General features: G+C 45.6%; 117 protein-coding genes and 2 pseudogenes (1 of these 119 running past the window's edge). 97 read left to right on the plus strand and 22 right to left on the minus strand.

Features of this window, described 5'->3' with window-relative positions:
* From ABLT31_RS11995 to ABLT31_RS12015, 5 genes are all read left to right on the plus strand, one after another.
* A partial coding sequence (locus ABLT31_RS11995; protein ID WP_367751763.1) for an aldehyde dehydrogenase family protein occupies window positions 1-1193 on the plus strand: 1193 nt, incomplete at its 5' end.
* 173 nt (window positions 1194-1366) lie between these two features.
* On the plus strand, window positions 1367-2398 hold the full coding sequence (locus tag ABLT31_RS12000; RefSeq protein WP_367751764.1) for a DctP family TRAP transporter solute-binding subunit: 1032 nt from the start codon (window positions 1367-1369) through the stop codon (window positions 2396-2398).
* Between the two features lie 94 nt (window positions 2399-2492).
* The gene (locus ABLT31_RS12005) at window positions 2493-3038 is read left to right on the plus strand and encodes a TRAP transporter small permease (RefSeq protein WP_367751765.1); all 546 of its coding nucleotides are present in this window, start codon (window positions 2493-2495) and stop codon (window positions 3036-3038) included.
* Entirely contained in the window at window positions 3038-4315 is a 1278-nt protein-coding gene (locus ABLT31_RS12010; RefSeq protein WP_367751766.1) for a TRAP transporter large permease, read from the plus strand. The genes ABLT31_RS12005 and ABLT31_RS12010 overlap by 1 nt, the downstream gene beginning before the upstream one ends.
* A gap of 177 nt (window positions 4316-4492) precedes the next feature.
* Entirely contained in the window at window positions 4493-5503 is a 1011-nt protein-coding gene (locus tag ABLT31_RS12015) for a LacI family DNA-binding transcriptional regulator (protein WP_367751767.1), read from the plus strand.
* A gap of 390 nt (window positions 5504-5893) precedes the next feature.
* Here the strand turns inward: ABLT31_RS12015 and ABLT31_RS12020 are convergent, their stop codons facing one another.
* Window positions 5894-6496: a DedA family protein gene (locus ABLT31_RS12020; protein WP_367752356.1), complete on the minus strand. Its 603-nt coding sequence runs from the start codon at window positions 6494-6496 to the stop codon at window positions 5894-5896.
* Window positions 6497-6736: 240 nt separating this feature from the next.
* Here ABLT31_RS12020 and aroD point away from each other — a divergent pair, with 240 nt between their 5' ends.
* Together aroD and ABLT31_RS12030 are read left to right on the plus strand one after the other, a co-directional pair.
* On the plus strand, window positions 6737-7510 hold the full coding sequence (aroD, locus tag ABLT31_RS12025; protein WP_367751768.1) for a type I 3-dehydroquinate dehydratase: 774 nt from the start codon (window positions 6737-6739) through the stop codon (window positions 7508-7510).
* Window positions 7511-7531: 21 nt separating this feature from the next.
* Window positions 7532-8332, plus strand: coding sequence for an IclR family transcriptional regulator (locus tag ABLT31_RS12030; RefSeq protein ID WP_367751769.1), 801 nt, complete (start codon window positions 7532-7534; stop codon window positions 8330-8332).
* 48 nt (window positions 8333-8380) lie between these two features.
* Here ABLT31_RS12030 and ABLT31_RS12035 read toward each other — a convergent pair whose 3' ends face one another.
* Window positions 8381-9604, minus strand: coding sequence for an NAD(P)-dependent malic enzyme (locus ABLT31_RS12035; RefSeq protein ID WP_367751770.1), 1224 nt, complete (start codon window positions 9602-9604; stop codon window positions 8381-8383).
* A gap of 242 nt (window positions 9605-9846) precedes the next feature.
* Between ABLT31_RS12035 and ABLT31_RS12040 the strand changes: the two genes are divergently transcribed.
* The 7 genes from ABLT31_RS12040 (at window position 9847) to larC (ending at window position 18326) form a co-directional block, all read left to right on the plus strand.
* On the plus strand, window positions 9847-11154 hold the full coding sequence (locus ABLT31_RS12040; protein WP_367751771.1) for an ATP-binding protein: 1308 nt from the start codon (window positions 9847-9849) through the stop codon (window positions 11152-11154).
* A gap of 30 nt (window positions 11155-11184) precedes the next feature.
* Window positions 11185-11442 carry an HPr family phosphocarrier protein gene (locus ABLT31_RS12045; protein WP_367751772.1) on the plus strand — a complete coding sequence of 86 codons (258 nt, stop codon included), beginning with the start codon at window positions 11185-11187 and terminating at the stop codon, window positions 11440-11442.
* Window positions 11443-11670: 228 nt separating this feature from the next.
* Window positions 11671-12114, plus strand: a complete 444-nt coding sequence (locus ABLT31_RS12050; RefSeq protein WP_367752359.1) for a MarR family winged helix-turn-helix transcriptional regulator — start codon at window positions 11671-11673, stop codon at window positions 12112-12114.
* Window positions 12111-15245, plus strand: coding sequence for an efflux RND transporter permease subunit (locus tag ABLT31_RS12055; protein WP_367751773.1), 3135 nt, complete (start codon window positions 12111-12113; stop codon window positions 15243-15245). The genes ABLT31_RS12050 and ABLT31_RS12055 overlap by 4 nt, the downstream gene beginning before the upstream one ends.
* A gap of 24 nt (window positions 15246-15269) precedes the next feature.
* Complete coding sequence (locus tag ABLT31_RS12060; protein ID WP_367751774.1) at window positions 15270-16589, plus strand: efflux RND transporter periplasmic adaptor subunit; 1320 nt, start codon at window positions 15270-15272, stop codon at window positions 16587-16589.
* Between the two features lie 234 nt (window positions 16590-16823).
* Entirely contained in the window at window positions 16824-17573 is a 750-nt protein-coding gene (gene larB, locus ABLT31_RS12065) for a nickel pincer cofactor biosynthesis protein LarB (RefSeq protein ID WP_367751775.1), read from the plus strand.
* Window positions 17574-17576: 3 nt separating this feature from the next.
* The gene (larC, locus tag ABLT31_RS12070) at window positions 17577-18326 is read left to right on the plus strand and encodes a nickel pincer cofactor biosynthesis protein LarC (RefSeq protein ID WP_367751776.1); all 750 of its coding nucleotides are present in this window, start codon (window positions 17577-17579) and stop codon (window positions 18324-18326) included.
* 51 nt (window positions 18327-18377) lie between these two features.
* On the opposite strand, the gene ABLT31_RS12075 is transcribed toward larC, so the two are convergent.
* Window positions 18378-20288 (minus strand): sigma 54-interacting transcriptional regulator, encoded by a 1911-nt coding sequence (locus tag ABLT31_RS12075; protein WP_367751777.1) that lies wholly within the window; start codon window positions 20286-20288, stop codon window positions 18378-18380.
* A gap of 208 nt (window positions 20289-20496) precedes the next feature.
* On the opposite strand from ABLT31_RS12075, the gene garD reads away from it, so the two are divergent.
* Together garD and ABLT31_RS12085 are read left to right on the plus strand one after the other, a co-directional pair.
* Window positions 20497-22035: a galactarate dehydratase gene (gene garD, locus ABLT31_RS12080; RefSeq protein ID WP_367751778.1), complete on the plus strand. Its 1539-nt coding sequence runs from the start codon at window positions 20497-20499 to the stop codon at window positions 22033-22035.
* A 40-nt stretch (window positions 22036-22075) separates the two neighbouring features.
* Window positions 22076-23338, plus strand: a complete 1263-nt coding sequence (locus tag ABLT31_RS12085; protein ID WP_367751779.1) for a nickel pincer cofactor-dependent isomerase, group 22 — start codon at window positions 22076-22078, stop codon at window positions 23336-23338.
* Between the two features lie 409 nt (window positions 23339-23747).
* On the opposite strand, the gene map is transcribed toward ABLT31_RS12085, so the two are convergent.
* The 3 genes from map to ABLT31_RS12100 form a co-directional block, all read right to left on the minus strand.
* Entirely contained in the window at window positions 23748-24500 is a 753-nt protein-coding gene (gene map / locus ABLT31_RS12090) for a type I methionyl aminopeptidase (RefSeq protein WP_367751780.1), read from the minus strand.
* A 20-nt stretch (window positions 24501-24520) separates the two neighbouring features.
* A complete protein-coding gene (locus ABLT31_RS12095; RefSeq protein WP_462976488.1) occupies window positions 24521-25168 on the minus strand; it encodes a TetR/AcrR family transcriptional regulator in 648 nt (215 codons plus the stop codon).
* A 213-nt stretch (window positions 25169-25381) separates the two neighbouring features.
* Window positions 25382-26401 (minus strand): mannonate dehydratase, encoded by a 1020-nt coding sequence (locus tag ABLT31_RS12100; RefSeq protein ID WP_367751781.1) that lies wholly within the window; start codon window positions 26399-26401, stop codon window positions 25382-25384.
* 240 nt (window positions 26402-26641) lie between these two features.
* Here ABLT31_RS12100 and ABLT31_RS12105 point away from each other — a divergent pair, with 240 nt between their 5' ends.
* The 16 genes from ABLT31_RS12105 to ABLT31_RS12180 all read left to right on the plus strand — a co-directional run bounded on the left by ABLT31_RS12105 (window position 26642) and on the right by ABLT31_RS12180 (window position 44842).
* Window positions 26642-27973: a TRAP transporter large permease subunit gene (locus tag ABLT31_RS12105; protein WP_367751783.1), complete on the plus strand. Its 1332-nt coding sequence runs from the start codon at window positions 26642-26644 to the stop codon at window positions 27971-27973.
* A gap of 166 nt (window positions 27974-28139) precedes the next feature.
* Window positions 28140-28847: a FadR/GntR family transcriptional regulator gene (locus ABLT31_RS12110; RefSeq protein ID WP_367751785.1), complete on the plus strand. Its 708-nt coding sequence runs from the start codon at window positions 28140-28142 to the stop codon at window positions 28845-28847.
* A gap of 87 nt (window positions 28848-28934) precedes the next feature.
* Entirely contained in the window at window positions 28935-29429 is a 495-nt protein-coding gene (locus ABLT31_RS12115; RefSeq protein WP_367751787.1) for a tripartite tricarboxylate transporter TctB family protein, read from the plus strand.
* 17 nt (window positions 29430-29446) lie between these two features.
* A complete protein-coding gene (locus ABLT31_RS12120; protein WP_367751789.1) occupies window positions 29447-30946 on the plus strand; it encodes a tripartite tricarboxylate transporter permease in 1500 nt (499 codons plus the stop codon).
* Window positions 30947-31017: 71 nt separating this feature from the next.
* Window positions 31018-32034 carry a tripartite tricarboxylate transporter substrate binding protein gene (locus ABLT31_RS12125; protein WP_367751791.1) on the plus strand — a complete coding sequence of 339 codons (1017 nt, stop codon included), beginning with the start codon at window positions 31018-31020 and terminating at the stop codon, window positions 32032-32034.
* A gap of 171 nt (window positions 32035-32205) precedes the next feature.
* Window positions 32206-33141, plus strand: a complete 936-nt coding sequence (gene kdgD, locus ABLT31_RS12130; protein WP_367751793.1) for a 5-dehydro-4-deoxyglucarate dehydratase — start codon at window positions 32206-32208, stop codon at window positions 33139-33141.
* Window positions 33142-33162: 21 nt separating this feature from the next.
* Entirely contained in the window at window positions 33163-34626 is a 1464-nt protein-coding gene (gene gucD, locus ABLT31_RS12135) for an alpha-ketoglutaric semialdehyde dehydrogenase GucD (protein WP_367751795.1), read from the plus strand.
* A gap of 43 nt (window positions 34627-34669) precedes the next feature.
* Entirely contained in the window at window positions 34670-36040 is a 1371-nt protein-coding gene (gene gudD / locus ABLT31_RS12140) for a glucarate dehydratase (protein WP_367751797.1), read from the plus strand.
* A gap of 165 nt (window positions 36041-36205) precedes the next feature.
* The gene (locus ABLT31_RS12145; RefSeq protein ID WP_367751799.1) at window positions 36206-36904 is read left to right on the plus strand and encodes a FadR/GntR family transcriptional regulator; all 699 of its coding nucleotides are present in this window, start codon (window positions 36206-36208) and stop codon (window positions 36902-36904) included.
* Between the two features lie 175 nt (window positions 36905-37079).
* Window positions 37080-37520, plus strand: coding sequence for a MarR family winged helix-turn-helix transcriptional regulator (locus ABLT31_RS12150; protein WP_367751801.1), 441 nt, complete (start codon window positions 37080-37082; stop codon window positions 37518-37520).
* A gap of 27 nt (window positions 37521-37547) precedes the next feature.
* Complete coding sequence (locus ABLT31_RS12155) at window positions 37548-39134, plus strand: MDR family MFS transporter (RefSeq protein WP_367751803.1); 1587 nt, start codon at window positions 37548-37550, stop codon at window positions 39132-39134.
* 133 nt (window positions 39135-39267) lie between these two features.
* On the plus strand, window positions 39268-40878 hold the full coding sequence (locus tag ABLT31_RS12160) for an ATP-binding protein (protein WP_367751805.1): 1611 nt from the start codon (window positions 39268-39270) through the stop codon (window positions 40876-40878).
* Window positions 40871-41578, plus strand: coding sequence for a response regulator (locus ABLT31_RS12165; RefSeq protein WP_367751807.1), 708 nt, complete (start codon window positions 40871-40873; stop codon window positions 41576-41578). Before ABLT31_RS12160 ends, ABLT31_RS12165 begins: the two co-directional genes overlap by 8 nt.
* Window positions 41579-41728: 150 nt before the next feature.
* Complete coding sequence (locus ABLT31_RS12170; RefSeq protein WP_367751809.1) at window positions 41729-42781, plus strand: tripartite tricarboxylate transporter substrate binding protein; 1053 nt, start codon at window positions 41729-41731, stop codon at window positions 42779-42781.
* A gap of 66 nt (window positions 42782-42847) precedes the next feature.
* Window positions 42848-43303, plus strand: a complete 456-nt coding sequence (locus ABLT31_RS12175; RefSeq protein ID WP_367751811.1) for a tripartite tricarboxylate transporter TctB family protein — start codon at window positions 42848-42850, stop codon at window positions 43301-43303.
* A 12-nt stretch (window positions 43304-43315) separates the two neighbouring features.
* Window positions 43316-44842: a tripartite tricarboxylate transporter permease gene (locus tag ABLT31_RS12180; protein WP_367751813.1), complete on the plus strand. Its 1527-nt coding sequence runs from the start codon at window positions 43316-43318 to the stop codon at window positions 44840-44842.
* A gap of 250 nt (window positions 44843-45092) precedes the next feature.
* Here the strand turns inward: ABLT31_RS12180 and ABLT31_RS12185 are convergent, their stop codons facing one another.
* On the minus strand, window positions 45093-45644 hold the full coding sequence (locus tag ABLT31_RS12185; RefSeq protein ID WP_367751815.1) for a threonine ammonia-lyase: 552 nt from the start codon (window positions 45642-45644) through the stop codon (window positions 45093-45095).
* An 86-nt stretch (window positions 45645-45730) separates the two neighbouring features.
* Between ABLT31_RS12185 and ABLT31_RS12190 the strand changes: the two genes are divergently transcribed.
* Both ABLT31_RS12190 and ABLT31_RS12195 read left to right on the plus strand, forming a co-directional pair.
* On the plus strand, window positions 45731-46192 hold the full coding sequence (locus tag ABLT31_RS12190; RefSeq protein WP_367751817.1) for a RidA family protein: 462 nt from the start codon (window positions 45731-45733) through the stop codon (window positions 46190-46192).
* A 387-nt stretch (window positions 46193-46579) separates the two neighbouring features.
* Window positions 46580-48910 (plus strand): S-layer homology domain-containing protein, encoded by a 2331-nt coding sequence (locus ABLT31_RS12195; RefSeq protein ID WP_367751819.1) that lies wholly within the window; start codon window positions 46580-46582, stop codon window positions 48908-48910.
* Window positions 48911-48926: 16 nt separating this feature from the next.
* Here ABLT31_RS12195 and ABLT31_RS12200 read toward each other — a convergent pair whose 3' ends face one another.
* Window positions 48927-50537 carry a peptide ABC transporter substrate-binding protein gene (locus ABLT31_RS12200; protein WP_367751821.1) on the minus strand — a complete coding sequence of 537 codons (1611 nt, stop codon included), beginning with the start codon at window positions 50535-50537 and terminating at the stop codon, window positions 48927-48929.
* Between the two features lie 114 nt (window positions 50538-50651).
* On the opposite strand from ABLT31_RS12200, the gene ABLT31_RS12205 reads away from it, so the two are divergent.
* The 3 genes from ABLT31_RS12205 to ABLT31_RS12215 all read left to right on the plus strand — a co-directional run bounded on the left by ABLT31_RS12205 (window position 50652) and on the right by ABLT31_RS12215 (window position 52067).
* Window positions 50652-50828: a hypothetical protein gene (locus tag ABLT31_RS12205; protein WP_367751823.1), complete on the plus strand. Its 177-nt coding sequence runs from the start codon at window positions 50652-50654 to the stop codon at window positions 50826-50828.
* Window positions 50829-50894: 66 nt separating this feature from the next.
* Window positions 50895-51122, plus strand: a complete 228-nt coding sequence (locus ABLT31_RS12210) for a YetF domain-containing protein (protein ID WP_367751825.1) — start codon at window positions 50895-50897, stop codon at window positions 51120-51122.
* 165 nt (window positions 51123-51287) lie between these two features.
* Window positions 51288-52067 carry a stalk domain-containing protein gene (locus tag ABLT31_RS12215; protein WP_367751827.1) on the plus strand — a complete coding sequence of 260 codons (780 nt, stop codon included), beginning with the start codon at window positions 51288-51290 and terminating at the stop codon, window positions 52065-52067.
* A gap of 42 nt (window positions 52068-52109) precedes the next feature.
* Here the strand turns inward: ABLT31_RS12215 and ABLT31_RS12220 are convergent, their stop codons facing one another.
* The gene (locus ABLT31_RS12220) at window positions 52110-52397 is read right to left on the minus strand and encodes a hypothetical protein (protein WP_367751829.1); all 288 of its coding nucleotides are present in this window, start codon (window positions 52395-52397) and stop codon (window positions 52110-52112) included.
* A gap of 147 nt (window positions 52398-52544) precedes the next feature.
* On the opposite strand from ABLT31_RS12220, the gene ABLT31_RS12225 reads away from it, so the two are divergent.
* A complete protein-coding gene (locus ABLT31_RS12225; protein ID WP_367751831.1) occupies window positions 52545-53615 on the plus strand; it encodes an NAD(P)H-dependent flavin oxidoreductase in 1071 nt (356 codons plus the stop codon).
* A 256-nt stretch (window positions 53616-53871) separates the two neighbouring features.
* Here the strand turns inward: ABLT31_RS12225 and ABLT31_RS12230 are convergent, their stop codons facing one another.
* Window positions 53872-54024 carry a BH0509 family protein gene (locus tag ABLT31_RS12230; RefSeq protein ID WP_367751833.1) on the minus strand — a complete coding sequence of 51 codons (153 nt, stop codon included), beginning with the start codon at window positions 54022-54024 and terminating at the stop codon, window positions 53872-53874.
* A gap of 342 nt (window positions 54025-54366) precedes the next feature.
* Between ABLT31_RS12230 and ABLT31_RS12235 the strand changes: the two genes are divergently transcribed.
* The 7 genes from ABLT31_RS12235 to ABLT31_RS12265 all read left to right on the plus strand — a co-directional run bounded on the left by ABLT31_RS12235 (window position 54367) and on the right by ABLT31_RS12265 (window position 62753).
* Window positions 54367-55401: a metal ABC transporter substrate-binding protein gene (locus ABLT31_RS12235; RefSeq protein ID WP_367751835.1), complete on the plus strand. Its 1035-nt coding sequence runs from the start codon at window positions 54367-54369 to the stop codon at window positions 55399-55401.
* A gap of 114 nt (window positions 55402-55515) precedes the next feature.
* Window positions 55516-56469: a CobW family GTP-binding protein gene (locus tag ABLT31_RS12240; RefSeq protein WP_367751837.1), complete on the plus strand. Its 954-nt coding sequence runs from the start codon at window positions 55516-55518 to the stop codon at window positions 56467-56469.
* A gap of 116 nt (window positions 56470-56585) precedes the next feature.
* On the plus strand, window positions 56586-57383 hold the full coding sequence (locus tag ABLT31_RS12245; protein WP_462976490.1) for a sensor histidine kinase: 798 nt from the start codon (window positions 56586-56588) through the stop codon (window positions 57381-57383).
* 1 nt (window position 57384) lies between these two features.
* The gene (locus tag ABLT31_RS12250) at window positions 57385-58065 is read left to right on the plus strand and encodes a response regulator (RefSeq protein WP_367751841.1); all 681 of its coding nucleotides are present in this window, start codon (window positions 57385-57387) and stop codon (window positions 58063-58065) included.
* Window positions 58062-58385 (plus strand): hypothetical protein, encoded by a 324-nt coding sequence (locus ABLT31_RS12255; protein ID WP_367751843.1) that lies wholly within the window; start codon window positions 58062-58064, stop codon window positions 58383-58385. The genes ABLT31_RS12250 and ABLT31_RS12255 overlap by 4 nt, the downstream gene beginning before the upstream one ends.
* Window positions 58386-58420: 35 nt before the next feature.
* On the plus strand, window positions 58421-58861 hold the full coding sequence (locus ABLT31_RS12260) for a BrxA/BrxB family bacilliredoxin (RefSeq protein WP_367752363.1): 441 nt from the start codon (window positions 58421-58423) through the stop codon (window positions 58859-58861).
* 148 nt (window positions 58862-59009) lie between these two features.
* On the plus strand, window positions 59010-62753 hold the full coding sequence (locus tag ABLT31_RS12265; RefSeq protein WP_367751845.1) for a dynamin family protein: 3744 nt from the start codon (window positions 59010-59012) through the stop codon (window positions 62751-62753).
* A gap of 290 nt (window positions 62754-63043) precedes the next feature.
* On the opposite strand, the gene splB is transcribed toward ABLT31_RS12265, so the two are convergent.
* Entirely contained in the window at window positions 63044-64117 is a 1074-nt protein-coding gene (gene splB / locus ABLT31_RS12270; RefSeq protein ID WP_367751847.1) for a spore photoproduct lyase, read from the minus strand.
* A gap of 127 nt (window positions 64118-64244) precedes the next feature.
* Between splB and mntR the strand changes: the two genes are divergently transcribed.
* Window positions 64245-64691: a transcriptional regulator MntR gene (gene mntR / locus ABLT31_RS12275; protein WP_367751849.1), complete on the plus strand. Its 447-nt coding sequence runs from the start codon at window positions 64245-64247 to the stop codon at window positions 64689-64691.
* Between the two features lie 39 nt (window positions 64692-64730).
* On the opposite strand, the gene ABLT31_RS12280 is transcribed toward mntR, so the two are convergent.
* The gene (locus tag ABLT31_RS12280; protein WP_367751852.1) at window positions 64731-65057 is read right to left on the minus strand and encodes an SA1362 family protein; all 327 of its coding nucleotides are present in this window, start codon (window positions 65055-65057) and stop codon (window positions 64731-64733) included.
* Window positions 65058-65127: 70 nt separating this feature from the next.
* A complete protein-coding gene (locus tag ABLT31_RS12285) occupies window positions 65128-66078 on the minus strand; it encodes a DUF1385 domain-containing protein (protein WP_367751854.1) in 951 nt (316 codons plus the stop codon).
* Window positions 66079-66312: 234 nt separating this feature from the next.
* On the opposite strand from ABLT31_RS12285, the gene ABLT31_RS12290 reads away from it, so the two are divergent.
* The 4 genes from ABLT31_RS12290 to efp all read left to right on the plus strand — a co-directional run bounded on the left by ABLT31_RS12290 (window position 66313) and on the right by efp (window position 69062).
* Complete coding sequence (locus ABLT31_RS12290; protein ID WP_367751856.1) at window positions 66313-66717, plus strand: c-type cytochrome; 405 nt, start codon at window positions 66313-66315, stop codon at window positions 66715-66717.
* A 103-nt stretch (window positions 66718-66820) separates the two neighbouring features.
* Window positions 66821-67309, plus strand: a complete 489-nt coding sequence (locus tag ABLT31_RS12295) for a YqhR family membrane protein (RefSeq protein ID WP_367751858.1) — start codon at window positions 66821-66823, stop codon at window positions 67307-67309.
* A 104-nt stretch (window positions 67310-67413) separates the two neighbouring features.
* Window positions 67414-68481 carry a M24 family metallopeptidase gene (locus ABLT31_RS12300; protein WP_367751860.1) on the plus strand — a complete coding sequence of 356 codons (1068 nt, stop codon included), beginning with the start codon at window positions 67414-67416 and terminating at the stop codon, window positions 68479-68481.
* Between the two features lie 23 nt (window positions 68482-68504).
* Window positions 68505-69062, plus strand: a complete 558-nt coding sequence (gene efp, locus ABLT31_RS12305; protein WP_367751862.1) for an elongation factor P — start codon at window positions 68505-68507, stop codon at window positions 69060-69062.
* Window positions 69063-69095: 33 nt separating this feature from the next.
* Here the strand turns inward: efp and ABLT31_RS12310 are convergent, their stop codons facing one another.
* The 3 genes from ABLT31_RS12310 to comA are packed head-to-tail and all read right to left on the minus strand — an operon-like array spanning window position 69096 to window position 71153.
* Entirely contained in the window at window positions 69096-69551 is a 456-nt protein-coding gene (locus ABLT31_RS12310; RefSeq protein ID WP_367751864.1) for a DUF441 domain-containing protein, read from the minus strand.
* 55 nt (window positions 69552-69606) lie between these two features.
* A complete protein-coding gene (locus tag ABLT31_RS12315) occupies window positions 69607-70344 on the minus strand; it encodes a 2-phosphosulfolactate phosphatase (protein WP_367751866.1) in 738 nt (245 codons plus the stop codon).
* A complete protein-coding gene (gene comA / locus ABLT31_RS12320) occupies window positions 70341-71153 on the minus strand; it encodes a phosphosulfolactate synthase (protein ID WP_367751868.1) in 813 nt (270 codons plus the stop codon). Before comA ends, ABLT31_RS12315 begins: the two co-directional genes overlap by 4 nt.
* Window positions 71154-71311: 158 nt before the next feature.
* Between comA and ABLT31_RS12325 the strand changes: the two genes are divergently transcribed.
* Entirely contained in the window at window positions 71312-71578 is a 267-nt protein-coding gene (locus tag ABLT31_RS12325) for a YqhV family protein (protein ID WP_367752365.1), read from the plus strand.
* 129 nt (window positions 71579-71707) lie between these two features.
* Here the strand turns inward: ABLT31_RS12325 and ABLT31_RS12330 are convergent.
* Window positions 71708-72376: pseudogene (locus ABLT31_RS12330) on the minus strand (alpha/beta fold hydrolase); the annotation flags it as partial.
* 163 nt (window positions 72377-72539) lie between these two features.
* Between ABLT31_RS12330 and ABLT31_RS12335 the strand changes: the two are divergent.
* From ABLT31_RS12335 to ABLT31_RS12505, 35 genes are all read left to right on the plus strand, one after another.
* Complete coding sequence (locus tag ABLT31_RS12335; protein WP_367751870.1) at window positions 72540-73178, plus strand: CD1247 N-terminal domain-containing protein; 639 nt, start codon at window positions 72540-72542, stop codon at window positions 73176-73178.
* A 144-nt stretch (window positions 73179-73322) separates the two neighbouring features.
* A complete protein-coding gene (gene spoIIIAA, locus ABLT31_RS12340) occupies window positions 73323-74273 on the plus strand; it encodes a stage III sporulation protein AA (RefSeq protein ID WP_367751872.1) in 951 nt (316 codons plus the stop codon).
* 3 nt (window positions 74274-74276) lie between these two features.
* Window positions 74277-74795 carry a stage III sporulation protein SpoIIIAB gene (gene spoIIIAB / locus ABLT31_RS12345; protein WP_367751874.1) on the plus strand — a complete coding sequence of 173 codons (519 nt, stop codon included), beginning with the start codon at window positions 74277-74279 and terminating at the stop codon, window positions 74793-74795.
* A gap of 12 nt (window positions 74796-74807) precedes the next feature.
* A complete protein-coding gene (spoIIIAC, locus tag ABLT31_RS12350; RefSeq protein WP_367751877.1) occupies window positions 74808-75011 on the plus strand; it encodes a stage III sporulation protein AC in 204 nt (67 codons plus the stop codon).
* Between the two features lie 15 nt (window positions 75012-75026).
* Window positions 75027-75416 carry a stage III sporulation protein AD gene (gene spoIIIAD, locus ABLT31_RS12355; RefSeq protein ID WP_367751879.1) on the plus strand — a complete coding sequence of 130 codons (390 nt, stop codon included), beginning with the start codon at window positions 75027-75029 and terminating at the stop codon, window positions 75414-75416.
* A 42-nt stretch (window positions 75417-75458) separates the two neighbouring features.
* A complete protein-coding gene (gene spoIIIAE, locus ABLT31_RS12360; RefSeq protein ID WP_367751881.1) occupies window positions 75459-76601 on the plus strand; it encodes a stage III sporulation protein AE in 1143 nt (380 codons plus the stop codon).
* A gap of 9 nt (window positions 76602-76610) precedes the next feature.
* Window positions 76611-77303: a stage III sporulation protein AF gene (gene spoIIIAF, locus ABLT31_RS12365; protein ID WP_367752367.1), complete on the plus strand. Its 693-nt coding sequence runs from the start codon at window positions 76611-76613 to the stop codon at window positions 77301-77303.
* Between the two features lies 1 nt (window position 77304).
* Complete coding sequence (gene spoIIIAG, locus ABLT31_RS12370; protein WP_367751883.1) at window positions 77305-77943, plus strand: stage III sporulation protein AG; 639 nt, start codon at window positions 77305-77307, stop codon at window positions 77941-77943.
* 12 nt (window positions 77944-77955) lie between these two features.
* Window positions 77956-78534 carry a SpoIIIAH-like family protein gene (locus tag ABLT31_RS12375; RefSeq protein ID WP_367751884.1) on the plus strand — a complete coding sequence of 193 codons (579 nt, stop codon included), beginning with the start codon at window positions 77956-77958 and terminating at the stop codon, window positions 78532-78534.
* 222 nt (window positions 78535-78756) lie between these two features.
* Window positions 78757-79278, plus strand: a complete 522-nt coding sequence (gene accB / locus ABLT31_RS12380; protein ID WP_367751885.1) for an acetyl-CoA carboxylase biotin carboxyl carrier protein — start codon at window positions 78757-78759, stop codon at window positions 79276-79278.
* A 78-nt stretch (window positions 79279-79356) separates the two neighbouring features.
* The gene (locus ABLT31_RS12385) at window positions 79357-79761 is read left to right on the plus strand and encodes an Asp23/Gls24 family envelope stress response protein (protein ID WP_367752369.1); all 405 of its coding nucleotides are present in this window, start codon (window positions 79357-79359) and stop codon (window positions 79759-79761) included.
* Between the two features lie 70 nt (window positions 79762-79831).
* Complete coding sequence (gene amaP / locus ABLT31_RS12390) at window positions 79832-80395, plus strand: alkaline shock response membrane anchor protein AmaP (RefSeq protein WP_367751886.1); 564 nt, start codon at window positions 79832-79834, stop codon at window positions 80393-80395.
* 14 nt (window positions 80396-80409) lie between these two features.
* Window positions 80410-80628 (plus strand): DUF2273 domain-containing protein, encoded by a 219-nt coding sequence (locus ABLT31_RS12395; protein ID WP_367751887.1) that lies wholly within the window; start codon window positions 80410-80412, stop codon window positions 80626-80628.
* An 81-nt stretch (window positions 80629-80709) separates the two neighbouring features.
* On the plus strand, window positions 80710-81138 hold the full coding sequence (nusB, locus tag ABLT31_RS12400) for a transcription antitermination factor NusB (protein WP_367751888.1): 429 nt from the start codon (window positions 80710-80712) through the stop codon (window positions 81136-81138).
* On the plus strand, window positions 81131-82099 hold the full coding sequence (locus tag ABLT31_RS12405; protein WP_367751890.1) for a tRNA (adenosine(37)-N6)-threonylcarbamoyltransferase complex transferase subunit TsaD: 969 nt from the start codon (window positions 81131-81133) through the stop codon (window positions 82097-82099). Before nusB ends, ABLT31_RS12405 begins: the two co-directional genes overlap by 8 nt.
* Before the next feature lie 95 nt (window positions 82100-82194).
* A complete protein-coding gene (folD, locus tag ABLT31_RS12410; RefSeq protein WP_367751892.1) occupies window positions 82195-83064 on the plus strand; it encodes a bifunctional methylenetetrahydrofolate dehydrogenase/methenyltetrahydrofolate cyclohydrolase FolD in 870 nt (289 codons plus the stop codon).
* A 3-nt stretch (window positions 83065-83067) separates the two neighbouring features.
* The gene (xseA, locus tag ABLT31_RS12415) at window positions 83068-84426 is read left to right on the plus strand and encodes an exodeoxyribonuclease VII large subunit (protein WP_367751894.1); all 1359 of its coding nucleotides are present in this window, start codon (window positions 83068-83070) and stop codon (window positions 84424-84426) included.
* A complete protein-coding gene (gene xseB, locus ABLT31_RS12420; RefSeq protein ID WP_367751896.1) occupies window positions 84413-84661 on the plus strand; it encodes an exodeoxyribonuclease VII small subunit in 249 nt (82 codons plus the stop codon). The genes xseA and xseB overlap by 14 nt, the downstream gene beginning before the upstream one ends.
* Window positions 84658-85554 (plus strand): polyprenyl synthetase family protein, encoded by an 897-nt coding sequence (locus ABLT31_RS12425; RefSeq protein ID WP_367751898.1) that lies wholly within the window; start codon window positions 84658-84660, stop codon window positions 85552-85554. The genes xseB and ABLT31_RS12425 overlap by 4 nt, the downstream gene beginning before the upstream one ends.
* 437 nt (window positions 85555-85991) lie before the next feature.
* On the plus strand, window positions 85992-87878 hold the full coding sequence (dxs, locus tag ABLT31_RS12430; RefSeq protein ID WP_367751900.1) for a 1-deoxy-D-xylulose-5-phosphate synthase: 1887 nt from the start codon (window positions 85992-85994) through the stop codon (window positions 87876-87878).
* Window positions 87879-88697 carry a TlyA family RNA methyltransferase gene (locus ABLT31_RS12435; protein WP_367751902.1) on the plus strand — a complete coding sequence of 273 codons (819 nt, stop codon included), beginning with the start codon at window positions 87879-87881 and terminating at the stop codon, window positions 88695-88697.
* Between the two features lie 170 nt (window positions 88698-88867).
* Window positions 88868-89725: an NAD(+)/NADH kinase gene (locus ABLT31_RS12440; RefSeq protein ID WP_367751904.1), complete on the plus strand. Its 858-nt coding sequence runs from the start codon at window positions 88868-88870 to the stop codon at window positions 89723-89725.
* Entirely contained in the window at window positions 89722-90171 is a 450-nt protein-coding gene (gene ahrC / locus ABLT31_RS12445) for a transcriptional regulator AhrC/ArgR (protein ID WP_367751907.1), read from the plus strand. Before ABLT31_RS12440 ends, ahrC begins: the two co-directional genes overlap by 4 nt.
* 14 nt (window positions 90172-90185) lie before the next feature.
* The gene (gene recN, locus ABLT31_RS12450) at window positions 90186-91925 is read left to right on the plus strand and encodes a DNA repair protein RecN (RefSeq protein ID WP_367751909.1); all 1740 of its coding nucleotides are present in this window, start codon (window positions 90186-90188) and stop codon (window positions 91923-91925) included.
* Window positions 91926-92062: 137 nt separating this feature from the next.
* A complete protein-coding gene (spoIVB, locus tag ABLT31_RS12455; RefSeq protein ID WP_367751911.1) occupies window positions 92063-93382 on the plus strand; it encodes a SpoIVB peptidase in 1320 nt (439 codons plus the stop codon).
* Window positions 93383-93591: 209 nt separating this feature from the next.
* The gene (gene spo0A / locus ABLT31_RS12460) at window positions 93592-94383 is read left to right on the plus strand and encodes a sporulation transcription factor Spo0A (protein ID WP_367751913.1); all 792 of its coding nucleotides are present in this window, start codon (window positions 93592-93594) and stop codon (window positions 94381-94383) included.
* A gap of 345 nt (window positions 94384-94728) precedes the next feature.
* Window positions 94729-94923, plus strand: a complete 195-nt coding sequence (locus ABLT31_RS12465; protein WP_367751915.1) for a hypothetical protein — start codon at window positions 94729-94731, stop codon at window positions 94921-94923.
* Window positions 94924-95042: 119 nt separating this feature from the next.
* The gene (locus tag ABLT31_RS12470; RefSeq protein WP_367751917.1) at window positions 95043-96074 is read left to right on the plus strand and encodes a CAP domain-containing protein; all 1032 of its coding nucleotides are present in this window, start codon (window positions 95043-95045) and stop codon (window positions 96072-96074) included.
* Window positions 96075-96120: 46 nt separating this feature from the next.
* On the plus strand, window positions 96121-96414 hold the full coding sequence (locus tag ABLT31_RS12475) for a YxcD family protein (protein ID WP_367751919.1): 294 nt from the start codon (window positions 96121-96123) through the stop codon (window positions 96412-96414).
* Window positions 96415-96553: 139 nt separating this feature from the next.
* Complete coding sequence (locus ABLT31_RS12480; RefSeq protein WP_367751920.1) at window positions 96554-97111, plus strand: YkoP family protein; 558 nt, start codon at window positions 96554-96556, stop codon at window positions 97109-97111.
* A gap of 74 nt (window positions 97112-97185) precedes the next feature.
* Window positions 97186-97368 carry a hypothetical protein gene (locus tag ABLT31_RS12485; protein WP_367751922.1) on the plus strand — a complete coding sequence of 61 codons (183 nt, stop codon included), beginning with the start codon at window positions 97186-97188 and terminating at the stop codon, window positions 97366-97368.
* 11 nt (window positions 97369-97379) lie between these two features.
* Window positions 97380-98510, plus strand: a complete 1131-nt coding sequence (gene steA / locus ABLT31_RS12490; protein WP_367751924.1) for a putative cytokinetic ring protein SteA — start codon at window positions 97380-97382, stop codon at window positions 98508-98510.
* A 9-nt stretch (window positions 98511-98519) separates the two neighbouring features.
* Complete coding sequence (locus ABLT31_RS12495) at window positions 98520-99065, plus strand: copper transporter (RefSeq protein ID WP_367751926.1); 546 nt, start codon at window positions 98520-98522, stop codon at window positions 99063-99065.
* Window positions 99055-99723, plus strand: a complete 669-nt coding sequence (locus tag ABLT31_RS12500; protein WP_367751929.1) for a glycosyltransferase family 2 protein — start codon at window positions 99055-99057, stop codon at window positions 99721-99723. The genes ABLT31_RS12495 and ABLT31_RS12500 overlap by 11 nt, the downstream gene beginning before the upstream one ends.
* Window positions 99708-100553, plus strand: a complete 846-nt coding sequence (locus ABLT31_RS12505) for a hypothetical protein (protein ID WP_367751931.1) — start codon at window positions 99708-99710, stop codon at window positions 100551-100553. Before ABLT31_RS12500 ends, ABLT31_RS12505 begins: the two co-directional genes overlap by 16 nt.
* A gap of 111 nt (window positions 100554-100664) precedes the next feature.
* On the opposite strand, the gene ABLT31_RS12510 is transcribed toward ABLT31_RS12505, so the two are convergent.
* Window positions 100665-100895 (minus strand): DUF2627 family protein, encoded by a 231-nt coding sequence (locus ABLT31_RS12510; RefSeq protein WP_367751933.1) that lies wholly within the window; start codon window positions 100893-100895, stop codon window positions 100665-100667.
* Between the two features lie 160 nt (window positions 100896-101055).
* Between ABLT31_RS12510 and ABLT31_RS12515 the strand changes: the two genes are divergently transcribed.
* From ABLT31_RS12515 to ABLT31_RS12540, 6 genes are all read left to right on the plus strand, one after another.
* Window positions 101056-103134, plus strand: a complete 2079-nt coding sequence (locus tag ABLT31_RS12515) for a sigma 54-interacting transcriptional regulator (RefSeq protein WP_367751936.1) — start codon at window positions 101056-101058, stop codon at window positions 103132-103134.
* Between the two features lie 207 nt (window positions 103135-103341).
* Window positions 103342-104439, plus strand: a complete 1098-nt coding sequence (locus tag ABLT31_RS12520; protein ID WP_367751938.1) for a Leu/Phe/Val dehydrogenase — start codon at window positions 103342-103344, stop codon at window positions 104437-104439.
* A 47-nt stretch (window positions 104440-104486) separates the two neighbouring features.
* The gene (lpdA, locus tag ABLT31_RS12525) at window positions 104487-105911 is read left to right on the plus strand and encodes a dihydrolipoyl dehydrogenase (protein ID WP_367751940.1); all 1425 of its coding nucleotides are present in this window, start codon (window positions 104487-104489) and stop codon (window positions 105909-105911) included.
* 35 nt (window positions 105912-105946) lie between these two features.
* On the plus strand, window positions 105947-106951 hold the full coding sequence (locus tag ABLT31_RS12530; protein WP_367751942.1) for a thiamine pyrophosphate-dependent dehydrogenase E1 component subunit alpha: 1005 nt from the start codon (window positions 105947-105949) through the stop codon (window positions 106949-106951).
* Window positions 106952-106987: 36 nt separating this feature from the next.
* On the plus strand, window positions 106988-107971 hold the full coding sequence (locus tag ABLT31_RS12535) for an alpha-ketoacid dehydrogenase subunit beta (RefSeq protein ID WP_367751944.1): 984 nt from the start codon (window positions 106988-106990) through the stop codon (window positions 107969-107971).
* An 18-nt stretch (window positions 107972-107989) separates the two neighbouring features.
* Window positions 107990-109240 carry a dihydrolipoamide acetyltransferase family protein gene (locus tag ABLT31_RS12540; RefSeq protein ID WP_367751946.1) on the plus strand — a complete coding sequence of 417 codons (1251 nt, stop codon included), beginning with the start codon at window positions 107990-107992 and terminating at the stop codon, window positions 109238-109240.
* Between the two features lie 164 nt (window positions 109241-109404).
* Here ABLT31_RS12540 and prli42 read toward each other — a convergent pair whose 3' ends face one another.
* Together prli42 and ftsW are read right to left on the minus strand one after the other, a co-directional pair.
* Window positions 109405-109500: a stressosome-associated protein Prli42 gene (prli42, locus tag ABLT31_RS12545; protein ID WP_367751948.1), complete on the minus strand. Its 96-nt coding sequence runs from the start codon at window positions 109498-109500 to the stop codon at window positions 109405-109407.
* A 5-nt stretch (window positions 109501-109505) separates the two neighbouring features.
* Complete coding sequence (gene ftsW / locus ABLT31_RS12550) at window positions 109506-110663, minus strand: putative lipid II flippase FtsW (RefSeq protein WP_367751951.1); 1158 nt, start codon at window positions 110661-110663, stop codon at window positions 109506-109508.
* A 179-nt stretch (window positions 110664-110842) separates the two neighbouring features.
* On the opposite strand from ftsW, the gene mce reads away from it, so the two are divergent.
* Together mce and ABLT31_RS12560 are read left to right on the plus strand one after the other, a co-directional pair.
* Entirely contained in the window at window positions 110843-111277 is a 435-nt protein-coding gene (gene mce, locus ABLT31_RS12555) for a methylmalonyl-CoA epimerase (RefSeq protein WP_367751953.1), read from the plus strand.
* Window positions 111278-111347: 70 nt separating this feature from the next.
* Window positions 111348-112466 carry a M20/M25/M40 family metallo-hydrolase gene (locus ABLT31_RS12560; RefSeq protein ID WP_367751955.1) on the plus strand — a complete coding sequence of 373 codons (1119 nt, stop codon included), beginning with the start codon at window positions 111348-111350 and terminating at the stop codon, window positions 112464-112466.
* Window positions 112467-112480: 14 nt separating this feature from the next.
* Here ABLT31_RS12560 and ABLT31_RS12565 read toward each other — a convergent pair whose 3' ends face one another.
* The gene (locus tag ABLT31_RS12565; protein ID WP_367751957.1) at window positions 112481-112858 is read right to left on the minus strand and encodes a hypothetical protein; all 378 of its coding nucleotides are present in this window, start codon (window positions 112856-112858) and stop codon (window positions 112481-112483) included.
* A gap of 76 nt (window positions 112859-112934) precedes the next feature.
* Between ABLT31_RS12565 and ABLT31_RS12570 the strand changes: the two genes are divergently transcribed.
* Window positions 112935-114056 (plus strand): DUF3866 family protein, encoded by a 1122-nt coding sequence (locus ABLT31_RS12570; protein WP_367751959.1) that lies wholly within the window; start codon window positions 112935-112937, stop codon window positions 114054-114056.
* Between the two features lie 22 nt (window positions 114057-114078).
* Here the strand turns inward: ABLT31_RS12570 and ABLT31_RS12575 are convergent.
* Window positions 114079-114123: pseudogene (locus ABLT31_RS12575) on the minus strand (hypothetical protein); the annotation flags it as partial.
* A gap of 75 nt (window positions 114124-114198) precedes the next feature.
* On the opposite strand from ABLT31_RS12575, the gene ABLT31_RS12580 reads away from it, so the two are divergent.
* Both ABLT31_RS12580 and ABLT31_RS12585 read left to right on the plus strand, forming a co-directional pair.
* Window positions 114199-114750 (plus strand): NUDIX domain-containing protein, encoded by a 552-nt coding sequence (locus ABLT31_RS12580; protein WP_367751961.1) that lies wholly within the window; start codon window positions 114199-114201, stop codon window positions 114748-114750.
* Window positions 114747-115343 carry the 5' portion of an endonuclease Q family protein gene (locus ABLT31_RS12585; RefSeq protein ID WP_367751964.1) on the plus strand. It continues 576 nt past the right edge of the window, so the window shows 597 of its 1173 coding nt (coding positions 1-597); its start codon is at window positions 114747-114749; its stop codon lies beyond the right edge, outside the window. The genes ABLT31_RS12580 and ABLT31_RS12585 overlap by 4 nt, the downstream gene beginning before the upstream one ends.

Raw genomic sequence — 115343 nt, forward strand, 5'->3', positions numbered from 1 at the left:
AGCGCTTCAAAATCCGTGGGGTTCTTCGCGATGCCTTGCGTCAAAAGAGCGTAGGAATCATTGAAGAAATTCCGGAAAAGGGGATTGTGAAGTACGCGAAACCGGCTGGGATTATTGGATCGATCGTTCCAACGACTAACCCTGATTTGACTCCTGCTGGAACAGCGATCTATGCGATTAAAGCTCGCGATGTGGTGATCTTTTCTCCACACCCTCGTTCCAAGAAGACGACCTTTGAAACGGTTCGCTTAATGAGAGAAGCGTTGGAAAGAGAAGGAGCGCCAGCGGATATCCTGCAATGTATTACGAATGTCAGCATTCCGATGACCAAAGAATTGATGGCGAGAGCCGACCTTGCCTTGGCAACCGGCGGTAAGGATATGGTGAAGAGTGCCTATAGCTCCGGAACGCCAGCGTATGGCGTTGGTGCGGGAAATGCGACCATGATTTTCGATGAAACCACCGATGTAGCGGAAGCCGCACGCAACACGATGTTGAGTAAGACTTCTGACTTCGGTTCCGGTTGTTCCGCCGACGGGAACCTGATCATTCACGAGAGCGTGTTTGAGCCGATGCTCGAGCAATTAGTAAAAGAAGGCGGCTATCTCGCGAACGAAGAAGAAAAAGCGAAACTCCGTGCCGTGATGTGGGATGCGGAAGGACATCGTCTTCCTACAACCGTCGCGATTGCTCCGCAAAAATTGGCAGAAGCAGCTGGCTTTACGATTCCTGGGGATCGCAAGTTCATCATCGTTCGCGGGGACCAAATCGGAAAGCAGCATCCATTCTCTGGTGAGAAGTTAACTACGTTGTTAGCTGTTTATAAATATGAAGGTGAATTCGAAAACGCCCTGGACATGATGCGTGCGATTTATGAAGTGGGCGGTAAGGGGCACTCCGTAGGGATCTATTCCTTCAACGACGAGCACATTCACCGTTTAGGACTGGCTGCCCCAGTGAGCCGCATTATGGTGCGTCAGCCTCAGTCCAAGGCTAACGCAGGTGCGTTCAACAATGGGATGCCGATGACCTCCAGCATGGGTTGCGGAACGTGGGGTGGTAATATTACGTCCGAAAACGTACACCTGAAGCATTATATGAATACAACTTGGGTATCTCGTCCGATTCCAGAAGACAGACCTTCTGATGCCGAGTTGTTCGGAGAGTTTTTCCAACCTGAATTGGAACAATAAATCGTAGAAAATAGTTCATGGCGGGGGGGCTTTCCCCCCTATGAATTATCTAGATAGAGGTTCCATAAATTGGTGTGCCGAATGAAAATGTTCTCCATGGTATATTAGGATTACCGTCATCTAAACCTTTGGAGTGAATGACTTACTATAAATAAAAATGATGGGGTGTATATATGAAAAAATTTATTTTAGCTTCTATTATTACTAGTATGGTTGCGTTGGTTGGATGCTCCTCCCAAACGACAGAACCACAAGCGGGAGAAGCGAATCAAGCCGCTCCAAAGGGCGAAGAAAAAGTGATGAAGCTAGCTGTTGTAACGAGCAAAGATCGTTCTCTGACTCAGGGACTTTACAAATTTGGTGAAATCGTAGAGAAAGAATCCGGCGGATTGATTAAAGTTCAGGTCTTCCCAGATGGGCAGTTGGGCGGCGATGTTGCTGTATATGAAGCCATGAAAATGGGCTCGATCCAAGGAAGTACCATGTCATCCGGCCCGATCTCGTCCTTTGCCCCAAGTTTCAGTGTATTAGATTTACCGTTTTTATTTAAGGACGAGGCAACCGCTTACAATGTTTTGGACGGAGAAATCGGTCAGGAACTGCTTAATGATCTCCCTGCAACTGGTGTTGTCGGTTTGAATTACTGGGAGAACGGATTTAGACACCTTACGAACAATGTAAGAGAAGTAAAGACGGTGGAAGATATCAAAGGGTTGAAGATCCGTACGCTGGAAAATCCGCTCCATATCGATATGTGGAAAGAATTAGGCGCTACTCCGACTCCAATGGCTTTCACTGAATTGTTTACGGCTCTTGAGCAAAAGGTAGTGGATGGACAGGAGAATCCTGCAGGTAACGTGACTACTTCCAAATTTTATGAAGTTCAGGATTACTTAACAAAAACCGGACATATCTACAATGCTAGCGTTTTCTTACTTAGCAAATCTTTTTGGGATTCGCTGACTGAAGAAGAAAAAGCAATCGTAACGAAGGCGGCAAAAGAAGCGCAAGCGTTCCAGCGTGAGCTTAATCAAAAAGAAAGCACAGAAGCCATTGACTTCTTGAAGAAAGAAGGCATGACGGTTACGGAACTATCTGATGAGGAAAAGAAAAAGCTGGTAGAAGCGGTACAGCCAGTATATAAGAAATACTCTGCTGAGCTTGGTGAAGATTTGGTAAATAAATTAATTGATGCCAATAAATAGAGTTAAGCTAGGATCTTAAGGAGGACCAGTCCTCCTTAAGTTTTTTCAGATATAAAGATACCAGTTTTGATCAGATGAAGGGAGGCGTTTGAAGGTGGAAAAAGGGAAGAAATGGTTCTCCAGTCTTAACAATATACTGATGGCCTCCTGTTTAGCGGTTATGGCTATTCTTGTTTTCGGGAATGTAATTTTGCGTTATGCTTTTAGTTCAGGGATTACCTGGTCGGAAGAGGTTTCGCGTTTTCTTTTTGTATGGATGACGTTTCTTGGTGCTATAGCTGCCCTGAAAGAGAATAAGCACTTAAATGTAGATATGTTTGTCAACAAACTTCCTAAAAATATAAAAGTAGTTGTCCTCATTCTAGGGCAATTAATCATGTTAGTCGTACTATGGCTGCTTCTTGAGGGAACTTGGAAAATGACCTTGATGAGCGTCAGCAGTGTAGCTCCTGCTACCGGTTTGCCGCTATCTTACGTATACGGTGTCGGTATTGTCGCAAGTATTGGAATGGGAGCTCTTGTATTGATTAATATTTTTCGGATTCTTTTTCCAAAAAAGAGCTTGAATGAAAAAACAGCTGAAAAAAGAGACCCAGAGGATATGTCGTACCATGTGAACGCGGCGGGAGGTGAAAAGTAATGGCATTAACGATTTTTCTCGTTTCTTTGTTTGGGATCATGGCGCTTGGTGTACCGATCGCTTTTGCCTTATTGGTAAGCGGGATTGGGATCATGGCCTATTTGGATATGTTCGACATGCAAATCATTGCCCAGAATTTGATTAAAGGGGCAGACAGCTTTGCGATGCTGGCCGTGCCGTTCTTCATTCTTGCAGGAGAATTGATGAATGCCGGAGGGATTTCCAAGCGCATTGTGAGCTTTGCGATGTCCATCTTTGGGCATATTCGCGGAGGCCTTGGTTACGTAGCCATTTTTGCCAGTATACTTTTTGCCGGTCTTTCGGGGTCTGCTGTTGCCGATACGGCTGCGCTGGGTGCCATTCTCATCCCTATGATGGTCAAAGCGGGATATGACCGGAACCGTTCTACCGGTTTAATCGCTGCTGGGGGGATTATTGCTCCTATTATTCCTCCAAGTATCCCGTTGATCCTGTTTGGAGTTACCAGTGGTGTATCGATTACCAAGCTGTTTATGGCTGGAATTATTCCAGGGATATTAATTGGTGTGGGATTGGTTGTGACATGGTGGCTAGTGGTTCGCAAAGGGAATTTTGAAACCCAGCCTCGAAAGTCTGTGAAAGAAATGTTCCAAGCCACTCGTGATGCATTCTGGGCGCTTATGCTGCCTGTAATTATCGTCGGAGGACTTCGCGGAGGGATTTTTACCCCTACAGAGGCTGGCGTGGTTGCTGCTTTCTATGCCTTGTTTGTTGGTCTAGTCATATATCGCGAGCTCAAATTGGAAGAGTTGTACAAGGTGCTTGTTGAATCGGCGAAGACGACCAGTGTCGTGATGTTCCTGGTGGCCGCTGCGATGGTATCCGCGTGGATGATTACCATTGCAAATATTCCTATGATTTTAACAGAAACACTCGAACCGCTTGTCGCCAATCCATTGATTCTTTTAATTGCGATTGTTGGCTTAGTGTTATTGATCGGGACTTCCATGGACTTGACGCCAGTCGTACTAATTTTGACACCCATTCTCATGCCGCTGGTTAAGGCTGCCGGAATTGACCCTGTACATTTTGGGATTGTGTTCATTTTCGCTTGTTGTATAGGCTTGTTAACCCCTCCTGTCGGGACAGTGTTGAATGTGGCTAGTGGGGTAGGAGGCATCAGTTTAGAAAATATTTTAAGAGGGATATGGCCTTTCTTATTAGTTGAAGTGATCGTGCTGATCTTGCTTGTATTTTTCCCGGGATTGGTTCTAATTCCTCTAGAATGGTTTACGTAATTAAACTAATGAAGTTAGACCGGTTATTTTATCGCAAGATAAGAAATCGGTCTTTTTCTCACATAATTAATTTTCCTCATAGTCGTTGACAACGTTTTCGAAACAGGCATATAATTTGGTGGATTAAATCGCTTACAGATGATCAAAGAAGGAAATATATAGATATAGGTGATTTTAATGATAAAAAAACGATCGCGTGTGACCTTACAGCAGGTTGCCGAACATGCTGGTGTATCGCGGGCGACTGCCTCACTCATTGTTCGCGGAAGTGAGAGCATATCAAAAGAGACAAGGGAAAAAGTGCTGAAGTCTATGAAAGAGCTGGGGTATGTTTATGATCGCATAGCGGCCAATCTACGCTCCCAGAACTCTTCAACCGTTGGCTTAATCATATCCGAGATTGGAAACCCCTTTTTCTCCGAAATGCTGGTGGGAGTCCATCAGGCTCTAGATAAAGAGGGATATACCGTCATTCTCGGGACATCGTTCGATTCCTTAGATAAACAGCATGACTTGCTTTCTACGATGCTAGAATACCGCGCAGGGGGAGTCATTATCAGCCCGGCGCCGGGGACTTCCCATGAAGCGATAGAGCGGCTGGAACAATGGGGGATCTCTGTAGTCATCGTTACGAGAGAAACCTCCTTACCTGAAAAATTTGATTATGTCGGTATCGATAATGTGCTCGGTGGCCATCTTGCCGTGGAGCACTTACTTCAGAGGGGTCATCAAAGAATTGCTTTTGTTGGAGGTTTTCCGGATTCCTCCGTTCGCAGGGACAGACAGCAGGGCTATGAGGAGGCGCTGCAAAAGGCAGACATTAAAGCAGAGGAGTCACTTCTACTGGACACGCCAGTGTCCAGACGAGGAGGCATGGAAGCGATCAAGAAATTATTGGCCTTGCCGAATCCGCCGACCGCTGCCCTATGCTATAACGATGTGGTGGCATTGGGCGTCATGTCCGGTTTGAAGGAAATGGGTCTCAATCCAGGCGAAGACTTTGCTTTAGTCGGTTTCGATAATATCCAAGAGGCCTCCATGGTTACGCCTGGTTTGACGACGATCGAAGCCTTCCCTAAGTCCATTGGCACCTATGCTGCGGAACTTCTGCATCAGCGAATCGGCGGCTTGGAGGATGATCCGAAGCATATCATACTTACCCCTGAATTGGTGGTAAGGGAGTCCTGAGGGTGACTCATAGGTGCCTAGGCACTTTTGAGTCACCCCTTTTTGTACACTCAGAGTGAAACGACCATTTTTCCATTCCCCTGGTTGAATAAGTGGAGAAGTGTCAATTAAAATTAATATCAAACAATAAATAGTCAAAATAGTGGGTAAAGCTCCATCTAATTCAATTCAATCCCATTATTTTGGTTGTTCCACTGACATTAGTGGGCGTTATTCCAACTAATTGCCAGAAAAAGTAACGAAAAGGAGGTTTAATTGGCGAATCTCCACTTACTTCAAACCTACCTTTCCTCTTATCTGGATCGAACACTACCGAGGCCTAAGTACATTAAGAAAGGCTGTCGCCAAAGTCGGTTTTTACCGACCTTTTGGGACAGCTTCATTTCGGACTTATAACTCTGGATCAGGGCTTTTCTTTAATTTATTCAGTAACATATATAGAAAAATTGCACTTACAACAATTATACCAAGCGGAACAAGATATTGTTTGAGCAAGGGTTCTACAGATTTCCAATTCGGGCCTAATTGATAACCTAAAAAGATATAAAGTGAGGAAATGGGAAGCATTGCCAAAAATGTATACCAGCAAAAAATCACGGGACTCATATTTGCTATACCGCAAGGTATAGAAATGGCCGTTCTTACACCCGGTATAAACCTGCCAAAGAAAGCAACCCCCGCCCCATATTTTTCGAAGAAGCGTTCAGACATAATAATCTCTTTTTCTCGAATGAAGAAGTACTTGCCGTATTTTTGGATGATGGGCCGCCCGCCATATTTTCCTAGCGAATATAAAGTGAGGGGGCCTGTCACACCACCGATGCTTCCAGCTAATATAGCCAACCATAAATTCATTTCACCTTGGTATACCCAATATCCCACAAGCGGAAGAACCAGTTCCCCAGGAATGAACTCGAAAGTCAAGGCAAGGATCACACCAAAATAAGATAGCTCTTTTAGGACATATACTAATTCCATCAAAAAATGTTCCACATCTACACCTCTTACACGCATATTCACTCCTCAATAATTATAGTACAATCTTGATCCCGGTAAAAGAACAGCGACATGAGGTTAAAGGACACCAATTGGTTATTTTTAGGAAGGAGCAAAAACCGACATGTGACGATGGGGCCAAGGTTGTAATAGGCCCTGTTTTTTTTAGATCCATTGTTTTATGGGATAATTAAGATTATACTTTATAATAAAAGTAGTGGAGGAAGGGTAGAAAAGATGGCTCAATTAAAAAATACAATAAACATTAGAGGAAAAGAGATCGGAAATAAGCAGCCGCTGATCTGTACGCCATTAATTGGAGGAAACATGGATGCGATTGCGGAAGAGCTAAAGAAAATCGTGTCCAAGAAGCCGGATCTGATTGAATGGCGCGCTGATTTTTTTGAATCCTTAAATAATATAGATAAAGTTCTAGAAACAGCAGCCAAAATCAGAGAACAAATAGGGGAAACGCCCCTGCTCTTTACGATACGATCCCATAAGGAAGGCGGGCAGCCGATTCCCTTATCAGAACAAGAAAAACTCAATCTGCTTTCTGAACTTTGCCGAAATAAAGCGATCGACTTAGTAGATTATGAGCTGGTGAATGATCATCAAGACATTCAGCTTGTTCGCGAGGTGTCAAGGGAGCATGGGATTGCCTTGGTATTATCCTACCATAACTTTGATTGTACGCCACCGTCTCCATCAATAGTCGATAAAATACTAGAAGCAGAAAAAATGCAAGCAGATATCGCCAAGGTTGCGGTGATGCCGAAATCGAAGATGGATGCGCTTTTATTGCTGGCCGCGAGCGAAGAAGCGCAAAAAGAGCTGAAAATTCCTTTGATTTCGATCTCCATGGGAGAGTATGGAGCGATATCACGTTTGCTGGGGTATTATTTTGGTTCAGATATCACCTTTGCTATCGGCGAAGCTAGCTCTGCACCAGGGCAAATTCCAATAGAAGACTTAAGAGCGGCATTATCTATGATAAAGAAATATGTATAGATAAATAGGGGGTAACTTTCAATGGCTTTACATGAAACGGAGGGCAAAAAAAATAAAAATGCCAAGGAATCAGAATCGTTGCGAACCGTGCAACGTGCCTTGGACATTTTAGGATGCTTTTCCGTCGAACAAGCTGAATTATCACTTACAGAAATTGCAAATATGATATCATTGGCGAAATCTACTACGACCCGCTTGCTGCTCACCCTCGAGCAGAATGGGTATGTAGTGAAAAACAGCGAGACCTTAAGATATAGACTTGGTTCAAAGCTGTTCTATCTCGGACATGTTGTGGGACAATCTATGCAATTCCGGGAGATTGCCAGACCCTTCATGAAAAGGGTGAGGGATGAGGCAAAGGAAACGGTCAATCTCTATGTATTAGAGGATATGAACCGTGTATGCGTGGAGCAAGTGGAAGGACCTCTGGCCATCCGGCATATGGTTCAAATCGGCCAGAAGCTTCCTCTAGCGGTTGGAGCAGGCGGTAAAGTGCTGTTAGCGTTTCAGGACAAGTCCTTCCAAACCCAAGTCCTCAATGATTTGGACTCAGAGGAAAGACGGAATAAGCTAGCCAATGAATTAGAGCTGATTCGAAAAGTAGGGTATGCAATCAGCCGTGATGAAAGAGAACTGGGATCGTCAGCCGTGGCGGCTCCCATCTTTGACATGAAGGGCAAGGTACATTCGTGTATATCGATTTCTGGACCAAGCCTGAGGTTTACTGACGAGAAAGTGGATAGGATAAAGCAGATCACCAAAATGGAAGCCCTTCAAATTTCGCGTTCGATCGGTTTTATCGAAGAAAAAGCAAATATCTAGATAAAAAGCAGAGGATCCCACCATGTCTAGTGGAATCCTCTGCTTTTTTTATAATACTTCTACAAGTTCTTTGTTGGACTCTGAGGGTCTTGCATTCAGTTGAGCAACACCGCTGTCGATCGCGGCTTGGGCCACATAGGCTGCCACTCTTGGGGCAACGCGTTGATCCAGCGCGTGTGGAATCACGTAGTCAGCGGTCAATTCATGGCTTTCTACTAATTCAGCGATAGCCCGAATAGCAGCGAGTTTCATCTCCATGTTAATTTCGGTGGCTCGAACATCCAAGGCTCCACGGAAAATTCCTGGGAATGCTAACACGTTATTCACCTGGTTAGGGAAGTCAGAACGTCCGGTTCCTACGACGGCAGCTCCAGCAGCCTTCGCTTCTTCTGGCATAATTTCCGGTACCGGATTGGCCATAGCAAATAAAATGGAACGAGGATTCATCGATCTAACCATGTCAGCTGTGACGGCTCCGGCAACGGATACCCCGATAAACACGTCCGCTCCGACAAGAGCATCTGCTAGGGTGCCGCTCTGTGCAGAATGGTTGGTGATGTTGGCAATTTCGCTCTTGATAGCGTTCATGCCATCAGGACGTCCCTTATAGATAATTCCTTTTGTGTCGCAAAGAAGGATATCTTTTACGCCAATGGTGTGGAGAAGCTTGGTGATGGCAACCCCGGCAGCTCCAGCTCCATTGATGACAATCTTCAAATCAGCCATATTTTTTTCTACAAGCTTGACGGCATTGAATAATCCGGCCAAGGTTACAATCGCGGTTCCATGCTGATCATCATGGAAAACAGGGATTTTGCATTCTTTTTGCAATCTTTCCTCAATTTCGAAGCAACGGGGAGCAGCGATATCCTCTAAGTTGATTCCTCCAAAGGTCGGCTCGAGCGCCTTAATGGTATTGACTAATTGATCCGTATCCGTCAGGTTCAAACAAATCGGAAAAGCATCCACTCCAGCAAAGGTCTTAAATAAAGCGGCCTTTCCTTCCATGACAGGCATAGCGGCTTGAGGGCCTATATCTCCTAAACCCAGTACAGCTGTACCATCGGTAACGACTGCCACTAAGTTTCCTTTAATCGTATATTCGTAAGCAAGCGTTTCATCTTTATGTATTTCTTTGCACGGCTCGGCAACTCCAGGTGAATAGATAAGACTGAGATCTGCAGCACTTTCCACTGGAATCTTTGAATCTACCGTTAATTTTCCTTTGTACTCTCGATGAAGATTTAATGCTTTGGTGTAAAGATCTGCCATGGTTAGTATTCACTCCTAAGTTTTAAAAAGTGGAATCAAATTACATATACCGGAACTATATGCTGAATATTATCAAATTTTCCATAAAAAGTCTATGATTTTAAAAAAATTGCCATAAAAAGTCTATTAAATTAAAAAAAGTTTCATAGACCTCTTGTCAAATTAACTTGGATGTATAATAATTATTTATTATTAGATCGATCTAACAAAAAGAACTAACATACTCAAAGGACTCAATCCTCATGTACTATTTTAAAGACTTGTTTCTACAGATCCTGATCATCTTATTGCCGGTGTTTTTTTATCACATGTTTCTCGCTCGCAGATACAATGGGCAGAAGACAACAGAAAAGTCCATTGTCATTTTCTTTATGATAGCGGTAACGATGCTGCTATGTATGTACTTCCCGATATTTTCAGAAGAAGGCCTGCGCTACGACTTAAGATATGTGGTCTTGATGTTCGGAGTATTTTATGGAGGCGGCTATGCTGCCGGAATCATGTTGTTTATTGTCCTCCTACTATATCGCTATTATCTGGGAGGCTTCGGACTATATTATACTTTTTTTGAAGGCTTGATCATATTGCCATTTATCTGCTTTTTCTACAACCGATTTTTGCGCAGTAATCGAAGAGAACGCACCCAAATCGTCATAGGAAATGCTTTGTTTACCTCGCTCATATTTATGGCTGATCATCTTTATTTTATAAACAATCATGTCAGCTTTGCCCATCTGCTTATTTCTTTTGTTATTGTACTAACCTCTTGGATTGCCATCTTTATGATTGAAAACATCAAGGAAAATCATAGGTTGCATGTTGAGGTTCAAAACATGGAGAAATTAAGGGTTTTAGGAGAACTCACCAGTTCTTTTGCTCATGAAATCAGAAATCCCATGCAGGTTAATCGGGGATATCTTCAGCTATTGAATGAGTCGTCGATTCCAGACAAATATAAAAGCTATATCGAGATATGCATGGATGAGATAGACCGGGCCAACGACATCATTACGGATTATCTTACCTTTGCCAAACCGCAAGCAGATGATATGAGGCCTATAGAAATTAACGATGAAATCAGCAAGATCACAGCCCTTTTACATTCCTATGCCTTAATGCAAAATGTCGAAATTCAAGTTGTTTCCAATAGAAAACCATTATGGATTTTAGGAAATGCACAGAAATTGAAGCAGTGCCTCATTAATATTATCAAAAACGGCATAGAAGCCATGCCTGATGGGGGAAGGCTTGAAATCAGCTGTTTTTCAAATGAAAGCGAAGTGCATATCCATATAAAGGACCAGGGTGTCGGCATGTCGGATCAGGAAATGAAACGCCTGGGAACCCCTTTCTATACTTTAAAGGACAAGGGAACAGGACTGGGCTTAATGGTCAGTTATCGGATCGTTGAATCCTTTCATGGGAAAATAGGCGTCACAAGTGAAGAAGGACGAGGGACTACGTTCTCGATTTCACTTCCTGAGCATTTATATCATCGCTCCAAAAAAGTATTTCAAATGGGAGAGCGTCCAGTCATCGTTAGAGATTAAAATAAAATATTTTTGAGGAGGATTCGCATCATGATTCAAAAGGAGATCGAAGTTAAATTAAGACAAGGGCTGAATGCAAGACCGGCCACGCTATTTGTGAGAACGGCGGGTTCGTTTGCTAGCCAGATCCAAATCATGCATAAAGATCAAAAAGCGGATGCAAAAAGTATCTTGGGGATTATGTCCATGGCCGTTTTCAGAGGCGAAAAAATAACCTTAGCGGCAGATGGGGCTGATGAGCGAGAGGCCATTAAGGCGCTGGAAGATATTTTGGTAGGGGCGGAATAAACCGGCCTTTGCGATATTGAAAAAAAGAAAAGAACGTTTATAAATAACCAGATTCCCTTCGAAAGGGATCTGGTTTCTTCTATTTATATATAGAAGAGTATATCTCAAGCCTTTTTATTTCTTGACGCAAAATACATTCCTCGTTATGATATATTTCGGGATAAGAAACTTTCGGCTAATGAAACTTTTGTGAAGCGAAATAACGAGGAGGTGAAAGTATTGGATAAAATGGCGCATTTGCTTATGGAGCATAACCAAGCGTTTATGGCCATTGTCACGCATGAACTAAGGAAGCGCAATATTACGATTCCTCAAGCCATCTTAATCGACACAATCAAGAATGATGCGAAAACTATAGGGGAGATCAGTAAAGCGATGGAGCTTTCTTATAGTACGGTTTCAGGGATCATTGATCGGTTGGAGCGTGATGGTTTGGTTGAACGATATCGCGATGAAGAGGATCGTCGGGTCGTATGGGTCAGATTAACGCAAAGCTGCAAAGAACTGCAACAGACCGATCCCTTTATGAACGCTGATTATTTTAAGGAAATGTTTAAGGGGATGACCCCAGAGGAAGAGGAAATGATTGAAAAATCCCTGTCAATCTTGCAGGTATTTTTTGAACGACATATGAAGTCCCTGGTGGAAGGGAAAGGAAGTGAATCGGAATGAATTTGTCTGAATTATCGATCAGGCGTCCAGTCACAGTATGGATGATTATTGTGGCTATGCTTATTTTTGGTTTTGTTTCTTTTCCAAAGATGGCTGTTGACCTTTATCCGGAATTAAATCTGCCTGTTGCCGTCGTAGTGACAAGTGTCGATGGCGGAACTCCGGCTGAAGTGGAAAACCTGGTAACCAAGCCGATTGAAGAAGCCCTGGCTTCAGTGTCCAATGTGGATAAGATTTCTTCCAATTCCGTTGGGGGAGCGTCCCAAGTTATCGTTCAGTTTAACTGGGGAACAGACCTGGATCAAGCCACACTGGATATGCGGGATAAGGTGGATTTAATTGAAGGAATGTTACCGGATTCCGCGAATTCGCCGCGAATTCTTCGTTTTGATCCGAATGCCCAGCCTGTAATTACCTTGGCTTTGACAGGGGATCAAGACACAGCCAAATTAAAATCGGTTGCCGATAATGTGGTGAAACCGAGATTGGAACGGATTGACGGAGTAGCCTCCGTTGGAGTAATGGGCGGACAAGACCGATATATTGAAGTGATGCTGGACCCTTTGAAGCTTGAAACTTATGGGATTACGCTTGACCAGATTCGCCAGTCGCTTTCTGCTTCCAATCTCTCGGGTTCAGCCGGATCCGTAAAACAGGGGGATGAAGAGCTTAGCATCCGAGTTCAAGGTGAATTTGAAGATGTGCAGAGCATCGGAGAAACGCCGATTTCAGTAGCGGGGGGCAGCATTCGCTTAAAAGATGTGGCTACAGTAAAGGACACGCTGGCGGAAGTCTCCCAACTGAGCTTTTTGAATGGAGAACCGAGCTTAGGTTTAACGATTACGAAAGCTTCCGGAGGGAATACGGTACAAGTGGCGGATACCGTACACCAGGAGCTTGAGAGGCTCAAGGCGGAATTGCCGGACAATCTGAAGCTGACCGTGATTGTAGACACCTCTACATATATCAAAGACTCTATCAATACGGTCGCTGAGCATGCTTTGCTGGGCGGACTTTTTGCGATCCTAGTGCTCTATCTATTTTTGAATAGTGCACGATCTACCTTAGTCGTTTCCATTGTCATTCCGATTTCTGTTGTCGCTACCTTCTCGATGATGTACTTTACGGGACAAACGATCAACTTGATTTCCTTGAGCGGTCTTTTGCTCGGCTTGGGTTCGTTGGTTGACTTTGCCGTTGTTATTCTGGAGAATATCTTCCGCCTTCGCCAACAAGGGAAGGGGATGCTGGAGGCGGCAAGGGAAGGTTCCAAACAAGTGGGAAATGCGGTTATGGCTTCAGCTCTGGCGCAAATCGTGGTGTTTATGCCGATTGTTTTTGTTGAGGGGATTGCCGCAGAATTGTTTGGACCGCTTGCTTTAACGGTGATTTTCTCCCATATTGCCGCTTTAGTGGTGTCCATCATGCTGGTTCCGATGCTCAGCTCGCACTGGATCAACAAGGTACCAGATGAATCGATTTATCATAGTGGCAATTATAAAGGTAAGAATCCCGTCGTTTGGTTTAATATCGGATTCGAAAAGCTGTCCCACGCCTATGGCCGTTTGCTAAAATGGGCCCTTCAGAAAAGAAAAACCGTATTTGCCTTGACCATTGCTTTGTTTGTCGGGGCTGTCGGGATGATGCCGATGGTGGGGATGGAATTCATTCCAAAAATGGATCAGGGTCAATTAAGTGTTAGCGTGAAAATGCCAACAGGCACGGTCCTGGAGGAGACGGCCAAAGTTGTTTCCCAACTCGAATCCGTGATAAAGGAAACTCCGGAATTAGACAAATTATATACGTCGATCGGTTCGTCAGGAGGCCCAGCGGCGCTTTCCACAGGAGCAACCAACCGCGCTCAGCTGGACGTGATGCTTGTTTCCTTAGAGGAGAGGGAGCGTTCAACGGAGCAAGTGATGCTTGACCTGCGAGAGAAGCTGAATTTTATACCCGATGCGGAAATCAATGTAACCGAAGCGCAGTCCGGCGGAGGCATGACCGGGTCGGCGCTGCAAATGAATTTGCGTGGGGATAATCTGGAGACGCTGAAGGATGTTGCCGACATTATTGCCGGAGAGGTCCAGCAGGTTGAGGGGACGTTGAATGTGAAAACTTCACTGGATGCGACTCAGCAGGAATTCCAGGTGATCATCGATACGAAAAGACTGAGCCAGTATGGATTGACTACTAGTCAAGTACTGAACGCTGTGCGAACCGCTTTTGATGGTCAAAATGTGACCCACTATCGCACCGGAGACGATGAAATCGACGTAAAGATCAAAATGCCAGAGGATTTTAAACAGGATGTCACGTTCCTGGATCGTTTGCGAATCACGACGCCTCAAGGGGCAACGGTCGCTTTATCCTCTGTTGCCAATATTGTAAAAGAGGACGTGCCGCAAACCATTACCAGATCCAATCAAACGCGTGAAGTTCAAATTACAGGGGATGTGGCGGGCCGTGACTTAGGTTCGGTGTCCCGAGACATTCAGCAGAGATTAGACCGTCTCCAATTGCCGGAAGGCTATCAGCTGGAGGTGGGGGGACAAAACGAACAGATGGCCGAGTCCTTTATGCAGCTTGGATTAGCCATGCTATTGTCGATTGTCTTTGTCTACATGGTCATGGCAGCGCAGTTTGAATCCTTATTTAGTCCGTTTATTATTATGTTCTCTATTCCTCCTACCTTTATCGGTGTTGTGGTAGGGCTGGCAGTAACGGGAAATGCCCTCAGTGTTATGGCAATTATTGGGTACATCCTCTTGATCGGGATCGTCGTAAATAATGCTATCGTGCTGATGGACTATATTAATCAGCTTAGAGCAGAAGGGATGGAAAGAAACCAAGCTGTTCTGCAGGCTGGTCCGATCCGTTTGCGCCCGATCCTGATGACGACCTTATCGACCATTTTGGCGATCTTGCCGCTGGCTTTTGGAGGCGGGTCCGGGAATGAAGGCCAGGCGCCTATGGCCATCGTTGTTGCTTTTGGTCTAAGTTTTTCCACGTTGATTACGCTCATCCTGATTCCTGTAGTTTATACCTGGTTCGATGATCTGGGGATCAAATGGCGAAATCGCAGGAACAGGAAGAAAAAAATAAAGCCAACAGAAACGAACGTACCATTGTAATTCGTGATTGAGGGAGGGAAGAAAATGGTGAATCGGAAAATGAAATCCCTAGTTTTAATGCTTGTATTATCGATCAGTGTTCTAGGATGCTCGAAAAATGAGGAAGTGTCACAAGCTGATGAAGAGGCGGTTGTACCTGTCCAGGTAGAAACGGTAACCCAAGGGAATGTAGAGGAAAAGGCAGGAATCAGCGGAAAATTATCACCTAACGAAAGCGTCCAAGTGGCTCCGAAAGTAAGTGGGAAAATTGCTAAAATCCACGTTTCCTTAGGGCAGCAGGTGAAGCAGGGAGATATCCTGTTTACTCTGGACCAGGCAGACTTAGCGAACGCCGTCAAGCAATCCCAAGCGGCTTATGAGCTGGCTGTAGCCAATTTGAAGCAAAGCGAAAACAGCTCCAATCAAGGCATTGCCCAAGCGGAAGGCAGTGTGGATCAGCTGCGCAATTCCATTGCGCAATCGGAAAACGGGCTGATTCAAGCCCAGCAAGCTTACCAAGATGCCCAATTGAGCGAACAGAGGACTAGGCAGCTTTTTGAAGCGGGTGCGGTCCCGATCGTAGAGATGGAAAAAGCCGAGACGGCTTTGAAAAATGCGGAAATTGCGGTAAAAAATGCGGAGACTTCTCTAACGAATGCCAAATCATCCTTTGAGAACGCCCAAAAATCTTTGCAAAGCGCACAGAGCAAAACGGCCGTTGAGGTTGCCAAAGCGTCCGTTAATCAAGCTCGCGTGAATCTGCAAAATGCAAAGGATCAGCTTGCGAATGCGAACGTACATGCTCCCATATCCGGGGTAGTCTCTTTAGTTCAAGGGGCTACAGGCCAGATGGCCTCTCCCCAATCGGCAGTCGTTCATATCGCCAGCATGAATCCGATGATTGTGAAGGCGAACCTGTCCGAGTATGAAATCACATCGATGGGGCTTGGCAACAAAGTGGTACTTGAAATCCCAGCCTTACAGAAAAAGCTAGAGGCTACTGTCTCCGCGATCAGTCCGGTGATGGATTCCCAATTGAAAGCCTACCCGATTGAGATTGCCATTCCGAACCCATCAGGAGTGTTAAAAGCCGACATGGTGGTGGACGTTAAGATTTCCACAGCGAAGGACGCAGCCAAATCTCTAGTTATCCCGCGAAAAGCGATCATCGAAGAACAAGGAAAACGCTTTGTCTATAAGCTGGAGGGAAACGTAGCGAAGAAAGTGGAAGTGGAAACAGGAAAAGAAACAAGTGAAGCCGTAGAGGTGAAAACGGGTTTAGCTGTAAACGAGAAAGTCGTTGTGAAAGGACAAACGCTGCTTAAAGATGGAAGTAAAGTAGAGATCCAAGAAGTGAAGCAGTAGGAGATTGCTCCGGTTAATTCTTGTGGAACATGAGTTTCTTATGTTTCACGGAAATAACCGGAGTTTTTCCTGTTATACAAAATGATCCTCATGATCAACGGCACTTTTCCTCTTAGTTGCAAAAGGCTGGATCCGTCCGAATCATGTGTTTGGACAAATAGCGATGGAATTCGATTCCATTGTTGTTTATACTCTATCATATAAGGATACCAACGTTGAAAAGGCAGGAGAGTAATGAAAAACATAGAGGAAATTTTAGGGCTCGTCAAAGATGGGAAGATGAGTATTGAAAAGGCAATGGAAAATTTAAAGGGCTATGAAGACTTGGGCTTCGCCAAGGTGGATCATCATCGATCAAAAAGAAAGGGTTTTCCCGAAGTCATTTATGCCGAAGGAAAAACGGCGCAGCAGGTTCATGACATTTTCCTCAGTCTGCGGGAAAAGGGGGGCAGGGTGCTGGCTACACGGGTTCAAGCCGAGGTGGCTAAGAAGGTTGAGGAATCCGTCCCGGACGTGATTTATAACGAGAGGGCAAGGACCCTGTACTGGACCAATGAGCCGGAAACCTATTATCCCGGCTATGTAGCGGTGGTTTGCGCGGGAACTTCGGATATGCCCGTTGGTGAGGAAGCAGTGGTTACCCTAGAAGCGCTGGGCTGTAGAGTGGAGCGAATCTATGATGTCGGTGTAGCAGGGATTCATCGCTTGTTTGATCGACTGGATCAAATTCAACAGGCGGATGTGGTCGTGGTCGTGGCCGGGATGGAAGGCGCTTTGGCCAGTGTCGTTGGGGGACTGGTTTCCAAGCCGATCATTGCTGTTCCCACCAGCGTGGGCTATGGGGCAAACTTTGGCGGGCTATCGGCTTTGCTAACCATGCTCAACTCCTGTGCAACAGGGGTCAGTGTAGTGAATATTGATAACGGCTTCGGTGCGGGATATAGCGCAGGGGTAATCGTTAAGAACAAGTACGAAAGGAAATAGAAGATGGGTAGATCTCTTTATCTAGATTGCATATCCGGGATTTCCGGAGACATGACACTGGCGGCTTTAATGGATCTCGGGGCGGATCTTTCCTATATTGTGGACCATTTAAAGCAACTGCCGGTAGATGTTTTTGAGATAGAAGTTCATTCCGTAGTGAAGAAAGGAATAGCCGCAAAAAAATTGAAAATCGATTTTCAGCCTAACTCCCCTAGACCCGTTCTTTTCCGGATGCAGGATCATGATCACGTCCACCGCCGGGCTGCAGATATTCTGCTGATGATTGAGGAAAGTGAGCTGCCGCCTCGAGTCAAGCAGCGGAGTTCGGCTATTTTTCAAGCGATAGCGGCTGCGGAAGGAAAAATTCATGGAATGGATCCACAGGAAGTTCATTTCCATGAAGTGGGTGCGATGGATTCCATCATTGACACGATTGGGGTATGTTTAGCTTTAGAGGATTTAGGAATTGATCAGCTATATGCCTCTCCGGTTCCTACCGGCAGCGGAAAAATGCGTATGGCCCATGGGCTTTATCCGATTCCCGCTCCGGCCACGGCAGAGCTTCTTCGCGGTATACCTCTGGCTGTTCTGGAGGTGAAGGGGGAATTGACCACACCTACTGGAGCCGGCATATTGAAAGCCCTAGTCACGGAATTCAAACCCATTGGCGGCTTTACCATTCAACAGATCGGTTATGGGGCAGGGGAAAAGGATTTTGACCATCCTAATGTATTAAGAGCTTTATTATTGTGATACATAACAAAGAGAGCCTGTTTCATCGGACAGGCTCTCTTTTATGATGGCTTAGTATGATTTCTTAACTTCAATCTTATAGGCTCTCAGTTTCCGATATAAGGTACTTCGATCGATCTCCAGCAGCTTAGCGGCCTTCGATATATTCGAGTTACATTGTGTTAAAGCGGATATAATTCTTTCTTCTTCTGACTTAATGGCAGTTGAATCGATCATAGGATGGGTTTCAAGCTCAAATTCGTTTTCACCTAAGAATTTGCTGATTTCATATTCGGTCATAGATTTTTCTTTAGCTATTACCGTCAGTCTTTCAATAAAATGAACTAATTCTCTTACATTCCCTGGCCAATGATATTCCGTTAGCTTTTCCAATCCCTTTTGGGCAATATCGATTTGTTTTTTATAAAGAGATGTATAAACCCTCAAGAAATGCTGCGCAAGATATGGGATGTCACCCTTCCTTTTGCGTAAAGGAGGCAAATTTATGGTCAACACTTTTAATCTATATAATAAATCCTGCCTAAAGCTACCCTCTTTCGTTAGCTCTAGCAAATTTTTATTGGTGGCGGCAATAATTCGCACGTCAACGGGAATATACTTGTCATCCCCCAAACGCATCACTTGTTTCTCTTGCAGCACCCGCAGCAAGCGGCTTTGCCCGTATTTATCCATTTCCGAGATTTCATCGAGAAAAATCGTTCCCCGATGGGCCATTTCAAATAAACCCGGCTTTCCTTTCTTTGTAGCTCCAGTAAAAGCTCCTTCCACATATCCGAATAACTCGCTTTCCAGTAAATTGGGCGGCAACGCGGCGCAATTAATGGCGACAAACGGACCGTTTTTTCTAGGGCTTTCATTATGGATGCTCTGGGCGAATAACTCTTTTCCCGTTCCGGTTTCACCAGAAATGAGGACGGTGGTATCCACTACTGCTATTTCTTGAGCAATTCTTTTCGTTTCCATCATTTCATTAGAAGTTCCTATGATGTCTTCGAAATGATATCTAGCTACTAATTTTTTGGTCATGACCTGATTGCGGATTTTTGCTTCCATTTCCTGAATCTGAGTGATATCTTGGAACGTTATCATGGCACCGATAATTTCTTTATCCACGACGATAGGCGCAATATTGGAAGAAATCCAGATATCTTTAAAAAGGGTGATTTGACCAATGGATTCTTGTCCTTTAGACAAACAGGCCTCAATATCAAGGGAATCTAGTGATGGAGGCAATTTTTCCCCAATCAGTTCTTTTGCGGAGAGATTTAACAGCCGTTCTGCTGTTGGGTTAAATACTTTGATGATTTTCTCGCGATCAATGCTAATGATGCCTTGGATGGAGTAGTTGATCAATGCTCTAAATTCCTGAGATCGTTCTTTTTCTAAATTGCGGGCTGATGAAATTTTTTGTGCTTCTAGTAACGCTGTACGAATGGAAAAATCTCCAGAAGTAATGAGAAGTGTTTTGAATCCATGTTTTTCGGCCAAAATGACGGATTTGATTCCGCCCACTACGATATCGATTTCAGATGTTATTTGCTGTATCTTTTCAGGGATATCCTCTGAAGTTTCGAGTGGATGGATATAGAGTTTAATACCTAATATATGAGAGAGCACTTCAATATCGTAGACCATATTTTGAAAGGCCAGAACGGCAACCTTAGGCGTAGTTAATCCCGTTAATAACTTGGCTTCATGGAATACTTGAGCTAGGTCTTGTCCGGTAATAGGGATTTCCACAATCGGTATTTTAATCCCCGATTCCTTGATTAAACTCGCGGTGCCGCCTCTGCAGACAATCGCATCTACATCCTCGTTTTGCAGTCTTTTAGAAAGTCTAACCGCCCTTTTCAATCGGGCTAAATACATATCAACTGTATCGGTTAAGCCAAGCTCTCGGATAATTTTTTTCCCTTGAATAAATAGTTGCTTATCTGGTGCAATAAACGCAATCTTGCTCAATCAAGACCACCCCCTTGGGTCTCATTATAAAGGATGTTGATACCAGGTGCTACAATTGTGGTATCATACTGCAACAGTTGGTGGTAATTTGCTACAATTGTTCTATTCATCGCGAATCCGTTTTGAGTGTTTTCCGTGTTTGATGAGTTGGCACAATATTTGCTTTTAAATTAATTATGTACAATTCATTAAGAAGGAGAACGTGCCCATGTCTGCAAACGTAAAAGCAACAAAAGAAACTCCCTTATACATTAAAGTAAATGAACAAGATAATGTAGCCATTATTGTCAATACAGGCGGATTGCCTGAAGGGACGGTCTTTCCATGTGGTTTGGTGCTGACGGAGAAAGTTCCGCAAGGGCATAAGGTAGCTTTAACGGATCTGGAACAAGATGAGGCGATCATTCGCTATGGTGAAGTGATTGGCTATGCTGGTCGCCCTATTAAAAGAGGAAGCTGGATTCAAGAGTCCTTGGTGGTTATGCCTACGCCACCGAAGCTAGATGAATTGCCTATTGCTAATAAAGTGCCGAAGTCGATGCCAGCCCTTGAAGGATATACGTTTGAAGGATACCGAAATGAGGATGGATCGGTCGGGACGAAAAATATATTAGGGATTACAACCAGTGTTCAATGTGTGGCAGGTGTCTTGAATTATGCCGTAAAACGTATAAAAGAAGAAATTTTGCCTAAGTATCCTAATGTTCATGATGTCGTGGCCTTAAATCATAATTACGGATGCGGGGTTGCCATTAACGCGCCTGATGCCATGATTCCCATCCGTACCATTCAAAACATTGCCATTCACCCGAATTTTGGAGGAGAAGTATTAGTCGTAGGTTTGGGCTGTGAGAAACTGGTTCCTACTAGATTAACTCCGGATGGGGATACCGGCAGTATTGTTTCCTTACAAAACCAGGAAGGTTTCATGAATATGATTCAATCGATCTTGGAAATGGCGGAAGAGAAGCTGATCAAATTGAATAAACGGCAACGCGTCACTTGTTCTGTTTCCGATTTGGTTATTGGCTTGCAATGCGGGGGAAGCGATGCGTTTTCAGGTGTTACGGCCAATCCGGCTTTAGGCTATGCTGCCGATTTGTTGGTGCGGGCTGGGGCAACGGTGTTATTTTCAGAAGTAACAGAAGTTCGTGATGCGGTTCATTTATTAACACCTCGGGCTGTGAATGAAGAAGTTGGAAAAGCTTTGATCCAGGAAATGAAGTGGTATGACAATTATTTGCAAAGAGGAGAAGCAGACCGCAGTGCCAATCCTTCACCCGGCAATAAGATAGGCGGACTCACAAACGTGGTAGAAAAATCACTGGGTTCGATCGCAAAATCAGGCAGCAGCCCGATTGTACATGTTTTATCCCCTGGAGAAAAAGCGACGAAAAAAGGTCTGATTTTTGCCGCTACACCTGCCAGCGATTTTGTGTGCGGAACGTTGCAATTAGCTTCTGGTATGCACCTTCAGGTATTCACTACTGGGCGCGGGACTCCTTATGGTTTATCTATGGTTCCCGTAATCAAGGTATCAACCCGGAATGCCTTAATTGATCAATGGCATGACCTGATCGATGTGAATGCAGGGACGATTGCTACAGGTGAGTCATCAATCGAAGAAGTGGGCTGGGAGATATTCCATCTCATCATCGATGTGGCCAGCGGCCGTAAGCAAACGTGGGCGGAACATTGGGGATTACACAATGATCTGTGCTTGTTTAATCCTGCACCCGTGACCTAAGCACGAGCTGGATAGTGGCGAAAAGGGGGGTGAAATGGGAATGGAGAAATTGTTCAAAGGGATAAACATCCCCAGAATGATTCGGATTAGACAGCATTTTGAAAGAGTAACGATTTCGGATATACCGAAGGCCATAAGGGAACAGCTTGGCAGAGAGGAGATTATAGGAAGAATCAAGAAAGACGATCGGGTAGCGATAGCTGTTGGCAGTAGAGGTATCGCCAATATACCGTGTATTGTCAGAGAAATGGTTATGACGGTCAAAGAGAGAGGGGCGCACCCGTTTATTGTGCCGACGATGGGGAGTCATGGAGGAGCAACAGCTGAAGGGCAGGCGGAAGTACTTGCTGAGCTCGGTATAACTGAAGAATCTACAGGTGCTCCCATTGTTTCAAACATGGAGGTTGTTCAGGTCGGGGGTTCTAAAAATGGACTCCCTGTTTATCTCGATAAATTGGCGTATGCGGAAGCGGATGCTATCATCGTTACCGGTCGCATTAAGCCGCACACTTCCTTTCGGGCCACCTATGAAAGCGGTCTAGCCAAAATGATCGCTGTCGGGCTGGGCAAACAAGTCGGCGCCGAAATCGTACACGAGGCCGGCGTGGAGAATATCCCCGTGAGAGTTGAGGAGATTGCAAGAGAGGCGATCGATAAATCGAAGATCGTCTTTGGTGTTGGGATGATAGAAAACGCCTATGATGAAACGTTCAAGATTGTTGCCATCCCGAGGGAACGGATCATGGATGAAGAACCAAGCCTGCTGGAAGAGGCCAAACAGCTGATGCCAAGCATCAGGTTTGATGCATGTGATGTGCTCGTTGTGGATGAAATGGGGAAGAACATCTCAGGAAGCGGTATGGATCCTAATATTATCAGAAGAAATTACTCTGGTTCCGTGAAGCACAAACCGCTGGCCCAAAGAATAGCGGTTCTGGATCTTACCAGGGAGTCGCATGGGAATGCCAACGGAATGACCAATGCCGACATTTGCTCCAGAAGATTCTTTGATAAGATCCAATTTGAGTCGACCTATCCGAATCCATTAACGAATAGGCTGGCCCAGGCTGTAAAAATTCCGATGGTCATGGAAAACGATAGTTTGGCCATAAGAGCGGCCATGAAAACCTGTTTTGACGTAGATTATAACTTTATGAGGATGATTCGGATAAAAAACACGCTGGATCTGGAACATATGTTCATTTCGGAATATCTGCTCGAAGAAGCGAAAGCGAATCCCAATATCGAAATCTTAAGTGAACCGGAATTCATGAGCTTTAACGAATACGGCAATCTTTTTTAAAAGTGAGGGAGCTGTAGCTGAATACCAAAGCGGGAGCATGACTCCGAGGGACTATATAAACTTTGGACAAAGTAATGAGGGTGACTCATAAGTACCAGGTACATATGAGTCACCCTCATTCATTAACTGCCCATTTTGGCTAAAGATTCCACCGGTTGGAAGGTGGAGTGGGAAGTCCATTTATCACCCGTGTTGTATAAGTGGAGTAAAGTCACTTAAGATTAAATCAAACAAAAAAATTTTAAAATAGTAGGAAAAGCTCCATCTATTGAGCTAAAGTTCCATCGTTTTGGTCGCTTCATTGCAAATAGCGGGCTTTTTCCAACTATATGGAAGAAAAAATCATGATCTGGAGGATTAATTGGAGAATCTCCAGCTATTTCAAAATCACCCCCGCTGATTAACTTGCTTAGGCATTCTGTTCGGTTAAGACCAAGGGTCCATTTTTCGTAATTGCTATCGTATGTTCATACTGGGCGGAGAGCTTTCCATCCGTAGTTCTGGCCGTCCAGCCATTGGCATCCATTTTAGATTTCCATGCCCCGATATTAACCATCGGTTCAATGGTAATGACCATCCCTTCTTTAAGCCGAGGTCCCTTACCGGCGATTCCGTAGTGGGGGATATGGGGCTCTTCATGCAGGGTAGGCCCGATTCCATGGCCGGTAAATTCTCTCACTACGGAGAAGCCCTGTGCTTCCACATAGGTTTGGATGGCGTGGCCTATATCCCCGATTCGATTTCCGGCTAAAGCCTGTTGGATGCCTAGATATAAAGATTCCTTGGTGACTTCCAAGAGGCGTTTTGCTGGATCGGAGATGCTTCCTACCGGATAGGACCAAGCGGAATCGGCTAATCCGCCATTTAGATTGACAACCATATCAATGGTTACGATGTCTCCGTCTTTTAAAGGAGTCTTTCTAGGGAAGCCGTGGCAAATCTCATCATTAATGGAGGCGCAGGTGGCGTATTCATATCCCATAAATCCTTTTTGCTCAGGCTTAGCCCCATGTTTTGCTAAGTATTCTTCAACAAATTGATCGATTTCGGCTGTCGTAATGCCGGGTTTGAGTATTTTGGCAATCTCTTTATGACAAGAAGCCAATAGCTTTCCTGCTTCATGCATCAGTTCGATTTCTCTTTCACTTTTTAAAGTTATCATTCATCTGATCTCCCTTGAGGTTATCGTTTCAATCCTGTAAATAGAAGGATAATGACACCATCGCGCCAGTCAGGCGGAACGGGTTCGTTCATCCTCTTTTTATGAAAATAGTTGCTGGCTGTCCCGATCAATGTGCCAAAGTAAAACTGAGCCATGGTCTCCGCGTCTAGAGAGGCAATTTTTTCGGCATCTGTTGCCTCTTTGATGGTACTTAATATTGGAGAGTAGACCTGTTCGGAGAAGGTTTCCCTTAGTTTATCCTGTTGATGAATCGGGAGGGGTTCTGTTTGGAAAAAGGTTTTGAACAGGATATATAAATAGGGTTTTTCAAGCCACTGATTTAACTGGGATTCGGCAAAACGCTCCAAGCGAACCAGGGGGCATTGATCGGTGTCGATTGTCTGGCCTGTAATTCTTATTGCTTCTTCCAAGGCTTCAGCGAGGAGCTCTTCAAGGAGGGTCAGCTTATTATTGTAGTAATGATAAACCGTACCTCGACCTAATCCCGCCTTTTTGGCAATGTCGCCAATTTCCATATTTAGGCCTTTTTCCATAAAGACTTCGGCTGCGGTTTGTTGAATTTGAAACATCCGCTGTCTTCGAATGGCTTCATTTTGTTCTTTCGTACGGGGAGTCATAGCAGCACCTTTCTTTTGACATTCTGGCATGTCGATCTATAACTGTATTCTTATACTATACTTTGGGGAGGAAAAAGGCAATTGATGAAGTAAAAAAATGGACGCAAAAAAAAGGGGAGCTTGTCCCCCTCTTTTCTAGCTGTTTTCAACACCTAGGGCTAGGCCCCGGCTGAATTTAAAGAAATGCTTGATAAGGGAAACTGTTCCCTTAATTCAAGAGATAAGATTATTCCTTAAACTCCTTTAATATCTTCTTCCTTCAAATTCTCCTAATGCATTAATCAGTGCTTTAATGTAGCCAATGGAGTAGGCAAAGCCCATGCTAGAAGCTTTCCAGCCTACGTTTGAGTATCCGAATCCAGGATGTAAGTCAGGCTCATCGCCTTCCATAATGAGGACGTGGTCTGGGTTAATGCAGCCGTTATAGCCAACTTTTCTCAATTCCAACAGGATTTTGAACATATTCATGTCACCATCGTCCAGCATGGCTTCCTCAAAGCCGCCAGCAGTCGGAAGGCTTCCTCTCACGTTGCGGAAGTGGACAAGGAAGATTCTATCTTTTCTGCCAAAATGATTAATCTCATCGATGACTAGAGAAGAACCGCCCGCTTCAGCGCGAGTGCCGATGCAGTAAACGAATCCGACATTCTTATTTGGAAAATCATCGATAATCCGGTGTAATCCCAATCCTCCAAACGGGGTATCGGGGTGTGGCGTGTCCGACGGATGCATCGCGATTTTCACATCATAATCTTGAGCCACGGGCACTAAGCTGCGATAGGCTTCGCGAAAGCGGCTCCACCATTGCTGATGCTCTTCTAGAGTAGGGGTTTCATGCTTTTCCTTCATGAATCCAACGCTTTCGCCGCGACCAATGGCTCCGCCGCGCTGTTCCACTTTATAAATCTTGGCTTGGTTAGGGAATACATCACCGGCAAATCTCTGTCTTACAATCTTGATTCCAGCTTCTCCGAACACCTTTATAGCGTTTACTGAATTTTCCAATTCTCGTTCACATCCAGGGCGGTTTTCCATAAAGCTCTCTGTCATATTTGGCAAAGTCACCCGGTTGATATCAAGACCCCATGAACGGATTTTTCTTTTCAATTGTAAAAGCTGGTCCAAGTCAGGGTAACCCTGCTCTTTTACTCCAGGAAAAGAATGCCCTACGCCAAAATCAAGATAATCTACGCCTAATTGAGTCAGTTGCTTGAAGTCTTTATCGGTCAAAGCAGTGGTATTTAGTGTTACGGAAACCTTCATTATTTCTCACCCTCCATAGTTAATGAAAACGCTGTATAATTTATGCAACTTATTGTAAGACAAATGTAATTATAAGTCAATTTTTAATTTTATAATGAATATTAATAGGCAAAGAGTTGTTGGTTTTGGAGGCTGTCTTTACTTAGCAATTGACAATATATTCAAATGCTCCTACGATAGATATGCAGTTGATTTTATTTATTGCGAAGAGAGAAGAGACTAGAAATAGGAGAGAGAGCCATGCGTAGTTATCAGATTCTGGCGATGTGCGGATTGTTCCTTGTTTATTATTTCGTACAGCAGGAGTGGCTGAAGTATCTTGTTGTGGCCATGGCATTGCTAGCGTTTGTCGGAAGTGCAATGAAGGCGAAGGGATTTCCCCGATGGCTTGGCCTGTTTATGATGGGCATGGGGATTTTCCTTGAACTCCAGAAGGGTGCAGGTGCAGTTGGAATCAGCGAAGGGATATTGCTGACACTTCCTTTGCTCTGTTTGATTGTTCTTGCTCCGCTTATTGCTTTACCCTTAAGGGTTGGGGGATATTTCGGAGCGGTGGATTCGTTGCTGCATAACTTGCTGCACCATCCAAAGAAACTGTTTGCTGGAATCACAGGTACCTTGTTTATACTCACGCCGATCCTTAACTTAGGGTCTGTTCGGATTCTCAATGAATTTCTTAAAGATCTCCGGCTTCCTTCAACGATGTCGGCCAAAAGCTATCTTGTGGGTTTTTCAACTTCTCCCCTGTGGTCTCCTTATTTTGCATCCGTTTCGATCGTTCTCCATTACTTGAACATTCCTGTCGGGGAATATATTATTTACGGTTTCTCTTTCGCTTTTCTTTCCTTAATCATCGGAAATCTTTTATTTGCCATATGGGAGCACAGGCATCCTATGGTTTCAGATTCGGCTTCGGAAACCCCCTTGGATAAAGTTCAGCGCAATCAGCTGATCCGGCTCGTATTGTTTGTGATCGTCTTGCTAACTTGCTCACTCTTGATTGAATATCTGACGCATTGGTCCATGTTAGTGATTGTAAGCCTGATCTCTATCTGTTTTCCGCTGTTATGGGGCTTTGTCTTAAAGGGACGGAGCATATTGCTCTCGGAGTTCAAGGGGTTTCGCGATCAGACCGTGCCGATGCTGAATAATGAAATCGTGCTTTTTACCAGCGCCGGCCTCTTGGGGCATGCGTTGCAAGGCACAAGCTTCGCGAATGGGATCAGCGGATATTTGACAAATCTTGCTCATCAATCGTTCCTCTTATTTGCATTAGCCGTAATTGCTATCATAATTGTGGTAACTTATATTGGGATCCATCAAATGGCTGTCATTACTGCGTTCGCGATGCAATTGAATGCACAGGAGCTGGGAATTAGCAATCTATCGCTGGCTATGCTATTATTGCTGGCCTGGTCCACTTCAACCGCATTAAGTCCTTTTTCTGGCTTAAATCTTATGGTTAGCCGGATTTCGGGAGCATCGGGAGTCCAAGTCGGGCTTCGAGCAAATGGAGTTCATTTATCCATCGTTACAATAATCGGGATTGTAATCATCACCTTTATTCGCTAGACCTAGAAAAGACTCGATCACACTTGATCGAGTCTTTTTTGTTTTCCTTATGTATTCATGTAAAATAAAATATTCTTACATATAAAAATTATTAATTGACATATATTTTTATTTGTCTTACAATAATAAAAACAAACGAGAAACTAACATGACAAAAGGTGAGTGAATGAAACCTAGGCAGACAGAAATCAGTATGAACTCCGTTAGACGTGAGACGCTTTCCCAGCAGGTGATGGATCAAATCATTGAGTTATTGACGCACGGTCAGCTAAAGCCAGGCGATAAGCTGCCTACAGAAGCAGAATTGACCGAATTGTTTCTTGTAAGCCGACCTGTACTAAGGGAGGCTTTGAGTTCCCTAGAGACCATGGGAATCATTCAAAGAAAGACGAGGGAGGGAACATTTTTAGCTGACAAAATTGGAAGTGAACCTTTTTCGATAATGTTAGCGATTTCAATCGGGGATACGCAGTCCATTCTTGAAGCTAGAATGGCACTAGAGTTGGGGCTAGTCACGTTAGCAGCTGATAAAATCACGGATAAGCAATTGGCTGAGCTGGAAAAATGTTTAGATCTAACGGCCAAAAACCCAGCAGATTATCTCCAGTTTGATCGACAATTTCATAGTTTGATTGCTTACAGTGCTAATAATCCAGCTCTTGAAGGGCTTGTTGATCCGCTTCTTCGCATTTTTGATAGAACCCTGAAGTTAGTTCCACCTATTCAGCGTAATTACGCGGTCACTTTAGAACAGCATTATGAGATTTTAAGTGCCTTGAAGAACCGTGATCCCATAGCTGCCTATAGGAGCATGTTCCATCATTTAAATTATGTCAGAGTAAAGGTGGTGAATCAATTGCGGAGGGGGAGTTAACATTCAAGTGTTCGTATCCGCTTTTAATGACTGGCATTCAGTAAACTAACGTTAATGACACGATCAAAACTTGCGAGGTGAAAATGAATGATAAAAAAGTATGAAGATCTCTACTCTAGTATCTTTTTCATGGGCTATGCAATTTTAGTACTTATCCTAAGTTTAAGCATTAAGAAGCTCGACGTTTCCGTAGTAGGATCCGCATTCGTTCCCCGGCTAGTTGCCATTGGAATCTTTATTCTCAGTGCCAAGCTACTATGGGACGGAATCAAAAAAAGCAAACAAGCGACTCAAGTCTCAACCGATGAGGAAACGAAAGATGGAGAGTCACAGGAGTCGGTTAATTATGCTTCAGTCTTAATGACCGCAGCGCTCATGGTTATCTACGTTGCTTTAATCGGACCTTTAGGTTTTTTGCTTTCCACTATCCTTTATCTCAGTTTGCAAATCATGCTATTTACGGATCGAGCTCATTGGAAAATTCCTTTGTATGTGGTGATTGCTATTTTAACATCTGGTTCAATCTATTACATTTTCAGAATGGTGCTGCATGTTATGCTGCCTGAAGGAATCGTTGGTTAATAGAAAGGAGTGAGACTATGCTAGAAATGATGTTATCCGGTTTTTCTACTGTTTTTGATGTGTCTACAATCGTATTGATTACAGCTGGGGTATTTCTTGGACTGATCTTTGGATCTATTCCGGGCTTAACGGCTACAATGGCGATCGCAATATGTTTGCCAATTACCTACACCATGGAGCCCAGTGAGGGAATGGCGTTGCTGATGGGACTTTATATTGGAGGGGTCTCCGGCGGACTTATCCCCGCGATATTGATGAAATTGCCGGGAACGCCTTCATCCATTGCAACTACGTTTGATGGTTATCCCATGGCTCAGAAAGGCCAGGCGGGACAAGCTTTTTCCTGGGCGATCATCGCCTCGTTTCTTGGTGGGCTTTTAAGCATTCTTGTCCTGATCCTGATTTCGCCTCCGCTTGCCAAGTTTGCGGTCAAGTTTGGCCCTTATGAGTATTTTGCAATCGCTATCTTTTCCTTAACGCTGATCTCGAGTTTGTCGGGAGATTCCATTGTTAAAGGGGTTATTAGCGGTCTGATGGGGATTACGTTAGCGATGGTAGGAGCTGCGCCGATCGATGCGTTTCCTCGCTTCACGATGGGAATGAGCTCTCTGGATGCCGGTTTTAATTTATTGCCCGCACTCATTGGATTATTTGCCGTATCTGAAATCTTGATTATGGCGGAATCAAAGTATAAAGGAAATTCAACAAAACTCAGCTATAAGATGAAAGGAATCGGAATTAGCCTTTCTGATTTCTTCAAGCAAGGATGGAATTTGTTAAGATCCGCTTTAATTGGAATCGGTATTGGCATTCTGCCTGGAATCGGTGGAGGAACCTCCAATCTTATTGCCTATGTAGCAGCAAAGAACCAATCGAAGCATCCTGAAAAGTTTGGAACAGGGATTCCTGACGGCGTTGTAGCCTCTGAGACATCCAACAATGCAGCGGTCGGGGGAGCGCTTGTCCCATTGATTTCGCTAGGAATTCCGGGAGATACCGTTACAGCGATGCTATTGGGAGGACTTGTCCTGCATGGCCTTCAGCCGGGCCCGTTATTATTGAAGAATAATGGAGATATTGTCTATGCCATTTTTGCTGCCTTGTTTGTAGCGAATATTATCATGATCATTATGATGTTTGCAGGAATGAGAGCCTTCGTAAGACTTTTGAGCATCCCTCAAAATATCCTATTGCCAATTATTATGGCCTTGTGTGTAGTAGGCGCATACGGCGTGAACAATCGTTTGTTTGATGTAGGAGCATTATTGTTCTTCGGGCTTTTAGGATATGCCATGATGAAATTCAAGTTTCCTATTACGCCGGTTGTTCTTGGGTTTATTCTTGGCCCGATTGCGGAAACCAGCTTGCGCAGAGGACTAATGCTTTCCCAGGGAGATTTTACTCCGTTTGTGACAAAGCCGATTGCTGTCTTTTTCTTGGCTGCAGCCTTCATCTCCGTTGGACTGAAAGTCTGGCAAAATGCAAAGAAGAAATCTGTAAACACGTTGGAAATGTAGGGTTAAATCCATCAAGCTTTTAATAGAAGAATTTCTATTAAAATAAACAAAAATTAGGGAGGGTTTACGAAATGAAAAAGTTTTTTAAAGGAATGGTCCTGTCTTCCATGGCTCTCATGCTGTCTGTTGCTGTGGGTTGTTCCAATCAGGAAAGCACTCCATCTGCATCTCAGCCTGCTGAACAAAATAGTGAGCAAAAGGCTGAAGGTGGCGGAGATGCCTACCCCAATAAGCCGATTGAAGTGGTTGTTCCTGCAGGAGCAGGTGGAGATACAGACCGAAACACTCGTTTGATGGCGAAATATTTAGAAAAAGAGCTGGGCCAGCCTATCGTAGTAACGAATGTAAATGGAGCCGGAGGCAGCACGGGGACCAAAAAGGTGCTTGACGCTAATCCGGATGGGTATACGGTCCTTTCTTTCCACAACTCCATGCTATTAAACAAAATCATGGGACTGGTCGAGTTCTCTTATTCTGATCTTGAAATCGCTGGAATTGGGATCACAGACTTAGGAAATACATTCATGGTCAATAGCAATTCCCAATTCCAAAATTTGAATGACTTGATTGAGTATGCGAAGCAAAATCCGAAGAAGGTGTCGATTGCAACGGAGATTGGCGGATTTACCCATTTGCAGCTGATAGCGCTTCAACAAGCGACAGGCACAGAATTTAACATCGTAGATGTCGGTGGAGCTGCCGAAAAAGTGACGGCGTTGCTTGGAGGGCAGATTGATATTGTACCTACCTCGATCGGATTGGTTACCAGTTATATGGAGTCTGGCGAGTTTAGAAGTTTAGGGGTTATGGCAGAAGAAAGAATTCCAAGCATGCCAGATGTACCGACTTTTAAAGAACAAGGTGTAGACATTTCCTTTGATAAATTTTTCTTCTGGGGCTTCCCAAAAGGAACTCCACAGGACGTAATAAACAAGTTCTCTGCTGCGGTAGAAAAGGTATCTGCCAATGAAGAGTTGAAAAAGGAACTAGACGCTTTTGTTGTAACACCTGTTTATATCAATGGTGAAGAAGCAGTGAAGCATATGTCCGAATCTGAAGCTTACTACAAGCAATTACTAGGAAAGTAATACGCTATCGAGAGGAGATCTGCCCACAAAAAGCTCGTTTTTGTGGGCAGATTCATTTCCGAAAGACATATAATATTTTATCCAAATAAGAATTGACATACTTTTTTATTTGTCTTACAATTAGACATATAAAATATACGACAATTTATCAGGTGAAAGGGGATTAATAAAATGGCAAATCAACAACGCAATGTACCTACAGGAATCATGGGGTTTCCGGTCGCTCCGTTCGATCAAAGCGGCAAGCTAGATACAAAAGGGCTGGAGGCAAACATTCAATTCCTTTTGGATGAAGGGTTAGGATCCATCTTCGTGGGATGCGGAGCAGGAGAATTCCATGCGCTAACTCACGATGAATATCAAACCATGATTGAAGTTGCCCAATCTGTCATCCAAGGACAAGTGCCGCTTTACACGGGAGTTGGCGGAAATATCACCCACGCGGTAGAATTGGCTCAAATTTCCGAGAAAATGGGAGCAGATGGTTACCTCATCCTGCCTCCATACTTAATCGAGGCAGAACAAGAGGGATTATATGAGTACTTGAGCACCATCATCGGAAGCACTAGCTTAAACGCGATCATTTACCAACGCGATAACTGTGTGCTAACACTAGAGACAGTTAAAAGATTAGTAGAGTATCCGCAATTGGTAGGATTAAAAGATGGTTTAGGAAACATGGAACTAAACATTGAAATTACGCAAACCATCGGAGACAGACTTTTGTATCTAAACGGGATGCCAATGGCTGAAGTGACCATGCCAGCCTATACAGGAATTGGATTTAAGGCCTACTCTTCCGCCATCTCAAATTACATTCCTCATATCTCGAAAATGTTCTATGATGCATTGCTTAATGGAGATCAAAAATTAGTCAGCGATTTATACCAAGATGTAATCTTGCCGATTAATAGAATTCGCCGTTCCAGAAAGGGTTACGCGGTTTCCTTGATCAAAGCAGGGATGCAAATCGTTGGATTGCCAGTTGGAGCCAAGGTTCGCGCACCGATTACTCCAGTAGAGCCGGCTCACTATGAAGCACTAGAAGCCATTTTAAAAGTAGCTTTTGAAAAGTATCCAAAGGAAAAAAAGGCAGCAACCATCTAAGAAAGGTAAGGGTGATCAAGGATGTCAACCATGACTAAGGTTCAAACCTATCTCAACTATATCAATGGACAATGGGTTTCTTCCTCTACAGGTGAAGTGGAGGGCAGTATCAATCCGGCTAATAAGAATGAAGTGGTAGGCTATATTCAAAAATCCTCGGCACAAGATCTAAACGATGCGGTCGCTGCAGCCAAGCAAGCGCAAAAGCAATGGAAAAAGCTAGCCGCTAGTGTTCGTGGAGAATACTTGCGCAAGGCTGCAGATGTGTTGGAAAGAAGAATAGATGAAATTGCGGCAACAGCAACGAAAGAAATGGGAAAGACTTTTCCCGAAGCAAAGGGTGAAACCGCACGCGGTGTAGCGATTCTTCGCTATTATGCCGGAGAAGGCATGAGATCGATTGGGGATGTGATCCCTTCGACGGACGCAGATGCGTTAATGTTTACCACCCGAGTGCCTCTAGGAGTTGTCGGGGTTGTAACGCCGTGGAATTTTCCTGTAGCGATTCCGATTTGGAAAATGGCTCCAGCTTTAGTTTATGGGAATACGGTTGTAATTAAGCCTGCGTCGGAGACAGCTGTTACATGCGCATTGGTCATTGAATGCTTAGCAGAAGCAGGATTCCCCGCGGGGGTAATCAACATGATTACAGGTTCCGGCTCTGTGATTGGGCAAGGATTAGTGGAGCATCCGGATGTAAACGGAATTACCTTCACCGGTTCCAATGGGGTTGGAAAGCGGATCGGTCAGGCAGCTCTAGCGCGCGGAGCGAAATATCAGCTGGAAATGGGCGGCAAAAACCCTGTCATCGTAGCGAAGGATGCCGATTTGGATTTAGCGGTGGAAGCCACCATCAGCGGCGGGCTGCGCTCTACAGGTCAAAAGTGTACGGCAACGAGCCGAGTGATTGTCCAAAGTGAAGTGTACGATGAATTTAAGGCGAAGCTTCTCGAAAAGGTAAAAGAAATTACCGTTGGAGACGGCATGAAGTCTGGCATTTGGATGGGCCCTTGCGCGAGCGAGAGCCAATATAAAACGGTTCAACACTATATCAATAAAGGTCTGGAAGAAGGAGCTACTCTTCTTTTCGGAGGCCGACAGCCACAGGGTGAAGAATTTGAACAAGGCTTTTACGTTCAGCCTACAGTTTTTGACGGGGTAACAACCGATATGGTCATTGCCCAAGAAGAAATCTTCGGTCCGGTTCTGGCTTTGATGAAAGTGGATACGATGGAAGAAGCATTAGAATTAGCGAATGATGTGGAGTTTGGCTTGAGTGCCTCCATCTTCACTACTAATATTAGTAATATGCTTTCTTTCATCAACGAGATGGATGCAGGGCTTGTTCGCATCAATGCAGAGAGCGCTGGGGTAGAACTGCAGGCTCCATTCGGCGGAATGAAGCAATCCAGCTCACACTCCCGCGAGCAAGGAAGAGCGGCGATGGACTTCTTCACATCGATTAAGACGGTATTTGTAAAATAAAGAATAAACAAAGCTCGATCGATAAGAACTTAGGAGTGAGACTATGAATCAAGAAGCGACCATAAATCAAGACACAAGAGAAGGTTTTTCTGGTACTCCTACCATTACTGAGCTACAGGTAATCCCTGTTGCCGGCCATGATAGCATGCTCTTAAATTTGAGCGGAGCCCATGCTCCCTATTTCACCCGCAACATCGTGATTCTCAAAGACAATGCAGGGAACATAGGAGTGGGTGAGGTTCCAGGAGGAGAGCGCATCCGACAGACGTTAGAGGATGCCAAGCCGTTGGTTGTCGGGCAATCTATCGGAAGATACAATAACATCCTAAACTGCGTACGCAAGCAGTTTGCTGACCGAGATGCGGCGGGGCGCGGATTGCAAACGTTTGATTTGCGCATTACCATTCATGCTGTAACCGCGCTTGAGGCGGCTCTGCTGGACCTTGTAGGAAAATATCTCGGTGTACCGGTTGCGGCCCTCTTGGGAGAAGGTCAACAGCGCGATGCGGTAGAAATGCTAGGGTACCTCTTCTACATTGGTGATCGCAACAAAACAGATCTTGCTTATCTGAGTGATCCGAATGCGGATAACGACTGGTTCCGCCTGCGCCACGAGGAAGCATTGACTCCTGAGGCGGTTGTTCGTCTCGCTGAAGCCGCACACGAGCGCTATGGCTTTAATGACTTTAAATTAAAGGGCGGGGTCCTCCGCGGGGAAGAAGAGATTGAGGCGGTGACCGCTTTAGCCCAACGCTTCCCTGAAGCTAGAATCACTTTGGATCCCAATGGCGGATGGCTGTTGGAAGATGCGATTCGCTTATGCCGTAACATGCATCATGTCCTTGCTTATGCCGAAGACCCTTGCGGAGCCGAGAAAGGATTTTCTGCCCGTGAAGTGATGGCTGAATTCCGCCGTGCGACAGGTCTTCCTACAGCGACCAACATGATTGCAACCGACTGGCGTGAAATGGGACATTCCATTCAGCTGCAATCGGTAGATATTCCTTTAGCTGATCCGCATTTCTGGACGATGCAAGGCTCTGTGCGTGTCGCTCAAATGTGCCATGAGTGGGGACTGACTTGGGGATCTCATTCCAACAACCACTTCGATATTTCATTAGCGATGTTCACGCATGTGGCAGCTGCGGCACCTGGAAAGATTACGGCGATTGATACGCACTGGATATGGCAGGATGGACAGAGCTTAACGAAGGAGCCGTTCCGAATCGTGGGTGGTATGGTAGCTGTTCCGGATAAGCCAGGTTTAGGGGTTGAGCTGGACATGGAGCAAGTGGAAAAAGCTCATCAGCTTTATCTGAAAGAAGGACTTGGCGCACGCGATGACGCGATGGCGATGCAGTACCTTATTCCGGGGTGGAAATTCGATAATAAGCGACCTTGTATGGTTCGATAATAGTTAGGATTAAGATCAAGCACATCGACTAATGGGCGATGTGCTTTTTGCATGAAAGGGAAGAGAATTAATAATAAATACTTGGTTAGAATGTGAATTATATTGTTATAAATAAGGAATTGTCTTACAATATAAGTAATGAAACTAGGAGAGGAGGGGGGATTTGTGGACGAGAGAGGAAATGAAGTAGTCGTTAAATCTGTCCATCGCAATACGCTATCAAAACAAGTAGTGGAACGGATCGTTCAATTGCTAACCAGCGGACAGCTTAAACCAGGGGATAAGCTTCCATCGGAGATGGAACTCATGGAGATGCTGGAGGTCAGCCGGCCGGTTCTGCGAGAAGCGTTGAGTTCCCTGGAAACGCTTGAAGTGATCAAACGAAAAACCCGGGAGGGAACATTTATCAATGATAAGATCGGCAGCAAGCCGTTTTCTGTTATGTTAGCCCTATCTGTGGATAATTTGCCCGCAATCGTTGAAGCCCGAATGGCGCTGGAGCTGGGCTTGATCACGATGGCCGCAGAAAAGATCACCGATGAGCAGCTAGAGCGCATTAAACAAACCATTGATCGAATCGCCGAAAGTGTCGATAACGATTACGGAGAATATGATAAAGAATTCCATCGATTGATTGCCTTAAGTGCAAACAATCCTGTGGTGGAAGGAATGATTGATTCTCTGATTGTGACACATGACCGAGTGAACAAGCTGATCAAATTCCGGGAACGTGACTTAACGGTCGATCACCATACAGCGATCTACAAGGCTTTGGCGAAGCGCGATCCTCAGGAAGCATTCACCCAAATGTATCGGCATTTGAATTATGTCCGAGGAAAAGTATTAAATGCAGCAAATGAATAAATGGAAAGAAGGGTAACCAAAAGGGAGACACACGCTCCTTTTGGTTACCCTTTTTTGTATGGTAAAGCCCATTTGTTTCCATATATATCCATAAAAATGACTTGACATTCACTTCAATTACTATTATATTCATCTTATAAATATTTTAGTTATTAAAGTATTTGGGGGTAGCGAATTGAATCAGTTTGAACAGCTTCTTATTGCATTAAAACAGGTCCACGAAAGTTTCATTGATATTATACAAACCAGTGATGATAGCGGGATATCTCATGCAAATATATTTCTTCTTTTCATGATTTATCGCAAAGGAAGCATTAAAACTACCGACATTTCCAAGCACTTTGACATCACGCCGGGTGCCGCTACAGCAATAGCGGATAAGCTGGAGAGTTTAGGATTTATCGAACGGGAACGGGATAAGAAGGATAGGAGGGTGGTTGTCATTTCCTTATCGGAGAAAGGCTTGGAATTTTTGAATCAGAGAAGGAATAATAATGTGAAATTGTTTGAGAAGATCTTAAAGGATTTCTCGGAGGACGAGATTTTTTCAGTTATTGCCTCATTAAACAAAATATCTGATGCGATCGCTCACTTTAAAGCTTCGAGGAGCGAATAGCGTAGTCAGAAAAGGAGAGGAATATTCTTGGAACATCTGGAAATGAGAAAGAAAGTACTAATTATGGCTGCTGTTATGTCTGCCATGTTTTTTTCGGCCCTTAACATGACCATCGTGGGGACTTCCTTGCCGAAGATTGTGGCAGAAATCGGCGGAATGGAATACTTTAACTGGGTTTTTACGATCTATGCCTTGACATCGAGCATTACGGCAGCCTTGGTTGGAAAGCTTTCTGATATCTACGGCAGAAAGATTTTCATCTTAACGGGAATCGGTATTTTTATGGTTGGTGGCTTATTAAGCGGATTTTCTGATTCGATCTTTGAACTGATTATTTATCGGGGAATTCAGGGCTTTGGCGGCGGGATGGTTATGTCCACGGCATTTACAACAGTTGGGGACTTGTTCTCGCCAAGAGAACGTGGCCGTTGGCAGGGAATGATGAGCGGGGTATTTGGCTTATCCAGTTTGTTTGGCCCGACTCTAGGCGGGTATATTGTCGATAACCTAGATTGGTCTTGGGTATTTTGGGTATTTCTTCCGATTGGCTTTATTGCCTTTTTTATGATCCTGAAGCTTTATCCGCAAGCTCCGCAAAAAGAAAAAGAGAAAGTCGATTATTTAGGTTCGTTTTTGTTGGCGATGGTCATTTTAACCTTGCTCTTGGGATTTAGTTGGGCCGGAACCGAGTATGCTTGGAACTCGATCGAAATCATTGGGTTATTCATTGCATCAGCAGTATCTCTTGCCTTTTTTATCGTGGTTGAGAGCAGGGTAAAAAGCCCAGTCGTTCCTTTGCAATTATTTAAAAACAAGATTGTGACTGTATCGAATTTGGTATCTTTCTTTTCCGGGATGGGGATGTTTGGGGTAATTATGTACGCTCCCTTTTATGTGCAAGGGGTGCTCGGGCAATCTGCGACCGCGTCAGGCTTGGTGGAAATGGTGATGACCATTTCGATGGTTGCATTCAGTGCACTGTCAGGACAGTTGATTACCCGTACAGGCAAGTATAAAAAAATCGGATTAGTTGGTTTTACCGTGATGGCGATAGGAATCTTTTTAAATTCTAGGTTAATGCCTGATGCTGCCTTGTCCATGATGATATTTAACCTCGTCCTGACAGGCATCGGACTCGGAATGACCATGCCGATTTTCACATTGACGGTTCAAAATGCGGTAGATCACAAGTATTTAGGGGTGGCGACCGCTACTTCCCAATTGTTCAGACAAACGGGAGGCACCATAGGCGTTGCCATTATGGGGTATGTGATGAGCTCTAGAATGTCTGCTAAACTGGCAGAGACTAAATTGCCTTCCATTCCAGAAGGGGCTTTAGGAGATGTAAACATTCATAACCCTCAAATTCTAATGAATCATGAAGCCGTTGCACAGTTGAAAACAGCCGTTCCGGCTGATCTGCTTCCTTTGCTGGATCAACTCATACTGTCTTTGAAAGATGCCTTGAATTATTCTTTGACACAGGTATTTCTCTTGTGCACGGTTCTTGTGGTGGCGGCTTTTGTTCTGACGTTATTCCTAAAGGAAATCCCGCTGCGAACCTCAAACGAGGGTCCGAAGCCGGTAAAAGAGGCAGTAAAGAATATTGGATAGATTGATTTTTTTAAGTGGAGGAAACTTTATCCTCTGCTTTTTTTGTATAGAAAAGCTGATAGATCTGTAATGAAAAAATAGTATAATGATACATAATTAAAGGTTACACACTAAGATCCATTGGAGAGACCCTATGAAGAATCTTACCAAATTTAGACTCCAGGAGCGGATTACTCTTCTTGCTGTCTTTCTCGTCCTTTTCATTGTTATCCTGACAAGTGCTTTATTCTTTTATGCCACCACCCAATCCGTTGAACAGCAGGTAGGTAAAAGGGCTCTTCATCTCGCGCAATTTGTGGCCAATATGCCTGAGATTCAGGAGGCCTTTCGCACGGAAGAGCCTTGGAAAAGCATTCAGCCGATTGTTGAACGGATTCGCTTGGAAACCGATGCGGAATTTATTGTTGTGGGGAATGAGCATGGCGTTCGTTATTCCCATCCGATACCGGAAAGAATCGGTAAAGAGATGGTTGGCGGGGATAATGAAAGGGCTTTAGTCTATGGGGAGTCTTATGTATCTAAAGCGATCGGCTCGCTTGGGCCTTCTCTGCGTGGAAAAGTGCCGATTAAAGATGGGGAAGGAAGGGTTATCGGTATTGTATCTGTAGGCTTTCTCTTAGAGGATATAGAGGATACTGTGGAATTCTTAGGACTCCGGATTCTTGGCATTGCGGCACTCGGTCTTTTATTAGGTATAATGGGATCTATCTATCTCGCGCGAAGTGTCAAGAATGCTATGTTCGGTTTGGAACCGGAGGAGATTTCATCCCTATATCAAGAACGGGATGCAGTGATTCAATCCGTAAGGGAAGGAATTATTGTTGTGAATCGGAAGGGGCATATTTCGATGGCGAATCAAGCGGCTGTTGACATTTTGGACCTGCCAAACCGGGATGTTATTGGAGTGCCTGTGATGGATATTATTCCCCATACTACGATGCTAGAGGTGCTGCACACAGGAGAGAAGCATTTGGATCGCCAGATGGTGGTGCGAGGCAAAGTGATCATTGCGAACCGTTTGCCGGTGAAATTTGAAGAAAAGGTAATCGGCGTCGTTTCAAGCTTCCGTCTTAAATCGGAAATGGATCAGCTCACGGAGGAGCTGTCCCAAGTGACCCGATATGCCGAAGCGCTTCGGGCCCAAACCCATGAGTTCAACAATCTCCTTTATACGTTGTCGGGTCTGCTGCAATTGGAATCCTATGACCAGGCGCTTGCGCTAATTCATAAGGAGACTGCTGACCAGCAGGACATTGTTCATTTTATCATGCGTAAGCTGCAGGACCCATGGCTGGGGGGAATCATGCTCGGCTTTTATAATCGGGCAAAAGAGTTGAAGGTTCAATTTATTTTAGACCGAGAGAGCAGCTTGAAGAAATTGCCGGGGCACATCGAGAGCAGTGCCATCGTCTCTATCCTGGGAAACTTAATTACGAATGCATTCGAGGCCGTGGAAAGCAATCCTGAGCCTAAAAGAAGGGTAAGACTGTTTGTAACCGATCTTGGGGATGATCTTTTGTTTGAAGTTGAAGATTCTGGACCAGGAGTAAGCGATGAATTAATGAACCATATATTCAGAAGGGGCTTCACGACCAAGGAAGGGGAAAAGCGCGGATTGGGACTGGCCCGGATTAAAGAGTTAGTGGATGAGCTGGATGGTACCATTGCCATTGAAAAAGGAGATGAGGGGGGCGCTTTGTTCATTGTTGCCATCCCCAAAGAGAGGAGTGAGAAACTTGACTAGGCCTATTGAAGTCTTGATTGTGGAGGATGATCCCCGGATTGCCGAGATTCACCGCCGGTTCACGGAGAAGGTAGAAGGATTTTCTGTCATTGCTACGGCAACGACCGGAGAACAGGCGAAGGAATGGCTTGAGGTGGTCCAGCCGCAACTGGTCCTATTAGATGTATATCTGCCCGATATGAAAGGAATTGATCTTGTTTCCTTAATCCGGCAGAGTTATCAGCATACCGATGTCATTATGATTACAGCGGCTTCCGAAGTTGAAGTGGTAAGAAAAGCCCTTCATGGGGGAGTATTCGACTATATCGTCAAGCCTCTAACCTTTGACCGATTCAAAAGCAGTCTTGAGCATTATCGCCAGCAATTGAACCGGTTACAAGGGAACGAACAGCTGTCATCTCATGAGATTGAAAGCTTTTGGAAGCCTCTCCAGCCCTCTGCTTCTAATGCTGAGGTCCCGGAATACACGGAGGCACCGAAAGGCATTGACCCCTTGACTTTGGACAAGATTTTAAAGTGTGTAGCACAGATGGGGGACAATGGAATGACGGCCGAAACCCTTAGCCATGAGGCCGGAGTCAGCCGCTCTACTGCCCGGCGCTATCTGGAATATCTCATTTCGCAGAAGAAAATTCATGCCGAGCTCATCTATGGGAATGTGGGTCGACCAGAGAGAAGGTATTTTCGGACCACACTGTGATTTTTATGAACAAAATAAATTGTATGGTACTTATCCTACTTATGGTCTAAAACTTCTAAAATAAATAGCTTTCTGATAATTTTAAGACAGGAAAACAACCTGTCTTTTTTCTTTAAAAAAAGTAAAGCGAATTCACGAGGGGGAAAAGGAATGAAAAAGTTTGCTGCCGTATTGTTATCTGGTGTGATGGCTCTTAGTTTAGCTGCCTGTGGCGGTGGAGGAAATGAAGCGACAACAGGTACTGCTTCCAATGATTCAACTTCTGCGAAAACTGAAAAGGCTTCCAATTATCCGGAAAAGCCGATTACCGTAGTGGCTCCATCTGGTGCTGGCGGCGGTTGGGATAAAACGGCACGTTCATTAACGAAAGTGCTTGCCGAAGGCAAACTCGTAGATAAAACGATGACCGTTGAAAATAAACCGGGTGGCGGTGGAGCTGTATTCATGGCTGAATATGCGACCCAAAGCAAAAAAGATGATTATAAGCTGTTCGTAAATTCTCCGCCTATCTTAATCAATAATCTGAAAAAGGAAGGGAACAGTCCTTTCGGCTATCAAGATACCACTCCTTTGGTTCAATTGACTCGTGATTATGGTGCGATCGTTGTGAAAGCGGATTCTCCGTTCCAAGATTTGAAGTCTGCATTAGAAGCTATGAAAGCGGATCCTTCCAAGGTAACGGTTGCCGGCGGATCTGCACCAGGTTCGATGGACCACTTGGTTGCTGTTCTTCCTGCTTTCAAGTATGGAGTCGATCCTAAGGCTGTCAAGTACGTTTCTTATGATGGCGGCGGGGAAGCGATCGCAGCGCTTCTAGGCGGAAATGCTGATTTGATTGCAACCGATGCATCTAGTGTGGGTGAATATTTGAAGGCTGGCAAGATTCGCGTGTTGGCTGTAACATCTTCTGAACGTTTAGGCGGAGACCTTAAGGACATCCCTACTACGAAGGAAGCGGGTGTAGAAGGCGCTGAATTTACGATCTGGCGCGGCGTGTTCGGACCGAAGGAAATGTCGGCTGATGCATTGGCTTACTGGCAAGAAAAGCTGAAGGCTTTATCTGAAAGCGAAGGCTGGAAGAATGAGCTTCAAGCTAACGGTTGGGAAAGCGAATTCAAGAACAGCGATGAATTCAAAGCTTTCTTAGGTGAGCAAGAAAAGCAAATCCAAGAATTATTGGCTGCATTAGGTATGGCGAAGTAAGAAAAGAAAAAAGGGGAAGAGTGAACGGTTCTCTTCCCCAAGCATTTTATTTGGAGGTGAGCTGGAGTGAGCCAAACGTTTGACAGGTATGCAAGTCTCGTCTTTTTTATTATCGGAGCGGCTTTTATTTTTGAAAGCAGAAAGATTTCTGCGAGCGCCTATGGCAGCAGTGTAGGTCCAGATATATTTCCATTGGGTTTAGGCATAATTCTCATCCTACTTAGTATCCGTCTTTTTTATGAAACAAGATTTTACTCTACTGTGAAAGCAAAAGGCCAGGCCTTAGACTATAAAAGCTTCCTTATCATATTAGTCTCCGCAATTTTATACGGTTTGCTGTTGGAACCGCTAGGATATGTCATTACTACGTTTGTCTTTTTAACCATTGGGTTTCAAGTGATGGAAAAGGGCGGATGGTGGAAAACGCTGGTTATTTCAGGTGGTTTTTCGTACGGCATTTATTATCTGTTTGTAGAAGTACTGGAAGGTTCCTTGCCGGGATTTCCTGTATGGTTCAATTAGGGGGTGAGTGATTTGGATACACTTCAGTTTCTTGCTGACGGTTTTGCAACAGCCCTTCAGTGGCATAATTTAGCTTTCGCCTTTTTCGGCGTCTTGATTGGAACAGCGGTAGGCGTCTTGCCGGGTATCGGACCCATGAGTGGGGTAGCCTTGCTGATTCCTGTCACTTCTACTTTGACATCCGGACTGGATCCGAGTGCCGCGGCTACGAGTTCGATCATTTTATTGGCTGGTGTTTACTATGGCGCAATGTATGGCGGATCGACCACATCCATCTTGCTGAATACGCCAGGGGAATCCTCTTCCGTAGTAACGGCTTTAGATGGATATCAAATGGCGAAGCAGGGAAGAGCCGGACAGGCTTTATCCATTGCGGCCATCGGTTCATTCTTTGCCGGAATCGTCTCTATCGTGGGTCTGGTGCTTCTTGCCGAACCGCTTTCCGAGGTTGCGCTATCGTTCGGTCCTGCCGAATATTTTTCCCTGATGATCCTCGGTTTGTGTGCCGTTAGCGGCTTAGCCGGAAAATCCATGACCAAGGCGCTCATCATGACCGTATCAGGGTTGTTGCTTGCTACGATCGGGATGGATAACGTGTCTGGGGTCGCTCGCTTTACGTATGATATTCCGGTTTTATATTCCGGATTGGAGTTTTTAACCATCGCTGTCGGTTTGTTTGCCTTGGGAGAAGTGTTTAAAACGATATTGGAAAAGGATACGGAGAGCGGAGACGTTGCTAAGGTAGGAAGAATTCTTCCTACCAAGCAGGATATGCAAGAAAGTGCAGTTCCGATTGTCCGCGGATCTTTCCTGGGATTTTTCATCGGTATTCTTCCGGGAGCCGGTGCGACGCTAGCTTCGTTTTTCTCTTATATCATGGAGAAAAAATTAAGCAAAAATCCGAGCAAGTTTGGGCAAGGTGCGATTGCTGGGGTTGCGGCTCCTGAGTCTGCCAACAATGCAGCTTCCGGTGGAGCAATGATTCCGTTATTGACTCTTGGTATCCCAGGTTCTGGGACGACAGCGATCCTAATGGGTGCGCTGATCATGTACAACATTCAGCCAGGTCCGCTGCTCTTTAGTGATCATCCTGATGTAGCATGGGGTTTGATTGCGAGTATGTTTATCGGAAACTTGATGCTATTAATCCTTAACATGCCTTTAGTCAAAGTGTTTGCCAAGATTATCGAAACGCCTGCGAAGTATTTGCTTCCTATTATTGTGGCGATTTCCATCTTCGGTGTTTATGCAGTTCAATTTACAACCTTTGATCTGATGCTGTTGATTGCTTGCGGTGTGGTCGGCTATTTCTTGACTAAAAACGACTTCCCGGTTGCCCCGCTCGTTTTAGGATTGGTGTTGGGACCGATGATTGAAAACAACTTACGCAGAGCTTTGACCACTTCGAATGGAGATTACATGATCTTTCTGCAAAAGCCAATCTCACTTGCGTTCTTGGTTGTAGCTGCGCTGTGGATGATCATTCCGATCATTTTAAAGATGAGAGGAAAGAGCGTTATCATTAATGAAGAAGCTTAAGTAAGTAATGTGAAACAAGACCCGTAGTGGTCTTGTTTGCTTTTTGCGAAAGAAGGAATCGTTGTGGACATCTTTTTTCTGATTCTCAAAAATATTATCTTCCCCATTTTCCTGTTAATCGGTTTGGGGGATTTTTTGCATCGAAGTTTCGCTTTTGGATATTCTCAATCAGCCAATGGTCAAATTCTACATAGTGCTAGTCCTTTTTTTAGCTTTCCTCAACTAGTAGGCTTGGAATTCTTTCTGATATCTACAATTTTCTCCGGAGACCAGAGCCACCATTCGCTTTCCTTGTTCCTGATGGGCGAAGCTGTTCTAGAATTTCAAGTCCACTCGTCCCTTGGCCAGCCATAATGGCAGGGTCGTCGTAGGGGGGAATAAATATGGCTCCTTCTGATTGGCTAATTTCTGCGGCTCTTGTCAAGCGCTCCGGTGAGGTGGTCCCGCACAGCTCGAGATCCCCCTGGTAGGCACGGATAGCCTCTTGTTTGCATAGTGCAGCATCTTCAGGGACGACAATGGTTGACTTTAAACCTAAACGTTGGGCAATCGAGGAGACCGCTTGTCCATGATTTCCGGAAGAGGCAGCGACCACATGCGTAGCCCCTTTTCTGGCTTCAAGCATGACTTTATTGGCAGCCCTGCGAATTTTAAATGAGCCTGTTTTTTGTAAATGTTCTGCTTTTATAAATAGTTCATTCGCATACTTTTTAGATATCGTTTGGGAAGAGAGAATGGGGGTTTGGATAATGGATGTGGAAATGGTTTCTCTTGCAGCTTGGATATCCTTTATCGAGATCATGGATTGTCTCCTTTGCTTCTTGGACTACAAAACCTGTTTAGTATATAGTAAAAGAGTTTCCAATATTTTTCTAGGAGGTCTCACAAGTGATTGAAAAGAAATTAGAGGAATTGGGTATGGCGCTGCCACCTGCTACACCCCCTTTATTCCAATATGTACCTGTCGTTGTGCATCGAGATGTAGCTTATGTCAGCGGACAATTGCCAAGAACCAAGGGCGAGTTAATCTATACTGGGAAAGTAGGACAAGACGTTACGGTTGAGCAAGCTCAAGAAGCCGCGCGCGTTTGCATCCTCAATGGCTTAGCTTGTCTAAAACAAGAGCTCGGATCTTTGGATAACATTGAAAGGATTATCAAGATTACCGGGTTTGTTAATTCCGCTAGCGGCTTTTCACAGCAGCCGGTGGTAATGAATGCAGCGTCCGAATTGTTGGCCGACATTTTTGGGGAAATGGGCAAACATTCACGCTCGGCTGTGGGTGTAGCTGAATTGCCCAGTAATTCACCTGTAGAAATCGAGATGATTGTTGCGGTGAAGCAAAGCTAGTAGGAGTGTTCAGACTGTCGGTTAACTATCCAGGCCAATTCGGACAGCACAAAAGATAAGGGAGATTTTTTCCTTTATTTAGGTTCATAAGAGAAAAAGAGGGGATTAAAGGAAAAAAATTACCTTTATTTTTCCTAAATCTTCCACTAATAGTCCATCTAGGTCAAAATTCATGAATCCAAACCCTTCACCCAAGTGCCGCCAACCAGGAATTCATCTAGCTGGAAAAGCCCTCCTTCACAGGAGGGTTTTTCATTTGGTGCCAATCTTTCGCCAATGCGTGCATGCTGAATCTCCGATACACTGTTTTCAGTGGTCCGATACACTCTCAATAATGAAACATAGATAAAGACAAAGAAATTACATATTCAAGGAGGAGAGAAGTACATGTTAAACGTGTTATCATCCAAAGCTCTGCGAAATTGGGTAACGAAATCATTGGTATTAGGATTATTGGCCGTACCGGGTTTTTCTTCCGCATCCAATGAATTGCCGTTGAGCGATATCGCCAACAACCCAAATAAAGATGCTATCCTTAAATTAAACTATGCGGGTGTTGTCAAAGGGTATACTGACGGGACTTTTAAGCCGAATAAAGAGGTTTCCCGCGCTGAGTTTGCCACGATGGCTGTATTGGCTCTCGGATACACCGAAGAGCAAGTGAAAATGTTCAATGGGCCAACGAAATTTACTGACCTGCCAGATAATCACTGGGCGAATGGGTTTATTAATTTAGCGGTTTCCAAAGGAATCATCAAGGGATATCCAGACGGGACATTCCAGCCAAACAATACGGTAAAGGTTGCCGAAGCCCTAACGGTATTTGTGAACGGCTTGAATATTGAAGTTCCTGCAAGCACAACCGGTCTGTGGTACCATCCATTCCTTCTAGAAGCGAATAAAGTGGGAATGTATGATTCTGCAGAAGCTCCTACAGCCTCAGCAAACCGTGAGGTTATTGCTAAATATGCCAGCAAGTTCATGGAGACTCCGGTTTACGCCAATGGAGCCTACTATGATAAGGACGGAAACAAGAACGGAACGCAAAAGAAGCTAGCTGTGGTCAAAGGAGTCGTTTCTTCCTTCAACGCACAAAGCAAGGAATTGAACATCGCAGGCCAGGATGAAGCCCTTGCCATCTCCGAGAATGCGCAAGTATACGGAAATGTAGTAGCAGGTGCTGAAGTAGAATATTTGACAATAGACGGGAAAATTTCTTTCCTTATTGTGAAGACAGCCCAAGCCGACATCGTGGAAGGAATAGTAAAAAGCGGTTTGGATTTCACAACAGCAGTAGGTGATGAAAATCAATTTAAAGCTGCCCTGAATGGTCAGGAAATCGTACTAACCGTTGCCAATGGCGTGTCGGTTACCAATTCCCATGTCGGACAAAAATTTACCGCTATCAAAGATAAGGATGGAAAAGTAGTATCGATTTCTTTCTCTGCTAATGAAGCAGCGGGATTGGTTGAAAAAACTTCAGTAGTGACTGGAACCAACGCGAAAAAAGAGATTACGCTTAATGGCCAAGCTTATAAGCTTGCACAAAATGCCACTGTTTCTGGGAAAGCACACCCGTTGGCTGCAGCAGCGGCTGCCAATTTTAATGAGATCGCCAAAGGGGACCAAGTCAAGCTTAGCCTGAATGCGGATGGAGAGATTACAGCGGTTGAATTTACGAAGCTGAGTGCAACAGGCGAAATTGCCGTGAATACTGCTGCGAATAAAGTAACCTTTGATGGAAAAGAGTATGCCATCTTTGCTAATACGAAACTGCTAGTCAACGAAGCGGAAGTAACTGAGCTCAATAAGCTTTCAAATGGAAGCGATGCGGTGCTGACCTTCGATAACAAAGGAAATTTAGTTAAGGTACAGCAAGGTACGGTTCAAGTCGACGCTGAATTTGTAACGTCCACGACAGCTTTTGCTGCAGGAACGCCGGCTACGGTAACTATTGATGGAAAAGTTTATCGTTTGCTAGATACCGCAACCGTAAAAGTTGATGGAGAAATGAATGCAGTTAACACAATTGAAGCTAACCAATTGAATGATGCACGGGTTTCCAGCTTAAAAGTGAACGTGGGTACCCATGACGCTGTAGAATTAGTAGTGGAAAAGCAAAGTGTTCAAGGGTTTGTCACGGAGAAAACGAATACGACCGTGACTGTCAATGGTAAGGTGTATGAACTGGCAAATGGCGTAACTGTGGATGCCGATGCAGCGACGAATGATAAAGAATATACTCTTACCTTGAACAAAGATGGACAAGTCAAAGCCATTACAAGTGCAGTGAAGAAGGTAAGCGGTGCGGTTGATTCCGTGACGATTGCCAGAGTGAACGGAGCGGTCACTTCTGCTGCGATTTCCGTTGACGGAACTAGCTATTCCGCTATCAATGCAGAGGCTTTAGAGGGTATCAGCCAATTTGAATACGTAACGTTAGCGCTGAAGCGCGATGGTAAGGTAGCTTCTGCGGCAGCTGTCGGAACAAAAGCAGAAGATGATGTAGCGTTCAAAGGCATCGAGACGCGCGTAAACGGAGACCAATATGTGTTCTATAATAATGTATCCACAAGTTACAAGCTTACAAAAAACGCTGTTGTAAAATCCCATGATGGATCTGCAATGTCTACTTCCGAACTGAAAACAACAGATAAAGTGGAGCTTTGGAAGAATGCAGATAATGAAGTGTATTTGATTGTTGTAGAAAAGAAATAGTTAATAGGAGAGAGGGTTATATCCCTCTCTCTTTTTTTTCAACATAAGCCCATTTCAAGTCGATACTTCCTAGTCCATCCATGTAGACATCTTTCACATTCTCAGCTTGCATGAAATTATAAGTGAAGAAGTAGATCGGCATGAATGGCATCTCATCCATAAGAATTCTTTCGGCCTTCTTGAAGTTTTCCAAGCGTGCAGCACGATCTGTCATAGAGAAGGTTTCATTGATAAGCCTTGTGTACTCCGGATCCGCCCAGTAGGTGCGATTGTTTCCTTCGACAGATGCAAACAGTTCCAGGAAGTTCACCGGGTCGTTAAAGTCTCCTAACCAGCTGCCGCGCGAGATCATGTATTGACCGCTTTTTTCTTCTTCCAACTGCACTTTTTTTTCTTTATTGACGAGCGTCACGACTACTCCCAAGTTAGCTCTCCACTGATCCTGGATGGCTTGGGCTAGCCTGGCGTTTAACTCTTGCGTGTTGTATAGCAGTGCGATCGGAGGCAAGGAGTCCATTCCAAGTTCTTTTAGCCCTTCTTCTAAAAGCCTCTTGGCTTCCTCTACATTATTGTCACGGAATAGCCCTTGTTCATTCTCCGGAATCATGGTAGGAGGAACGAAAGCCATAGCTGGCATTTGACCGCCTTGTGCAACGTTTTCCAAAAGCTCCGCACGGTTAATAGCGTAAGAGAAGGCTTTACGAACCTTCGGATTTGTGAAAGGCTCTTTGGTGGTATTAAATCGGTAGAAGTAGGTTCCCGCAATCGGTTTGCTAGTGACTCTGCCCTCTTTCAGCAGAGTTGCTAGTGCGTCTGGCTGAATTTCGGAGAGAGGGGATCCTGCCCAATCCAATTCCCCGTTTTCAAACATACCGATCTCTGTGTTCTGATCTTCAATAATAAACAGTTTAATGGTATCTCCCTTCACGGAAGTATTATCCCAGTAGTCTGCGTTCTTTTTCAGGGTTAACTCAGAACCATGCTGCCAGTCTGCTAGTGTATATGGGCCATTGCCAACAAAAGTATTTGCATCGGTATGCCAGTATGCATCTCTTTCAACGACCTTTTGGTTTATCGGATAGAATACGGGGAAGGCTGCCAAATATAAGAAATAGGGTGTAGGCTGATTTAATTTCACTTCTAGGGTTTTCTCATCAAGGGCCTTGACCCCCACTCGGTCTAATGGGGCCTCACCCATTTTGGCTTTTTCTGCATTTTCGATCACATAAAGCATGTTGGCGTAAGGTGCCTCGTTCTTAGGATCCAGGCCCCATTTCCAGGCGTACTCATAGTCCTGAGCCGTGACAGGGTCTCCATTGGACCATTTATGATCGCGGATCGTAAATGTATAGGTTTTCAAATCGTCGGATATGGCATAACTCTCCGCTCCTGCTTCCTGGGGTTGTCCATCCATATTGATCCGCATAAGCCCTTCCATAGTGGTGCGAATGATAGTAATGGACTGCAGGTCGGATGCGATACCAGGATGCAAGGAAGGTGGCTCGGCTTGCAGGTTCATGCGCAAAACGCCAGCCTCCGGGACTTGGCTGGATGAGCTGCAGCCTGTAATCGCTATGCTTGCGATCAAGGCTATGCTTAGGACGCCGGTGAATAATTTCTTCATCATATGTTACCCCCATTTAGATTTAAATGGTTAACGAGTAGCAAGTCTACTATAACATTCCTTTACACAACATTAAAATGTTTAAAGATTGAATTAGCAAAGGATGTAACGAAAAAGGTGAGTGCGCCAAGAGCCTTATATGTGCGCTTTCCTATTGGCCGGTCCTTTGGCGGCGCGGGATCAAGCGATTTGCAGCGGGAGATTTTAAAAGAGCTATTGCAGTTTGCTGTTCATGGGGAGCCAGAAAGTATCGACTTCCTTATCGGTGGAAGCGGGATTGAAGTTGAAAAATGACCCTTTAGGGTCGAGTCTAAATTATGAAATATCTTTGAAAGATTTTTATTGGATCTCGTTTTTAAAGTGGCCTTCTTTGAAACGAATGGAAAGCTAACCGTATTAAAGAAACCTGAAAAGATGTCAGTCACCCGAAAAGATGTCAATCTGATGTCGGTCTCAAGGGGGCTGCCTCAGATCTTCATCATTGATGGAAAGATTCTGAAACACAGCTTGGCTTTTATCAAGAAAGATGAGGCATGGGTGAATACCGTTTACAAGAATATGGGGTTACCAAAATGGATGATGTGGTAGTGGCACAAATTGATGAACAAAATCAAATCTATGTAGATGTGAGGAACGACAACTTGCACAATGTTCATTAAGGTTGAGAATCAGTTATCCCTTTCTTTTAGTTGGGACTTTTTGTTAATATATTCCTATAGACATTAAGTTCTGATTATGAAATGAGGAGAAACGATGTTAAAAAAATACAAACAGCTGCTTATAGGGATCGTCATTGGGAGCGTTGTGTCCACAGCAGGTGCTGTCCTGGCGGTATCCAATTCTGTAACTGCCCTGCTAGAGGACCATATTAAATTTATATTTAATGGAGTCCAAAAGCAAGTCCCGGATGGTTATGCGGTCCTGAATTATGAAGGGCGTACCTATGTCCCCACGCGATTTATTGCAGAACAGATGGGGGCTGACGTGGATTGGGATGCGAAGAAGGAAACGGTCATAATAAAAAGCAAAGACAAGATCACTTCGGCTCCTGCTCAGCCTGCAGGCAGTACAGGTTTATCACGGAGTAATCCTGCATCAAAGGGACAGGCTGTGTCCATAGATGTAAAGAATTTAATAGATGATTATGATGCAACGGTTTCTTTAAGAGAAGTGCTGCGGGGAGAGGAAGCTTGGAAGATTATAAAGGAAGCCAACATGTTTAATATAGAAGCCAAAGAGGGGTATGAATACATTTTGGCTAAGCTGTTATTCAAGGTGAATAGCAATCAGGATAATGAGGCTCAGGTTAACGTCGGTACACATAGCTTCACCCTTGTTTCAAAATGGGGAAAAGAATATGATACAACCATCGTGGTGACTCCAGAACCAAAAATTGATGCTAATTTGAAAGTCGGCTCCTCTAAGGAGGGTTGGGCGGTTTTTCAGGTGAAAAAGGGTGATACAGCCCCATTGATCACGTTTGGCAGAGGCTATGATGGCCGAGGCGGAATATGGCTTAAAGCATACGAATAATAGGAATCCCACTTGCATGGGATTCCCTGCGCAATGATAGAACTAAAATTTACTCTTAATAGCGGACAGAGAATTTAAGAAAACTGCTAAACTGCCAACATAGTAGGCAATAAGAATAATCCAGCCCGTGGGATCGAGGGGAAGCATGTTGGAAAGAAGGAAAAGCGGAAAGACGTTGTACACGAGAGCTTTGAGGTAATCGAGGATGAGTGCTGAGGAAAAACTGCTATTTTTCAAAGCTCGGTAGGAGGCTGCTGCGAAATCCACCAACATGACACCTATTACTGCCCACATAGCGTAAAGCATAAAACCAGCAAGAGCAAACGACATAGATAAAACCCCTTTCTAACTGTTTGATATTGTAACCGTAGTTTAGTCTATGCTTGAGAAGGCGCGGAGTGTTGGGTTGCAGTCTATTTTTAAAATGGATAGGCTCGGTTTTTCAGGCTAAGGAAGAATAGAGGGAGAGCGGTAACCATGACATGGAATCAAACCGAAGTGGCTAGGCAATTAAAGATAAAATACCCTATTATACTGGCCGGTATGGCAGGAGGGGCTACGACCCCCGAACTTGTCGCGGCGGTATCCCATGCTGGCGGACTAGGAACCTTAGGAGCAGGCTATATGACCCCGGAACATGTGAGGTTGTCCATTCACAAAATCAGGGAACTCACACCGCTTCCGTTCGGGGTCAACTTATTTATCCCTGAACGATCTGCAGAAATGAGCGATGAAAAACTCCGGTCCATGAAGGAAATCTTAAAACCTTACCGGGAAAAGTTGGGGATAGAAGGGGAGTCCGTACTGGGGAAGGTCGCAGAATCTTTTGAGGAGCAAGCACAAGTTCTGCTGGATGAAAAGGTTCCTGTATTCAGCTTTACGTTCGGAATACCTTCTAAGGATCTGATAACAGAGTTCAAGCGCAGAAATATCATCTTGATCGGGACTGCAACAACGGTTCGGGAAGCGCAGGCACTAGAGGAAAGCGGAGTCGATATGATCGTGGGACAAGGTTATGAGGCAGGAGGGCACCGGGGGACTTTCTTGGAGAGTACACAGCGGTCCCTGATCGGAACCATGGGCTTGATCCCCCAGATTACTGACTATGTAAGCATCCCGGTCATCGCAGCGGGTGGAATTATGGATGGGCGAGGAATTGCGGCAGCCCTTATGCTAGGGGCAAAAGGCGTGCAATTGGGTACAGCCTTTCTTACCTGTGAGGAAAGCGGAGCGCATCACGCCTACAAAAAAGCAATTGCAGAAAGCACAGAAGAAAGCACGGTGCTGACTCGATCCTTTTCCGGCAAGCAGGCAAGGGGGATTGAAAATCAATTTATACGAGAAATGGAAAGATACGACTCTTCGATTTTGGATTATCCGATTCAGAATGCGATCACGAGAGACCTTCGTCAAGCAGCCGCCCAAAGAAATAACCAGGAGTTTATGTCCTTATGGGCAGGGCAAGCAACTCGCTTAAGTACAGAGGAATCAGCAGCCGCGTTTATGGATAGGATCATAGAGGAAACGGCAAAGATTCTGTCTCGGTAGATTTTCTTTAAGGAAATAACGGGTAGAAGGCGGGTTCAAATAACAGGAGAAAATCCGACTATTTTTTAAAATGAGGAGTTTTCTGCAGAAATAAGCGGATAAAGTCCGCTTATTTTTTCTGTTTTCATTCTAAACCGTTGAATAGTCGGAAAAATGCCCGTTATCGTCCAGACCTCTGAAAATTCAACCTATAGTTAATCGACAGTTTCTGTTCAACCTAATTGCCTTCTCCCGTTATCTATATAATAGCGTAAAGTTATAGATCCCTTAGCAGTTCGATCTCATAATATACTTTTTCATACATGCCCTCGACATCAGTATCTGTCATATAGATAAAATCATCAGCTCCAACCCCATAAAGATTCACGATAAAATTAATCATATTCTTACGTTCCTCTCTAGACAACATACAGATACCTCCTAAATCATTAATTGTTATAATACAGTTATATTAGTAACATTATATTGTATAACACGAAAAAGTTGCATCCATTTTTCAAATCTATTTAGAAAAAGATACGGAAACGAAGCATAAGGTGTAATTCGGAATTAATACGGTCAAAAGGTGCGAGTTTTCGGAACTTACAATCGCGATGACTCCTGTTAATTATATCTATCTAGTAGTAAAAAATGCCATCTAATCTCAGCAAACCAATTGACGGTTCTTGGATAAGTGTAGTACTATTAGGAACGTAAATCATAAAGTTTCCGTTTTAAACGTTGAGAAATAGTAATTAGGGGGATGTAGCGAGTGAGTAAAAGGGTTTACGCAATAGTCGTGTTATTGCTGTCATTGATGCTTTTAACTGCATGCGGCAGCGGGTCCACAGCGAACCGGGAGGATGCCGAACCAGCGAATGGAGAGCCTGCGGCTGACCGGAAAATCAAGGTGTATACGACCTTGTTTGTTACGACGGATTTTGCCCAAAGCATTGCGGGTGACAAGGCTTCGGTAGAAAATATTGTGCCTGCGGGCGTGGAACCGCACGATTTCGAGCCGACGGCCAAGGATATGATTAAATTGAATGAAGCCGATCTTTTTGTATATAATGGTGCCGGATTTGAGGGGTGGGTTGAAAAAGCGCTCCAGGCAATCGAAAGCAAGGAAATAGTGGTGGTAGATGCCAGCAAGGATATCGAGCTAATCAGGTCTGAAGATGGCGCTCATGAGGGTCACGGGCCTGATGAGCATGCAGGCGAAGAAGATCAAGGTCATGATGAGCATGCAGACGAAGAAAATCATGATAATGGAGAATTTGATCCGCATATTTGGCTAGATCCGTTGAAGGCGAAGAAGCAGGCGGAGCTGATTAAAGAGGCATTAGTTCAGGCGGATCCAGCGAATGAAACGTATTATGAGGATAATTTTCAGGCTCTAAGCCACCAGGTTGATGAATTGGATTCTTCTTACAGAGACTTGGTTGTCAATGCCAAGCATAAAGAAATCGTGGTTTCACATGCGGCATTCGGTTATTTGGCCCATGCCTATGGGCTGGAGCAGATTGCCATATCAGGTATAAGCCCCTCCAATGAGCCGTCCCAAAAGCAATTGAAGGATATCATCGAGACGGTGAAAGCACACGAAATCGAATATATTTTATTTGATTCACTCGTGTCAGGCAAAGTGGCCGAAGTCGTAAAACAGGAAGCGGGAGCCGAAGCGTTGACGCTTCACACTTTAGAAAATCTAACGCAAGAAGAGCTCGCACAAGGAAAGAATTATTTCAGCGTGATGAAGGATAATCTCGAGGTGCTGAAGAAGGCGCTGAAAGCCTCAGAGAAATAGGGAAAGATAATCGACCAATTGCTTGAAATCTGCCAGGCAATTGGTCTTGCTATTTATTTATGTTATCCTAAGCATGGAAAAATAAGAAGATTGCGAGATTAAAGGGTGAGTCGAATGGGGAAAAAAGTCAATTTATATATTCTCAGCGGATTTTTGGGAAGCGGAAAAAGTACGTTGCTTGCCAAGCTTCTTGAACGAGAAAAATCGAAAGGGAACAAGGTTGGCGTCATCATGAATGAATTGGGAGAATTCAGTATCGATTCCTCCTTTGTACCCAAAGGCGCTCCTTTGAGAGAATTGCTGAATGGATGCATTTGCTGCAGCATCCAGGGAGAACTATCGCTGCAGCTGTCGCAAATGCTGACAGAATATGAGCTGGATTCCATTTACATTGAAGCGACTGGGGCAGCGCATCCCATGGAGATCATTGATGCTTGTTCCCATCCGTCGCTGGCCCATCGTGCCCATATCCAAGCGGTCCTCTCCGTGGTGGATGCGAAACAGTGGGAGGAACGCGAGTCCCTTAAGCCAAAAGTGCGAAAGCTGATCGAAGAACAAGCCAAGTATGCTGATGTTCTCATTCTGAACAAGGCGGATAAAGTGAACCTAACCGATCTGCAGTCCATACAAGATAGCCTTGTTCGCTTGAATCCGAAAGGGATGCTTGTCACCACTCAATATTCCTCGATAGAATTCGGACTTCTGGAGCAGATTCAGCATGATGGGGGAGCCACTCACCATACGGCCGCGCATGTCCACCATCATCTCCATCTTCGGACATTTGCGCAAAAGCTGGAGGGCCCTCTGGACCGGCTTCGCTTTGAACGGTGGATTAAAGGCCTGCCGGGAACTATCTATCGCGGAAAAGGGTTTATTCAAACAACGGAGTCCCCCGATCTTTTTTTGTACCAGTTCGCCTATGGAGAATCAATGTTTGTCCCGCTTCGACCGGAACGTCCCATTCAGCCGGTTCTGGTCATCATTGGAGAAGATTTGCATCACGAGAAAATGAAAAAAGAGCTTCGGGAAATGCAACAGCTGAATTCCATGGAGCAGTACAAGTATTAACGAGAATGGGCGGATGAACCGCTCATTTTTGATTTAGCCCTTGTTAGCCACATGAAACAGCAGGGGATTTTCGCTATACTAGAGGTAGGAATATTGAAATGGCGAGGCAAGAACCTATGACCTACAGACAACTGAAGCTTTTTACGATTCTCCTGCCGACCCTTATCATTGGAGGCTTTGAATATATCCGCCATGACTTTCTTCTGGGCTATATCTCCATGGAAGTTGGGAATCTGTACATTACAATATTGACTTTTGTATTGTCTTATATTTTCGCTGCTTGGATGTTCCGGAAAATAGGGAAGATGAACGAAAGGATTGTAGAGGAACAGTCAAGAAGAGCGGTGTACGAGGAGCAGGAAAGGCTGGCCCGGGAGCTGCATGATAACATAGCGCAAGGCTTGTTCTTCCTCAAAGTGAAGCTGAAGCAGGGTGACCTGGCCGAGTCGCAGATGGCAGTCAACGAGATTGACAATAACCTTAGGCAGGCGATTTTTAACCTCCGGACGCTGCCTGACGAGTCGATTGACTTTACTTACCGCCTGGGAAAGTGGCTGAATGAGTGGAGTGATATTACCGGAGTTGAGGTTTTCAAAAAACTGGAGATTACTAAGGGATATTTTACCCCGGGTGAAGAAGTCCAATTATTTGGGGTGATTCAAGAGGCCTTTACCAATATCCGAAAGCATGCTGGGGCAAAGCATGCTCAATTGCATCTGAAAACCTCTGCGGAGGGCTGGCAGCTTTCTATCCTTGACGACGGGCAAGGATTTCAAAATGTTGTTCTCGCTTCCAATCAGTTCGGGTTGTCCATGATCAGGGAACGGGCTCATAAGCTGGGAGCCGACTTAGAGATGGATAATGGCCCGCAAGGAGGGGTGCAGCTTACTCTTAAAGGGAAAAGGAGAAAATAGGATGGATGCCACTTACCGCGTTCTGATTGTCGATGATCATCCCCTTGCAAGAAAGGCGGTCAGAAGCTTACTTGCAGAAGATGCGTCTTTTCTCATTGTGGGAGAGGCTTTCGATGGGCAGGAGGCTTATGCCCGATGCCTGGAGCTGCAGCCGGACCTGGTGCTGATGGATATTCATATGCATGGCATGAGCGGATTGGAAGCCACCCGCCAGATCAAGCAAGCCTTTCCTAACATTAAGGTCGTTATCTTAAGTGTTTCCGATGATGTAGGAGACCTATTTACAGCCATCCAATTCGGAGCCCAAGGCTATTTGCTGAAGAATATGGATCCGGATGATTGGCTGACCTATCTTCATGCCCTGATCGAAGGGAAAGCCGATGTATCCCGTGAGCTGGCTGGGCGATTGTTCTACCAATTCAAAGAGGGGGATGACCCCGATCAGCCCAGTCCGGAACCCCTAACCCCAAGGGAAAGGGAAATCCTCATGCATGTTGCCGACGGCGAGACGAACCGGGAGCTAGCGGAGAAGCTGCATATATCCGAAAATACGGTGAAGAATCACATGAAAAATCTGCTGAAGAAATTATACCTGGAGAATCGGGTGCAATTAGCTGCCTACGCTGTCAAGCATGGGATGACGCGGAGAAGAGAACATATAGATGGAGGTCCTGATGCATGATAGGACATGATTTTAGCCAATATGAAGAGTTAACCTTAAATCATTTGCGGGTGCAGGATATGATCCGCAGGGGGCAATGGATTCATCTCTATGTCCAATTTGAGCTGGACACCATGCCGCAAGGGCTGAGCGAACCCAGTGCTTTGGTCATTCTGGACGATGAAAAGGAAATCGTCCAGATCATTGTGCAGGACGAAGGGTGCGATTGCGAGTATAAGTTTACCGAGGGAGAGCAGAAGCAGATCACTGACTTCCTGCAGCAGCAAAAAATCCTGAGCGCATTCGAACCTTTCAAAAATGCCGGAAAATGGGTACAATAGAATTGTAAATCTATTTCAGGAGTGAGACTATGTCAATGATGTCTTTTGATGCTTATATGAATCAAATGAGGCAAATGGTTCAGCCGATGAGGGATGAGCTTACCCAGGCTGGCTTTACTGAATTAACGACACCGGAAGAAGTTGAGAAATTTTTTGCTGAGCAGAAGGGAACGGCGCTGCTCATGATCAATTCCGTGTGCGGCTGTGCAGCAGGGATTGCGCGCCCCGCGGTCATTCACTCGCTGAAGGGCGATAAGAAGCCGGACCACTTGGTCACTGTTTTTGCCGGGCAGGATAAGGAAGCGACAGCTGAAGCGCGCAAGCATATTGAAGGCTTCCCTCCTTCTTCCCCATCTGTAGCCTTGTTTAAGGATGGCAAGCTGGTTCATTTCATCGAGCGCCATCAGATTGAAGGATATGATGCGGGCGCCATTGTAGCTAACCTAAATGGAGCCTTTGAAAAGTATTGCGGTTAAGTTCCAGAAAAAGTCAGCCCTTTTTAGGGCTGGCTTTTTATTTTTTAGTAGAAGTTCGCGCCGTAATTGCTTAAAATGTAAGGGAATGATCAGAAATAGATCTTGATTGTATACTAAATATCAAATACAGAGAGATATAGGTGATCCCATGAGTGTAGAGAGTTTATTGGAACGATTGGAAGAGGGGCAAGTACAGCTCGGCAAAGAAACACTGAAGCGTCGCCTTGAAGAGCTCCGGGAAAGTTTTTTAGCCAAATCAGATCAAGGGAATGCAGCGAAGATAGGCGAATTGCTGGAAAAATGGAATACAGGAGAGTTCGTCTTGGCTTTTTGCGGCCATTTCTCTGCTGGGAAATCGACGATGGTCAATACGCTGATGGGAAAGGAAATCCTTCCGTCAAGCCCGATACCGACTAGCGCAAATGTAGTCAAGGTCAAATCGGGAGAAGCCAAGGCGGTTGCTTATTTTAAGAATAAGCCCCCTGTTACGTTTGATTACGTCCAAGAGCTCGACAAGCTGAAGGAGCTGTGCAAGGATGGGGACGAGGTCGTAACGGTGGAGATCCATCACCCGAATGATTTTCTCATCAACGGGGCCACCTTGCTGGACACTCCCGGAATTGATTCTACCGATGCCGCCCATAAAGTGGCAACAGAGTCCGCCATGCATTTGGCAGATGTCGTTGTCTATATGATGGATTATAACCATGTGCAGTCAGAGATTAATTTTCAATTTACCAAGACCCTAAAAGAAAAAGGGAAGACGCTATATTTAGTCATTAACCAGATCGACAAGCACTTCGACCTGGAATTGGATTTTTCCGCTTTTCGCCGAAGCGTGGAGGATTCTTTCAAGCAGTGGGGAGTGGAACCGGACGGCATTTTTTACACGACACTCAAGGTTCCGGATCATCCGGAAAACCAGATTGAGCAGTTGCACGACCGCCTTTACTCGATGTTCTTCCAGAAAGATCAGATTCTATCCGAGAGCGTTCTGCGATCCGCCTTGGATTTGGCGAATGAGCATGAGGAATTCGTGCAGAAGCAAAACCGGCAGGAAAAGGAAAAATGGGAAGCCATCATTGGTGAAGCGAATGCGAAAGAGATCGAGGATTCCTACCGTCATCTCAAGGAAAAGCTGGACTTGGCTGTTGCCGCACCGAAGCAGCTGAAAAATGCGCTTATGAAAGAACTCCAGGGTGTTATTGATAATGCCAACATTACCCCGTACTCGATGCGAGAATTGGCCGGGAAGTATCTGGAAAGCTGCCAGCCGGGCTTTAAGGTAGGGTTCTTGTTTACGGCGGGGAAGACACAGCAGGAAAAAGAAGCTCGCTTGTCTGCCTTTCACCAGGAAGTGGAGCAGCAAGCCAAAGCGAATCTGCAATGGCATGTGAAGGAGCTGCTTCACCGCTTGCCGAAGGAAGCCAAGCTAGCGGTTCCGGAAGAACTCATGCACAGAATGGACAGCTTGGAGGTAACCATCACGCCTGATCTCCTTTCTTCTAAAGTCAAGGAGGGAGCGAAGGTAACCGGTGATGCGGTATTAAATTACAGCAAGGACTTGGCTGATGAAATTAAGCTCAAATATCGCCGTCTTGGAATGGAATTTATTGACGAGCTCGTTCTCCTTTCAGAGGCGGAATCCAAGCGCGAGGAACAAAGGCTGAAGGATGAAGGCCAGGCCGTACTCAAGGTAAAGGACGCGCTGGAAGCGTTGCGCACTTTGGTCAACGGGGAACAAAGCTATATTTATCAATTGAAGGAAAAACTGTTGCTGGAAGACGTCAGCGGGGAGGCATTGCAGGTGTCAGCCGCGGAATCTCCTGCAGCGGCCTCGGCTCGCAGGTCGTGGAAAGACAGCCGCGTGCCCACGCTCGTGAAAAAAGAGAAGGTTGATACTCTTGTTTTAGAAGAGAAGAGGGAAAATGCCTCTCCATTCAAGCAGGATTATAAGTCTAAGCTGGTGGGAGCCGCAGCAACCCTTCGCAAGGCAGCCGAGTTAGTTGAAGGCTTGAAAGGGCAGGCTCTGGCAGCCAGAAACATGAAACAGCGCGCGGATCGTCTCGAGCAAAACCTCTTTACGGTAGCTTTGTTCGGTGCGTTTAGCGCTGGGAAGTCCTCTTTTGCCAATGCGATGATGGGGGATATGATTTTGCCGGTTTCCCCGAACCCGACAACGGCTACAATCAATAAAATCTTGCCGCCAAATGCACAGTTTCCGCATGGCACGGTTCGGGTGAAAATAAAAAGCGAACAGGAAATGACCAAGGATGTGCTTCAGTCCCTTTCCGTTTTTCGCATCCAAGCCGATTCCATAGAAGAAGCTGCAGGAAAAGTGGACCGTATCGATATAGAAGAAATCTTGCCGACGGCTAAACCGCACTATTCCTTCTTGACCGCCGTAAAAAAAGGCATGGACGCGATGAAGGGGCAGTACAATCAAGAAATCCTGGTGGGGATGGATGAATTTAAGGAACTCGTTGCCCGTGAGGAAAAAGCCTGCTTCGTGGAATGGATTGAGCTGTATTATTCTTGTCCGCTAACTGACCAAGGAATCTCCCTGGTCGACACGCCAGGTGCGGATTCGATCAATGCCCGCCACACGGGGGTAGCCTTCGATTATATTAAGAATGCGGACGCGGTATTGTTCGTGACTTATTATAATCATGCTTTTTCTCATGCTGACCGTGAGTTCTTGCAGCAGCTGGGCAGGGTAAAGGATACGTTTGAAATGGATAAGATGTTTTTCCTTGTGAATGCGGCGGATTTGGCTCGTTCGAAGGAAGAGTTGCTCGGGGTGGTCGACCACGTCAAGGACAATCTGCTCACCTGCGGCATTCGCAACCCTCGCTTATACCCGGTATCTAGCCAAACCGCTCTGCTGGCCAGGATGTTTGGTGCAGGTAAGCTTTCGGAATCCGCGGAGCGAGTATATAGGGAACGGACCAATTCCACCGATCGGCTGATGCCGCCTGACGAAGCTCTTGCTTTTTCCGGATTTGAAGCCTTTGAGCAAGATTTCATCCGCTTCACGATTGAAGAATTGACCGACGTAGCAATCCAGTCGGCTTTAGGGGAAATGAATCGCTCGCGTGCGGCGCTTCGCTCCTTCATCGAATCAGCCAAGGAAGGGGAAGAGGCGAAAAAACGCAGAAGATCCCAGTACCTGGATGCCAAGGCGCAGGACGAAGAGCTGGTGGGCACTTACTCCTTTGAGCGGGAAAAAGGGGTTATGGAAAAAGAAGTGGAGGAATTGCTTTTCTATGTGAAACAGCGCCTGTTCTTCCGATTTAGCGAATGGTTCTCTTTATCCTTTAATCCAGCCGTGTTAAAAGAGGAAAAGGGAAGGGATATGAAGTCCATCTTGCAGCAATGCTTTGATGAGATGATCCGGAATATCGTATTTTCTTTAGGCCAGGAGCTTCGTGCGACCTCCTTGCGCTTGGAGAAAACATCGAATGGCCTGACTTCCCAGATCATGGGCAGCCTGTTGGAAAAGCTCAAGGAGGAGTTGGATCTGTCTTATCAGCCGTATTCTTTGGCTGTACCGGAATTCCCTGCCGAAATGGAGTATGAGAGTACGTCTATCCGCCGGATCTTATCCCAGTTCAAGTCTCCGAAGCAATTCTTCGAGCAAGGCGGAAGGGACCAAATGAGGGAGAGCATAGAAAACTGGTTGGCTGAACCGGTTTCAACTTACTTGCAGGGATGCGAAAACCAGCTGAAGAATTATTATCGGATCCAATTCGAGGAGAACACAGAAAGCAAGAAAAAGCAGCTACTGGAGCAGCTGGAGGAACACTACTCGGGACTGCTCAGTGCCTTGGATGACCACGTGGATGTTGATCGATTGGAAAGTATCTACGAGAATCTTCAGAGCTTGCAATAGGGGAAAAACTCCATTTATCATCGAAAAAGGATCCTAAACGGAGATATTATCGTGATTAGTAGTAGATTTTCCAACGATTCTATTGACACCCTCATACAATAAGGGAAAATCTTTCCCTTATGTGGATTAAGATAAAGAGAATCTTACTTATAAGGGAAGAAATTACCGTTATTTCTCTGATCATGCCGTTTTTTAAGCTACTTAATTTGGAATAGAGGAACTTTGTTCCTCTATTTTTTCTTTTTCCTCAAGATTTTGTAAAATAAGGGAAGTTTTGTCTTCTATCCAGTTTAAGTGAAATAACTGATCTCCGCCTGCGGAAAATAAGTATGAACCAGCGATTCCAGATGGCTTTGCAATTCTGCTGCCTCATCTTTTTTGTAGACGTATTTGCCTCGCCCGTATTTCCCCCATTTATATTGGCGCTTCGTTTCATCCATTTCCAGCTTCGTTTTGGGGTAGCGATCCAGGATCAGATTCTTGGCCACTTTTGTAAAGCGGTGCTGGATTAATTCAAAGGTCAAGTCCTTCGCAGCAGAAGAAGGCAGGGCGTTCGCAAGCCGTCCAAACAGGTCTTGATACCCTTCTTTCCAACCGTCAAAACGGTATAGCGGGGCAGCAATAAAACCAAGCGGGTATCCGGCTTCCGCTACCTTCTTCGCCGCTTCAATGCGGTCTAGGAAAGAAGAGGTGGCCGGTTCGAAATTCCGAATGACATAATCGGCATTGATGCTAAAGCGAAATCGGGTATGCCCGTTATGCTTGGCATCAAGCAAGGAGTCCACGTTCGCGAATTTAGTGACAAATCGCAAGCGTCCCAATTCCTGTTGCCCGAAAAATTCAATGGTCTTCTTGAGCGAGCCAGTCAGGTGTTCAATCCCGACAGGATCTGAAGTACAAGCGGCCTCAAAACGGGTAATTTCAGGGGCGCGCTCCTTCATATACTTTTCTGCTTGGCCAAAAATGTCCTCTAGATTCACATAGACTCGGATATAGGGCTTCGTTCCCACATTGGTATTTAAATAACAGTAATGGCAGTGCGCCATGCATCCGGTTGCTAATGGGATGGCGTATTCGGCAGAAGGCTTGGAGGGCTCGAATTTTAACGATCTCTTAAGGCCGACGACCAGCGTTCGCTTGGCGTTGCGATACCACTCAGGGGAACCGGATTCGCCTTGGATCCCGCGGACTTGGTTGTGTGAGGTGGTCATTTGAATGGGGGTGTTGTTTTCGTTGAAACGCTTCATCAGCTCTTTCCCTAAAGGATATTCGAGCGCCTGAGGCTCAAAGAAAACGACATCCGGCTCAAAAGGCTTGTTCACATGCTGTTTTGGATTTGGACGTTCTAGCGTTAATGTGGACATGATTTTCACCTCAGAGTTATTATTTCGAAGAAAACGCTTAAATCCACTTGCTTCGCCCTAGCAAGTTAAGGTATTATTGAGGTTGTTTGATCTTGGTCAAAAATAAGGATGGTTGGGGGGATTTACAATGCCGACTCCAAGTATGGAAGACTATTTGGAGAAGATCTATACGCTCATCGAAGATAAAGGATATGCTAGAGTATCCGATATTGCTGAAGCTCTTTCCGTACACCCATCCTCCGTCACCAAAATGGTCCAGAAGCTTGATCACAATAAATATCTTGTTTATGAGAAATACCGTGGACTCATCTTAACTGCCAAGGGGAAAAAGGTGGGCAAGCGGCTGGTTGATCGCCATGCGCTTTTAGAGAATTTCTTGCAGATGATTGGGGTATCGCAGGACCAGATTTATGATGATGTAGAGGGCATCGAGCATCATCTGAGCTGGGATGCGATTACCTGCATTGAATATTTGGTCCAGTACTTTAATGAGGATCCTGCACGGCTAGAGGACTTGCGCCGATTGAAGCTAATCGATGAACAAATGGATCAGGACAAGAAAGAGGGAACATAAAAAGACCTATCAGAACAAACTCTGATAGGTCTTTTTCTCCTAGTGAAAATGGCTTTTATTTTCCTTGTCCTTCGGTGACTTCCCTTTCTTGCTTCCTTCAATCACCTTGAAAGGAATCTCGCGCGGGCTTTTTTTCAATCGCGTAAGCTTCTGCATCTCCGTTGGAGTTAGCTTGCCTTTTTTCTTCTGATTCTTGAGCGCCTTTTGATACCCCTTGTCAGCTGGCCGTCTCCCTCCCATAAAGCGGCTGAGGAGATAAATGATCCCGATTGAAAAGGCAATGGAGATAAAGAGCATCATAGGGTTGGTCTTTAATACTTTGACTAAGCCAACTGCAGCTAATGAAAATAAAACAATGAAAAACAACTTGGTGTTATTGGTCAAAGTGCCTCACCTCATTTTCACTATTGGGTAATCAAATCGCCCATTCCAAACCTTAACCTGTTGGTGCTACCCGTTTGGCAATCTCTGTGCTTTGATCCTTTTCCATCATTTTCCGGAAGGATGATATGGCCACTTCCACTTGCTTATCCTCGGGCTCCTTGGTAGTCAGCTTTTGCAGCCATAAGCCAGGATACCCCAGTAAGCGGAGCAGAGGAATATCGCGAAGCTTATTGGTGAATTGCAGCACTTCATAGGAAACGCCAATGACTAAGGGAAGTAGGAGGATTCGCTGATAGATCCTTTCCCATAACGAATCGTACTGGAAAAATGAATAGATAACCACGCCTACTAGAACAGTGAAGATAATAAAGCTGCTTCCGCATCGGTAGTGGAGCCTCGAAAATTTCTGTACATTTTCGACGGTTAGTTCCACTCCTGCTTCATAGGTATTAATCACTTTATGCTCGGCACCATGGTATTGGAATAGCCTTTTAACCAGCGGGGTTTGCGAGATGGCAAACAGATAAGCTAACAAAAGGATAATCTTAATGGCCCCTTCAATCAAATTTTGCAGGATATTGTCAGTTACCCATCTGGTAAATAAAACATCAGCCAAGATTGCTGGGGCAACGGTAAAGATTAGCTTTCCAAAAATGAAGGAGAGAACGCCAATCACAGCGACCCCTAAAACCATGGTCAAGTTCCAGGAAGAATCCTTCTCTTCCTCAACCTTTTCTTCCCCAGGGTCTACATCATACCTCTCGGTAGAAAAGTTGAGGTGCTTCGACCCGTTCGCACTGGCTTCGATTAAACCAACAATTCCCCGGATAAAGGGGATTTTCTTTAGCTTGTTTAAGGTAGGGTTTTGCTTTCGCTCTTCTTCGAAATACTCGATGGAATCATCTTTCCGTCGGATGGCCGTCACGATGACCTTGCGACCGCCAAACATGACTCCCTCGACAACGGCTTGACCCCCGTAGGCTATCGGTTTTTGTTGTGACAAGGTTATCTTCCTTTCCTAGCTGTATCCCCAATTTAGAAAGAAAGGGAATAGTATATTTCCTTTTATTTTACATCATTACGGGCTTGTATTTCCAGTGGGTTAAACCCGATATTTTGTAAGAATTTGTTAGAAGGGGAAAAGGATGAAATGTGAACAATTAGCAACATTTGCCGGTTGCGCTTGAATAAAGGAGGTTAAGATAAGTAATATGAAATACGGAGGGGGTGAATAGAGATGAAGCGTTTAGTATCAATGGCGATGGGTTTAGTATTGATCGGTGCCTTGACTGCATGCGGCGGGGGTGGAGATCAAGCTGCACCAGCACCAGCCGAGAAGCCAGCAGAGCAGCCGGCTGAACAACCAGCCGAAAAGCCTGCTGAACAACCAGCGGAAAAGCCAGCTGAAGGCGGTACAGTGGATGCTGCAGCTGCTGAAGAGAAGTTTAACCAGGGGTGTGCTGCTTGTCATGGAAATGACCTTTCTGGAGGTGCCGGACCTAACCTTCAGCAGGTGGGAGGCAGGCTGAGCCAGGAAGAAATACTTGGCATTATCAATAATGGAAAAGGCGGAATGCCTCCAAAAATGCTGCAGGGCGCTGATGCAGAACTCGTTGCCGCATGGTTGGCTGAGCATAAATAAGATACTAGTGAGAAGCCAGGATGGTTAACCATTCTGGTTTTTATCTTTTTAAGGAAAGATAAACCGGGCATACTAATGGCAACTCATTGACGGGGGTAGACGAATGGAAGAAGCAAAAAATGAAAGCAGGAAGGATAGTAAGGCACGCAAGATCCGATCATCGCTCATCGTGGGAGGAGTTGGAGGGGCATTTTGGGCCATGCTCCACTATGTGGCCTATTACATGAACTTTACGAAAATCGGCCCATCCATCTATGTAGCTCCTTTTTTTCAGTCGGATGCCGTTAACCGCCCTCTGGCCCAGTTGGCAGGCGTAGGTGTAGCGACAGTGCTTTCCATGGGTATTGCCTTGGCTTATGTTTTTTCGCTTGCCGAATTTTACAGCCCCTGGATTGGAATCGGACTTGGGATTGGGATGTTTGGTATCTTTTATTATGGTGTAAGCCCATTGCTGGCGCTGACCAAAAAGCCGATTCATGTATTAGGGATGAATACCTTTGCCACGGAACTATCCTTATATATCCTCTGGGGGTTATTTGTCGGGTTCTCATTGTCCACCGAATTCTCGAGTAAAAAGGAAGCCGATAGGTAGTATTCAAAATAAGGACCATATGATAAAATTGGCAAAGTAACGAATGCAAAATCTCCCAGTTATAGGAGAAGAACAGGCCTACCATGTGACGGAGGTGAGCGATTGTGAATCATCGCTTAGTGGAAGTGCAAAGACGGATGAAGGAGAAAGGGCTAGATAGCTTGCTAATTACAAGCCCTTATAATCGCCGTTATTTGAGCGGATTTACCGGCAGTGCTGGATATCTGCTGCTCACATTGGAGAGGGCGCAGCTAATTACGGATTTTCGATATGTTGATCAAGCAACCGAACAAGCGCCGGATTTTGAGGTCATTCGCCATGAAGGACCGATTCTTCAAGAAGTCGGAAAACAGTTGACAGGTCTCCAAGCCCTAAAGACGGGGTTTGAAAAGCAATATGCAACTTATGCATTGTATGAGGGATTATTAGCCTGTCGAGAAAATGGGGAATGGGTCGGGGTACAGGGATTGGTCGAGGAATTGAGGATGGTGAAGTCGGCTGATGAAATAGCTGTGATCAGACAAGCCTGTCAGATTGCAGATGACACCTTCCAGCATATTCTAGGCTTTATTAAACCTGGTGTTACGGAAAGAGATGTAGCCATTGAACTCGAGTTTCATATGCGAAAGCTGGGCGCTGCGAGCTCTTCTTTTGATATTATCGTCGCTTCCGGAGAACGTGGAGCTTTGCCTCATGGCGTTGCGAGCGACAAGGTGCTTAACCCAGGAGAGCTGGTGACAATGGATTTCGGCGCTTATTATAATGGATATGTTTCCGATTTGACTAGGACCATCGCTGTCGGGGAGCCAAGTGAGAAGCTGAGGGAGATTTACGAAACAGTCCTCCAAGCCCAACTGGCGGGAGTTCAGCAAATAAAGCCAGGGATCACCGGGAAGGAAGCGGATGCGCTGACTCGGGATGTTATTTCGGAGGCGGGGTATGGCCAATATTTTGGACATAGCACGGGTCACGGAATAGGACTTGAAGTGCATGAGGGTCCTGGGTTATCATCTAAAAGTGATGTTGTGCTAAAACCCGGCATGGTTGTAACGGTCGAACCAGGCATTTATCTCTCGCAGCTGGGTGGAGTTCGCATCGAGGATGATGTCATCATCACGGAGAATGGTTGTGAAATCATTACCCAATCGACCAAAGAGCTTATCATTTTATAGATTTATTTCAGGAGGAAGTTTAGATGATTTCAGTGAACGATTTTCGAACCGGGCTTACAATTGAAGTAGATGGAGATATCCTTCAAGTTATTGAATTCCAGCATGTTAAGCCTGGAAAAGGTGCAGCTTTCGTCCGCGCCAAGCTAAGAAACCTTCGCAGCGGAGGCATTAAGGAAACGACCTTCCGCGGTGGCGAAAAAGTGGCGAGAGCTCGCATTGAGACAGCGGAAATGCAATACCTGTATGCGAGCGGCGACGAACATGTATTCATGAATACGTCTACTTATGACCAAGTAAACATTCCGGCTAGCCGCTTGGAGAGGGAATTAAAATTCCTATTGGAGAACATGATGGTTTCCATCATGCAATATGAAGGCGAGATCCTAGGCATTCAGCTTCCTAACACGGTTGAACTTACCGTTAAGGAAACGGAGCCAGGAATCAAGGGAGATACCGCTTCTGGCGGAAGCAAGCCTGCCGTAATGGAAACGGGACTTGTTGTTCAAGTGCCTTTCTTCATTAATGAAGGCGACAAGCTATCTATCGACACAAGATCGGGAGAGTATTTGTCCCGTGCCTAAAAAAAGGAAGCCCGTCCTTCGGGCCTCCTTTTTTTATTTCAGAAAGAAATCGGCCAGTTTAACAAAAAGAGCTGTTATGCCTGCTGCCATTAAAGGCCCAACTGGAATACCCTTCAGGAAGATGATGCCAAAGATGGAACCAATAACGAGTCCTACGATCATTTGGGGCTCCATCCGCAAAAGATCAAGCCCTTTGCCGTTCATATAAGTGGCGATGGCTCCTCCTGTGAGCGCCATAATACCGTAAGGTGTGGTAAAGAGCGGCGTAACATCTTTCCAGCTGATTTTTTCATTCGCGAAGGGAACCAAAACGGCCATGGTCAAGAATAGTAATCCTAACTCCAAACCCCTCCTTTCCACGGCCGGAAAAAATCTCTCCAAGGATGTAAGCTTTAGGATCAGCAAGAGACTTGCTGCTGTAGCAATTATGTTAGAACGGCCAACTAAACCGATGATAATCAAAATAACTAACAACAGTTCTCCTGTCATTTCGCATTACCCCTGTCCCAAGGTCTCTTTAGAATCTATGAAGGGACAAGGAGGTTTATTCTTTGCCGATTAGTTTTTCCTTTGGGGAGTAAATGGTTAAGGATTCATCTTTCAGATAGGGGACAAGGGGATACAGGTCTTTTTGAGCGCAGAACTCAATGTCCGCAAGATTTCCTGCTTGCATGAGTCTTTTACCTGTAGCTGTCTCCTGCAAGGTTTTGGGTAATTGGTCTTTGTGGAAATCATATGCGGCAAACATCGCTTGGCCTAAATCGTTGATACAGGGATCGGGGATCTTAGTCAAGAGAAAGGATAAGATATAACCTGCAGCTAAGCCGTCTTCTAAAGCAAACTTTTGCCGTGAACCAGCACAAAGGATGGTGATATCCCGCCTAAACTGCTGGGCAAGCTCAGCGCAAGCCCTGCCGTTTAAAAAGGAGCCGATGAGGACGGCCTCGGCTTTTAACGATTTCTGTATGGCTCGGGTTCCGTTCGTTGTCGTTAAGACTAGCGAGCTGTCTGCAAGGGGAGTGGAGCTTAATTCAGTCGGAGAATTTGTATAAGGAAAGCCTGCAATTCTTTTCCCGTATCTCTCGCCAGCAAGCAAATACTGGTTTCCATGAAACTGTCGGGCCTGGCCAACCGTCTCTACAGGGATGACTTCGTTGGCTCCATGAGCTAAAGCCGTTACTACGGTACTGGACGCGCGGAGAACGTCTATAACGATGACCGTACGATGCTTAATTTCCTCCATTTTCACTTCGTCAACTTGCGATACAACTTCTACTTTCACTGCTCTTCCCTCCCCATGCCCCAAAAAAAGGTATCAGAACGCAAGCCTCTTCTCAAGGACTCAACGGCATAAATTTCATCGGGCGGGATATTGCCTAAGTGAACATTAGGTCCGAACGAGTTGATTAGCTCTACTTGCTGATTTTTTTTTGGGGCTTCCCAAATAATGTGCTCCAGATAAGGCCGGATTTCCTTCAGTATGGAAGAAAAGTTGTCTTGAATGCAGCCATTTTGGTCATAGATTCCAACATTTTCGCCTGACTCCCTGCCCTCAATGATGACAAAGCGGGCACCGGCTTGTAAGTCGGATAAGAGAGTAGTGATTAGCTCCTCTGCATCGATTTGCGAACCCGCTATCTTTTTGCCGCATTCTGTAATCACATCGAAGTCGGCCTGTCTAGCCTGCAAGATGGCATCCCTCCTGGCCACTATCGGCAAGTCAACGGTTCCGTCGGAAATTTCAAGCTTCGTAAATCCTAGCTTCTTCATACTTAAGATATACTCTCTGGTTTTTCCTTGGTGATAGGCGACTTCGAAAAATGTTCCCCCTGGATAGACATCTACATTATATTGTTTGGCCATTCGCAGCTTGGCTTGAAGCACTCTTGGAGGGTATAGGGCGGTTGTGCCAAAGCCTAGCTTAATATAATCAATATAGTTTCCGGCTGTATCCAGTAAATCTTGAAATTGTCCGAGTCCTAAGCCTTTGTCAATAATCATCGTAATGCCCTGCAAGGCCCTTCTGCTTTTTCGGAGACCTAGCGGATCATGCAGAGTCAATTCTTCGAGTGAACAGAATTCTTCAGACATCGTATCTCCTCGCTTAAACCTTATCGTCGAACTGCAATCAATATATGCATACCAGCCTAGAATAGGAACTTGTCTTAGATTGGTCGGAACTTGCATATGTATGTTACAGCGAAGAATCGCCATTTGAAGAAAAGGCAGGAGGATGAACCATGTTTCATATGTTGGAGAAGGCCATCATCGGGATGGCCCTGCTTCGGTTGCTATCCGGGAGTATCGAAATTTTAGCTGCGCTGCTGATGGTGAAGTTCAACGAAGTGGAAAAGGCATTAGTTATCAACAGTTCCCTAGCCTTAATGGGGCCACTGATTTTGATTGCCACGACTACAATTGGTCTGATAGGGATTACCGATAAAATTTCCTTTGGCAAAATTATTTGGATTTTGCTCGGGGTTACTTGTATTCTGATCGGCGTAAAGAGCCGCTGAGCCCTCCCCAAGGGGGCTGTGTGCGGAAATAAAGTCCATTAGAAGCCAGTTGAACAACTCTTTGCCCTTGGTAGGACAGGCGTGATTAATCTTGGGTATGAGACAAACTTCTCCTTGGGGCAAATCATGGAGAAGCTGGTGGCGGTATTTCATCATGTGCCGTTCATTTCCGCCGTAGACAAGCAAGGTCGGGGTATCAATGAGCTTCAGCCGTTGCCGGATATCAAAGGCGAGGGATCCCTTGATCATTAAGTCTGTTTCCTTTAGCCTAGCTTTTTTGGCTTCATGCTCAAAAAGCTGAATGTGTTCCTCAGTAGCTCCATTTGCGCGAGCAACCTGCTTAGAAAGCCAATCCTTCATATGGACTTTGCCTAGGCAAAAGCTGCCAATCAGCTTGGAATAAAGAAATACATTAGACACCTTAGGAAAAGCCCCTACAAGCGCTGCCCCCCAGGCTGTTCCCGGAAACTGGTCTAAAAACTGCAAGGCTATAATCGAACCCGTTGAATAACCGACAAGGAACGTCTTTTGTATATCTAAATGATCCAGCAACCCTTTAAGATCCTCTGCCAGTTCCTTAATGTAATCTTTGGGATCCGTTGGGCGCGAGGAGATCCCGCTGCGTCCGTGTCCCCTCAGGTCATATGTTAAGATGCGGGCTCGATTTTGGAGACAAGACACTTGCTCGAGCCAGTTGGTATGCGATAAACCCATGCCGTGGATAAATACAATGTGGTCATGACCGCGACCGGACTGCTCAAAATAGATGGGAACACGATTGATCAGAGCATGCGGCATCCTTAAGCCTCCTTTCCAATGCTCGGTATTGGTGTGACTTTAGTGTAAATCTTTTTGAACTAAGACATACTAGAAAAGACCCCCAGAGAAAAGCTGGTTGGGGTTCTTCTAGTAGGCATTAATTCACAAGTCCTGGAGCGGGAAATGAAGGAGGATGACTCAAATGGATCAATTGCACAATCGTTTAGCGTACTTGCAAGGCATGGCAGATGGGTTAGGGATGACGACCGAAACAAAAGAAGGTCGCATTATTATTGAATTGATGGATGTAATCGAAGAAATGGTCATGACAATGTCAACCTTGCAAAATCGTATGGATGAACAAGACGAATATATCGAAGCGATTGATGAAGACTTGGCTGATGTTGAAGAGTATGTAGAAGCGATTGATGAGGATCTAGATGATGTGGAAGACTTCCTGTCTGATGTAGAGGATTTCTTGTTTGACGATGAAGATGACGATGAGTGGCTAGATATGGAAGATGATGAATATGAATATGAGCTTGACGATGAGGATGATGACGATATCATCTATTTTGACGATGAAGACGATGATGATGTGGTCTATGTAGACGGTGTCTACGATGAGCTAGATGAGGCAAGCGGGTACGATGACGACGACGTCGGATATTTTGATGTGGAATGTCCAAACTGCCAGGAGCTGGTCAGTGTAGACCAAGACATCTTTGAAGACGATATGGTTGCGGAAGTACTCTGTCCGGAATGTCATGAGGTTATTCTCGTGAATGATGACATTGAGGGAACAGACGAGTTTGAGAATTATGTGATTGACGAAGCATAGGCTGACAAAGGAAAGGCACCTCATATTGAGGTGTTTTTTTTATGCTGCCATAACATATTTCCTGGTCACTCCTGCATAAGATGAGGAATAAATAGGACAAACTTGTCGGTTCCCCATGGAGGATTTGCACTAGGAGTGATGATAATGGACCCGTATTTGATGTCAATGATGCCTAAGGAATTAAGAGAGCTATGCCGCAGGCTGCCGCAAGAAGTTCTATCTTCATTGGAAGAAATTCGAATACGCAAAGAACAGCCGGTTGAGTTTATTTATGGACAAGTTTCCCGTTTCCTAAGCCCAGATGGGGCCTTGACCCACCATCATGCGAAAGGCTGGAGGGTTTTGGCAGAGCAATTGGATAAGATGGTTAACCTGATTAGCCAACACTCCATCTACGCTCTGGAAGAAGAACTGAAAAGAGGCTATGTCACGGTAACGGGAGGACATCGCATCGGCATTGTCGGGAAGGCTTTAGTCGAGAAAGGGGAAGTAAGGACGATCCGGGACATTTCAGGGCTTAATGTACGGATTGCCCGTGAAAAAAAAGGAGTAGCTCTACCGCTTATCCCTTATCTGACAGAAGAACAGCTCGTGCGAAATACGCTTATAGTGTCTCCGCCGCAATGTGGAAAAACGACCATTTTGCGCGATCTCGCCCGTGTCTTCAGTTACGGAAATCCGCATATGTCAGGCAAAAAGGTCTCCATTATAGATGAACGGTCAGAATTGGCCGGATCGGTTGGCGGAATCCCGCAAAAGGATGTCGGACCTCGAACGGACATTTTAGATGCTTGTCCGAAGGCCGAAGGAATCATGATGCTTATCCGGTCCATGTCACCGGACATCATCATTGCCGATGAGATTGGACGCCCTGAGGATGCGGTGGCGATCCAGGAAGCATTAAATGCCGGCGTTACTGTCATTACCTCGGTTCATGGCGCCAGTCTTACAGATATTAACCGCCGCCCGACGATCAGCCGGCTTATTGGACAAGGCGTATTTCAACGGTACGTTTTCCTGGGAAGGTCTAGGGGGGTTGGGACAATCGAACGCATCTATAACGAAAAATTTGAACTGTTGAGCGGGGTGACATAAGCCTTGCTGAAGCTAATCGGTGCAAGCATTATCCTATTTTCCGCGACAATGATTGGGTTTCAGGCCGCTAAGATGTATGCCCATCGCCCGAAGGAAATTCGGCGTCTCAGTGTGGCCTTGCAATTGCTGGAGACGGAAATCTGTTACGGTTCGACCACCCTTCCGGTCGCCCTGGAGCATGTGGGGCGCAGGGTAGCAGGGGAGATTGGGAACATTTTCAAGCAAACGGCTAATTACCTGTTTCAGTATGACGGACTATCTACCATGGATTGCTGGGAGATGGGGATCGAAAAAATATGGCCCAAAACCACCATGCGCCAAGCGGAAAAAGAAATCCTCCTCCATTTGGGAAAGGTTTTGGGCAAAAGCGATAAGTTGGATCAACAGAAGCACATCCGGCTAGCGGTCATGAATCTGCAAAAGGAGGAAGAAGAGGCCCGAAGCGAGCAGCAGAAGTATGAAAAAATGTTCAAAAGCTTAGGCGTTCTAAGCGGAATATTGGCCGTAATCTTAATGTATTAAGGGGTGGGAAGGATGCCGTATGATATTAACGATATTTTCCAAATTGCCGGTATAGGTATTGTTGTAGCCATGATTCACACCATTTTAAAGCAGGCGGGAAAAGGGGATTGGGCCGACTGGATAACCCTTGTCGGGGTTGTTGTTGTCCTTTATATGGTCGCGACTTACGTTCATGACCTCTTTCAGGAAATTAAACGCGTCTTCCTATTCAAATAGAAGGGAGGAGAAACCGTGGATATTATCCAAATCGTCGGGCTAGGTTTAGTCGCCACCGTTCTGACGCTGATTGTCAAAGAGCAGAAACCGATGTTTGCCTTCATGATTGCCCTGGTTACAGGGATTATTATCTTTTTGTTCCTGATTGGCAAAATATCGGAGGTTATCCGAATTCTTGAACGGATGGCGGTTCAAGCGAACTTAAATATGATTTATCTGGAAACGATTTTAAAAATTATCGGAATTGCCTATATTGCTGAATTTGGCGCGCAGATTACGCGGGACGCCGGGCAAGGAGCAATTGCTTCCAAAATTGAATTGGCAGGGAAGGTGCTGATTCTTGTGATGGCCGTTCCTATCATTACGGTCATCATTGAAACGGTCATCAGCCTATTTCCAACATAAAGGAATGATAAAACCATGGAGCTATATTTCCGACTCGTTTTCATGACCTTCATCCTCCTAACCTTCTCAGCCGAATGGAGCCATGCCAATGTTCAAGAATCGGTCATTTCGTCCCAAGTGGAGCGGTTGGATCTAAGCCAAGTGGAAGAGTTTTGGAAAGATTTGATGGCCGATTACAAGGGGTATCTGCCCGGCAGCGAGCATCCCGGCATTGTTTCGCTCATCATGAGCCAAGGGGATGAATTTTCGATTACGCAAGCCCTGTCCGGAATCCTGAAATATTTTTTGCATGAGCTCCTGATCAACGGCAAGCTTCTCGGAATGATCATTATCATTACCGTCTTTGCTATGATTCTGGAAACCATGCAAAGTGCTTTCGAGAACAATGCAGTCAGCAAAACAGCGTATGCGATCTCGTATCTGGTGCTTATCATTCTCGCGATCAATAGCTTCCGTATCGCCATCGGCTATGCACAGGAAGCCATCGGAGACATGGTCAGCTTTATGCTCGCGCTGATGCCGCTTGTCCTGGCCTTGCTGGCAGCCATGGGAAACCTGGCATCCGTGGCGATGTTTCATCCTTTAATTATTTTTATGGTTAACGTAAGCGGCACCGTGATTTCTACGATTATCTTTCCGCTCTTATTCCTGTCAGCTGTGCTGAGTATTGTGAGTTCCTTATCGGACAAGTATAAGGTGACTCAGCTCGCAAACCTGCTGCGCAATGTAAGTCTGGGTCTGTTAGGGGTCTTTTTGACTATCTTTTTAGGCATTATATCGGTACAGGGAGCTACAAGCGCCGTCGCGGATGGGATTACCGTGCGTACGGCTAAATACGTAACAAGCAACTTCGTGCCTGTTGTCGGGAGGATGTTTGCCGATGCTACGGATACCGTACTGGGAGCGTCCCTATTGGTCAAAAATGCAGTCGGGGTTGCAGGAGTCTTCATCCTCATTTTGCTTTGCGCCTTTCCGGCCATCAAAATTTTTGCCCTGGCCCTGGTTTATAATTTCTCATCCGCTATCTTGCAGCCGCTCGGGAGCAGTCCTATCATCAGCTGTCTTTCGACGATAGGGAAAAATCTTATGTTTGTGTTCGCGGCTTTAGCGACTGTCTGCCTTATGTTTTTTCTAGCAATTACGATTATTATTTCAGCAGCTAATCTATCTATAATGGTCCGGTAGGTGAAACCGATGATAGAAGCGCTTAGTTTATGGCTTCAGAAAATTATTTTGGTTGTTTTGATTGCGACTTTCTTGGACATGCTCCTTCCTAACTCGGGAATGCAGCGATATGTCCGAATGGTTATGGGACTCTTGATTCTTCTTACGATTATTTCACCGATCCTGGAGATCCTTAAAAAGGATCTGACGGCTGAAAAAATTGCCATGCGCATCATGAAGTTGAATAGCGGGGCTACTCAGAATGAGTGGGAGCAGATGAAGCAATACAGTGAGCGGTTGATGCAGCAAAGTGAACAGGATACCCAGGAGTTTGTCCAAATCCAGCTCCAGGACTTGATTCGAGCTAAGGTCGAGGAAGACTATGGGGTCCGTGTCAGCAGCGTCCAGGTTAACTTCGGGAAAGAAAAGAATAAAGAACAGGAATATCCTGTCATTTCCTCCGTACAATTAGTATTGGACAAAGATATACAAGCCACCAGGCCAGAGGATGGGGGAAATCTGAAAATCCAGCCCATCGAGCCGGTGACAATTAGTGTAAACGGGGAAACTTCTGGAAATGCATCGACTGTCTCTACCTCTCCTGAGCTTTCTGCTGCCGAGCGGAAGCTGCTAACAGATATTGAAGGCGATATCGCAAACACTTGGAGTATTGACCGCAGTCAAGTTACAGCAAAAGTAGAAGGGAAACATGAGGAGGGATAAGATGAGTAAAAACGGATGGTTTTCCAAATTGAAGGAGAAATGGAGTCATGGAGAGGAGGGAGGAAAACGCGTCAGCACGTTTCAAAAACTAATCGTACTGGGAGGAATCGGGGCAGCCGTCATGATGTTTTCCTCATTCGATACGGTCAAGAGGGTAGCAGAGCCTCCCCAGGAACCCGCCCCGCCCTCAAATGAACAAGCTGTATTCTCCAGCAAGGTGAAATCAGGTGACTTATCTATTGCTGATTACGAAGAGCTTTATGAAAGCCAATTGAAGGGGATCTTGGAGGAAGTAATCGGGGTAGGGGAGGTTTCCGTCATGGTGAATTTGGACTCCAGTGAGGAAGTCGTGGTTGAGAAGGATGTCAACGTAAGGAATTCCCAGACAAAAGAAGTAGATAAAGAGAAGGCCACTAGAGACATCACCGACTCCTCCCGCGATGAAAGGGTGGTTCTAGTTAAAGGTGAACAAGGAGACCAGCCTATCGTCATCAAAACCCTAAAGCCGCGAGTCCGCGGAGTGCTGGTCGTAGCGAAAGGAGCGGAAAGCGTGAAGGTGAAGGCATTCATTACCGATGCGATACAAAAAGCTCTTCATGTGGAACCGCATAAAATATCAATTTTACCTAAAAAAGGGTAGGGAGGTACTAGAATGGTACTAAAAAAACAGACGGTTTGGCTGCTTTCCATGCTAACCATTATGGTTGTTTTATCTGCCTATTATTTGCTCCAAGGACCGATTGAACAAGTTCCTGTAGCCTCAAATCCTTCTATGCAAGAGATGGCGAAAGACTTGCAAGTGGATAGCAAACAGGTGGATATGCAAGAGCAAGGGAAAGAACAAGGACAAGAGCAGGATGTTGCTCAGGTGATTCCTGGCAGTGCCTCGGATTATTTTATCGAGACGAAGATGGACCGGGATGAACTGCAAGCGCAAAGAATGGAAGAATACCTATCCATTATGACGAATGCAGAAGACGAAAAGGCTGTGACTCAGGCAAAGTCAGATTATGACAAGCTTGTAACCCAACAAGACACGGAAATGACCGTGGAGAGCTTAATAAAAGCTTTGGGATATGAAGAAGCGGTCATTATTTCGAAAGATAACCGAGTAAATGTCATTGTTCAAGCTGAAAAGCTGGAAAGGCAAAATGCGGTTGAAATTATGAAGCTGGTAACCCAGCATATGGAAGTTCCTTCTAAAAATATCATCGTAACTTATAAGCCTTAAGCTGAATGTGAAGGAGAGCCCGAACGCGGGACTCCTTCTTTTTTGTCCTGCACTGTCAGAGAATTGTAACTCCGTTACACGAGTTGGAGTACGAGGAAAGCCTACAGGTCTTCTTGTCAAGTTTTCTGGCGGGCAGATTGTGGCTTTGAAGGAAGAATATGATATAATATGGGATATTTAGATTATGCTACAGGTTTTAAGTTAAATGAGGAGTGCTGTGAGATGTTGAAAATGCATGAAATCAGGGAGATTATTAAGCTGCTGGACCAATCCAGCGTTCAGGAATTTGAGCTGGAGAATGAAGGCTTGCGGATCAGCGTCAAGAAGGGAGCAAAAGTAACAGCCGTGCCAGCGGCTGAGAAGCCGGCAGTTGCGAAAATCTTGCCGGCACCTGTTCAGGTCGTATCAACGCAAACGGCGGCTCCCGTCGAGAAAGTCCCTCAGCCGGAGGTTCCGGTCAAGTCAACCCAAGCTGAGGAGCAACCGATAGCGGCAGAGGACACGCTTGAAAAAATCGTTTCCCCGATGGTTGGGACCTTTTATTCAAGGCCGGAACCGAACGCCCCTTCCTATGTCAAGGTCGGAGATAAGGTTAATGCCGACAGCATCGTTTGTATCGTGGAAGCGATGAAACTGTTTAATGAGATTGAAGCGGAAATCTCGGGCGAAATTGTAAAAATTCTTGCCGCCGATGGACAGCTGGTGGAATACGGGCAGCCTCTTTTCCTAGTGAAAACCAAGTGAGATTAAGGGATTGCAATAGGTCCTGGCGTTGTAAAAAATGGACTGAATTGTTATAATTTAGTAGGAGGTGCTTCAGTGATGGAGATGATCGCAGATTTTGAAAAAACGGAATTGGGCAAGATCGAAATAGCTCCTGAGGTAATTGAAGTCATTACAGGCCTTGCGGCAGCAGAAGTAGAAGGGGTCGCTCATATGAGCGGGGGATTCGTTGGTGACATTGCCGAGCGTTTAGGAAGAAAGAACCTAGCGAAGGGTGTCAAAGTAGAAGTAGGCAAGAAGGAAGCAGCCGTTGATGTATACCTTATTGTAAAATATGGGTACAAGATTCCTGAGGTTGCTCGCAATATCCAGGAAAATGTGCGCCAGGGCATCGAGAACATGACAGGGCTTAAAGTTGTAGAAGTGAATGTTCATATTGTGGATGTAGAATTTAAGACGGAAAAGAAAGTGGAGGTTGAAGAGCCTCTGCATCGCGTAAGATAAGTGACGGACAGACCCCTTTGTCGAGGGGTCTTATCTATTGCTCATCACGATTTGAGGAGGGATTTCTGCGTTGAATTTATTTGATCGGTTGATCTTGTCCCTTTATAGCCTTGCTCTTACGATATTATCCATCATCGTTATTGCTGCCGCTTTAAATCTCATTCCCTATGAGATCGTTCAATCCAATATATTATCCATTTATGAAGCGGAGAATATGAGATATGCCTACCTGGGCGTTGCTGTTCTTTTCTTCTTGATTAGCTTGAAGTTTTTGCTTCAAGGCTTCCGGAGAGTAAAGGATCGTTCCCGAACGGAAGCGATATCCCAGCGTACGGAGATAGGCCACGTAAGCATCACGGTAAACACCATCGAAAGCGTAGCGCTCAAGGCAGCCCGCCGTGTCCGTGGAGTTCGGGAAGTGAAAAGCGTGATAAGGTCTGATGATACAGGCACCTCCATCCTCATGAAAGCATCGGTTGATGGCGAAACACCCGTTCCGACGATTGTAGAGGAGATTCAAAAAGGAGTTAAGGAACAGGTTGAGTCGATCATTGGGATGGTGATTAAGCAAGTTGATGTGAAAATTACCGAAGTAGCCCAACAACCATCCACCAGATTAAGCCGTGTGGAATAGGGGGAGTGGTTTTTATGTTTTGGCAGTTTTTCAATGAGCATCCGGGGAAAACGCTGGGCGTTCTCAGTGGCTTGATTCTAGGAATTTTGTATATCCTGCTCGGCTTTCTCAATACCTTGGTTCTGTTGGTCTTTGTGGCAACCGGCTTTTACTTTGGGAGAAAGTACGATAACCGGGAAAGTCTTACGGAAGTATTGGATCGCATTCTACCCGGTAAATTTACCAAGTACTAATAAGGGCAAATGCCCTTTTTTCTTTTTCGGATTTAGGAGAGACTAAGAACAAAATTATTTACGGTAAGGTGATGATCATAGATGAAACGTCGCGAGGCGCGTGAAAAAGTGGTACAGGTACTGTACCAGATCGATATGAGAGGGATAAGCACGGCAGAGGCCTTGAAAGCTACATCGGATGATCCTATGGATCAGCAAGATAAGAACTATTTGGAATCCATCGTTACGGGTATTCTTAGCCGTCAGAAAGAATTGGATGATTCCATCAAAAAGTATCTGCGCAATTGGTCTTTGGAGCGTTTGGGGTTTGTAGACCGTGCCATCCTTCGATTAGCGGCCTACGAAATCTTTTACATGGACGATATCCCGGACAAAGTATCTGTGAATGAAGCCATTGAATTAACCCGAGCATTTGGCATGGAGGATTCTGTAAAATACGTCAATGCCGTTCTAGCGAACCTCGTAAAAGAAAAATCGGGTGTAGCGGAAGAGGTTCCACAAGGTGAATAAAGCGATTCTAGGGGTGGATACAAGCAATTACCGAACCTCGCTTTGCCTTGTCGATCTGGAAGGTCGCGTCATCGCTGAGGAAAAGAGGCTGCTGACAGTTAAGGCAGGTGAGAGGGGCCTTCAGCAATCGGAAGCCGTTTTTCAGCATATTCAGAGGCTGCCTGAATTGGCGGGGAAGATGGCCTGGGACGATTATTGCGTCACCGCGGTTGCCGCAAGCGTGCGGCCAAGACCGGTTGAGGGATCCTATATGCCTGTTTTTAAGGTAGGAGAAAGTTGGGCTCATGGAATTGCCACCTTTCTCCGCGTTCCTCTGTATTCCACCAGCCATCAGGAAATGCATATTGCAGCAGGAGAATATTCAACAGAGCAACGTCCGATACAAGATCGCTTTTTGGCCTTCCATTTGTCTGGAGGAACGAGTGAGCTTCTTCTTTGCGAACGCACATCAGAGGGGTATGGGATTGAACTGCTCGGGGGAACATTGGATCTACATGCAGGACAGTTGGTCGACCGAGTGGGTGTGGCTTTAGGTCTTCCTTTTCCAAGTGGGCCTTACCTCGAACAGCTGGCCAGGGAGACCTGCGAGGATCCGATTCGTGTCCCGGCTACAGCGAAAGGGTACCATTTCCATCTTTCCGGTGCGGAGAACCAGCTTATGAAGCAAATCGCTGAAGCTTCCGTCAGCAAGGCAGCCATTGCAAGAGCTACGGAGCTCTGCATTGCAAAGAGCCTGGAAAAGGTCATTCGATATGCGGTAGAGCAGGGGCACCCCAAAGAGGTGCTCATTGTAGGGGGCGTAGCAGCAAACAGCTTTATCAAGGCTCGCTTAGTCGAACGTTTGCAACATCCTGCGGTAGGATGTTCGTTGTTTTTTGCGGATCCTGCATATTCTGGGGATAATGCTTTTGGAGTGGCTAGAATTGGGTTGAAACACTACCTAAATACGAACATTACATAGTTTTTCATTGTATTATATTCGTATATTTTATTTACAAGCTAACTCCTACACGCTAAACTAGACTTATCAAAAATAATCGTAGGGGGTTATGATTTATGTCAGCAGTCATCATCGATGGAAAACAGGTGGCAAAGGATATTCGCGAAGAAATTCGGTTGGAAGTGGAAGGCCTTATTCAACAAGGCGTACGTCCGGGGTTAGCGGTAGTTCTTGTAGGTGATGATCCGGCTTCTCAGTCTTATGTGAAGGCCAAAGCTAAAGCTTGTGCGGAAGCGGGCATCTATTCCTTAGAAATTCGAAAAGCGGACACCATCACAGAGGCGGAGCTCTTGCAACTAATCGAGGAATTAAATGCCAACGATCAAATCCATGGGATTCTGGTACAGTTGCCGCTGCCCAAGCATATTTCAGAAGAAGCTGTCATCCAAGCTATTCACCCTGAAAAGGATGTCGATGGATTTCATCCCATTAGCGTAGGGAATATGGTGATTGGAGCAGACTGTTACCTTCCTTGTACTCCACATGGGATTATCGAGCTGATTAAACGCACAGGCACATCGATTGCGGGAAAGCACGCGGTTGTTGTAGGTCGAAGCAATATCGTAGGAAAGCCGGTTTCTATGCTTTTATTAAAAGAGAATGCGACAGTTTCCATATGCCATTCCAGAACTGAAAATATAGCGGAGATCACTCGCCAGGCTGATATCCTCGTGGTGGCAGTTGGCCGTCCGCACATGATTGGAGCCGAGCATGTTGCGCCTGGCGCTGTAGTCATTGACGTCGGGGTTAACCGGATCGAAGGGGGCAAGCTTGTCGGGGATGTCCGTTTTGATGAAGTAAAGGAGAAGGCAGGCTTCATCACCCCCGTACCTGGAGGAGTCGGGCCGATGACGATAACCATGCTCCTAAAGAATACGGTAGAAGCGGCAAAGAAAAAAAGAACAAAGGAAATGCAGGAGGCTTAGTGTTTGGATAATAGAAATATTTTTTCCGTCGGGGAAATCAATCGATACCTAAAAGGTCTAATCGAAGGAGACTGGCAGCTGCAGGACGTCTGGATTCGTGGGGAGATTTCGAACTTTACCCACCATAGCCGAGGGCATATGTACTTTACGATCAAGGACGAGGAAGCGGTTATTAAAGCAGTCATGTTTGCCGGAAATAATCGGTTTTTAAAGTTCATACCGAAAAACGGGACGAAGGTTTTGGTCCGAGGAGCAATTTCCGTCTATGAATCCGGGGGACAGTACCAATTGATTGCTCGGGAAATGCAGCCTGATGGGATCGGTAGCCTTTATCTTGCTTTTGAGCAGTTAAAGCGCAAGCTCGAAGAAGAAGGCCTGTTTGCCCCTGAAAGGAAAAAAGGCCTTCCTGCCTATCCCCAGGCTATCGGGGTGGTTACAAGCCCTACCGGTGCAGCTGTAAGAGATATCATTACCACCATTCGCAGGCGCTATCCGCTGGCTCGAATTATTCTTGTTCCCGTTCTTGTTCAAGGGGAGCAGGCTCCTTCATCTATTAGCCAAGCCATTCGGCTCATGAATCAAAGTGACGAAGTGGACGTATTAATCGTCGGTCGCGGTGGCGGATCGATTGAAGAGCTTTGGGCTTTTAATACGGAATTGGTAGCCCGCAGCATTTTCACATCCCGAATCCCTGTGATTTCGGCTGTGGGTCATGAAACGGATTTTACGATAGCTGACTTTGTAGCAGATATTCGCGCTGCAACTCCGACGGCGGCGGCTGAATTGGCCGTACCGCATATCCTGGAGTTGCGGCAGCGTGTTCATTGGCTGCAAGAAAAGCTGCAAAGCAAGCTGTTAGCCCGGTTAAGTCAAGCGGAAGAGAGATGGAAGAGAGCCCATCGTTCCTTGCTCCTGCGACACCCGCAAAAGCAGGCGGAAAACGCCAACCAGAGGCTTGATCGCTTGGTTGATCGATTTTATCTTTCCATGCATCGCTTTACAAGGGACCGTAGAGCAGAGATGAGCGGTTCGGTCCAAAGGCTGCAATTCCATAATCCGAGCAGACAGCTTCAGCTGTATAAGGAAAAGCTGGGAAGACTGCAGGATGCTTTAGCTAAACGAACTTCGCAGAATGTACACGACAAGCGAAATCATTTGTTAATCACCATGGCTCGGCTCGATGGCCTAAGCCCCTTAAAGATTATGGGGCGAGGCTATTCTTTGGTTTATAAGAACGGAGATTTAGTAAAGTCTATTCATCAGCTTGACCCTGGGGATGGGGTGAAGGTAGAATTGATGGATGGAACGTTAGATTGCTCAGTTTGGGCGCTAGAAGAGAGGAAAAACCATGGAAAAGAATGAGATGCTGGCTTTAACCTTTGAAGAGGCCCTTAAGCATTTAGAAGAGATTGTGGATAAGCTGGAGGCGGGTGAGGTGCCTTTGGAAAAAGCAATTGATCTATTCCAGGAAGGAATGCTTTTATCGCAAGTATGCAGCCAGAAACTTGATAAAGTTGAGCAAAAAATTGAGACATTATTAGAGGAAAATGGGGCAATGGTTGTCAAGCCTCTGGAATTTGAGGAGGATCGCAAGTGAACCCCGTTTTTAACCTTCAAGAATATTTACTAGAAAAACAAAAATATATCGAACAAGCCTTACCTGCTTTTTTGCCCACTGATGGAGTGCCGTTGCCATTATGCGAATCCATGGAATATTCCTTCTATGCCGGCGGAAAACGAATCCGCCCGATTCTCTTGTTGGCTACGATCGAAGCGTTTGGGAATAACCCAGCCATTGGTTTGCCGGTTGCCAGTGCGGTCGAAATGGTTCATACCTACTCGCTTATCCACGATGATCTCCCGGCCATGGATAATGATGATTTTCGTCGGGGTAAACCGACCAATCATAAGAAGTTTGGGGAGGCCACAGCCATTCTTGCAGGGGATGGGCTTTTGACCGAAGCCTTCCGAGCCGTGTGCTCGCTTCAGGACAAAAGCGTTGATCCTTCTACCATCTTATCCATCGTCTGTGAACTCTCAAAGTTTGCCGGCCCTCAAGGCATGGTAGGAGGACAAATGGCCGACCTGCTGGGAGAAGGCAAAAAACTGCAGCTGTCCGAGCTTCAATATATTCATCATCATAAAACGGCTGATCTGCTGATCTTTTGCGTAAGAAGTGGAGCTCGTTTAGGCGGAGCAGATGAAGGGCAGCTTGAACACTTAACCGTATTCGCCAGAAATATCGGACTTGCATTCCAGATCCAGGACGATATTCTTGATGTATATGGCGATGAAGCAAAAATAGGAAAGCCTGTAGGCAGCGATGTTGCAAAGGGCAAATCGACCTATCCTTCCCTCATTGGCTTAGAGGCAAGCCAGCGAGAGCTTGAGCGCTTAATACAGGAGGCCAAGCTTGCCTTGCAGGAAGCAAAGGTGCGGACTGAGGTTTTAGAGGCTCTGGCCGAATTTATGATAAAAAGGGACAAATAGCGTGCGAAATTTTTGCACCTGATGACCTGAGTTCGTATAGGATAGAATAAATCAGCTCTTCCCCCTAGACACTGGCGGGGGCTAGCCCAATGTTTGTGACAGCATCGAAGCGGGGATGTTGAGGTTTATATTACATAGCCTTTTGGCGTTGTCCTGCACGGGGCAACGTCTTTTTTCTGTAAATGAAAAGCTTCTATTGTAGCCCTTTCGGAGACGTAGTCGGACCCGTAGGGTTGATGTAAAGTTAGGGAATTCATGCCTTTAGGAAAGTTTAGTTCGCTTTAATACTTAGCGAATTTAAACTTTTCTTCAAGGTAAAAAAGATGCTACCATGAACGATTTATGTTAACATAGTAGTATTGTTCACTTAAAGAAACTTTTAGAGTTGAAAAAATTGGAAATCATAGATATAAATGACACGAAAGTGAGGAGTTAACTTGCTGTTAAGAGAAATCAACTCCCCAGATAAGTTAAAAAACCTGTCGATTTCAGAAATGGAGGAGCTTGCCGAGGAAATTCGACAGTTCTTGATTGAAAAGCTCTCCAAGACAGGAGGGCATCTAGCTTCGAATTTAGGTGTAGTGGAATTAACCTTGGCCCTCCACTATGTTTTTAATAGCCCGATAGATAAATTTATCTGGGATGTCGGACATCAATCCTATGTTCACAAGATATTGACCGGAAGAATTGATCGCTTTGATACCCTGCGCAAGTACAAAGGTTTATCCGGATTTCCCAAGCGAAACGAGAGCGTCCATGATGTTTGGGAAACAGGCCACAGCAGCACTTCCTTGTCTGCTGCCATGGGGATGGCCATTGCGCGTGATTTAAAAAAGGAAAATCATGAAGTGGTGGCCATCATCGGGGATGGGGCCTTAACCGGGGGAATGGCTCTAGAGGCGCTGAACCATATTGGGCACGAGAAGAAAAAGCTGATTACCATCCTTAATGACAATGAGATGTCCATTGCTCCCAATGTAGGAGCGCTCCATAACCATTTGGGCAAGCTGAGAACAGATTCGCACTACCGTAAAGCAAAGGAAGAACTAGAGTCCTTGCTTCGCAAGATTCCTGCGGTTGGCGGCAAGTTAGCGAAAACGGCAGAACGCGTAAAAGACAGCTTAAAATACTTGCTCGTTTCGGGAATTTTCTTTGAAGAGCTGGGTATTACCTACCTGGGCCCCATCGATGGCCATAATTTGCCTGAGCTATTGGAGTGCTTAAAGCAGGCTGCACATACGGAAGGACCTGTACTGGTCCACGTTGTGACGAAAAAAGGAAAAGGGTATGCTCCTGCCGAAGCAGACTCGCATACCTGGCATGGAGTCAGCCCATACAAGATTGAATCCGGGGAAATGATGAAAAAACCGGGACCGCCTTCTTATCCTTCGGTTTTTGCGAATACTGTCATTAAAATCGCGGAACGGGATCCTCACGTCGTAGCGATTACGCCAGCTATGCCTGGAGGTTCCGGACTAACGAAATTTGCAGATCGCTTTCCAGACCGATTTTTTGATGTGGGAATTGCCGAGCAGCATGCTGTCACCATGGCAGCAGGTCTTGCCACGCAGGGCGTTAAACCGATTTGCGCCATTTATTCGACGTTCCTGCAGCGAGGATATGATCAGCTGGTTCACGATGTCGCAAGGCAGAAACTGAACGTGTTTTTTGCTGTTGACCGGGCGGGATTTGTCGGTGAGGATGGGGAGACCCATCATGGGTTGTACGACATAGGATTTATGCGCAGCCAGCCTAATATGGTCATTATGATGCCAAGCAATGAGAATGAATTCCAGCATATGATCTATACGGCTACTCAATATAATAAAGGACCGATTGCGCTTCGCTATCCGCGGGGAAATGGCCGAGGAGTCCCGATGGATGCTGATTTTCAATTGATCCCCATCGGTAAATCCATGGTTGTGGAGGAAGGCTCCCATGTGGCTATTCTAGCTCTAGGGAATACGCTTGAACTCGCTCAAGAAGCAGCGATTCTTCTGAAGGAAGAAGGCATAGCCCCCATGGTGGTGGATGCGCGCTTCGTGAAGCCGCTGGATCGGGACCTTCTTTTACACTTAGCTAAGGAAGGCTATCACATCATTACCGTGGAAGAAGGAGCGGTCGCAGGCGGCTTTGGATCAGCGGTGCTTGAGTTTTATGCAGCCGAAGGCTATCATGATATGATTGTTGAGATCATGGGGGTCCCAGATGAATATGTGGAGCACGGCAGCGTATCCGAACAGCGCAGGGAAATCGGCTTAACGCCTGAGCGCATAGCCCAAAAGGCGATTAATCTGTGGCCCCGGAAAAGGCAGAGAGCATAAATGAGCAAAAAAGAACGAATTGACGTTTTGTTAGTGGAGAAGGGCTTATTTGCTAGCAGGGAAAAAGCCCGGGCCGCTATAATGGCAGGGTTAGTATATGTGGAAGAGGAACGCTGCGACAAGCCTGGGACCAAAGTGGAGGAAACCGCAGCAGTTCGCGTAAAGGGGGAGCTTCATCCCTATGTTAGCCGCGGGGGATTAAAGCTGGAGAAAGCCATACAGTCCTTTGATCTTTCCTTGAAGAATGCGGTGGTACTTGATATTGGTTCTTCGACAGGAGGGTTTACGGACTGCTCGCTTCAGAATGGGGCTAGGCAGGTTTATGCCATTGATGTGGGGTACGGGCAATTGGATTGGAAGCTTCGTTCGGATCCCCGCGTCATCGTGATGGAGCGTACGAACTTTCGCCACTTGCAACCCAGTGAGCTGAAAGGGGATAAACCTAATTTTGCCACGATTGATGTTTCATTTATTTCCTTAAAGATTATTTTGCCGGTGTTGGCTACTTTCCTGGAAACAGGAGGTCATGTGGTAGCATTGGTCAAACCGCAATTTGAAGCGGGAAGGGAACAGGTCGGGAAAAATGGCATTGTACGGGATCCTAAGACGCATGAACAAGTTCTGACTACCATGATTCAATTTGCCTCAGAATTAGGTTTCCATGTGAGTGGGGCGGACTATTCCCCCATCACAGGTGGGGAAGGAAATATTGAATTTCTTCTGCATTTGCGCTGGATGGGAAAAGACCATCCGCAAGAACCTGTAGTGACGGAAGCCGATATTCAAAAATTGGTCCAGACGGCCCATAGCTCTTTTTAAAGGACAAGCAAATCTGCTTGTCCTTTTGTCTTGATTAAAACAGATGTCGAAGAAAATGTGTATTTTTATACACATTTTCGCAAAAAGATGTATAATAGCATTATACCAATTCAGCAAGTAAACCTCTTCTGGGCATGTATGGTGAAGAGTGGAAGGGGAGGCCTTATCTTGTGAAAACAATAGGTCTGGCAGTAAATCGAGGAAAAAGCGGGGCGCTTCAGCTGGTTTCCGAGTTAATTCGACTTCTGGAACAAAGGGGAGTGACCTGCTGTATAGAACCCTTTGTAGGGGAATTCGTGGGCCGGGAGGACTTGGCTGTGCCCTTATCTGAATTCCATCGGCATGTGGATGTATTATTCGTATTGGGAGGAGACGGAACCCTTCTTGGCTTTGCCAGAGAGCTTTGCATGTATGACATCCCTATCCTTGGGATAAACCTTGGAAACTTAGGATTCCTTTCTGAAGCAGAACCGGAAAATCTTCCGTTGGCCATTGACAAGGTTTTAAGCGGGGATTATTACTTGGAAGAACGGATGATGATTCAATCCGAACTGGTGCGCGAGGGAAAAGTCATTGAAAGATACCATGCCTTAAACGATATATGTATTGCAAAGGGAACCTTCAGCCGAATCATTGAATGCGCTACCTATGTAGGAGAACAGTTTGTTGCGACATACAACGGGGATGGCATCATCATCTCCAGTCCTACGGGATCTACGGCTTATTCCCTTTCGGCAGGAGGCCCGATTGTTACGCCTTATATTAATGTGATCCTGCTTACGCCGATTGCGCCTCACTCACTTTCTGCACGTCCCATGATTTTATCAGCTAATCAGGAAGTGAGAGTGGTTCTTGGCTCTACTCACGATGACATGGGGTTGACCATTGATGGGCAAATCGGAAAAAAGCTAAATATCGGCGATGAAATCGTCTTGAAAAAATCACCGTTTGTGACAACTTTGATCAAATGGAAGGAAAGCAATTTCTACGAAGTGGTAAGAAAAAAATTAATGGGGGACCCATCATGAATAAAGGCCAGAGACATATCAAGATTCGTGAAATCATTGTCAACCGGGATATTGAAACCCAGGATGAACTCGTCGATATTCTGCGGGGGATGGGATATAATGTCACGCAAGCCACAGTATCAAGGGATATTAAGGAGCTGCATCTGGTAAAAGTGCCGACCAATGATGGCCGGTATAAATATTCCCTGCCAGCTGACCAAAGATTCAATCCGCAGCAAAAGTTAAAGCGAACGCTTATGGACAGCTTTGTGAGCATTGACCAGGCGGATAATATGCTGGTTATGAAGACCATGCCAGGCAATGCGCATGCCATTGGGGCATTAATCGATAACTTGGATTGGCAGGATGTACTTGGCACGATTTGCGGGGATGATACGATTCTGATTATTTGCCGACACAAAGAAGCCGCCGATGAAGCCACGAAAAGGTTTTTAGATATGCTGTAGCTGGGGGTCTTTACATGATCGTTGAATTATCGATAAAAAACTTGGCTGTGATTAAAAAGGTGACCATTCCTTTTCAGCGGGGATTGAATATCCTTACAGGTGAAACGGGCGCAGGAAAATCCATATTGATCGATGCCATTGGTTTTTTATTAGGGGGCCGAGGCTCCGCAGACTATGTACGCTATGGGGAGAAAAAAGCGGAAATTGAAGCATTGCTGGAAATTGAACCTGGGCATCCCGTGCTTACTTTACTTCCGCAGCTGGGGATCGAGCCCCCGGAAGATGGGATGCTGATCATTAGGCGGGATATCACTGCCCAAGGAAAAAGCATATGCCGAATTAATGGGCAGCTGGTTACCCTATCGACGCTTAAAGAGGTCGGGCCTTGGCTGGTCAATATCCATGGCCAGCACGAGCACCAATCGCTGATGGATGCCGAGCGCCACCTGAATTGGCTAGATGCTTTTGCAGGCGAAGAGATCAGGCTAACCAAAGAAGAGTATGGACAGGTTTACCGGGATTATCGGACAGCGCGTTCGGAGTATGTCAAGTTTGCAAAGAATGAACAGCACCTTGCCCAGAGACAGGATATGCTGGCGTTTCAGCTGCAAGAGATTACCGAGGCCGATCTGCATCCCCTTGAGGATGAGGAACTTGCGAAGGATAAAATTCGCTTAGCCAACGGGGAAAAGCTTTATAAAGGGATTGATGATGCCTACCAGGCCTTAACGGGAGAGCAGGCATCCCTGGACTGGGTGGGATTGGCACTTTCCAATCTGGAGACGGTAACAGCCTATGATGAAAGCTTAAATGAGCTTCAAGCTCAGATCGAGGGTGCGTTTTTCCAGTTGGAGGAAGCAGCAAGATCGTTGCGTTCTTATCGGGACAGCTTGGAGTTTGATCCCTTCCGCCTTCAGGAAATTGAAGACAGGCTAAACGAGATTCAGCGACTGAAGCGAAAATATGGAAAAAGCGTAGAAGAAATCTTAGAATATGCAGCTTCGATTGAAGATGAACTGGATTCCATTGTCAATCGCGAACAGCATATGGAAGCTTTAATCCGGAAGGTGAAGGAGCTAGCCCAGGATCTCAGCGTAGAGGCCATGGAACTATCGGCTCAGCGGCAGATTGCCGCCCTTCAATTAAGCCAGAAGATTGAAGAGCAGCTGAAGGATCTGCAGATGGAAAAAGCCAAGTTTTCCATTGTCGTTCGCTGTCAGGAAGACAAGCATGGAATTGAAATCAACGGTACAAAGGTAAAAGTAAGGGAAAGCGGGGTGGACGAGGTCGAATTCATGATCTCGCCGAATCCCGGAGAACCGTTGCGTCCTGTAGCTAAAATTGCCTCCGGTGGAGAGTTGTCGAGAATTATGCTGGGGATGAAGGCGATATTGGCTGATTTGGAACCGGTCGGCACCTTGATTTTTGATGAGGTGGATACCGGGGTAAGCGGGAGGGCTGCACAGGCGATTGCTGAAAAGCTTGTTGCCGTATCCCGCAATAAACAGGTGCTATGCATTACGCATTTACCGCAGATGGCTTGTATGGCGGATGCTCATTTCCATATCTCCAAGCAAGCGAGCGATACGGAAACGATGACCCTTGTGAACCTCCTGAGCGATGAGGAAAGAGTCGATGAGCTAGCCAGGCTGTTAGGGGGAGTGGAGGTCACCGATACGACCCGCAACCATGCGAGAGAAATGCTGAAGCTGGCGGATCAAAGCAAAGGCAATTCAGTCCATATCCATAACTGATTAAGGAATCCCTGTCTTTCCAGGGATTCCTTTTCAATTGTGTGCGATTTTCAGTTATAAATGAAGTTCCCTAGGGCAAGATTATAGATACAGTCACGATGGAGGTGTAGGTAGGGAAAGTAGGAGTGTGATACCCGTTGACGCAGCATGTTAAGAAGAAATGGCTAGGGTTTCTTTTATTAGTATTATCCATTTGTGCTGTTTTTTCCACCCCTTTTCAGGATTTTGCCTCTCTTCCTGATGAAATTCGCCTTTTTAAAGGATCAATTGAACAGCTGAAGCTCTCGATGCCGGTCACAGGTAGTATCACCGCCAGCAATCCCCACGTGGTTGATATCAATGGCGCTTCCGTTTCAGAAGCCCCGATTAATTATAGCTCTCCTGTGACCCTGGGCTCCAAAGAAAGCGGAGAGACGGAGCTGAAGCTGAAGGTTGGCAGTGTCCCCATCAAGACAGTAAAAGTCAACGTACTGGATGAGTATAAGGTTTATCCTGGAGGCCAGTCGATAGGCGTGCAGCTCCAAACGGCCGGTGTTCTCGTAGTTGGCCATCATCTAGTCGATACAGGTACGGAAAAAGTTTCCCCTGGTGAGTTGGCAAAAATTCGAGTGGGGGACATGATCCTAAAAATTAACGGCATGTACATTAATGATATTGAAGAGGTAGGCAAGCTTGTGAAGGAAGCGGGAGAGAAAAAAGAAGCCTTGACCATTTTGGTCGCGCGGGGAGAGGAAAAGATTGAAGTTCAGCTAACGCCAGCGTATGATGCGAAGGATAGCGCCTATAGGATGGGGTTGTATATCCGGGATAGCGCGGCGGGAGTTGGCACCTTAACTTTCTACGATCCAAAAAGCAAAAAGTATGGGGCTCTGGGCCATGTCATTTCTGACATTGATACAGGCAAACCCATTGTAGTCGGAGACGGGCATGTTGTTCAATCCCGGGTGACTTCCATAGAGAAGGGGATGAACGGAGCTCCTGGAGAAAAGTTTGCGATCTTCCAGAACGAGAAGCAAAAGCTTGGAAACATTATTAAGAACACACCTTTTGGGATATTTGGGGAAATGGACAAGTATCCTGAAAACAATATGGTGAATGAGCCGATTCCTATTGCTCTCTCGGAACAGGTGGAAGAAGGACCAGCAGAAATTCTGACAGTGGTTGAAGGACAAAAGGTTGAAAAGTACAGTATCGAGATTGTCAATGTGATTCAACAGCGTTTTCCTGCAACCAAAGGGATGATCATCAAGGTAACAGATCCAAGACTATTGGAGAAAACAGGCGGCATTGTTCAAGGAATGAGCGGCAGTCCGATTATCCAAAAAGGCCGGCTTGTGGGCGCCGTGACGCATGTATTCGTAAATGATCCCACATCAGGCTATGGGCTATTTATTGAATGGATGCTGCAAGATGCCGGAATTGACATTTCCGGGCAAAAGAAACTCAAGGCCAGTTAGTACGCCTTGAGTTTTTTCTTTTTTGGTCTTCTTCCATTGATATTAAGATTTCAGACAAGGATGCAAAAAGTGTTAATATTGCAGAAAAAATAAAATAAATAATAATATTAGTGTATTTCTTTTCGCTGGCAGGAAACTGTTATGCATTTGTCGAAAACTATAATCAGTGATAAAGAGCGATACTTTTAGCACAAAAGGAGAGATGGGAATTGGGTACCATTCGCGTGGTTTTAGCTGATGATAATAGGGAATTCACAGAATTGCTCAAAGAATACATCAACAGTCAAGGGGATATGGAAGTTACCGGGATTGCCTTCAATGGTAATGAGGTATTTAAGATCTTTGAACGTGATGGCGTTCCCGATGTCCTCATTCTTGACATCATCATGCCTCACCTTGATGGTTTAGCTGTTCTGGAGCACATAAGAAGCATGGGTTCCGGCCAGCAGCCCAAAGTGATCATGCTGACAGCATTCGGTCAGGAGGAAGTAACGAAGAAGGCGGTAGAGCTAGGTGCGTCATATTACATCTTGAAGCCGTTTGATATGGATGTATTGGCTAACCGCATACGCCAAGTAGCTGGAAGCAATAATTCGTATACGATTAAGCCTCCGATGATAAAGACGGCAGCTGTCGCTACGAAAACCAAGAGCTTGGATCAGAGCATCACCTCGATCATCCATGAAATTGGTGTTCCCGCTCACATTAAAGGTTATATGTACTTGCGGGAAGCGATCACCATGGTTTACAACGATGTTGAGCTTCTCGGTTCCATTACCAAGGTCCTTTATCCGGACATTGCGAAAAAGTTCAACACGACAGCAAGCCGGGTGGAAAGAGCCATACGCCATGCTATCGAGGTAGCCTGGTCACGCGGCAATATGGACTCCATAGGCACCCTATTCGGCTACACCGTAAGCAATTCGAAAGCCAAGCCTACGAATAGCGAATTCATCGCGATGGTGGCGGATAAGCTGCGGATTGAAAACCGGGTGGGCTGAAAGGATCAGGAGTAAGGGTAAACAAGGGGTTGAAGGATTTGGTATTATTTTACATGGAGTGAATTAATACCGACTAATATCTTTTCTAGACCAATTAATTAAATTTTTCAATACGATTTACGGCTTCATTCGTTGATTTCCAAAATCAATGATTGGAGGCGTTTTTTATTTGATGACAAAATTCCATCTGCAAATTGAAAACTTTCTGCTGCAATGATGAACGAAAAACCCTCTGCTATTCATCCAATGGAGGGTTTTTTCGACGTCCTTTTGTAGACAAGAGTGGACTCGTTATGTAACAATATAATTAAGTATGGAGTAGAGAAGAGAATAGGGTGGTAGAAGATGAGCAGAGTTGAGGATTTCAATCATGATTATGAGAATTTTGATGATGTTGATACGTTAGTTTCAATTAAGGAGCAAATAAAAAGCCAAGTGACAGATTATAACATCACATGGTATGAAAGAATCGAATTGTATAGAAAAATACAAACCATAAATGAGCGAATAAGTGAATTAGAGAATACTCCTATAAAATGATGTGCAACTTTTTTCAAGGCAAAAGCGTCTAATAGGTAACTAAACTAAAACGGATAGTTTAGGTTGAGATTCCGCCTCCCTGCTAACGGGAGGTTTCTTTTTTCAAGGAGGCACAGTGAATGAAAATAAGGGTGATGTATTTTGTACTCAGTTTCGTTTTCTTGTTTAGCTTCGTATCCTGCGCCAATGCTGATAAGCCAGGCGGGAATGAATCTCCCCAAAAGAATGCTGATGAAACGCTCACTGTAACCAAAAGCGAAGAAAAAGGAATTTATGGGATCTCTCTCGGTTTTGAGGCCCAAAAAGTAATCGAGCGGTTAGGCCAGCCTAATCGAAAAGACCGAAGTGCTCTTGGTTATGAGTGGTGGATTTATAATGCCAAACCGGGTTCCTATGTTCAGGTGGGCATCTTGAATCATAAGGTAGTAGATCTTTATTCACCGGCGGCTTCATTGAATTTTAAGGGCTTACATATTGGAGCGGAAAAAAAGGCACTCTTTGATCGGTTCCAGGTAAAATCAGCTGTTACCTTTGAGTATGAAGGGGCAACCTTTACTTTGGAAAACCAGCTAGCGGAACGCCCCTTGATTTGGCTAGAAGATCACCCCGTGATCTTTTATTTAGATATTCATAATGAACAGCGCATAAGCGGGATCAGGCTTATTCAAAAAGATTTGCTGGTGAAAAGCAGAACTTATGCATTGAACTGGAGTTATACGGGGAAAGCCCCTCAAGTGGAGGGACCTAGCCTCACTCCCTCTGATCAGCAGCTTGTCGAAGCTGGATTGGAGAAGCAGGTTTTGGATCTAGCGAATGCAGTACGGTCCGGTCAAGGGTTAACGGCGTTGGCATGGAATGAGAAGGCAGCCCAAGCAGCCAGGTCCCATAGTGCAGATATGAGCCATAATCGTTATTTTGATCATATCTCAGCCACAACGGGATTAAACCCTTTTGATCGATTAAAAAAGCAAGGAGTTGCATATCGCATGGCAGGAGAGAATATTGCCGCCGGCTATCGGGATTCCATCGAAGTTCATCACGGTTGGATGAACTCCTTGGGGCACAGAAAGAATATCTTGCATGAGGGTTTTACTACGCTAGGCGTAGGCGTAAAAGGCGAGTATTTTACACAAAATTTTGTTACACCATAAGATAATATAATTGGTGAAAAACATGGCAGGGGGAGGATCAAGGCGTATGCAAACCATAAAATTATCGGAGCAAGATATCGTGAATGCGATCTGTCTTTACATAGCGGACAAAAAACAGGTCAACCCGGGGGATGTTGAGGTGGAATTATTGTGGGACGAGGAATATGGCTTTTCTGCAGAAATCGTGGTGATGCAGAGACAGCAAGTATTAATCGAGGCCAATATGATAGAGGCCATTCGTTTTTGGCTGCATGACCAAATGAACCGGGATCCGTTTGGGGCAGCGCTAGAGCTCGTGTTAAGCGAAGAAGAAGGCATTACGGCATACGCCAGATACTAATCGGGAAAATTGAGGGCATCCTAAAGTATTTTAACAATACTTTAGGATGCCCTCGTTTTTGTTTCCAAGCATGTTCATGGCTGGGAAGGGGAAAAATATAAGCATATCTATTCCTACTGCAAAACACAGAGGTGATTGCATGTTTCAGACCATGATTTTACCTTTATGGGGAGTCATTGATCAAATTTATTATCAATTTAATCGTTTACAGTTAATCGATATAGGAGAGGAAAATGTATTTCGGGTAAGGGCAGCCACCTACCGCGGAGAACCGCTGGTCTTGGAAGGTGGCCATGCTATCGAATCAGGAGATCTCTTCCTAAAGATTCACTTATATAATTATCAGCTTATGAAGGAAATGTGTCATATCGACTCAGATATACGACGCGCTTTATACGTATACGAGGCTGTGGAACATTCATTGCCCGGTTTAGCCCATTATCTGCGCTCCCACCCTAATGCAGAACAAATCAAGGGCATTATGGGAGTGACGGTACTTAATCGCGGAATCAAGAGGCTGGGGTTTTCTTCTTTTGATATCCAAAATCAGTATTATCTGGCTTGGAAGAAAGCGTACATGATCCCGATGTATTGTTTATGCCATGGGCAATGGAAGATAGGCAAGAGCTCAAAGCTTGAACCAAAGTATGTGGCAATGAGCAAGGAACGCCTATTCGAACGATATTTAGACGCTTAAATGTCATGCTTGGGTGAATAATATAGATTTCGTACGTTAAGAATGAAAAATATGGTTCGGTTGGGAGTGAGGTCATGAGAACGGTGAAGAGCTTTACAGCGGACAATGAGTTTGTTTTAACCGACCAGATTAATATGTATGCAAAGGGGAATGAATTGGATGTGGTCTCCTTACAGACTCATGTGCTGGAGAAAGAGGGCAGAACCATGTTCAGTGCCTTTGTCGTGTATGAATGGACGGAGGAAGCTGGTTCATAGGGGGTAACAGGTTGTTTGCCAAACGAATCAAGGCAACGGTTCGGGGGACGGTTATTGTTGACCGGAAGACAAAAAATCTCTTAAAGCGAATTAAACCGGGCCAGATTGCTGTTATATGCCATGAAGATATTGACGAAATTGCTGCAAGGGATCTTGTGTCGGCAAAAGTCAAAGCCGTCGTAAATATGGCCTCATCCATTTCGGGTGGCTATATGAGCGTTGGAGCGAAGATTCTGCTGCACCATGACATTCCTTTGTATGATTGTGATGTTAATCTTAATGTCCTCCAAGATGGAGATGCTATAGAAATCCTTGAGGACAAGCTGATTTTTTCCGATTTTGTTTTTTATGTACGAGAAGTAACGGAGCAAGAAGTCATGCAGAAACTGGAGCTTGCTAACCGGAATCTGGAGGATCGTCTAAACTTATTCATAGAGAATACGCTGGCTTACGCCCAAAGGGAGAAAAATTTCTATACAGCGCCTCTGCCTGCCGTTGAGCTGAAAACCAAGGTGGCCAAAAGACATGTTCTGATTGTAGTGCGAGGGAAGCATTACCGGGAGGATCTGAGAGCAATCCGATCCTATATCGAGGATTATCGCCCTGTTCTCATCGGAGTGGATGGGGGGGCTGACGCTCTGCTGGAAGAAGGCTGGAGACCTGATCTTATCATAGGGGACATGGACAGTGTAACTGATCATGCCTTGGCTTGCGGGGCAGAAATTATTGTGCATGCCTATCCGAACGGACATGCCCCAGCCAGTTCCCGACTCGAGATGATGAATATTCCATTCCATGTGCTTCCTGCTCCTGGAACTAGTGAAGATGTGGCCATGCTATTTGCTTATGAACAAGGTGCAGAGTGGATTGTCGCTTTAGGTGCACACTCGAACATGATCGATTTTCTGGAAAAGGGAAGGAAAGGCATGGCAAGTACGGTACTTGTCCGGATGAAGATGGGGATGAAGCTGATTGATGCCAAAGGAGTCAGCATGCTTTATCAAAAAAGAGTGAAGTGGAAAAACTTTTTTTTCCTCAGCTCAGCTGCAGCAGTCCCTATTATCGCTGCCAGCATGATTAGCCCTGCAGTGCGTCAATTCTGGCATTTGCTCTGGCTCCAAATAAAATTTTTGACAATGTAGGTGGGACCTATGATCACCCTGCGGTATCACATCATTAGCATATCTGCTGTTTTTTTATCCCTAGGGCTTGGAATCATCCTGGGGGGAAGCATTGGTCAGAATTGGATCAACGAAAAACAGCAAACCTTGCTGCTGAGTTTGGAAGAAAAATATGATCAAGCTGTCGAAAGCAACAAAGAATTGCAGGAACAAATCCATGATTTGAGCTTGCGGATCGAGCAGTCCAATCAGGAGTTCAGCGCGTTTGTCAGCAATGGTTATCTTTCCGTTTTAGAAGGGAAAATAATTGGAATATGGAAACCTAAAGAAGCCGATGTGAGTCAGCTCGAGCAATTGCTTCACTCTGCAGGGCTGAAGATTGTTTGGTTAGAGAACGACATGCCGACAGAGAAGTACCCCGTTATCTTTGTAGGGGAGGACATCCCTGATTGGCATCGACAGCTGGAACCGGGACTGGAATTCACCCTTCATAGCCCCATATTGAACCATTCTGAGCAATGGGAGCTTCTTAGAAATATTCAACATGTCTACAAGGAGATCCATCATGAGTATTAGTGCCATTATTCCTGCCTATAACGAAGAACAGAGGCTTCCGCAAACGATACGCAGCTTAAGGCAAGTGGAAGAGATTTCGGAAATTATTGTGGTAGATGACGGAAGTGAAGATGGAACAGACCGTTGTGCCCGGAATTTGGCTGATCAGGTCATTTCCCTGCCAGGGAACTGTGGGAAGGGCGAAGCTCTGCGACAAGGGTTTTTGGCTTCAGAAGGAGACATTGTCCTGTTTCTGGATAGTGACTTAGGTCATTCGGCAGTCCTTGCTCGCTATTTGTTACGGCCAGTTCTGCGGGGAACAGCAGACATGACCATTGCCATTTTTCCTCCGCCTGCCAAAAAAGCGGGATTCGGTTTAGTCAAAGGGCTAGCTAGACAAGGAATACGCAGGCTGACTGGCTTTACCTCCCTGTCTCCTCTTTCAGGGCAAAGAGCCTTAACGCGGGAAGCGGCCGATACGATTCAGCATTGGGACGTCCGTTTTGGGATTGAAGTGGGGATGACCATTGACGTGCTTCGGTCTGGATTTCAAGTGTTGGAGATCCCCCTTCCCTTTTGTCATAGGGAGACGGGAAGAGATCTTGCAGGTTTCTTCCATCGGGGAAAACAGATGGTGGATGTAGGAAGGATGCTGAGCAAAAAGTGGCTGGCACCTTAGCGATGACTTTTGGAATAGGTTGGATAGGCTTATGGCTATTCTTATCAGGGCTCTACCCCATATTGCTCCATTATTTGAAAAAAAGGGAAATGTACCGGTTGAATTACCAAGGGACCCTGATTCCAGTTGCTGTAGGTTGGCTTATCCCATTCAGTCAATGGTTCGTATGGCCTGGATCCCTCGATGAAACGCTAAGGTCCTACTGGATGTGGCAAACAATTGTCATTTGGGGGATTGCCTATGCCGGCTGGAAAGATGATCAATATGGAGGAACGGAGGCCAAAGGGTTAAAGGGTCATTTCCGATTGTGGCTGAAGGAGGGCAGATTTACTACAGCTTTATGGAAAGTAGTGACCGCCTCGGTGCTTGCTCTAATCGTGAGCGCAGCAAGCTCTGGCTCCTTGACAGAGTTTATCCTTCATTTCCTGCTGCTTATGCTTATGACGAACTTAATTAACCTTTTAGATCTAAGACCCGGAAGGGCTTTAAAAGGCTTTTTTTTCATGTTCATTCTTCTTCTGCTTTTAACCTCTTTTCAGTTGCCGGTTGCTCTTTGGCTTCCTACTGTAGTTGCAGGCATTTTCCTTTTCCGCGATGATCTCAAGGCCCAATCGATGTTAGGGGATACTGGCTCGAACAGCTTAGGGATGGCTCTAGGCTGCTGGATTGTCTTTTTTGCGCCCGTTCCAGTAAAATGGTCGTTTTTGCTTGGAGCTATCCTGATCCATGTCTATGCCGAAAAGCATTCCCTTACCGTATTGATTCGCAATACGCCGATCTTGCATTGGCTGGACATGCTTGGGCGTGCGGAGTATAAAAAGCTTCATTGAAGCATTTCAGGGTAGCCAGACCACTATTAGAGGAATTTATGCGGAATAAGGATGAAGACTCGAAGAAGTTTATACTTTCTTATTCCGTCAGGCAGAAAACCCAGGGTAAAATTAACCCTGGGTTTTCTTTTTCTTATCCCTATGAACGAAATAACCGGCTATGAAAGCTACGCCAAGGAGAAACAGAGTAAGACCCCCGATAAATTTAAAGATCGGAAGCGATCCTCCCTCTGGAGAAAAACTAAAGAAAATGGCATCGCGCATGATATTCCACCCATAACCTGCTAATATCCCAGGAATCACAATGACAAGAACAGCCAATAATCTCTGTGCTAACTGCATTTTATCCACCGCCCTCTTAGAACGAGATCCTTTACTATGATATCAAGAAAGCCCTCATATCGCCAAGCATTTCTCGTGGGGCTAGCTAGTTGAAATTTTTACCCATTCGACCTATGCTAATAGAAAGAAGGCCATTCTTGAGTGGCAGATGGGAGGGTCCATGGGCAAAAGATTCCTTATTGTTGGTGCCGGTCGTGGGGGCACGGCGCTCCTGCAGGCGCTGCTCGCCATAGATTGGGTTTCGATCGTTGCGATTATCGATGTGAATCTGGATGCATCGGGAATCCAATTCGCGCAGAAGAATGGGATTCCGCATGGAAGCTCCTATGAGCATTATGTTTTATCGGAAGAGATTGACGTGATTTTGGAAGCCACGGGAGATTTGGCGGTCTATCAGGACTTGGAGCGGAAAAAAGGACCAAATACCATCTTAATTCCTGGAATCGTTGCCAATATGGTAATGACCTTATTCGATCAGAAGGAACGACTAATTCATCAATTGGAGGAAAAAAGCCAGGAGATCACTACTTATTTGGACTCGACTCATGATGCTATCATTGCGGTGAATGCGGACGGGGTCATCACGCTATTTAATCGTTCAGCTGAGCGCATATTGGAGATGAATAGCGAAGAGATGCTGGGGACCCATGTACAGGATACGATTCCCAATACAAGGCTGCACCTCATTTTACAAAGTGGAAAAACGGAGCTGAATCAAGAACAGATCCTGAAGAACAGTAAGCGGATTATTACGAATCGCGTTCCTGTTTTTGATGGCCACGGGGAGATTATTGGAGCTGTTGCCGTATTCCGTGACATTACCGAAATTCTTTCTTTAGCTGAAGAAATTACGGATTTGAAAGCCATTCAGACCTTTCTGAAGGCGATCATCAATTCTTCGGAGGATGCGATTTCCGTCGTGGATGCCAAGGGAAATGGGATGCTGATCAATCCTGCTTATACCCGGTTAACGGGCTTAAGTCCTAGTGACATTCTAGGAAAGCCGGCAGACGTTGACATCTCTGAAGGAGAAAGCATGCACATGAAGGTCCTTCAGACGCGCAGGCCCGTACGCGGGGTGCATATGAAGGTGGGTCCCAAAAAGAAGGATGTCATTGTGAATGTCGCACCGGTCATTGTAGACGGATTGCTGAAAGGGAGTGTAGGCGTCATTCATGATGTCACAGAGTTCAAAAAGCTAGCCGAGGAATTAGAGAAAGCGAAGCGAATTATTAGGACCTTAGAAGCCAAGTATACGTTTAAGGACATAATCGGTTTTAGCGATGCCATGCTTCTAGCAGTGGAACAGGCTCAGAAGGCTGCCCTGACCCCCGCCACGGTGCTGTTAAGGGGAGAATCGGGAACAGGAAAGGAATTGTTTGCGCACGCGATTCATAATGAAAGCAACAGGAAATTCAGCCAGTTCGTTCGCGTGAATTGTGCTGCCATATCTGATCAGCTATTAGAAAGCGAATTGTTTGGTTATGAGGAAGGAGCTTTCACTGGAGCGAAAAAAGGCGGGAAGCTGGGGTTGTTTGAAGAAGCGAGCGGAGGGACGATCTTCTTAGATGAAATCGGGGAGATGTCGATGAACACCCAGACAAAGCTTCTTAGGGTCTTGCAGGAAAAAGAAATCATTCGCGTAGGCGGAACGAAGGCCATACCCATCGATGTTCGGATCATCGCGGCTACCCATGTTCATTTAGAAAAGGCGATCCAGCAAGGGAGCTTCCGGGAGGACTTGTATTATCGCTTGAACATGATGCCGATTTATATCCCGCCTCTCCGTTATCGAAGAGAGGACATTCTTCCTCTTTCTCACCATCTTATCCGAAAGTTCAATCAGGACTACGGAAGGGCTGTCGTGGATTTGCATCCGGATGCCCTCCAGAAATTTCAAGGCTATACATGGCCTGGAAATGTCCGAGAATTGGAGAATGTGTTAGGAAGATCGATCATAAATATGCGATTCTCGGAAACGGTCATCCAGCCAGAACACCTGCCGGATCTTTTTTCGCCTAGGCGAGCGGAGGTCTTTTCTGAATATCTGCCGCCTTTCCCGGCGGAAAGGGAAAGGAGGACATCGGCAAAGCTATCTGAACAGTTAGATATCGTTGAAAAAGAAATTATTCGCAAAGTCTATGAGGAAACTGGAAGAAATAAAACGGAGACAGCAAGAAGGTTAGGATTATCCATTCGCAGTTTATACTACAAGATGGAAAAACATCAACTCATCTAGCACTTGTTAAATTTTGCCTGCAAATATTTGCAGGCTTTTTGCATGTTTTTGCAGGGTCCCCGAAGCAAACGTCTGGTGGCGTGTAGTAAACGCTTACAAAATGGTTTGGCATGGATTTTGCTTGTAACTAAGGTGGGGAGAAAGCTTATCAAACTTACCCAAGAATCATAAGACGATGCATTCATCTACGAGGAGGAAGAATGTCTAATGATTTTGGAATATATGGAAAAGTATGATTATGAACAGTTATTGTTCTGCCAGGATAAAAACTCAGGACTTAAAGCCATCATCGCCATCCATGATACCTCATTAGGTCCCGCTTTAGGCGGCGCGAGAATGTGGACTTATGCCAGTGAAGAAGAAGCCATTGTGGATGCCCTTCGCCTTGCTCGGGGAATGACTTACAAAGCCGCCGCATCAGGATTGAATTTAGGGGGCGGAAAGACCGTCATCATTGGCGATCCAAGAAAAGATAAGAATGAAGAAATGTTTCGTGCCCTCGGTCGTTTTATCCAAGGGTTGAACGGAAGGTATATCACAGCCGAGGATGTAGGGACAACCGTAGCGGATATGGACCTGATTTATCAGGAAACGGAATTTGTGACAGGCATTTCCCCTGAGTTTGGGAGCAGCGGCAATCCATCTCCGGTGACGGCTTATGGCGTATATCGCGGGATGAAGGCGGCCGCTGTCCAAGCGTTCGGCTCGGATAGCTTAACTGGCAAAACCGTTGCTATTCAGGGAGTGGGAAATGTCGCTTATCATCTATGCGGACATCTTCATAAGGAAGGGGCAAAGCTTATTGTAACGGATATCAATCGAGACAGTGTGAACCGCGCAGTTCAAGAGTTTGGGGCCCGGGCGGTGGATATCCATGATATCTACGGGGTTGCGTGCGATATTTTCTCTCCTTGTGCCCTCGGGGGGATTATCAATGATGTCACCATTCCGCAGCTGAAAGCCAAGGTGGTAGCAGGGTCTGCCAATAATCAGCTGCAGGAGGAGCGACATGGGGAGATTCTTGAGCAAAAGGGGATCATTTATGCCCCGGACTATGTGATCAATGCGGGAGGTCTGATTAACGTAGAAGACGAATTGCTGGGCTATAATCGCGAGCGGGCTCTCAAAAAGGTGGATTCGATTTACGACACCATTCTCAAAATTTTTTCGATTGCCAAACGGGATGGTATTGCGACTTATCGAGCTGCAGATCGTCTTGCCGAAGAACGAATGGAATCGATAAAGAGGTCGAGAGGGACATTCCTCAGAAATGAAAGACATATTCTTAATCGTAGTAGGCGATAAAATAACTCGATTAAATATTTAACTAGAAATGAAAAGGGGGGATAAGGATGTCAACAAATGAATTTGATTTGGTCGTTCTTGGAGGAGGGACAGGGGGCTATGTCGCGGCGCTCCGTGCCAGTCAGCTAGGAATGAAGGTGGCTGTGGTGGAAAGAGACAAAGTGGGCGGCACTTGCTTGCATCGCGGCTGTATTCCAAGCAAGGCGTTATTGCGTTCAGCAGAAGTCTATCAAACAATGCTTCAGGGACACGAATTTGGCATTGAAGCTTCCGGTTTAGCGGTCAATTTTATGAAGATGCAGTCCCGCAAGCAAAAAATCATTGATCAGCTGCATAGAGGGGTCCAGCAATTATTGAAGAAAAGCAAGATCACGGTTTTACACGGGGAAGGACGGATCATGGGCCCTTCCATCTTTTCTCCTCAGGCTGGAGCAGTCGCGGTAACCAAGGAAAAGGGAGAGTCCGAAATCCTTGTCCCCAAGCATCTCCTTGTGGCAACGGGATCAAGACCTAGAACGCTGCCGGGGATCATGGTCGATGGAGAGCATGTTCTGACGAGCGATGAGGCGCTGCAGCTGGAGAATTTACCAAAATCTATGATCATTATCGGCGGCGGCGCAATAGGAATAGAATGGGCCTCCATGCTGAACGATTTAGGCGTGCATGTTCAGATCATCGAGACGGCAGATCGTCTTTTGCCTTTAGAGGATGCGGATATCAGCAAGGAAATGACACGCCTATTGAAAAAAAGGAAAATAAACGTTTATACGGGGGCAACGCTAGTCCCTGAAACGCTAGCTATCGTTAATGGCCAGGTGACCATCAAAGCGGAAAAACGCAATGAAACGTTCGATTTGCAAGCCGAAAAGCTTCTTGTTTCGGTTGGGCGCATGCCGAATGTGGAAAACATCGGTTTAGACAATACAGAGGTGAAATTAGAGCGCGGATGCATTCAAGTGAACGAGTATATGCAAACGGCAGAAGCCCATATTTATGCGATTGGTGATGTAATTGGGGGGCTTCAGCTGGCTCATGTCGCTTCCCATGAAGGAATCCTCGCTGTCGAGCATATGGCTGGATTAAGTCCTCAGCCTTTAGACTATTCGAAAATCCCGAAGGTAACCTACAGCCGCCCAGAGGTGGCAAATGTGGGCTTAACGGAGGAAGAAGCGAGACAAAAGGGGTATGCGGTGAAAACGGGCGTTTTCCATTTTCGGGCGATAGGAAAGGCGCTGATCTATGGGAATGCAGACGGGTTTGTTAAATTGATTGCAGATGAAAAGACAGATGATGTATTAGGTGTTCACATGATCGGGCCACACGTTTCCGATTTGATTGCGGAAGGAGCTCTTGCCACGGTGTTGAATGCGACACCATGGGAGATTAGTCATTCCATTCACCCGCACCCTTCTTTATCGGAAATCATGGGAGAGGCAGCCTTAGCGGTCTATGGAAAAGCAATCCATACGTAAACGTATTTTCTTAGACGGATGAGGGGGACATAAGCATGACAAACAATAGGCATCAAGCTCTTGGTTTATCGGATCAACAGGTGCTGGATATGTATTATTACATGTACTTGTCACGGAAAGTGGATGAGCGCATGTGGCTTCTGAACAGAGCTGGGAAAGTTCCGTTCGTGATCTCTTGCCAAGGGCAAGAGGCTGCACAAGTCGGTGCTGCTTTTGCTTTTGATAAAACGAAAGATTACCTTTGCCCCTATTATCGGGATATGGGTGTCGTCACGGTATTTGGCATGACAGCAAAAGATCTCATGCTCTCCGCCTTCGCTAAAGCGGAAGACCCAAACAGCGGGGGCCGTCAGATGCCAGGCCATTTCGGTGGGAAGAAATATCGCATCCTAACCGGTTCAAGTCCCGTAACCACCCAGGTCCCCCATGCTGTAGGGATCGCCTTGGCGGGACGGCTGGAAGGAAAGGATCATGTTGTATTTACTTCCTTTGGAGAAGGATCCAGCAATCAAGGGGATTTTCATGAAGGGGCAAATTTTGCCGGTGTTCATAAATTGCCTGTTATTTTCTTCTGCGAAAATAACAAATATGCGATATCGGTCCCGATTGCTAAGCAAGTGGCTTGTGAAAGCATCGCGGATCGGGCGAAGGGCTACGGGTTTCCCGGCATCAGCGTGAATGGCAATGATCCTCTGGAGGTTTATTTGGCAACGAAGCAAGCCGTTGATCGAGCGAGAAACGGAGGCGGGCCGACCCTGATTGAAGCCGTTACCTATCGTTTAGTTCCGCATTCTAGCGATGATGATGATCGTGCGTACCGAACCCGGGAGGAAGTAGAGGAAGCCAAAAGAAAAGATCCCCTTTTAGTTTTTCAACGCTACTTAAGAGAATCAGGCGTTATGAATGAAGGGATGGAACAAGAAATCCATGAACGAGTGGCCTTAGAAGTAGATGAGGGTACAGCTTATGCCGAGAATGCGCCATATCCCGCACCGGAAAGTACACTAAAGCACGTATATGGGGATAGGGCCGGGCGTTGAACCCATGGGAGAGATGACGATAGAGGAGGAAAAGCAATGCCAATCATCTCGTATATTGATGCAGTGACGCAAGCCTTGCGGGAAGAAATGCAGCAGGATAAACGAGTGTTTGTTTTAGGAGAAGATGTCGGTGTCCGCGGCGGCGTATTCCGAGCCACCCAAGGGCTTTATGAGGAATTCGGGGAACAGCGCGTAATGGACACTCCTTTGGCGGAATCAGCGATTGTCGGTGTGGCGATTGGAGCGGCAGCATATGGCATGAGACCGGTGGCTGAAATTCAATTTGCCGATTTTATCATGCCAGCCGTCAATCAGATTGTAAGCGAAGCGGCGAAAATGAGATACCGATCCAACGGAGATTGGAATTGCCCGCTGGTCATCCGGGCTCCTTATGGGGGCGGTGTGCATGGTGCACTCTATCATTCCCAAAGTGTAGAGGCGATGTTTTGCAACACCCCTGGCCTCAAGGTCGTAGCCCCCTCTACTCCTTACGATGTGAAAGGCTTGCTAAAGGCGGCCATTCGCGATTCGGATCCTGTGCTGTTTTTTGAGCATAAGCGCTGTTATCGGCTGATTAAAGGAGAAGTTCCAGTAGGGGACTATACGCTGCCGTTAGGCAAGGCGGATGTGAAGCGAGAGGGAGAAGATATCACGGTGATCTCTTACGGGCTAACACTGCACTTTGCGCTTCAGGCCGCAGAAAAGCTTGCTTCAGGCGGTTACAGCGCCCATGTTCTTGATTTGCGGACGCTTTACCCGCTAGATAGGGAATCAATTGTAGAGGCGGCCAGGAAAACAGGAAAGGTCCTTATTGTTCACGAGGACAACAAAGAAGGCGGCTTGGGGGCTGAGATATCGGCCGTAATTGCCGAAGAGTGTCTGTTTGAACTTGATGCCCCAATCAAGCGTCTTTGCGGGCCCGATGTTCCAGCTATGCCATATAGTCCTCCTATGGAAAAGTTTTTCATGCTGAATCCAGACAAAGTGTACCAAGCCATGAAGGAGTTAGCGGAATTCTAATTTGACAAGGAGGTCCATATGGCAGAGCAAGTACTCATGCCCCAGCTCGGGGAGAGCGTCACGGAAGGGACGATCTCGAAGTGGCTCGTTAAAGTAGGGGATAAAGTGAAAAAATATGAGCCGATCTGTGAAGTCAATACGGATAAAGTAAATGCAGAGGTTCCCTCTGCCTTAAGTGGCACGATAACGGAAATTGTAATTGCTGAAGGAGAAACGGTAGCGGTTGGGACGCTGATTTGCTATATTGCGGCAGAGGGAAGTGACCTGGTTAAGGTGACTCAGGTTCAGACGGAAGTAACAGCCAGTTCTATGAAACAGCGGTATTCCCCTGCTGTGCTTAAGTTAGCCCAAGAGAATAAAGTGGATTTATCCCGAGTGACAGGAACGGGGGCTGGCGGACGCATTACGCGCAAGGATGTATTGAGGGTGATTGAAGACGGTGGTCAGAGTGAATCCGTGTCCGTAGAGTCGATTTCTTCAGAGGCTGCGAAGCCCCAGGCAGAATCGTCTGATCTGTCTGATTCGGCCTTAATAACCCGAGAACCAGCAGCTCAAGTCCCTGTATCGGGTGAAGACCAAGTGATCCCTGTATCGGGTGTGCGCCGTACCATTGCTGCCCGCATGGTAGAAAGCAAACATGAAGCTCCGCATGCCTGGACCATGGTGGAATGCGATGTTTCAAGCTTAGTTCGACTACGGAATCAGTTGAAAGAAGAGTTTAAGAAAAGAGAGGGATTCAACCTTACCTTTCTGCCCTTTTTGATCAAGGCTGTTGTCGAATCTCTAAAAGAGTTTCCAATGATCAATTCTCAATGGGCTGGGGATAAGATCATTCTGAAGAAAGGTATCCATATCTCCATAGCGGTGGCTACAGACGACGCTTTATATGTACCCGTCATTAAGGATGCGGACCAAAAAAGCATCTATGGAATCGCAAAATCCATCGATGAACTAGCCCGAAAGAGCAGGCAAGGGAAGCTAACCTTAGATGATTTGACGGGTGGGACATTTACGTGCAATAACACAGGTTCCTTTGGCTCTGTCCTTTCCGCCCCAATCATCAATCCGCCGCAGGCAGCGATCTTAAGCATGGAAAGCATCGTGAAAAGACCTGTCGTTGTCGATGACAATATGATCGCTATCCGTGATATGGTGAATTTATGCTTGTCATTGGATCATCGAATTCTAGACGGGTTGATTTGCGGGAAATTCCTGCAAAGTGTAAAGAGAAGAATGGAAGGGTACGGGCCGGAGACAAAGATTTATTAATAGGGGATTGGTCTTGCTCATAAAAATAACCGGAGATTCTCCGCTTATTTCCCTATTTTTAAAGAAAAAGGGTAAAATAAGCGGACTTTCTCCGGTTACTTTAGTAAAACCCGTTTTTTTTCGTACATTTCGTAAAATTACCGGATTTTCTCCAGCAACCCCTCTTAATAAAAGAACCCAACCCCCATGATTAAGGTGGATAGCAGCATCGTTGCGATGATTAAGTAAACGACCATTTTCGTATATTTTTTTGGAATCATGCAGTTTACCCTCCTATAGGAAGCCCCTTCGATGAGGGCTTAGAATCCGCCGATTTTTTTGATATTTCCCTTGAGATGCTCAGGATAATACCCATACTGATCATACAGATCAATAGGGAGGTTCCTCCATAGCTAATGAAAGGAAGGGTAACCCCTGTAATCGGAATGATGCCTGTAACCCCGCCTATATTTATAAAGGTCTGGATGGAGATCATGCTCACGACTCCGATTCCGACGAGCTGGGCAAAGGTGTCCTGGCACTTCAGCGTAATATGGATAATGCGCCACAGAAACAAGATGAAGAATAATAGAAAAACGAAGCATCCAACCAAACCGAATTCCTCCGCCATGACGGCAAAAATAAAATCGGTTTGCGGATAAGGAAGATAGAGATACTTTTGGATGCTTTTCCCAAAGCCTACCCCATAGTATGATCCATGAGCGATGGCGTAAAGGGATTGGATCAGCTGAAAGCCATTTCCTAATCCGTTCATTCCATCATTCCAGGGGTCTAAAAACGTCGTGATCCTTAAGAGGCGATAGGGTGTCGTAGCCACTAGAACTATGCCCGCTAGAGCGACGGGAATGCATAGCATGGCCAATTGCTTCAGATGGGCCCCACCGGCAAAAATGACAGCCAGGGCACTGGCAAACAGGATAAACCCTCCACCGAAATCATGTTCGGCGATCGCGACAAAGAAGGTACCGCTCACGACAAGAGCTGGGACCAGCCCTTTTTTCCAGGTGCGGAACTTGTCCCCTTTCTTAGCGATCAAACCCGCCAAATAAATGATCAAGCCAAGTTTAGCAAACTCAGCAGGCTGAAATTGAAAGGATCCAATCCGAACCCAGCTGCGAGCTCCGTTAATGGAAACCCCAAAGGGAGAATAGACAAGAAAAAGCAAACAAAAAGACAGAATCACGATTGTTGGAAAGTTCTTTTTGTAAAACGTATAGGGGATGTTCATCGTGACCAGCATCGCTATTAATCCGATAATCGCCCACATGACCTGCCTTTTCACAAAGAAGAGGCTGTCACTATAATTGGGGTCGTTATAGGCAAGAATGTAGCTGGCACTAAACACCATTAAGATGCCGAAACCGACTAGAGCTAGGGTCATAAAGAACAGTAGAAAATCAGGGATCCCACGTGATTTGGGCATGTAAGCAACACCTATTTTTCGTTTATTGCCAACCTAGAATACTATTATAGTATGTTTTTATGCAAACTGTAAACCAAAGGAAACCAGCTTAAAAGATGAAGGAATTTCCAAACAAGTCTAGAATAATTTATCTTGATTGTACACTATACAGATAAATAAATGCGAAGGGAGCAAGAGTAATGCAAGCAAAACCGCCAAAGCAAATTGAACACATTGGAATTGCCGTGAGAAATTTAGAGGAATCGGTTAAGTTTTATACCGAACTGCTCGGCTTAAAATTGCTCGGGTACGAAACGGTAGAAAGTGAAATGGTCCGCGTGGCTTTTCTGGAGATTGGAGAAACCCATCTGGAGCTGCTGGAAGCTACAAGCCCGGAAAGCCCGATTGCCCAATTCATCGAGAAGAAGGGAGAGGGCATACACCATATTGCACTGCAAGTCGATGATTCGGTGGATCGGCTAGGTTATCTCAAGGAAAAAGGAATTAAACTCATCCATGAGGTTCCGAAGCAAGGGGCACATGGAAATCTGGTTGCCTTCCTGCATCCGAAATCCACGAATGGCGTATTGCTTGAGCTTTGCCAGCCGCAATCCAAGGATTCTCATGAGGAATAGGACAGAAAATGGAAATTAAGCTGAATGACAGCTATAATTTAAATATGCAAAGCCTAAGGGGGGATACATATTGATCAACCAGGAAAGATTGCTTCAGGAATTCATGGAGCTCGTCCAAATTGATAGCGAAACGAAAAACGAGCGGCAAATCTGTGATGTGCTGAAAGAGAAGCTAACTGAGCTCGGCTTAGAAGTAATTGAGGATGACACGGCGAAGGTCACGGGTCACGGGGCCGGAAACCTGGTAGCCACGCTAGCTGGGAATGCAGAGGCGCCCACGATTTACTTCACTTGCCATATGGATACGGTAACGCCTGGAAAGGGGATTAAGCCCAGTGTGAAGGACGGGTACGTCGTATCCGATGGCACGACAATCCTCGGCAGTGACGATAAGGCTGGCATTGCCGCTATACTTGAAGGGCTCCGAACGTTGCAGGAGCAGAATGCCCCGCATGGAACGATCCGTTTATTTATCACCGTTGGGGAAGAATCGGGGTTAGTGGGAGCGAAAGCTTTTGATTCTTCTATGCTGCAAGCGGACTATGGCTTTGCTCTAGACAGCAATGGAAAAGTGGGAGATATTATTGTGGCTGCCCCAACCCAAGCCAAGATCAAGGCGGTTGTCCATGGAAAGGCTGCTCATGCGGGAGTCAATCCGGAAAGCGGAATAAGCGCGATCCAAGTTGCGAGCCGGGCGATTATGCGGATGCCGTTGGGGCGAATCGATGAGGAGACCACTGCGAACATCGGGATCATCGAAGGCGGCCAAGCGACGAATATTGTTTGCCCCCGTGTGGATATTTTAGCGGAAGCCCGCAGCATCGTTCCGGAAAAGATGGAGGCGCAAGTAGAAAAAATGAAAAAAGCCTTCGCCGAAGCCGCAGAAGAATTCCACACCCGGATCGATGTAGAGGTTGAAGTGATGTACCCCGGCTTTAAGTTTGGCGAGGAGGACTTGGTGACCCAGAAGGCCATGGAAGCGGTGAGGAAAGTGGGGCGCGAGCCTCGGTTGCTTTCCAGCGGCGGCGGAAGTGATGCGAATGTAGTAGCGGGGTTTGGCATTCCAACCGTCAATATGGCCATCGGCTATGAGGAAATCCATACCACCGATGAAAGAATGCCGATTGAAGAATTGAATAAAGCAGCTGAACTGGTCGTGGCCTTAGTTCAGACCGCATTGGAAAAATAACAAGAGAGGGAAGATTAATCTTCCCTCTCTGTCATTTGCGCGAAGTCGTGAAGGATATAGGGTTCAACGATTTCATAATCACCATAGCCCAAGTTCTGATCGATATAGGCTTCGGGATCCACCATCTCTAGGTCTTGCTCTGGGATAGGCGAATCATCCTCTGCATTTAATCGATAGTTTTCTTCAAAGCCCTGCGGCAGTCCTTCCTCCTCAAAGCTGCCCCCTAAACCGTTGAGAATCTCATAAGCGGCAATCCAATTTTCATCAAGAGCCGAGACCTCTACTTGAGAACCAGTAACCGAAATGTTTTCAAATCCAGCGCTGATCAAATAATCTTTTGCCCGCTCTGCTTCTTCGGGTGAGGTGAAATTTGTGAGAATGTGTTGGGCCATGCGCTCATAACCTCCATTTAGAGACATTAATTTCAATGTTCCCCAAATGAAAAGGCCTTATGACCGGAGGAAAGAGATGATACAGACTGTTCATGGTGTTGTAACCGCCATTATTCGCGAAAGGGAAGATATTCAGGAGATTGAGGTAGACATCCTGGAAAAAAAAGAGAAAGCCATCAATTATCCTGTCTTTACAGGAAAAGTCGGAGTTGGTCAACGGGTTACACTGAATACGACCGCTGTAAGGCTTGGGTTAGGCACGGGAGGATATCATTTTGTCATGCATGCTGACGGCAGGACCGAGGACCGGGCGATACGCGGGGACCGCCATATTATGAAGCTGAGGTATACGCCTTTCCAGATTGCCACAGGTTCCTGTGAAGAGCAAAATAGCCCATTTCACATTGAATTTCACCGCCATCGGTCCCTTGAGGGAATGACTGTCCTGGTCGGTGAGCTTCATAGTATGCTCCCTATAGCAGTTACATATATTAAACAAATAAATCCGGCCCTGCAAATTGCCTATATCATGACAGACAAAGCCTCTCTTCCGATGTCCTTTAGCAGGCATGTGCAGCATTTAAAAGAAAAGGAGTGGCTTGCGGGAACCGTCACAGTCGGTCATTCCTTCGGGGGAGACTTCGAAGCTGTAAACATTTATACGGGTCTTTTAGCTGCTAAACATATTATTAAGGCGGACCTTGCTATTGTGATTATGGGACCGGGGATTGTTGGAACTGGGACTCCGTTGGGTTTTACCGGTATGGAACAAGTGGAGCTTTTGCATGCCGCAGCATCCTTGCACGGAAACCCCATTCTGATTCCAAGATTGAGTGGAGCAGACACGCGCAGCAGGCATCAGGACATTAGCCATCATACCTTCACTGTGCTGGAACACACCTTAGTCCCGGTTACGATTCCGGTCTTGGAAGAGGTTGCGCGGAAAGCAACTGTCCCTTCTTCTTTTCATAGATGGGTTCCTGGAAAAAAAGAATGGCTTGGAAACCTGGAAGATATACTAAGCCGTTACCCAGAGTCCATTACAACCATGGGGAGAAGCTTTCGGGAAGATCCTTTGTTTTATGAATCGGTTGCCATTGCGGCTGATTACGCCCATTTCATGGCTTGCGGCAAGGCTGATGGCCTTTTTGATTCAGCAGCTCTTGGAGCGTTATGGAAAGATTCGACCACTCCTTGAGCTTGGCTCGAATCTCCCATACTTTTCCTGTCGCACGGATTGTATTAGTATTATAATAGATTTTCATTATCCGGCTCCTCCTTCATTTTTGTAAGAGCATATGAAAGCGAAGGACAAGCTAGAACACAGGGAGGAAGTAAGTTTGAGCAAATTCCATGAAAAAACAATCAAGAGCGATCTCATTTTTGAAGGGAAGGTCATTACGCTTCAGGTAGACGAAGTCGAGCTTCCCAATGGAAACTTATCTAAGCGAGAGATCGTGAAACATCCTGGTGCAGTTGCGGTCATCGCGGTGACGCCGGAAAATCGAATAATCATGGTCAGGCAATTTCGCAAGCCCTTAGAGAAAACCATCTTGGAGATCCCTGCAGGAAAACTGGAAAAGGGCGAAGAACCGTTGGCATGCGCCAAGAGGGAATTAATCGAGGAAACCGGTTATAGGGCCAGTGAAATGAAATTTGTTTCCTCTTTCTATACCTCGCCTGGATTCGCCGATGAGATTATCCATATCTATGAGGCTCAGGGCATACAGGCAGGTGTTGCCCAACCCGATCAGGATGAATTTGTCGATTTGGTCGAGGTGACGCTAGAAGAGGCGTTCCAGTATATCCAAAGCGGAGACATTATCGATGCCAAAACGGTATTCGCGGTCTACTATTGGGAAAATGCCCAATTGAAGAGGCAGGAGCAATGAAAGAATTTTTCGCTGACCTCCATATTCACATTGGCCGAACCTATAAGGGGAAGGCGGTAAAGATCACAGCATCCCGTACGCTGACCTTTTCAAGGATTATAGAAGAAGCCTCGGAGAGAAAAGGGCTTGACATGATCGGGATCATTGACATGCACTCCCCTGAAGTGCTGGAGGAAATGGATGAACTCATTCTTTCCGGTCAAGTGCAAGAGCTTCCTGGGGGCGGGCTGAAGTATAAAAACACGGTCGTTATTTTGGGGAGTGAAGTGGAACTGCGATTTGAACAAGTCGGGGGAACCGCCCACTTCCTTGTTTATTTGCCGACCGTAGCGGAAATGAAATCTTTTTCCAGCTGGCTTTCCCAACGGGTAAAGAATATTCAATTAAGTACCCAGCGGGCCTATGCTACGATGGAGGAGCTGCAGGAGCGAGTGACAGAAGGAAAGGGGATTCTGATCCCAGCTCATGTGTTTACCCCTTTCAAGAGCGTCTATGGAAACTGTGGGCCTTCGTTGCATCAATTCATGGATGCTTCTCTGGTACCGGCCGTGGAGTTGGGTTTGAGTTCGGATACGGACATGGCAGATTGTTTA

The sequence above is a fragment of the Ammoniphilus soli genome, from assembly GCF_040813775.1.

Coding starts and splice junctions, on each gene's coding strand:
- ABLT31_RS12000 (WP_367751764.1), top strand. CDS start 1,367: ATGAAAAAATTTATTTTAGCTTCTATTATTACTAGTATGGTTGCGTTG.
- ABLT31_RS12010 (WP_367751766.1), top strand. CDS start 3,038: ATGGCATTAACGATTTTTCTCGTTTCTTTGTTTGGGATCATGGCGCTT.
- ABLT31_RS12015 (WP_367751767.1), top strand. CDS start 4,493: ATGATAAAAAAACGATCGCGTGTGACCTTACAGCAGGTTGCCGAACAT.
- aroD (WP_367751768.1), top strand. CDS start 6,737: ATGGCTCAATTAAAAAATACAATAAACATTAGAGGAAAAGAGATCGGA.
- ABLT31_RS12030 (WP_367751769.1), top strand. CDS start 7,532: ATGGCTTTACATGAAACGGAGGGCAAAAAAAATAAAAATGCCAAGGAA.
- ABLT31_RS12035 (WP_367751770.1), bottom strand. CDS start 9,604: ATGGCAGATCTTTACACCAAAGCATTAAATCTTCATCGAGAGTACAAA.
- ABLT31_RS12040 (WP_367751771.1), top strand. CDS start 9,847: ATGTACTATTTTAAAGACTTGTTTCTACAGATCCTGATCATCTTATTG.
- ABLT31_RS12045 (WP_367751772.1), top strand. CDS start 11,185: ATGATTCAAAAGGAGATCGAAGTTAAATTAAGACAAGGGCTGAATGCA.
- ABLT31_RS12050 (WP_367752359.1), top strand. CDS start 11,671: ATGGCGCATTTGCTTATGGAGCATAACCAAGCGTTTATGGCCATTGTC.
- ABLT31_RS12055 (WP_367751773.1), top strand. CDS start 12,111: ATGAATTTGTCTGAATTATCGATCAGGCGTCCAGTCACAGTATGGATG.
- ABLT31_RS12060 (WP_367751774.1), top strand. CDS start 15,270: ATGGTGAATCGGAAAATGAAATCCCTAGTTTTAATGCTTGTATTATCG.
- larB (WP_367751775.1), top strand. CDS start 16,824: ATGAAAAACATAGAGGAAATTTTAGGGCTCGTCAAAGATGGGAAGATG.
- larC (WP_367751776.1), top strand. CDS start 17,577: ATGGGTAGATCTCTTTATCTAGATTGCATATCCGGGATTTCCGGAGAC.
- garD (WP_367751778.1), top strand. CDS start 20,497: ATGTCTGCAAACGTAAAAGCAACAAAAGAAACTCCCTTATACATTAAA.
- ABLT31_RS12085 (WP_367751779.1), top strand. CDS start 22,076: ATGGAGAAATTGTTCAAAGGGATAAACATCCCCAGAATGATTCGGATT.
- map (WP_367751780.1), bottom strand. CDS start 24,500: ATGATAACTTTAAAAAGTGAAAGAGAAATCGAACTGATGCATGAAGCA.
- ABLT31_RS12095 (WP_462976488.1), bottom strand. CDS start 25,168: ATGCCAGAATGTCAAAAGAAAGGTGCTGCTATGACTCCCCGTACGAAA.
- ABLT31_RS12100 (WP_367751781.1), bottom strand. CDS start 26,401: ATGAAGGTTTCCGTAACACTAAATACCACTGCTTTGACCGATAAAGAC.
- ABLT31_RS12105 (WP_367751783.1), top strand. CDS start 26,642: ATGCGTAGTTATCAGATTCTGGCGATGTGCGGATTGTTCCTTGTTTAT.
- ABLT31_RS12110 (WP_367751785.1), top strand. CDS start 28,140: ATGAAACCTAGGCAGACAGAAATCAGTATGAACTCCGTTAGACGTGAG.
- ABLT31_RS12115 (WP_367751787.1), top strand. CDS start 28,935: ATGATAAAAAAGTATGAAGATCTCTACTCTAGTATCTTTTTCATGGGC.
- ABLT31_RS12120 (WP_367751789.1), top strand. CDS start 29,447: ATGCTAGAAATGATGTTATCCGGTTTTTCTACTGTTTTTGATGTGTCT.
- ABLT31_RS12125 (WP_367751791.1), top strand. CDS start 31,018: ATGAAAAAGTTTTTTAAAGGAATGGTCCTGTCTTCCATGGCTCTCATG.
- kdgD (WP_367751793.1), top strand. CDS start 32,206: ATGGCAAATCAACAACGCAATGTACCTACAGGAATCATGGGGTTTCCG.
- gucD (WP_367751795.1), top strand. CDS start 33,163: ATGTCAACCATGACTAAGGTTCAAACCTATCTCAACTATATCAATGGA.
- gudD (WP_367751797.1), top strand. CDS start 34,670: ATGAATCAAGAAGCGACCATAAATCAAGACACAAGAGAAGGTTTTTCT.
- ABLT31_RS12160 (WP_367751805.1), top strand. CDS start 39,268: ATGAAGAATCTTACCAAATTTAGACTCCAGGAGCGGATTACTCTTCTT.
- ABLT31_RS12170 (WP_367751809.1), top strand. CDS start 41,729: ATGAAAAAGTTTGCTGCCGTATTGTTATCTGGTGTGATGGCTCTTAGT.
- ABLT31_RS12185 (WP_367751815.1), bottom strand. CDS start 45,644: ATGATCTCGATAAAGGATATCCAAGCTGCAAGAGAAACCATTTCCACA.
- ABLT31_RS12195 (WP_367751819.1), top strand. CDS start 46,580: ATGTTAAACGTGTTATCATCCAAAGCTCTGCGAAATTGGGTAACGAAA.
- ABLT31_RS12200 (WP_367751821.1), bottom strand. CDS start 50,537: ATGATGAAGAAATTATTCACCGGCGTCCTAAGCATAGCCTTGATCGCA.
- ABLT31_RS12215 (WP_367751827.1), top strand. CDS start 51,288: ATGTTAAAAAAATACAAACAGCTGCTTATAGGGATCGTCATTGGGAGC.
- ABLT31_RS12220 (WP_367751829.1), bottom strand. CDS start 52,397: ATGTCGTTTGCTCTTGCTGGTTTTATGCTTTACGCTATGTGGGCAGTA.
- ABLT31_RS12225 (WP_367751831.1), top strand. CDS start 52,545: ATGACATGGAATCAAACCGAAGTGGCTAGGCAATTAAAGATAAAATAC.
- ABLT31_RS12230 (WP_367751833.1), bottom strand. CDS start 54,024: ATGTTGTCTAGAGAGGAACGTAAGAATATGATTAATTTTATCGTGAAT.
- ABLT31_RS12240 (WP_367751837.1), top strand. CDS start 55,516: ATGGGGAAAAAAGTCAATTTATATATTCTCAGCGGATTTTTGGGAAGC.
- ABLT31_RS12245 (WP_462976490.1), top strand. CDS start 56,586: ATGACCTACAGACAACTGAAGCTTTTTACGATTCTCCTGCCGACCCTT.
- ABLT31_RS12250 (WP_367751841.1), top strand. CDS start 57,385: ATGGATGCCACTTACCGCGTTCTGATTGTCGATGATCATCCCCTTGCA.
- ABLT31_RS12255 (WP_367751843.1), top strand. CDS start 58,062: ATGATAGGACATGATTTTAGCCAATATGAAGAGTTAACCTTAAATCAT.
- ABLT31_RS12260 (WP_367752363.1), top strand. CDS start 58,421: ATGATGTCTTTTGATGCTTATATGAATCAAATGAGGCAAATGGTTCAG.
- ABLT31_RS12265 (WP_367751845.1), top strand. CDS start 59,010: ATGAGTGTAGAGAGTTTATTGGAACGATTGGAAGAGGGGCAAGTACAG.
- splB (WP_367751847.1), bottom strand. CDS start 64,117: ATGTCCACATTAACGCTAGAACGTCCAAATCCAAAACAGCATGTGAAC.
- mntR (WP_367751849.1), top strand. CDS start 64,245: ATGCCGACTCCAAGTATGGAAGACTATTTGGAGAAGATCTATACGCTC.
- ABLT31_RS12290 (WP_367751856.1), top strand. CDS start 66,313: ATGAAGCGTTTAGTATCAATGGCGATGGGTTTAGTATTGATCGGTGCC.
- ABLT31_RS12295 (WP_367751858.1), top strand. CDS start 66,821: ATGGAAGAAGCAAAAAATGAAAGCAGGAAGGATAGTAAGGCACGCAAG.
- efp (WP_367751862.1), top strand. CDS start 68,505: ATGATTTCAGTGAACGATTTTCGAACCGGGCTTACAATTGAAGTAGAT.
- ABLT31_RS12310 (WP_367751864.1), bottom strand. CDS start 69,551: ATGACAGGAGAACTGTTGTTAGTTATTTTGATTATCATCGGTTTAGTT.
- comA (WP_367751868.1), bottom strand. CDS start 71,153: ATGTCTGAAGAATTCTGTTCACTCGAAGAATTGACTCTGCATGATCCG.
- ABLT31_RS12325 (WP_367752365.1), top strand. CDS start 71,312: ATGTTGGAGAAGGCCATCATCGGGATGGCCCTGCTTCGGTTGCTATCC.
- ABLT31_RS12335 (WP_367751870.1), top strand. CDS start 72,540: ATGGATCAATTGCACAATCGTTTAGCGTACTTGCAAGGCATGGCAGAT.
- spoIIIAA (WP_367751872.1), top strand. CDS start 73,323: ATGGACCCGTATTTGATGTCAATGATGCCTAAGGAATTAAGAGAGCTA.
- spoIIIAC (WP_367751877.1), top strand. CDS start 74,808: ATGCCGTATGATATTAACGATATTTTCCAAATTGCCGGTATAGGTATT.
- spoIIIAE (WP_367751881.1), top strand. CDS start 75,459: ATGACCTTCATCCTCCTAACCTTCTCAGCCGAATGGAGCCATGCCAAT.
- spoIIIAF (WP_367752367.1), top strand. CDS start 76,611: ATGATAGAAGCGCTTAGTTTATGGCTTCAGAAAATTATTTTGGTTGTT.
- spoIIIAG (WP_367751883.1), top strand. CDS start 77,305: ATGAGTAAAAACGGATGGTTTTCCAAATTGAAGGAGAAATGGAGTCAT.
- ABLT31_RS12375 (WP_367751884.1), top strand. CDS start 77,956: ATGGTACTAAAAAAACAGACGGTTTGGCTGCTTTCCATGCTAACCATT.
- accB (WP_367751885.1), top strand. CDS start 78,757: ATGTTGAAAATGCATGAAATCAGGGAGATTATTAAGCTGCTGGACCAA.
- ABLT31_RS12385 (WP_367752369.1), top strand. CDS start 79,357: ATGGAGATGATCGCAGATTTTGAAAAAACGGAATTGGGCAAGATCGAA.
- ABLT31_RS12395 (WP_367751887.1), top strand. CDS start 80,410: ATGTTTTGGCAGTTTTTCAATGAGCATCCGGGGAAAACGCTGGGCGTT.
- nusB (WP_367751888.1), top strand. CDS start 80,710: ATGAAACGTCGCGAGGCGCGTGAAAAAGTGGTACAGGTACTGTACCAG.
- folD (WP_367751892.1), top strand. CDS start 82,195: ATGTCAGCAGTCATCATCGATGGAAAACAGGTGGCAAAGGATATTCGC.
- xseB (WP_367751896.1), top strand. CDS start 84,413: ATGGAAAAGAATGAGATGCTGGCTTTAACCTTTGAAGAGGCCCTTAAG.
- ABLT31_RS12435 (WP_367751902.1), top strand. CDS start 87,879: ATGAGCAAAAAAGAACGAATTGACGTTTTGTTAGTGGAGAAGGGCTTA.
- ahrC (WP_367751907.1), top strand. CDS start 89,722: ATGAATAAAGGCCAGAGACATATCAAGATTCGTGAAATCATTGTCAAC.
- recN (WP_367751909.1), top strand. CDS start 90,186: ATGATCGTTGAATTATCGATAAAAAACTTGGCTGTGATTAAAAAGGTG.
- ABLT31_RS12465 (WP_367751915.1), top strand. CDS start 94,729: ATGAGCAGAGTTGAGGATTTCAATCATGATTATGAGAATTTTGATGAT.
- ABLT31_RS12470 (WP_367751917.1), top strand. CDS start 95,043: ATGAAAATAAGGGTGATGTATTTTGTACTCAGTTTCGTTTTCTTGTTT.
- ABLT31_RS12475 (WP_367751919.1), top strand. CDS start 96,121: ATGCAAACCATAAAATTATCGGAGCAAGATATCGTGAATGCGATCTGT.
- ABLT31_RS12480 (WP_367751920.1), top strand. CDS start 96,554: ATGTTTCAGACCATGATTTTACCTTTATGGGGAGTCATTGATCAAATT.
- ABLT31_RS12485 (WP_367751922.1), top strand. CDS start 97,186: ATGAGAACGGTGAAGAGCTTTACAGCGGACAATGAGTTTGTTTTAACC.
- ABLT31_RS12495 (WP_367751926.1), top strand. CDS start 98,520: ATGATCACCCTGCGGTATCACATCATTAGCATATCTGCTGTTTTTTTA.
- ABLT31_RS12500 (WP_367751929.1), top strand. CDS start 99,055: ATGAGTATTAGTGCCATTATTCCTGCCTATAACGAAGAACAGAGGCTT.
- ABLT31_RS12510 (WP_367751933.1), bottom strand. CDS start 100,895: ATGCAGTTAGCACAGAGATTATTGGCTGTTCTTGTCATTGTGATTCCT.
- ABLT31_RS12515 (WP_367751936.1), top strand. CDS start 101,056: ATGGGCAAAAGATTCCTTATTGTTGGTGCCGGTCGTGGGGGCACGGCG.
- ABLT31_RS12520 (WP_367751938.1), top strand. CDS start 103,342: ATGATTTTGGAATATATGGAAAAGTATGATTATGAACAGTTATTGTTC.
- lpdA (WP_367751940.1), top strand. CDS start 104,487: ATGTCAACAAATGAATTTGATTTGGTCGTTCTTGGAGGAGGGACAGGG.
- ABLT31_RS12530 (WP_367751942.1), top strand. CDS start 105,947: ATGACAAACAATAGGCATCAAGCTCTTGGTTTATCGGATCAACAGGTG.
- ABLT31_RS12535 (WP_367751944.1), top strand. CDS start 106,988: ATGCCAATCATCTCGTATATTGATGCAGTGACGCAAGCCTTGCGGGAA.
- ABLT31_RS12540 (WP_367751946.1), top strand. CDS start 107,990: ATGGCAGAGCAAGTACTCATGCCCCAGCTCGGGGAGAGCGTCACGGAA.
- prli42 (WP_367751948.1), bottom strand. CDS start 109,500: ATGATTCCAAAAAAATATACGAAAATGGTCGTTTACTTAATCATCGCA.
- ftsW (WP_367751951.1), bottom strand. CDS start 110,663: ATGCCCAAATCACGTGGGATCCCTGATTTTCTACTGTTCTTTATGACC.
- mce (WP_367751953.1), top strand. CDS start 110,843: ATGCAAGCAAAACCGCCAAAGCAAATTGAACACATTGGAATTGCCGTG.
- ABLT31_RS12565 (WP_367751957.1), bottom strand. CDS start 112,858: ATGGCCCAACACATTCTCACAAATTTCACCTCACCCGAAGAAGCAGAG.
- ABLT31_RS12570 (WP_367751959.1), top strand. CDS start 112,935: ATGATACAGACTGTTCATGGTGTTGTAACCGCCATTATTCGCGAAAGG.